This is a genomic window from Janthinobacterium sp. P210005 (genome assembly GCF_036231865.1).
Taxonomy (GTDB): Bacteria; Pseudomonadota; Gammaproteobacteria; order Burkholderiales; family Burkholderiaceae_D; genus Janthinobacterium; species Janthinobacterium kumbetense.
On sequence record NZ_JAZARC010000003.1, the window covers coordinates 397042 to 512384 of the forward strand.

A 115343-nucleotide genomic window follows, 5' to 3' on the forward strand; every position below is an offset into this window, starting at 1 on the left:
ACTGCGCAAGGAAGGCTTGCATCACGGCTTGCTGCCGCTGCTCGACGTGGTGCTGGAGCAGCCGCTGGGCGCGAAATTCGTCACCCTGGCGCTGGACGCCACCGACCAGCGCATCGCCGCCGGCAAGACGGTCTCGCCGGGCTTCCTGTTTGCCTCGCTGCTGTGGCACCAGGTGCTGGAAAAATGGACGGCCTACCGCGCCGCCGGCGAGTCGACCATCCCCGCGCTGCACCTGGCGGCCGACGACGTGCTCGATTCGCAGACGGAAAAACTGGCCTTGCAGCGCAAGATCGGCTCCGACATGCGCGACATCTGGTCGATGCAGCCGCGCTTCGAGCGCCGCGTCGGCAAGGCGCCGTATAAATTGCTGGAGCACCTGCGCTTCCGCGCCGGCTACGACTTCCTGCTGCTGCGCTGCGCCTCGGGCGAGATCGACATGGATATCGGCGAATGGTGGACGGCCTTTTATGAAGGCGACGAGGAAACGCGCGAAGCGCTGCTCGTCAGCGCCAATGCCGCGCCGGGCGCCGTCAAGAAGAAGCGTCCGCCACGCCGCAGCACGCGCAGCAAGACGGGCACGGGTGGCTCGACCACCGGCAACACCAGCGGCGAGTAAACGCAGCCATGCAGACAGCAACGGCAGTTATCGCTTATATCGGCATCGGGGCGAACCTGGGCGACGCGCGCGCCAACGTGCAGGATGCGCTGGCGCGCCTGGCGCGCCTGCCCGGCGCCAGCTTGCTGGACGCCTCGGCCAGCTACCGCACGGCGCCCATCGATTCGAGCGGCGACGACTACATCAACGCCGTGGCGCGCATCAGCACCACCGTGCCGGCAGAGGAACTGCTGCTGGCCCTGCACGCCATCGAAGCGGCGCACGGGCGCGAACGGCCCTACCGCAACGCCCCGCGCACGCTGGACCTGGACTTGCTGCTGTACGGCGACGAGCAGATCGCCAGCGCCACCCTGACGGTGCCGCATCCGCGCCTCACCGAGCGCGCCTTCGTGCTGGTGCCGCTGCTGGCCCTGGCGCCAGCCATCGCCGTGCCCGGCCTGGGGCCGGCGCAGGACTACCTGGCAAGCGTGGCCGACCAGGCCATCAGCCAGCTCTGACCCCGCCTCTGCCCCATCTCGCTCCCATCCTCTACAATGCCGCTCCTGCAGCGCGCCGCATAAAGTACTACACTAGCGGCGTCGCAATCGCATCACCCCCTTTCACTCTAGAGAATACCTATGTCCGCTTATTTGCAAGGAACAGATCTGGCAGCCAAAGACAAGGCCGCCGCACCGGCGCCGGCGCCATCCAAGCCTGTCGCCAACAAGGCCGTGACCATCCATACGCTGGCCACGCTGCGCGCCGCCGGCGAGAAGATCACCATGCTGACCTGCTATGACGCCAGCTTCGCGTCCCTGATGGACCGCTGCGGCGTGGAAATCCTGCTGATCGGCGATTCGCTCGGCATGGTCTGCAATGGCCACAGCTCCACCCTGCCCGTCACCGTGGCCGAACTGGCCTACCACACGGCATCCGTGGCGCGCGGCAGCAAGTCGGCCATGATCCTCGCCGACCTGCCGTTCGGCGCCTATGGCACGCCCGAGACAGCCTATGCCAACGCCGTCATCCTGATGCAGGCTGGCGCGCACATGATCAAGATCGAGGGCGGCGCCTGGCTGGCCGAGATCGTCCGTTTCCTCACCGAGCGCGGCATCCCCATCTGCGCCCACATCGGCCTGACGCCGCAATTCGTGCACCAGCTGGGCGGCTATAAAGTGCAGGGCAAGAGCACGGAAAGCGCCACGGAGCTGAAGAACGACGCGCTGACGCTGCAAAACGCGGGCGCCGCCATCGTGCTGATGGAAGCGATGCCGTCGCAACTGGGCAAGGAAGTGACCGAGATGCTGACGATCCCCACGATCGGCATCGGCGCCGGTCCCGATTGCTCGGGCCAGGTCCTCGTCATGCACGACATGCTGGGCGTCTTCCCAGGCCGCAAGGCACGCTTCGTGCGCAACTTCATGGAAGGCGCGGCCAGCATCGACGACGCCGTCATCGGCTATGTCAAAGCCGTCAAGGATGGCAGCTTCCCGGCGCTGGAACACTGCTTCTGATGTCATTCCGCCTGTCGGCCTGCGCGCTGCGCGCCAGGCCGACAGCGCTTCGCTTTACCCCACCTGTATCCACGTCGTCTTCAACTCCGTGTACTTGTCCAGCGCGTGCAGCGACTTGTCGCGCCCGTTGCCCGACTGCTTGTAACCGCCGAACGGCACGGTGATATCGTCGCCGTCGTACTGGTTGACGTGCACGGTGCCCGCGCGCAGGGCGCGCGCCGTCTGGATGGCCTTGGTGATGTCGGAGGTCCACACGGCCGCCTGCAAGCCGTACGGCGTGGCGTTGGCCTGTTTCACCGCCTCGGCAATATCCGTAAAGCCCAGCACGGACAAGACGGGCCCGAATATCTCTTCGCGCGCGATCGTCATGCCGGCGTCCACGCCGAAGACGGTGGGCTGCACATAGTAGCCCCCCGTATCAAGGCGCACGGCCTCGCCGCCGCCCAGCAGCTGCGCGCCTTCCTGCTTGCCGGAAGCGATATAGTCCATCACGGTCTTCATCTGCGTGGCGTCGACGATGGCCCCCATGACGGTGGCTTCATCGAGCGGGTCGCCCGGCTGAAAGCGGGGCAGCATAGCCAATGCCTTGGCCATGAATTCGTCCTTGATCGATTCTTCCACGAACAAACGCGAGGGCGCATTGCAGCTTTCGCCTTGGTTGAAAAAGATGGAGCCGACGGCGGCCGCCACGGCCTTGTCCAGGTCAGGACAATCGGCGCAAACGATGTTGGCGGACTTGCCGCCCAATTCCGTCCACGCCCGTTTCAGATTCGACTGGCCCGCCATCTGCACGATTAATTTTCCCGTGCGCGTGGAACCCGTAAAACCGATGCAATCGACATCCATGTGCAGTGCCAGCGCGGCGCCCGCCTCGTGGCCATAGCCGGGCAGCACATTGAAGACGCCTGCCGGCACGCCGGCTTCGAGCGCGATGTCGGCCAGGCGCAGCGCCGTCAGCGGCGATTTTTCGGACGGTTTCAATATCACGCTGTTGCCGGCGGCGAGCGCGGGCGCGATCTTCCAGGCGGCCATGATCATCGGGTAATTCCACGGCACGATGGCGGCGACGACGCCGACCGGTTCGCGCGTGATCAGAGCCAGGCTGTTGGCAGGGGTGGGGGCGATTTCATCGTAGACCTTGTCGATCGCCTCGCCATACCAGCGCAGGCAGTTGGCCGTGGCGCCCACGTCCACGCTCTGGCTGTATTTGATCGGTTTACCCATGTCCAGGGTTTCCAGCAGGGCCAGTTCGGGACCGTATTTCTGCACCAGGTCGGCGAACTTGATCAGCACGCGCTTGCGCTGCGCGGGCGATTTTCCTGCCCAGCGGCGGTCGTCAAAGGCGGCACGCGCGGCCTGCACGGCCGCATCCACGTCCGCGCCATCGCAGCGGGCCACCTGCCCCAGCAAACGCCCATCGATGGGCGACAGATTGTCGAAGGTCTGGCCGGACCTGGCCCAGGCGCGCTCGCCGTTGATGAAGGCACGCCCATCGATCTTGATCTCTGCGGCACGTGCGTGCCAGCTGGTGTTTTCCGTCATGGTCGTCTCCTGCAAGATGAAAACGCCAGCTTACTCCTAGTCCGCCGAATACGCCGCAGACAATTGCTTGCGGCGTCTGCGGTCGGCGCGCGCCAGCATCACGGCATACGCGATCACGGCGAGCGTCACGACGAGGATGGTCAACGCGGCGATGGCGTTGACGCGCGGATCGAGCCCCAGGCGCGCGCGCGAGAAAATCACCAGCGGCATGGTCGTCGAGCCGGGACCGGACAGGAAAGCTGACAGCACCACGTCATCGAGCGACAGGGTAAATGTCAGCAGCCAGGCCGATGCCAGCGCCTGCGTGATGTTCGGCAGGGTCACGAGGAAGAACACCTGGTGCGCACGGCAGCCCAGGTCCATCGCCGCTTCGGCCAGCGACTTGCTCATTTCCTGCAGGCGCGACTGCACCACCACGGCCGCATACGCCATGCCCAGCAGGGTGTGCCCCAGCCAGATGGTCAGCACGCCCCGCTCAGGGAAACCGAAGACCTTTTGCATGGACACCAGCATCAGCAGCAGGGATAAACCGATGATCACTTCCGGCATCACCAGCGGCGCGCTGACCATGGCGGAAAACACGGCGCGGCCACGGAAGCGCTGGTAGCTGGTCAAGGCGAAGGCGGCGAACGTGCCGAGGATGACGGAAGATGTCGCCGACATGAAGGCGATCTTCAAGGACAAACCGAAACCCGCGATGATTTCCGTGTCGCTCATCAGCTCCTGGTACCAGCGCAGCGAGAAGCCGCTCCACACCATGTCCTGGCGCGAGCTGTTGAACGAAAAGACGATCAGCACGATGATGGGCAAGTACAGGAACAGATAGCCAAGCGAGAGCCAGCCGCGCCCGAACCAGCGCTGCAGGAAATTACGTCCGTTCATGTGCGCTCCTCCGCGTCCTGGTCCGTCTTGTATTTGTTAAAAATGGCCATCGGCACAAGGATCAGCAGGATCACCAGCACCGTTACCGACGAAGCCATGGCCCAGTCGTTATTGGTGAAGTACTCATCCCACAGCACCCTGCCGATCATCAGGGTTTCCGGGCCGCCCAGCAGCTCGGGAATCACGTATTCGCCCACGGACGGGATGAACACCAGCATGGCGCCGGCGATGATGCCCGACTTCGACAGAGGCACCGTGATGCGCCAGAACGCCTGCAATGGCGTGGCGCCCAGGTCGGCCGCTGCTTCCAGGTAGCGCATGTCCATTTTGACCAGGTTGGCGTACAGGGGCAGGATCATGAAGGGCAGGTAGGCGTACACCATGCCGACCACCAGGGAAAACGAGGTATTCATCATGTGCAGCGGTTCGCTCACCACGCCCAGCGCGATCAGCAAGTCGTTGAGCAAGCCGTGATTAGCCAGAATGCCCTTCCACGCATACACGCGCAGCAGGAACGAGGTCCAGAACGGCAACATCACCAGCATCATCAGCACGGGGCGGATCGACGGTTTGGCGCGCGCCATGAAGTAGGCGAACGGGTAGCCGATAAACAGGCAGATGGCCGTGGTAATGGCCGCGTACTTGATGGAACTGAGGTAGGTAAGCAGATACAGTTCATCGGCGGCGATGAACAGGTAATTGGCGATTTTCACCTTCAGCACGACGATGCCGTCGACATACGACAGCAAGCCGCCGAACGGGCTGCCCGCCGTGTCCATGTCGGACAGGCTGATGCGCAGCACGATCAGGAAGGGCACCAGAAAGGCGGCGGCCAGGAACAGCGACGGCACGGCGATGACGACGTTGCGGCCCGCATTTTTCCCCGTTATCCAGCGCAGGGTGACGAGATTGCGCAGCAATTGCAGAATAGGCGTCATGATGGCCTCAGCTGGTCAGCACGACGATGTCGGCGCCATCCCACCATACCCACACGCGCTGCTCGCGCTCGAGGCGCGAGACATCGTGGCGGGCCGCGTTGGTGCGCGAGACTTTCACCACCGTGCCGCTGTCGAGGCGCACGTGGTAACTGGTTTCATTGCCAAAGTACGCCATGGCGACAATCACGCCCTGGGCACAGTTGTAGCCATGTTCCGCCGGCGACGCGCGCTCCTCCAGGGTGGGGGGCGCGATCTGGATGCCGATTTTTTCGGGGCGCACGGCCACCGAGACATCCATGCCCAGGTTGCCCGTGATGCCATGCGCGACATACTGGCGGCCGTCGGGCGTATCGATGATCACGTGATCCGGTTCGTCTTCCGTGATGCGGCCATCGAACAGGTTCACGCTGCCGATGAAGTCGGCCACGAAACGGCAGTTCGGCGTTTCGTAGATTTCGCCGGGCGCGCCCACCTGCAGGATGCGCCCTTCGCTCATGACGGCGATGCGCGTGGCCATGCTCATGGCCTCGTCCTGGTCGTGCGTGACCATCACGCAGGTGACGCCCACCTGCTCGATGATGTTCACCAGTTCCATCTGCGTGCGTTCGCGCAGTTTTTTATCCAGCGCGCCCAGCGGCTCGTCGAGCAGCAGCAATTGCGGCCGCTTGGCCAGGCTGCGCGCCAGCGCCACGCGCTGCTGCTGGCCGCCCGACAGCTGGTGCGGCTTGCGCTTCGCGTATTGGCCCAACTGCACCAGCGCCAGCATCTGCTCGACGCGCGCCGCCACTTCCGCTTTCGGCAAGCCGTCGCGGCGCAGGCCAAAGGCGATGTTGTCCCACACGGACAAATGGGGGAACAGCGCGTACGACTGGAACATCATGTTGATGGGACGCTGGTGCGGCGGCACATCGACGATGCTGTTGCCCGCCAGGGCGATACGGCCCGACGTCGGCGTCTCGAAGCCGGCCAGCATGCGCAGCAGGGTCGACTTGCCGCAACCTGAACTGCCCAGCAGGGCGAATATCTCGCCCTTGTTGATCGTCACGGAAATATCATTGACGGCGCGCACGCCATCGAATTCCTTGACCAGTTGATCAATCAGCAAAAAAGGCGCTGGGGCGTCGCTGGCCGAAGCAAAGGGTGTTGCTATCGTCATGTGGGTGCTTTGGGTAAGGGGTGTCAAAATGAAAAACTGGCCGCTACAAAGAGCGGCCAGGATGGAAGTTTAGCGGAACTGCCGCCATTGCGGTCCAAAAAATGCGCAGATGGCGGCAAAATGGGGCAAAAACCTACACCCAGCCCTTCGCCTGCACCTCCGCATGGGTCTTGTCCAGGCACACGCGTATCAAGCCCACCATTTCGTCGATCTGCGCGCGCGTCATGACCAGCGGCGGGGCGACGATCATGCGCTCGCCCACGGCGCGCATGATGACGCCATTGTCGAACATGTGGCCGCGGCAGATCATGCCCACGCCTTGGTTCTCGTCGAACAGTTCATTCTCGTGCACGCTGGCGCCCTTCCGACGCACCAGGTTCAGGCCCGCGACCAGGCCACAGCTGTCCGCATAACCGACCAGCTGATGTTCGCCCAGGCTGGCAAAGCACTGTTTCAGGTACGGTCCCGTATCCTCGGCCACCTTGGCCACCAGTTGCTCGTCCTCGATGATGCGGATATTTTCCAGCGCGGCCGCGCAGGCCACGGGGTGGCCTGAATACGTGAAACCGTGCGTGAATTCGCCGCCCTGTTCGATCAGCACCTTGGCCACCCTGTCCCCCACCAGCACGCCGCCCAGCGGCACGTAGCCCGAGGTGACACCCTTGGCAAAGGTGATCAGGTCGGGCTTGATGCCGAACAGTTCGGAGCCGAACCAGCGCCCCAGGCGGCCGAATCCGCAGATGACTTCATCGGCGATGAGCAAAATGCCGTACTTGTCGCAGATACGCTGAATCTCGGGCCAGTAGGTCGATGGCGGGATGATGACGCCGCCGGCGCCCTGTACCGGTTCGCCGATGAAGGCGGCCACCTTGTCGACGCCGATTTCCAGGATTTTGTCTTCCAGCCAGCCAGCCGCCTTGATACCGAATTCCTCGGGACTCAAGCCGCGACCCGATTCCAGGTAATTGGGCTGGCCGATGTGCGCGATGCCGGGTATCGGCATACCGCCCTGCGCATGCATGCCATCCATGCCGCCCAGCGACGCTCCCGCCACCGTGCTGCCGTGATACGCGTTATGGCGGCTGATGATAGTGTGGCGCTCCTTGTAACCGAGGATATCCCAGTAGCGGCGCACCATGCGCAAATTCGTGTCGTTGCCCTCGGAGCCGGAGCTGGTGAAGAACACGTGGCCGAACTGCGGCGGCGATATCTGCGCCAGCTTGGCCGCCAGCTGCGCGGCCGGCACGTTCGTCGTGCCAAAGAAGCTGTTATAGAAGGGCAGCGTCTCCATTTGCCGGTACACGGCTTGCGAGATCGACGTGCGGCCATAACCCACGTTCACGCACCACAGGCCCGACATGCCATCGACGATTTTCTTGCCCTGGCTATCCCACAGGTAGACACCGTCGCCGCGCACGATCACGCGCGCCCCCTTGCTGGCGAGGTCCTGGAAATCGGTGAACGGGTGCAGGTAGTGGGCCGAGTCCATCTGCTGGATGGCGGCCGTGTCGTACACCTGCGGCGCCGCGTTTTTCTGCGCCACGGAGGATACAAAAGCGGCGCTCGGCGCCAGCGGATGGTTGGTTGTGCTCATTGCGATCCTTTCCTATACGTGGAGCAGAAGATGTTCGCGCTCCCACGGGCTGATCACCGTCATGAACTCCTGGTGCTCCAGGTCCTTGATGGCCGCATACACGTCGATGAAGCGCTCGCCCAGTACCGTGCGCAGCTTGTCTTCCGCGCGCAGCAACTGGAGAGCCTCGGGCAAGCCTTGCGGCAGTTCGAACTTCATGTCGTAGGCGCTGCCCACCATCATCGGCGTCGCTTCCAGCTGTTCCGTCATGCCCAGGTAGCCGCAGGCCAGGGTGACGGCCAGGGCCAGGTAGGGATTCGCATCGGCGCCGATGATGCGGTTTTCCACGCGCCGGTCCTGCACGCCCGACTCGGGCACGCGGAAGCCCACCGTGCGGTTATCCAGGCCCCACTGGATGTTGATGGGCGCGGCCGTGTGGCGCACGATGCGGCGATATGAATTCACGTAGGGCGCGACGATGGCCATGGCCGACGGCATGTAGCGCTGCAGGCCCGCGATGTAATGCTTGAAGATAGGCGCAGCCGAACCGTCCTCGTTGCTGAAGATGTTCAGGCCCGTCTTCGCATCGACGACACTCTGGTGCACGTGCATGGCGGAACCCGGTTCGCCCGCCATGGGCTTGGCCATGAAGGTGGCGTACATATCGTGTTTCAGGGCCGCTTCGCGCAGGGTGCGCTTGAAGAAAAACACCTTGTCGGCCAGGCCCAGCGGATCGCCGTGCAGGAAGTTGATTTCCATCTGCCCTGCGCCGATCTCGTGGATTAAGGTGTCGACGTCGAGGTTCATCAGTTCGCAGTAATCGTAGATATCCTCGAACAGCGGGTCGAACTCGTTGACGGCGTCGATGCTGTACACCTGGCGGCTCGTCTCGGCCCTGCCGCTGCGCCCGATGGGCGGCTTCAAGGGCAGGTCCGGGTCCGTGTTTTTCGCCGTCAGATAGAACTCCAGCTCCGGCGCCACCACGGGTTTCCAGCCCTTGTCCGCATACAGTTTCAGCACGCGGCGCAGCACGGAGCGCGGGGCGAAATCAACCAGCATGCCGTCGGCGAAATAGCAATCGTGGATGACTTGCGCGGTAGGATCCGTGGCCCACGGCACCATGGTGATCGTGGTGGGATCGGCCTTCAAGATCATGTCGCGGTCGGTGCTGGAAATGGCGCGGTCGTAGCCGCCATCGTCGACCGGGTAATTGCCCGTCACCGTCATGCCCAGCACCGCTTCCGGGATGCGCATGCCGCGCTCCTGGGTGAATTTTCCGCGCGGCAGGATCTTCCCCCGCGCCACGCCCGTCAAATCGGGGACCAGGCATTCGATTTCCGTGACGCGCTTTTCATTGAGCCACAAATCCATATCCGTATAGGTGAAATTTTCGCGTATTGCCATGTTTCCCTCTCGTTGGTCTTGCGCTTTTCCTGATTAAGCGCCGCATGGTGCCGGTGCGGCGCGCCTGTCATCCTTGCCTGTTATCTTTCCTTTCTGTGCTGCTGTTCCTGGTAATCGCGGCAAGCCTGGCCAAAGGCATCGAACAGGCGCATCGACTGCGGATTGTCTTCCACCTGCCATTCCGGGTGCCATTGGACTGCCAGGGTAAAACCGGGGGCGCTGGCCACGCTATACGCTTCCACCAGGCCGTCGTCGGCCAGGGCTTCCACCAGCAAGCCGTCGGCCAGCCGGGCGACGCCCTGGCCATGCAGGGAATTGACCATCATCTCGCTCTCGCCGCCCAGCAGGCGCGACAGCAGGCCGTCGGGCATCAGCTTGATGCGGTGCGCGGGCGCGTACTGGCGCGCCAGGGGATCGAGCACATTCTCCCGGTGCTCCATCATGCCCGGCACGGCGTGCACGGCCTGGTGCAGGCTGCCGCCAAGGGCCACATTGACTTCCTGGAAGCCGCGGCAGATTGCCAGCAAGGGTAGCTGGCGCGCCAGCGCGGCGCGGATCAGGGGCAAGGTGGTGGCGTCGCGCGCGGGGTCTTGCGGCAGGTCGGGATGCAGGATGTCTTCGCCATACAGGCGCGCGTCGACGTTCGAGGCGGAACCTGTCAGCATGACGCCGTCGGCGATGTGCAGCGCCGCTTCCAGGTCCGCAGCTGCGCCCAGGGCGGGCAGCAGCAGCGGCATGCAGCCGGCGCCGTGCAACACGGCGTGCAGGTATTTGTCCTGCGCCATGTGCCAGGCGTGGCTGCCAAGCTGGCGCTGGCAGGCGGGGACGAGAACGATGGGACGGCGCATAGAGTGCTACCTCGCTGGCGTGACGATCCAATGACAGCCCATGACGGCGCTGCCGCTCGCTTCACTGTACAGCAGAGCCGGCAGGGGCGGCCACACCGATGGCCGTGGCCAGCGGCGGCACACATCGCCTACACTACGGCTTTGCAATATTGCCTTTGTTAAAATCATCATATGCCCGTCCGGCGCCAAATACCAGCGCCACCGGCAAAGTCCCCTACTTTCCCATGCATCCACACCGTTTCCCAGCCTTTCCAAATACCTGTTCCCCCCTGCGGGAGCAGCCATGAAGCACATGCCATGGCGCGACTTCTTCGCTCTCGTGGTGAGCATCGGCGTGGTGGGCCTGGGCCTGGGCGCCACCATGCCGCTCACCGCGCTGACCCTGCACCAGCGCGGCGTGGGCACGGACATCATCGGCATGATCACGGCCGTCAGCGCCCTCGGCATCCTGGCCGCCTCGCCATTCGTCTCGCGCTGGGTGGGACGCTTCGGCGCGCGCGCCACCATGCTGGGCGCCGTCTGGGTGGCGTCGCTGGCGACGATCGCCATGCAGTTCACCGACCACCTGCTGGCGTGGAGCGTACTGCGCTTCCTGTTCGGCGGCGCCATGGGCGTGCTGTTTACCATCGGCGAAGCGTGGGTGAACCGCCTGGCGCCCGATAATTCGCGCGGCCGCGTGGTGGCCATGTACACCACCAGTTTTACTTTCTTTCAGCTGATCGGCCCTGCCCTCGTGGCGCTGTTCAACGACAAGATCAGCTGGAGCTTCGCCGCCTGCGGCCTGCTGTTTTTGCTGGCCGTGCCGGGCCTGATGCTGATCTCGAACAGCGGCCCGGAACGCGAACCGGAAGAACATGGCGTGAAGTGGACCCTGATCCTGCCGCGCATGCCGATGATCGTGCTGGGCGCCGCCTTCTTCGCCCTGTTCGACACGCTGGCATTGAGCTTGCTGCCCCTGTACGCGATGGAGCACGGCATCGGCACGGACCTGGCCCTGCTGTCAGCCACCGTGGTGCTGGTGGGCGACACGGGCCTGCAATTCGTACTCGGATGGATGGCCGACCGCTTCGGCCGCGCCAAAGTGCACGCGGGCTGCGGCGTGGCCGTCTGCCTGCTGCTGCCGCTGCTGCCGTTCGCCGTCGGCACGCCGTGGCTGTGGTGGACCTTGCTGCTGTTGCTGGGCGCGGCGGCGGGCGGCATCTACATGCTGGCGCTGGTGGCCTGCGGCGAACGTTTCACGGGACTGTCGCTGACCAGCGCCAGCGCCATCGTCAACGCCACCTGGGGCGTGACCAGCGGTGGCGGCCCCCTGCTGACGGGCGTCCTGATGCAATCGGTGGGCGTCAACGCGCTGCCGGCCGTGATGTGGGTGTGCGCCGCCATTTTCGTGGGCAGCGCCGTGTGGGAACGCAGGAAGGGGATCGTTTAACTTCCGCTACTTCTTTTCCAGGCGCCGCTGCAATTCCTCGGCCACGGGATAATCGGGATACGCCTGCCGGAACGCCGTCCACTCCTCGTGCGCCAGCGCCCCTTCGCCCGCCTTGAGCAAGGCGTCGATCTTCACCAGCCAGACGGAAGCGTCGAGCTTTGCCGGTGGCGGCATCGGCGCAGAGCGGGCCACGACGGGCGCGGGCATGGCCAGCGCCCGCTGCACGGGTGCCTGGCGCTGCATGCTGGCCTCGGCCTGCATGGCCGCTTGCTGCTCCATGGCCTGAGGCATTGTCGTGGCAGGAGGCGGTGGGGCCGGTGGCGCTGGCGCAGGAACCGGCGCCGACATGGGTGCCGGCACTGGCTCGACCTGCACCGGCGGCCTCGGTACCGCCTTGGCCATGGCGCGCGGTGCCGGGGGCGGTGGCGCAGACTCCGTCGCGGGCGCAGCGGCCGGTTCGGACATCACCTCCTGCGTGACCGGCTCCCCCACCACGGGGAATTGCGCCGGCTTCGAGCCGAACCAGTCCACGCCGATCAGGTTCACCGTCAACAGCACGGCCGCGGCCAGTCCCAGCGGAACGCGCCAGCGCTGCAGGTAGTCCGGTGCTTTCTTGGCCGGCAAGGTGCGCAGCACGCCATCGGCGCTGTCGTTCGCGGCCGCCGGCTGCTGCAAGGCTTTTTCCGCGTCCGCCAGAATGGCCGCGTCGAGCGCGCTGGAAGGCGCGGGCTGCGGCAGGCTGGCCAGCAGCGCGTTCAATTCCTCGTCGTGCCGTTCGTCGTTATCTTGATTGTACGTATTCATGCCTGTCCTCCCGCGCCAGCGGCGCTGTCCAAGCCCGCGCGCAATTTCTGCATGGCGTAGCGCAGCCGACTCTTGACGGTTTCCGCTTCCGCCCCCGTCACCACGGCGATGTCGAGGATGCTCATGCCGCTGAACTGCTGCAGCACCAGCGCTTCCTTTTGCTCGGCCGGCAGCGCGGCGATGGCCGCATGCAGCAGCGCGTGCTGCTGTTTCTGCTCCAGCGATTGCGGCGGCGATGCGCCCTCGTCCGCCAGTTCGCCCGCGTCATCGTGTTCCTGTCCTTCCCGCTGGCGCAGGAGGTCGATCAGGCGGTTGCGCGCGATCTGGTACAGATAGGTGCGAAACGCGGCCTGCGGCTGGTAGCCGGCGCGCGCCGCATGCAGGCTGGCCCACGCATCCTGCACGATCTCGTCCACCCACGCGCGGCGCGGCGCGCGCCAGGCCACGAATCGGTACAGTCCCTGGCTATGGCGCCGGTACAATTCGCGAAACGACGGCAGGTCGCCGGCGCTGTAGCGCAGCATCAGGTCTTCATCCGTCGCGGTAATGAGGGTGTCGGGCATGCGAAACAGTGTAGCCGAACTGCGCGGCAGCGGCAATTTCCCTGCTCCTTCAGCGTAAAGTGGACGCAATGGGCGCATAGCTGATGCGGCGCACTTCGCGGATCTGTCCTTCCTTGAGCGCTCCTTCCACCAGTTCATAGCCGAGCAAGGCTAAGACCCGCCCCTGCAGGAACAGTGGGCGCGCATTGCCATACCAGTCCACGCAGGACGCGCGGCAGCCGTCGTCCGGGGGCTGGCCGGGCCGGGCCGCCAGCGCGCCCAGTTCCGTCAATTGCAAGCCGCTGTTGCGCAGGTATAGCACGGAAGCCGATGACTTGTTCAAGCCTAGCCGCTCGTCCCCGCCCAGGATGGGCAGGCCGATCATGCCCTCCCCCGCCGCTTGCGGTTTGTAGAAAAAGCCGTGGCTGCGCGACTCGCCCTGCGCCGCATCGGCGCGGATGTAGCGCGTGGCAATCGCCGCCTGCGCCCCCAGGCGGATGCTGCTGAAGTGCAGATCCTTGCCCTGCGCGCCGATCACCACGGCGTCATCGCCCAGCGCCTCGATGCGTTCCACGCCGTGCGGCAGGGACAAGGCTTGCACGCTGCCCCCATCGGCCCAGCCTACGGCATACAGGGGCTGGCGCGGCCAGGCCTGGTCCGCCTTGCGGCGTCCGGGATTGCCCGGATTACCGTACAACAGATACGGTCCCACATAGCGGTTCTGCAGCCCGTAGCCGCCGCCACCGGGCAGCGCCTTGTAGCTGCTGGCTGGCGCACTGTCGCGGCCATCGGAAAACGACGCCAATGGCACGCGCAGCAGCGCCATGTCGCCTCGGCCACGCGTGCCATCCCACATGGCGTCGCCCTGGCCTTCTGCGCGCAGCAGGACGTTCAGGTGGCCATCCGCGCTTTCCAGGAACGAGAACTGGTCGACGGGTGCGCCGGCCACCTTCAGGGCGCTGGGCGCCGTGCCATCGAGGGGGATGCGGAACACGCCCGAGTCGCTACCGCGCCGCGTGGTCCAGACAAAGACGGATTCGCCCGACACATAGAACACGCGCCCCTGCGGTCCCATCACGGCGGTAGCTTCACAGCGCATGTCGCGCTGCGCCAGGTCGCACACGGTGACCGTATGCAGGGTCAGGCCGGCGCCCATCTCGGGGTCTTCGTCGGTGCGGTAGATGCGCGTGGCTGGGGCGATGCGCTTGAAGTCCGATGGCACGGCGTCGGGACGCCAGCGGCGCAGCGCGGGAAAGCCGCCGAACGGGTCGCCACGGCGCAAGTTCAGCGACAGGGGCGAGTAAAACACCAGCTTGCTGCCGATCAAACGGCTCGCGTAGTTGCGCGACGAGTAATAGTCGTTGGAGCGCAAGTGGTAGGTGGCACGGTAGGCCAGCTTGCCGTCCGCATCGATGTCGAACAGGCCGATCTCCGTGCCGCCCCGGCTGTAGCTGTAGCCGATCACCACCACCGTGTCGCGATCGATCAGCATCTCGTCATACCAGCTGCCGGAAGGGTCGCTGCCCGGCGCGAACGCGTCGAGCGAGGCGACGGGCTGCAGGGCCTTGCCACTCACCTGCACGGTAAACAGCTTGCCGCGCCGCAGCATCACCAGGTGCTTGCCATGCAGCTTGACGATGCCGCCTTCGTCCACGCCCGCCGTCTGCACATTGGTGACGGATTCCGCCGCTTCCGCCGACGCTGCCGGCGCGGCTTTCGCCACCATCGGCGCGGGAGGAGCCGGCGCTGGTACCGCCATGTACTGCGCCGTGGCGCCCTGCAGTTTCTGTTGCTCCCTTTGCTGTGCCGCCTGGCGCGCCTGCAACTGCTGCAGGTAGCTGCTCAAGGCCTGCTCGCTGGCAAACGGCGCCAGGGTCTTGCGCGGCGCCGTGCCGGCGGCGTGGCAGCCCGCCGACAGCAGCAGGGACAGTATCAATGTGATCTTGAGGGCGCTGGACATCGCTTCTTCTCCGGTTGGCTGGGGTGTCCAACATGAAACGCAGCGGCGGAGAAAAAGGGGTTAAATGCGCGTAAAAATATTCAGGAAGCCAGCGCCCTATTCAAATCCGCGAATCCGGTCGTCATTGAAATTCGGCAGGCGCCACTCGAAGTGCAAAGCCAGGAAGCGGAACAGGAAACCGGCGCCGATGGACGCCAGTTGCGCCACCGAGCTGTCGACCTTGAAGTACAGCAGGCCGACATACAGGCTGCCCGTAAACAGGGCCACGGTGGCATACACTTCGCGCTGCAGCACGAGGGGAATCTGGTTGCACAGGATATCGCGCAGCAGGCCGCCGAAAACGCCCGTGATCATCCCCGCCAGCACGACGATGGCCGGATGCATCTTGGCCGACATGGCGATGTCGCAGCCGATCACGCAAAACGCCACCAGGCCCAGTCCATCGACCAGCAGGAAGACGGCGCGCAGATGGTGCAGGTAGCGCGCGACAAAGGCCGTAACGACAGCCGCGCCGATGGTAAACAGCAGGTACTCGGGATGCGCGATCCAGCCCAGAGGATAGTGCCCCAGCAGCACGTCGCGCACCGTGCCGCCGCCGAGCGCCGTAACGGTGCCGATCATGCAGATGCCGAACAAATCCATGCCGCGCCGCATGCCCATGATGGCGCCGGACATCGCTTCGGCGACAATTGCCACCAGGTAAATCGTATATAACAGCATGCTCTTACTCTTCCGAAAATGATTTGAGAATTTGTTCGCGTTCGCGCGCTTCGCTCAGGGTGCGCGCCTCGTTCGTGCCCGTGCTGGAGCCGCCATTGCCAGCGTCACCGTGCGCCATGCGCGTATCCGCACCCAGGCTGCCGCAACTGACGCTGCTGTGGATAAAGGCAAAGTTATCCTTCAGGCAGTCGCCGGCCAGGTATTCGGCATACACGTAATCACCGTCGAGCAGGGACAGGCCTGCCGGTTCGGCCAGCACCTGTTCGCGCCGGCCCTGCACGGCCACCTGCATGTAATCGCGCCAGACGGGCAGCGCCAAAGTCCCCCCGGTGGCGTTGCCCAGGCTCTTGGGCTGGTCGTAGCCGAGCCAGACGACGGAGACGAGGCCCGAGGAATAGCCGGCGAACCAGGCGTCGTACGCGTTATTGGATGTTCCCGTCTTGCCGGCCGCGTCGCCGCGTCCCAGCGCCAGCGCGCCGCGGCCCGTGCCGCTCTTGACGACGTCGCGCAGCATACTGTCCATGACGTAGGCGTTGCGCGTGGAGATGACTTGCGTGCCCGGCGCCGGTTCTCCCTTGGCGCGTGGCGCGGCATCGCTGAACAGCACCGCGCCGCTGCGGCTGCGCACTTCCTTGATCAATTTCGGCGGCATCTGCACGCCGCCATTGGCAAACACGGCATACGATTGCGCCAGCTGCAGCGGCGTGACGGCGCCCGCACCCAGCGCCAGCGGCAAGGAAACGGGATTGCGCGCGCCCTCGAAACCGAAGCGCGTGGCGTAGTGCTGCACATAGCCTGGACCAGCCGCCTGCATCAGGCTGACGGCCACCAGGTTTTTCGAGCGCACGAGGCCCCGCCGCACGCTGATGAAACCTTCATAGTTGTTGCCGTAATTGCGCGGACGCCAGGGCTGCGCGCCCGTTTCCTGCGGCAGCAGCAGGCGCTGCGTATCGTCGACGGCCGTGCCAGGGAAGTATCCCTTTTCCAGCGCCGCCGAGTACACGAAGGGCTTGAAGCTGGAACCGGGCTGGCGGTAAGCTTGCATGGCGTGGTTGTAGTGGTTGCGGTAGAAATCGAAGCCGCCCGCCATGGCGACGATTTCACCGCTGTGCGCCTCGACGGAAATGAGCGCGCCTTCCATCTCGGGCAACTGGCTCACCAGCCAGCGGTTTTTTGCCGCGTCGTACACCACGCGGATCACGCTGCCCTCGACGATGGCGCGCTTGCCATCCCACTGCAGCTTGCCGCCCAGGCGCGCATCCGATGCCGTCAGCACGATCTCGTCGCCATTGCGCAGCTGCGCCTTGACCTGGCGCGTGCCGCTCGTCTCCACCTTGCGCACCAGCGCGGCGCGCAATTCGCCGCTGTCCGGATAGGCAGCCAGCTGGCGCGCCACGCTGTCTTCGGAGGCGGCCAGGCGCGCTTCCGGACCACGGTAGCCGCGCCGTGCCTGCGCATTCAATAAACCATCGCGCAGCGACTTGTCGGCCGCCCGCTGTGGCGCCATGCGGATGGTCGTCGTCACGTCCAGGCCCATGCTGTAGGCACCCTCGGGATAGCTTTGCAGGATCAATTGGCGCGCTTCCTCGACCGCATACGCGGCCGCGTGCACGGAGCTGTTGCGGTCCTTGTTAAGGGCCAGCTTCTCCGCCACGGCGGCCGTGTATTCGGCCGGCGTGATGTAACCGAGTTCGCGCATGCGCTGCAGGATGTAGTGCTGGCGCACGGTCGCGCGCTGCGGATTGGCGACAGGGTTGTAGGCCGATGGCGCCTTCGGCAAGCCGGCCAGCATGGCTGCTTCGGCGATGCTGACGTCGGCCAGCGGCTTGTCGAAATAAATGTTCGAGGCGGCGGAAAAGCCGTAGGAGCGCTCGCCCAGGTAAATCTGGTTCATGTACAGCTCCAGCAGCTTGTCCTTGCCGTAGTGCTGTTCCAGCTTGTAGGCGAGCAGCATCTCCGTCAGCTTGCGCTGCACGGTCTTGTCGCGCGACAGGAAAAAGTCGCGCGCCACCTGCATGGTGATGGTGCTGGCGCCCTGCGCGTGATGGCCCGTGACGACATTGGCGAGCGTGGCGCGCGTGAGGCCATAGAAATCGACGGCGCCGTGTTCGTAGAAGCGCGCATCCTCGATGGCCAGCAAGGCCTGGCGCATGCGCAGGGGGATCTCCTTCAAGGGCAGAAATTCGCGGCGCTCTTCGCCGTATTCGGCCAGCAGCTCGCCTTCGCTGGAGAAAATGCGCAGCGGCAGCGCGGGCTTGTACTGAGCCAGGTGCTCGACGGCGGGCAAATCCTGCCACGCCTGGCGCAGCCACCAGCCACCCGCCAGGGCTGCGGACAAGCCCAGGCCCAGGGTCAGTCCCAGGCCGAATTTCAGCTTGCGCGCCAGCTTGGATGGCGGCTTGCGCGCCGTGGCGCTGTTTTTGCCGCTGTCCTGCGAGCTGTCTTGCGCCGTATCTTGCGTTTCCATATTGTCATTCCTTTGCTGCCAGGAGGCCCCGCGCAGGCGCGCGGCACTCCATCAAAGAAGCATTGTGCACTGCAACACACCTATCCTTATAAAAAGTAAGTATTATTTAGTATTGATAAATTTTTCTTATGTTAGGCGCGCACCATGGACCTCAATCCCAAGCACACGGAAGCGTTCCGCGCCGTCGTCGAAACGGGCAGCTTCGAGCAGGCGGCGCTGCGGCTGCACCTGACGTCGCCCGCCATTTCGCAGCGGGTGCGGGCGCTGGAAAGCCAGCTGGGCAACGCGCTGATCGTGCGCAGCCGTCCCGCACGCGCCACGCGCATGGGCCAGCGGCTGATGCAGTATCTGAAGCGGGCCAAGCTGCTGGAAGCGGACTTGCAGGCGGAACTGGCGGTGCAGCAGGATGCCCCGCTGACCCTGGTGCTGGCGCTGAACGCGGACTCGATGGGTACCTGGTTCTTCCCTGCCCTGTCCGAGGTGCTGATACGCGAGCGCGTGCTGCTGGACCTGACCGTGGAAGACCAGGACCACACCTACACCTTGCTGGAAACGGGCATGGCGATCGGCTGCATCAGCACGGAGCCCAAGCCCATGCGCGGCTGCACGGCCGAGCCGCTGGGCGTGATGCGCTACTGGCTGGTGGCCACGCCCGCGTTCCGCCAGCAGTGGTTCGCGCACGGGCTGACGCGCAAGGCGGCGCGCACGGCGCCCGTCGTCGCCTACACGCGCAAGGACACCCTGCAATCGTCGTTCCTGCAAGAGGCGCTGGGGCTGCCCGAAGGTGCCTACCCCTGCCATTACGTGCCGGGCGCCACCTCGCACTTCAACGCCATCCGCTACGGCCTCGGCTACGGCATGGTGCCCGAGCTGTTACTGAAGGCAAATACGGACGGCGAGCTGGTGGAAATGCTCACGCCCAAGACCCCGGCCGACGTGGCCCTGTACTGGCACACGTGGAAGGTGCAGTCGCCGCGCCTGGAGCAGCTGTCGCGGCAAATCGTCGCGGCGGCGCGCAGCATGCTGAAGTAACTACCGCTGCATGCCCCAGCGCTTCAGGGTGACGCGTTCCAGGCTGCGAAAGCCGATGTTTTCCACCAGCAAGCCGATGAGGATGACGGCGGCCAGGCCCGCGAACACCTTGTCCGTGTACAGCTCGTTGCGGTTCTGGAAGATGTACCAGCCCAGGCCGCCCTGTCCCGACGTGGTGCCGAATACCAGCTCGGCCGCGATCAGGGTGCGCCAGGCAAACGCCCAGCCGATCTTGAGGCCCGAGACAATCGAGGGCAAGGCGCCCGGCACGAGGATGTGCAGCACCAGGCGCAAGCCGTTCAAGCCGTAATTGCGGCCCGCCATGCGCAGGGTGTCGGGCACGCCCTGGAAGCCCGCATACGTGTTCAGGGCCAGCGGCCACATCACGGAATGAACGATGACAAAGATCAAACTGGCGCGCCCCAGGCCAAACCACAGCAATGCCAGCGGCAGCAAGGCGATGGCCGGCAAGGGATTCAACATGGCCGTCAGGGTTTCCAGCACGTCGCGCCCGATGCGGCTCGACACTGCCAGCAAAGTCAGCACGAAGGCGGCCAGCACGCCCACGGCATAGCCCTGCAACAAGACGACCAGGGACGCGGCCGTACGCGTGAGCAATTCGCCGCTGGCGATGCCGCCGATGAATGCCTGCGCCGTCTGCAGAAAACTGGGCAACAATAAATCATTGTGCGTCCAGCGCGCCGCGCCTTCCCACAGCAGGGCCAGGCTGAGCAAAATCAAGGCCTTGCGCCATAGCGCATGCTGGCCCAGGCGCTGCCAGCGCGACAGCGGCCGCTCGACGGTGACGCCGGCCGGCGCCGGCGCCGCATAGACGAACTCCTGGCGGATGGGCGGTTCCAGCAGCGCGCTCATACGGCCTCCCTGTGCGCAGTCTGTGCTGGCGGGGCGGCAACGGTTTCCTCATCGAACAGCAAACCATGGATGCGGCTGCTGGCGGCCTGGAATTCCGCGCTGCCGGCGCTGTGCAGGCCGAACTGGTGACTGTTGAGTTCGGCGCGCACCCGGCCCGGATGGGGCGACAGCAGCAGGATGCGGTTGCCCACGACCAAGGCTTCCTCGATCGAATGCGTGACGAACACGAGCGTAAAACGCAGCTCTTCCCACAAGCGGCTCAGCTCTTCCTGCATCTTGCGCCGCGTCAAAGCGTCGAGGGCGGCAAACGGCTCGTCCATCAGCAGCACTTCCGGCTGCATGGCCAGGGCGCGGGCGATGGCTACCCGCTGTTTCATGCCGCCCGACAAGGTATGCGGATGGGCATCCTCGAAGCCGGCCAGGCCCACCTTGGCGATCCAGTGATGGGCGCGCTCGCGGGCCGCCACCTTGTCCAGCCGCTTGCTGGCAAGCAAGGGGAACATGACGTTTTCCAGCACCGTTTTCCATGGCGGCAACTGGTCGAATTCCTGGAATACGACGACACGGTCCGGCCCCGGTTTCTGGATGGGCTGGCCCTGCATGGCGATGCTGCCCGCACGCGGCGCGATGAAGCCAGCCACGGCTTTCAGCAAGGACGATTTGCCGCAGCCGGATGGCCCCAGCAGCACAAAACGGTCGCCGCGGAACACGTCGAAACTGACGTCATGCGTGGCGCGCACGGTGCGCTGTTCGGTCCGATATTCCAGGCTGACATTCTTGACGCTGAGCAAAGGCTGTAAGGCGACTGGCGGACGTACCAGGTGAAAAGCGGGTGCGTTCATGTCAGCCTCCCTGCGTGATGGCAGGGTCATCAAAGAAGTAATCGCGCCAGCTGTCGGGCAGGTTGCGGATGGCGTTCACGCGGTGCAAAAATTGCGCCAGGCCATGGGTGTTTTGCGGCGCGATCTTGAATTGCACTTGCGGGTTGGCAAAGATTTTCAGCAGCAGATTGCGGTCCACTTTGCTTTTATTCACCTTGATATAGATGTCGGCCGCGCCTTGCGGATTGCTGCTCGCGTACTGCGCCGCTTCCGCCAAGGCGGCGATGAAGGCGCGGTAAGTCTTCGGATTGTCCTTGCGGTACTTTTCCGTCGCATACAGCAGGGTCGACGAGCTGGGCCCGCCTTGCACGTCGTACGAATTCAGGATGATGTGGGCGTTCGGGTTTTGCGCCAGTTCCTGTTCCTGGAACGGCGAATTGCCGAAGTGACCGGTCAGCTCCGTGCCGCCGGCGATGATGGCGGCCGCCGCGTCCGGGTGCGGCAGGGTTTGCGTGATTTTATCGAGGCGGGCGAATTCCTTGTCGCCCCACTGCTTCGCCACTGCCATTTGCAAGATGCGCGCCTGCACGGAGACGGACACGGCGGGCAAGGCGATGCGGTCCTTGTCCGTCAAGTCCGCCAGGGTTTTCACCTTGGGGTTGTTGCTGATCAAATAGTAGGGAAAATTACCGAGCGAAGCCACGCCGCGCACGTTCTGCCTTCCCTTGGTGCGGTCCCAGATGGTCAGCAGCGGCCCCAGCCCAGCCCCCGCGATATCGATATTGCCGGACAACAAAGCGTCATTGATGGCCGGCCCGCCGGACAGGGTGATCCACTCGACCTTGACATCGACGCCCTGCTGCTTGCCATGCTTTTCAATCAGCTTTTGTTCCTGCGCAATATTGAGCAGCAAGAAGGTGATGCCATGCTGGCCCGCGATGCGGATCTGCCCTTCAGCCCGTGCCATGGGCATGGCCATGCACAGGAGGGCGATGGCGGCGAGCAGGCGGCGGGCAAAGCTAAAGATCGGCAACATGGACACTCCTTGAGTCAGATCAACAATCAAAAAATCAGTAAGGCGCATCGCCTTCGATGGTGGTGCGATACAACTTGCGGCGCTGGTCGGGCGGGCAGCCCGTCGCCAGGTGCATCAGCGAGCGGTTGTCCCAGAACACCAGGTCGTACGGCTGCCAGCGGTGCACATATAAATGCTCCGGGCGCACGCTGTGGGCAAACAGTTCATCGAGCAGGGCGCGGCTTTCATCGTCGGGCAAGCCGACGATGCGCGTGGTGAAATGCTCGCTGACAAACAGGGCGCGGCGGCCCGTTTCCGGGTGCACGCGCACGACGGGGTGCGTCACGGGTTTGACTTCATCGACCTGCGCCTGGGTCAGGGCGGGCCGCCATGGGTTGCGGCGGCGCAATTCCTCGTACTGGCTCAGGTAGCTGTGCTCGGCACGGGCACCGCGCACGGCGTGGCGCAGCGCGGCCGGCAAGCTTTCCCACGCCAGGTGCATGTTGGCAAACACGGTATCGCCTCCGTCCTGCGGCAATTCTTGCGCGTGCAACATGGAACCGAGGCTGGGCACTTCCTTGTACGACAGATCGGAATGCCAGAAATGGCCCGCGTCGCCCAGGCCGATGGGCTGGCCATCCTCGACGATGTTCGAGATGATCAGCACTTCCGGCTGCGTGGGCAGCTGGAACTGGCGCAGCACGTGGATTTGCAGGGGGCCGAAGCGGCGGCTGAAATCGACTTGCTGCTGCGGCGTGATGCGCTGGTCGCGGAACACCAGCACGTGATGGTCGAGGTGGGCGTGGTGCAGGCGCTGGAAGTCGCCCAGCGACAGCGGCTGCGCCAGGTCCAGCCCCAGCACTTGCGCGCCGAGCGGCGCATCGAAAGTCTCGATACGGAACGGGCTGGAAGAAAACGCGGGTTTCAGGACGGCCGACATGGGAACTCGACTAGAGTCAGGGGAAGTCCACTGTATGCCGGCCAGCCTTGCTTGCAAACGAAGCATTTACTATATGGATATGCGCGGCGCGTTGCGCCACGCTGCCACAGCGGCTGTCACGAATTGGCACAGCAGCACCGGCCTTGCCCGGGCATGGTGCTAGCACGAAACTTGCTTATCTACCAAGCTTTAACCCTAACCCAGGAAAGCCATGCCCACCTACGCCCTGCTGCTCGCCTTGCTGTTGACCGTTCCCGCCCATGCCCAGGATAGCCAGGGTGAAAGTGATCTCAGCTACAAAGCCTATGTGCACAGCGACAAGCGCATCAAGTGCTTGTACGGCTATGCGGCCGACAAGACGGGCGACCACGCGGCAGCCGTCGCCATCTTTGAAGATTGCATCCGGCGCTGGAACGATGTGTATTCGATGATTTGGCTGGCCCAGCTGTATGAAACGGGCATCGGTGTGACCAAGGACCTGGCGCAGGCGACGGCGCTGATGCGGCGCGGCGCGCATACGAATGATGACGCCGCCTATGCGCGGCTGGCGCGCTACCACTATGGCGTGGCGCTGGCCGAAGGCCGGGGCACGCCGCAGGACATTCCCCAGGCCAAGACCTGGCTGCGCCAGGCGGCGCAAGAGGGCGTGCGGGAGGCGGCCGACTACCTGGGCCGCCTGGAAGGCGCGGCACCTTAGCGCCGCGCCAGCATTGCTGGCTTACGCCGTCGCTTCGTAGCGGGCCAGGCGGGCCGCCATGCGTGGCGCCAGCTCGTGGCCAGCCGTGACGGTCACTTCCAGGTCGTTCAGCAAGCCATCCTTCAAGCCATAGACCCAGCCATGGACGCTGAGTTCCTGGCCGCGTTCCCACGCATCTTGCACGATGGTGGTCTGGCACACGTTCAAGACTTGTTCCACCACGTTCAGTTCGCACAGGCGGTCGCCGCGCTGGCGGCTGGTCAGCACGTCGCCCAGGTAGCGCTCGTGCTTCTGGCCCACGTCCTGGACGTGGCGCAGCCAGTTGTCGACCAGGCCGATGCGCGTGCCCGTCATGGCCGCATGCACGCCCTTGCAGCCGTAATGGCCGACGATGATGACATGTTTGACTTTCAGCACGTCCACGGCAAATTGCAGGACGGACAGGCAATTGAGGTCGGAATGCACGACCACGTTGGCAATATTACGGTGCACAAACACGTCGCCAGGCGCCATGCCCAGCAGTTCGTTGGCGGGCACGCGGCTGTCGGAGCAGCCGATCCACAGGTATTCGGGCGACGTTTGCGCTTCCAGATTCTTGAAGAAGTTCGGGTCTTTCGCCACCATCGAGTCGGCCCAGCGGCGGTTACGCTGCAGCAGTTCCGCCAGGGCCAGGCCATTTTTCGGTTCGGTCATATCGCTCCCATTGTGTGCGTACGACTGAGTTGGCGGCAGATCGCGCCCATAGGCCGGCGATGCGCGCATATTTCTCAGTCGTGGTGAAAAAAACGCCGGGATGTTTCAGCATCCCGGCGCATGGTATTACGTGTGCTTACTCAAAAAAATCCTTGACCTTGTCTTTCCAGGTCTTGCTTTGCGGACTGTGCTTGGCACCGCCCTCGGTCGTCGACTTTTCAAAGTCGCGCAGCAGGTCTTTCTGTTTTTCCGTCAGTTTCACCGGTGTTTCGATGGCCACGTGGCAGAACAGGTCGCCCGCGTAACCGGAGCGCACGCCCTTGATGCCCTTGCCTTTCAGGCGGAAAGTTTTACCCGACTGGGTACCTTCGGGAATCGTGAACGACACTTTGCCGTTCAGGGTCGGCACTTCGATTTCGCCGCCCAGGGCCGCCTTGGCGAACGAGATCGGCATTTCGCAATGCAAGTCGTCGCCTTCGCGCTGGAACACGGCATGCGGCTTGATGTGGATTTCCACATACAGGTCGCCCGACGGACCGCCATTCGTGCCCGGTTCGCCGTTGCCGGACGAACGGATACGCATGCCGTTGTCGATACCGACTGGAATTTTCACTTCCAGGGTCTTGTTGCGCTTGATGCGACCGGCACCGCCGCATGGCGTGCACGGGTCGGTGATGACCTTGCCGCTGCCATGGCATTTCGGGCAGGTTTGCTGGATGCTGAAGAAACCTTGCTGCATGCGCACCTGGCCGTGGCCACCGCAAGTACCGCAGGTGGTGGGCGAGGTGCCCGGCTTGGCGCCGCTGCCGTGGCAAGTGTCGCACTTGTCCCAGCTCGGCACGCGGATGGTCGTGTCGAAGCCGTGAGCAGCTTGCTCCAGTGTAATTTCCAGGTTGTAGCGCAAGTCGGCGCCACGGTACACCTGTGGACCCGCATTGCGGCTGCGTCCACCGCCACCGCCAAAGATGTCGCCGAAGATATCGCCGAAGCTGTCGGCAAAGCCGCCAGCACCGCCGCCGAAGCCGCCACCGCCGCCCATGTTCGGGTCCACGCCAGCGTGACCGTAACGGTCATACGCATCGCGCTTTTCCGGATTGGTCAGCATCTCGTAGGCTTCTTTGACTTCCTTAAACTTTTCTTCCGATTCCTTGCTATCCGGATTGCGGTCCGGATGGTATTTCATCGCCAGTTTACGGTAAGACTTTTTGATCTCTTCTTCCGAAGCATTTTTTGCGACACCGAGTGTCTCGTAAAAATCACGCTTTGCCATGTTGTCGGCACCTTGCAGTCTATCTACTGATGTAAAAATTACACGAAAAAGCCGAGTCGAGTGCTGCGCTAGGCGCAGCGACTCGGCTCGGCCGGTCTTCGCGGCTAATCCCGCGATGTAGCGTTCAGCCCGGCTACCCCCAGTTCATGGGAGCGCAAGACAATTACTTGCTGTCTTTGACTTCTTTGAAGTCAGCGTCAACAACGTCGTCTTGCTTGGCGCCTGCGTCCGATGCGCCAGCAGCTTGCTGTGCACCTTCCGCGCCGCCGGCAGCTTGCTGCGCTTGCATGTCTGCATACATTTTTTCGCCCAGTTTCTGCGATGCGCTCGACAGTGCTTCCACCTTGGCGTCGATCTCAGCCTTGTCGCCCGCCTTGATGCTTGCTTCCAGGTCGGTGATCGCCGCTTCGATCTTCTCTTTCTCGCCCGCATCCAGCTTGTCGCCGTATTCGGTCAAGGATTTCCGGGTCGAGTGTACCAGAGCATCGGCCTGGTTGCGCGACTCGGCCAATTCTTTGACCTTCTTGTCTTCTTCCGCGTTCAACTCGGCATCTTTCACCATCTTCTGGATTTCCGCCTCGGTCAAGCCGGAATTGGCCTTGATCGTGATCTTGTTTTCCTTGCCGGTGGCCTTGTCTTTCGCGCCGACATGCAAGATGCCGTTGGCGTCGATGTCGAAGGTCACTTCGATCTGCGGCGTGCCGCGCGATGCTGGCGGGATGCCTTCCAGATTGAATTCGCCCAGACCCTTGTTGCCGGCGGCGATTTCGCGCTCACCCTGGAAGACCTTGATGGTCACCGCAGGCTGATTGTCGTCGGCCGTCGAGAAGACCTGGCTGAACTTGGTCGGAATCGTCGTGTTTTTGTGGATCATCTTGGTCATCACGCCGCCCAGGGTTTCGATACCCAGGGACAGAGGGGTGACGTCCAGCAACAGCAAATCCTTGCGTTCGCCCGACAGGACCGAACCTTGAATCGCTGCGCCCACGGCGACGGCTTCGTCCGGGTTCACGTCCTTGCGTGGATCCTTGCCGAAGAATTCCTTCACTTTTTCCTGTACCTTCGGCATACGCGTCATACCGCCGACCAGGATGATGTCATCGATGTCCGACACTTTCACGCCAGCATCTTTGATAGCGGTACGGCATGGTTCCATCGTGGCCGTGATCAGCTCTTCCACCAGCGATTCCAGCTTGGCGCGGGTCATCTTCAGGTTCAAGTGGACCGGTGCGCCGTTCGCCATGGCGATGTACGGCTCGTTGATCTCGGTTTGTTGCGACGACGACAATTCGATCTTCGCGCGCTCGGCCGAAGCCTTGATGCGCTGCAGGGCGATCGGATCTTTTTTCAGGTCGATGCCGTTGATCTTCTTGAACTCGTCGATGATGTAATCGATGACGCGCTGGTCGAAGTCTTCGCCGCCCAGGAAGGTGTCGCCGTTGGTCGACAGCACTTCAAATTGTTTCTCGCCATCAACATCCGCGATTTCGATGATCGACACGTCGAACGTACCGCCACCCAAGTCATACACGGCGATTTTACGGTCGCCTTTTTCGGTCTTGTCCAGGCCGAACGCCAGCGCTGCCGCGGTTGGCTCGTTGATGATGCGCTTGACGTCCAGGCCAGCGATACGGCCGGCATCCTTGGTAGCTTGACGCTGCGAGTCGTTGAAGTACGCAGGCACGGTGATGACGGCTTCGGTGACTTCTTCACCGAGGTAGTCTTCTGCCGTTTTCTTCATCTTGCGCAGCACTTCAGCCGAAATTTGCGGCGGCGCCAGTTTTTTGTCGCGTACGCCGATCCATGCATCGCCGTTGTCGGCTTTCATGATTTGGTAAGGCATCAGCGCGATGTCTTTTTGCACTTCTTTTTCGTCGAACTTGCGACCGATCAAACGCTTGACTGCGTACAGCGTGTTTTTCGGATTGGTCACGGCCTGGCGTTTCGCTGGCGCGCCGACGAGAATTTCGCCATCTTCTTGATAAGCAATAATCGACGGCGTCGTGCGTGCGCCTTCAGCGTTTTCGATTACCTTTGGTTGACCGTTTTCCATGATGGAAACGCAGGAATTCGTGGTTCCCAGATCGATACCGATAATTCTACCCATGATTTTTTTCCTTTTATTTGCTAGATTTCAGATGGTTCTTATATGTGGCAAAGCGGCATGGTTTCAAGGCTTGCTTGATGCCGCCCTCTGATTATTTTGCTTGCGCGGTCGTTACAATGGCTGGACGCAGCAGGCGGTCCGCAATCATATAGCCCTTTTGCAGGACTGACACGATGGTATTGGCTTCCTGGTCCGCTGGCACCACGGCAACAGCCTGGTGTTTCATCGGATCGAGCTTCTCGCCCTGCACCGGCAACACTTCCACCAGGCGGTTGCGCTCGAACGCGGCGTTCAGTTGCTTCAGGGTCATCTCGACGCCTTCTTTCAGCGAATCGATGGTCGGTGTTTCCACCGTCAGCGCCGTTTCCAGGCTGTCTTTCACCGGCACCATGGCTTCGGCAAAGCTTTCCACTGCGAATTTATGCGCTTTAGCAACATCTTCCTGCGCGCGGCGGCGGATATTTTCGCCATCGGCCTTGGCGCGCATGAAGGCATCGTGCATCTCTGCAAGACGCGCTTCGGTACTCGCCAGCTGCTCTTCCAAAGTAGGCTCTGCGGGAGTCGATGGGGCAGTCGCCGCGGCGTCCGCTTGCGGATTAGGTACAGCTTGGTTTTCCTGATCTTGCATCTGAAAAGCTCCTACAATCAATGACTTAAATGAGTTAGTCTAACTATCTTTACAACACTAACGGGCAGATGGGGCTATATCCTATTGTTTCAAGGGGTATGCATGGCAAAACCGGAATTACAGCGATCCATGTTACAGCTTATTACAAAGCACTTCCCATTTCAGGCAGCGATCCGTGCGCGCCCCCCTTGATTTTCCAGGCTTCCCACGGCAAAGCGGGCATTCTACCAGCCCCGCCGCAGCCATCGCCACTGGCGATGTTGCTATTCAGAAAACCCCTTGGCTGCGCCAGACATGACAAAGCCGCGCAAGCGCGGCTTTTTATTGTCAAAAATAATTGCCTTTAATTCGACGCACCCAGGGCCAGGGCCGCCGTGCGCGCCTGCTCGCCCGCCTTCTTGTCCGCTTCGCGCTGCGCCGCCGTCTTCATCGTCGGCCAGCCAATCATGTGCTGTTCGGCAATTTCCGCCAGGCCCGCGATCCAGGCTGGCGTTTCGTTCAGGCAAGCGATGTAATGAAACTGCTGGCCGCCGGCCGCTTCGAAGTCATGCTTGGCTTCCATGGCGATCTCTTCCAGCGTTTCCAGGCAATCGCTGGTAAAGCCGGGACACAGCAGGTCGACGCGCTTGACGCCCTGTTGCGCCAGCGCCACGAGGGTGGGCGCCGTGTATGGCTGCAGCCATTCGGCCTTGCCAAAGCGCGACTGGAAAGTCACCACGTATTGCTCTTTACTTAATTTTAACTTTTCCGCCAGCAGGCGCGCCGTTTTCAGGCATTGGCAGTGGTAGGGATCGCCCAGCAGCAGGGTGCGCTTGGGCACGCCATGAAAACTCATCACCAGTTTTTCCGGACGGCCATGCGCTTCCCAGTGGTTCAGCACGGAGTCGCGCAAGGCGTCGATATACGTGTCGTGCTCGTGATACTGCTTGATAAAGCGCAATTCCGGCACATTGCGCACGTTGGCGTAATGGGCAAACACGGCGTCGTAGATGGAACCTGTCGTCGTGCCCGAGTATTGCGGATAGGCAGGCAGGATGGCGATGCGCTCGCAGCCTTCGCTTTTCAGCCTGGCCAGCACCTCGGGCAAGGAAGGCGAACCGTAGCGCATGGCCATGGCCACCGTCACGCCGTCGTGACCCCGCTCGGCCAGGGCGCCGGCCAGCAACTTGGCTTGCTTTTGCGTGTGCACTTTCAGGGGCGAACCTTCGCGCGTCCAGATCGACGCGTATTTCTTGGCCGACTGGCCGGAGCGGAAGGGCAAAATGATCAAGTTCAAAATGAACCACCAGACGATGCGGGGAATCTCCACCACGCGGGGATCCGACAAAAATTGCTTCAGGTAGCGCCGCACGGCCGACGACGTCGGCGCATCGGGCGTGCCCAGGTTGACCAGCACCACGGCGCTGCGGTCGATGCTGCCATGCGTGTACGGAGGTTCTGTTTGAAATGACATGAAGGCTCTTCGAAGGCGTTGGATGGATTAGCCGACCATTATAGTTACATTGCATCAACATCGGGAAAGATGGAAAGGAACGGCATAAGGCTAACTGCTATTCTCGCCAGACCGGTTTACGCTAACAACGCCTAACAAAACCGTAGCGAGCGGCAGCGAGGCTCGGCGCCCCCGTTGGCCCGAGAAGCGGAGCTGTGCGAAGCATGGGGCCGCCGAGGCAGTGAGCATCGCAGGCCGCGACCCACGACGCGCAGTAGGTTTGGTTAGGTGTACTAGATAGCCAGCAACTCGCGTGCATGCTTGCGCGTGGTGGCCGTGATTTCCAGGCCGCCCAGCATGCGCGCCACTTCCTCCACCCTGGCCTTGGCGTCGAGCATGTCGATGCGCGACGCCGTCTTGCCATTGTCCAGGGTGCTTTTTGCCACCTGGAAATGCTGATTCGCCTGGCTGGCCACTTGCGGCAAGTGGGTCACGCACAGCACTTGCCGTCCCTGCCCCAGGCGCTTCAGCAGCCGCCCCACCACTTCGGCGACGGCGCCGCCGATGCCGCTGTCGACCTCGTCGAAGATCAGGGTCGGCGTGGTGGTGGCGTGCGAGGTGATGACGGAGATGGCCAGCGCGATGCGCGCCAGCTCGCCGCCGGACGCGACTTTCGCCAGCGAGCGGGGCGCCGTGCCCGCATGGCCGGCGACGAGGAACTCCACTTGCTCCAGGCCATGGGCGGCCGGCTCGCACGGGTGCAGGGCGATTTCAAAGCTGCCGCCCGTCATGCTCAGTTCCTGCATGGCACGCGTGACGGCGTGCCCCAGTTCCAGGGCGGCGGCGCGGCGCGTGTCAGACAAGCGCTCGGCCACGCTGCGGTACTCGGCCTCGATCTTCGCTTCCTGGCGCAGCAAGCCTTCGATGTCGGAAGCGTCGGCCAGGTGCTGCAGCTTTTCCGACAGCTTCGCGTGTTCCTCGGGTAGTTCTTCCGGCGTGACGCGGAATTTGCGGGCCGTGCTGTGCATGGCTTCCATGCGCGCGTCGAGCTGGTGCAGGCGCTCCGGGTCCAGCTCGACCCGGTCCAGGTAATTGTTCAGCGCGTACACGGATTCCTGCAACTGGATGCGCGACGATTCGATCAGGTCGACGATCGGCTGCAATTCCGCATCGACGGAGACGAGCTTGCCCAGCTTCTGGTTCAGTGCCGACAGTTGCGACACGATCGGGTGGTCTTCCGACTCGGAAATAGTCGACAGGGCTTCCTGCGCCCCTTCCAGCAGGCTGGCCGCATGCGACAGGCGGCTGTGCTCGTTCGTGATGTCCGTCCATTCACCGGGCTTGGCGGCCAGCTTTTCCAGTTCTCCCACTTGCCATTCGAGGCGTTCGCGCTCGTACAGCACGTTGGCGGCGTTGGTTTCGAATTCTTCGCGCTGGCGCACGAGGGCGCGCCAGCGCTTGTGCAGGGCCGCCACTTGCCGCGCATCCTGTTCCGCGCCCGCTTCGCGCGCCGTCGCCTGGCCATCGAGCAAGGCGCGCTGGGCTTCGCTTTTCAGCAGGGACTGGTGCGCGTGCTGGCCATGGATGTCGACCAGCATGTCGCCCAGTTCGCGCAGCTGCGCGGCCGTGGCGGGGATGCCGTTGATATACGCCTTCGAGCGGCCCGCATTGTCGATCACGCGGCGCAACAGGGCGCCGCCATCGTCGTTGGCGAATTCATGCGCCACCAGCCAGGCCTGCGCCACTTCGCTGACGGAGAAATCGGCCGTGATGTCGGCCTTGGCCGCACCTTCGCGCACCACGCTGGCGTCGACGCGCCCGCCCAGCGCCAGGGTCAGCGCATCGATGAGGATGGACTTGCCGGCGCCCGTCTCGCCCGTCAGCACGCTGAAGCCGGCGGAAAATTCCAGTTCAATGGTATCGACAATGACAAAATCGCGGATGGACAGTGTATGGAGCATGGCTTCTGTGGTTAGGCGGCGCACCGCGGGTTGACGTAGAGAAAACTAGTTAGCTGAGCTTGCCCTCGCCCGACGGGTACTCATTCCAGTGCAACTTTTCACGCAGGGTGTTGTAGTAACTCCACCCTTCCGGATGCAGGAAGGTAATCGTATGCGGCGAACGGCGGATGAGGATGCGGTCTTGCTGCACCAGGCTGGCAAAGGTCTGCATGTCGAAATTGACGCTGATATCGCGCCCGCGCACAATTTCCACGACGATCTGGCTGGAGTCGGGCAGCACGATGGGGCGGTTCGACAACGCATGCGGGGCGATCGGCACGAGCACGATGCCGCCCAGGGTCGGGTGCAGCAATGGGCCGCCGGCCGACAGCGAATACGCGGTCGAGCCCGTGGGCGTGGAAATGATCAAGCCATCCGAACGCTGGTTGTACATGAAGTGGCCATCGACCTCGACGCGCAATTCGGCCATGCCGGCACCGGCGCCGCGCGAGACGACGACATCGTTGACGGCCATGCCCACGTGTATCGACTCGCCGTCACGCAGCACGCTGCCTTCAAGCAAGGTACGGCGTTCGGCCTTGAAGCGGCCACCGAGAATTTGCGCCAGCACGGGCAGCATGCGCTCGAGCGGGATATCGGTCATGAAACCCAAGCGTCCTTGATTGATGCCGATCAAGGGTACGTCGAATGGCGCCAGCTGGCGCGCAATGCCCAGCATGGTGCCGTCGCCACCCATGACGATGGCGCAATCGGCGGCGGCGCCGATCTCGGCCGGCGACATGGCGCGCACGCCGGGAAACGCCAGGTTCAGATGCGCGGCCGTCTCCGCCTCAAAGACCACCGTGTGGCCCAGCACTTGCAGGAAATCGACGATGCTTTTCACGGGTTCGGCAATGCCATCCGTATTCTGGCGCACGACCAAGGCGATGGTCTTGGCGCCCAGGTTGAAGCGTTCGCCCGGGGCTGGCGAGTGCGCGGCTGGCTGTTCGGCGGGTGTATCGACGGGCATAAGAGTCTCGGTAGTAAATTCGGTGGCAAACCGCCCCAGGCTGTCGCGTCGCACGCCGGCATCGCATGATACTGTATATATGCACAGTATAGTGCGGCTGCCGTGTGCCCGCAAGGGGCGTTCTTGGTGTTGCACGCAGTGTAGCGCAGAAAAAGATTCGTCCATGCGTGCGCCAGCGCTCCCAGCATGGACAAATCCGCTTGCAGGCGGCCTGGCGCGGCGGGACACTGGTTTCACTTTACTGCCAGGAGGCCATATGCATACCCCACCAAGCGAACGCAAGATCAATACCGATGAAAAGGTCAAGAATGACGGCGTCGACCGCCTGCCGCACGAGCGCGACGAGTCCCCCGATGCGCAAAACCCACGCCCGCGCAAAATCATGCAACAGGCGGCCAGCGACCTGGAACAGGGCCTGGTCGATACGGATCGGCGCGCCCAGCCCGGCGTGGAAAAGGTCAAGCCGGCCGAACCGAAACAGGCCCGTCCCGACGCGCAGCTGGAACCAAAGAAGGCACGCTGAGTCGAACTGTCGTTGGCCGCGCATGCTCCCACAGTGTGACGCAACGAACGGAAGCGCCAAGCCCTGGCGCGCATGATGGACGCTCGAACCACGCAAGGAGTACATCATGAAAAAAACAGGATCAGCCGTCTGGAGTGGCGGCCTTAAGGATGGCAAAGGGTTTATTTCCACCCAAAGCGGCGCGCTCGACAATGTGGCCTATGGCTTCAACACACGCTTCGAAGACGGTCCCGGCAGCAATCCGGAAGAACTGATCGGCGCTGCCCATGCGGCCTGCTTCACCATGGCCCTATCCGGCCAACTGGGCGAAGCGGGCCTGCGTGCTACGGCACTGAAAACCACGGCCGATGTCAGCCTGGAAAAAATCGATGGCAGCTATGCCATCACGGCCGTGCACCTGACCCTGGTGGCCAGCATTCCCGGCGCCACGGAAGAAGCATTCCAGGATGCGGCCCTGCGCGCCAAGCTCGGCTGCCCCGTGTCCAAGTTGCTGGCCACGGAAATCACGCTGGATGCCCATCTGGAGTAAATCCAGCGGCACTAACGTCACCGTCCGCTGCTGTCCTGCACCAGGACAGCTGGGGCGGTCTCGGCAAGAAAGCCGTAAAACGCATAAAATCCTGCCATTCCCCTATCATCATCAAGGATTTACGATGCGTATTTTGCACACCATGTTACGGGTCGGCGACCTGCAGCGCTCCATCGATTTTTACACCAAGGTCCTGGGCATGACATTGCTGCGCACCAGCGACAACCCGGAATACCAGTACACGCTGGCCTTCGTCGGCTATGGCTCGAATCCCGACCACGCGGAACTGGAACTGACGTATAACTATGGCACCACCAGCTATGAGCTGGGCACGGCCTACGGCCACATCGCCATCTCGGCCGACGACATCGTCGCCGCGTGCGACGCGGCACGCGCAAATGGCGGCAACGTCACGCGCGAACCGGGTCCCGTGAAAGGTGGCAACACGGTCATCGCCTTCATCACCGACCCGGACGGCTACAAGATCGAATTGATCGAGCGCAAGTTCGACGGCCAGGGCGGCGGCCTGTAATACCTCAGCCTGGCTCAGCGGCCTGTGCAATGGCCGCGCGCAGCCAGGCGATGCCCGCGTCGCCCTCCGTGCGGCGGTGCCGTATCACTTCAAACGCAAACGGCGCGATGGCAAATGGCGCAGCGTACTGCGCCAGCCCTTGCGCCGCGCTGCCCTGCAAGGCGCGGCGCGCCACCGTCAGGATCAAGTCCGTCCCCCTCACGACGTCCGGTGCGACCGTCCAGTACGGCACACGCACGGCGATGCGGCGCGTCTGTCCCAGCTGGGCCAGAGCCGCGTCGACTTCGGCCGCCATGCCGCCTTCGCTGGATGCCACCAGCACGTGCGGGCGCGCCAGATAGGTGTCCAGATTCAAGGTTTGGCCGTCTGCCAGGCTGGCCGGATCGAGCGCGCACGCGAACGTTTCCTCAAACAAAGTTTCTCTGTGTAGCTGCTCGGGCAGTTGCGGGAACACGCCGAGCGCCAGGTCGATCTCGCCGTCCTGCACGCCAGCGATCACGGCCGGACGACTGGCGTAGCTGACAACCAGGTCGATGCCGGGCGCGTCCGCGCGCAAGCGCCGCAGCAAAGCGGGCAAGAGCATGGCCGCGCCGTAATCCGACATGGCCAGGCGAAACACGCGCTGCGCCGTGGCCGCCTCGAAGACGGCGCCGCCCAGCACGGAACGCACGCTTTGCAGGGCTTCGGCCAAGGGCCGCGCCAATTCCAGCGCGCGCGCCGTCGGCTGGAAGCCGCCCTTGCCGCGCAGTAGCAGCGGGTCGCCAAGCAGGTGGCGCAAGCGGGCCAGCGCATGGCTGACGGCAGGCTGGCTCATATGTAACCGTTCGGCCGCGCGCGACAAATGGCGCTCGCTGAGCAACGCATCCAGGATCACCAGCAAGTTCAAATCGACGGCGCGCAGATTATTCATTTCATGCATAGTTGGATGACAAACTACGAATTGGATTTAATCATGACAGCATAATACGATGATCGCATCAACTCAACAAAGATGGAGTAGCACATGCATGGATGGATCACCGTATTTGCCCCGCTGGCCATGCTGGCCGGCGCCGTCGTTCCCTTCCAGGCGGGCGCGAATGCCGCGCTGGGCCGCAACCTGGGCCACCCGCTGTGGGCCACCCTCGCCTCGCTGGCCGTCAGCGCCGTGCTCGCGTCCCTCGTGATGCTGCTCTGGCGGGTGCCGGCGCCCGATGTCAGCCTCGCCATGCGCGGACCGGGCTGGTCCTGGCTGGGCGGCGCGGCCGGCGTGTTTTATATTACGGCCGCGCTGATGCTGGCGCCGCGCATGGGGTCCGGCCCCTTCATGGCGGCCGTCATCGGCGGGCAAATGCTGGCCGCGCTGGCCATCGACCGCTACGGCTTGCTGGGCTTTGCCGTGAAGCAAATTTCTCCGCTGCACTGGGCCGGTGCGGGGTTGGTGGTGGCGGGCGTGATCCTGACGCAAGTGGCCAACAGCCGCGCCGTGTGATAACACGGCAAGACGAAAAAAAACCAGCGCCGTCGCCGGTGCTGGTTTTGATCGTGCGCAATACTGGATTATTTGTCCAGCAAGGCATTGACCGGCATCAAGTCCGTTTCCTTCAGGGTGCCGGCCGCCGCCTTCAGGCGCAAGCCGTTCATGATGGTGTCGTAGCGGGCTTTCGACAGGTCTTTTTGCGTCGAGAACAATTGTTTCTGCGCATTCAACACGTCGATATTGATGCGCACGCCCACTTGATAGCCGAGCTGGTTCGACTCCAGCGCCGACTTGCTCGACACTTCCGCCGCTTCCAGCGCCTTGACTTGCGCCAGGCCGCTATTAACGCCGAGGAAAGCCTGGCGCGCGCCTTGCGATGCCGTGCGGCGTGCCGTTTCCAGGTCGTTGCGAGCCTTGTTTTCCAGCGCGATCGATTCGCGCACCTTGCTGGTGACGGCAAAGCCGCTGAAGATCGGGATGCTCCACTGCACGCCGATGGCATTGTTGTTATTGCCGCTGCCATTGCCGCCACCGGAAGTGTAGCTATGGCCCGTGTTGGCGATCAGGTCCAGGGTCGGGTAGTGGCCGGCGCGGTTGCGGCCGATGTCGCGCTTGGCCGATTCCACGTTGAACTGGGCCGTGACGACGCCATAGTTCTGCTCTTCGGCGGATGATACCCACGGCTCGACGGCAGCCGGTTCCGGCGCGCTGATGACCACGCCCGTGCGCATCGGCGCCAGATTCGTTGGCGCCTCGCCGATGATGGTTTGCAAGGCGCTGCGCTTGTTGGCCAGGTCATTGATGGCGGCAAACTCCTGCGCCACCACCAGGTCGTAGGCCGCCTGCGCTTCGTGCGTGTCGGTAATCGTTTGCGTGCCGACTTCGAAGTTGCGCTTGGCCGATGCCAGCTGCTCCGTCGTGGCGACCTTTTGCGCCTGCGTGGCGCCCAGGTTGTCCTGCGCGCTCAGCACGTCGAAATACGCCTGCGCCACGCGGGTGATCAGGTCTTGCTGGACTTGCGCAAATTGCGCTTCAGCAATCGCTTGCGCCAGCTTGCTTTGCTGATAGGTTTCCCAGCGGTCCCAGCGGAACAGCGGCTGCGCCAGGGTCAGGTTGTAGCTGTTCGTGCGCACGTTCACGGATGGCGAAGTGATCTTGTTGCCGCCATTGTTCTGGACGATCTGTTCCTGATTGCCGCGCGTATTGCTGCCCGAGGCAGAGATTTGCGGCAGCAAGCCTGCCAATCCCTGCGGAACCCGCTCCATCCCGGCCGACAGGGCCGCCCGCGCGCTCGCATACTGCGCGTCATTGGCCAGCGCCTGCTGGTACACCTGGATGAGATCGGCCGCCTGCGCTTGCAGCGAGTATGTCATCGAGACAAAGGCGCTGGTCATCAGCACGGCGATAAGGGGTTTCCGCATTGCATTTCTCCGTTGGAGTCGTCAAAAGTTGATGGAATCAAAAATCTGCTACCGCTTGCCTTGCGCCCGCCGGGTGAGCGGGGTACAGGCCTCCGCAGGCATGCAGGAAAACATGCCTGGGTGCATCTACTGCAAAATAACTTAGTATTTAGGCATCGCGCTGTCGACTTGCAGCGCCCAGGCATGCACGCCGCCCGTCAAATTACTGATCTTGCCAAAACCATTGCGCTCCAGGAAGGCTGCCACTTGCATGCTGCGCATGCCGTGATGGCAGATGCAGACGATCTCGGCGTCTTCATCGAGATCATCGATGCGCGCAGGAATCGAATTCATCTGCATCAGGGTGGCACCGTCGAGGTGGCACAGGTCGAACTCCCACTGTTCCCGCACGTCCAGCAACAAGGGGCGCGGGCGGGAAGGGTCAGCCAGCCAGGCGGCCAGCTGCGGTGCACTCAAATGCTCCATCGAATCGGTCGCCTCAGAACTGGAAATGCGACGGTGCCACGGCTTGCAGCGGCGTGACATTGGTTTCAAACAGCTTGCGCGTGTCGTAGGCCTTGTCCGAGCTGCGCGTGATCAGGTGCGCCGACATGATCGGCGCTTCGCCGATGATGGCCAGGATGCGGCCGCCGACTTTCACTTGTTGCAACAGTGCTTCCGGCAACACGGCCAGGGCGCCGGACACGACGATCACGTCATACGGTGCGCCCTTGCTCCAGCCCTGGGCGCCGTCGCCCAGTTCCACGGTGACATTCGTCACGCCGTTGGCGGCCAGGGTCTGTTCGGCCAGGGTTTTCAATTGGGGAACGATTTCCACGCTCGTCACATGACGTGCCTTGTGCGCCAGCAACGCGGCCATGTAGCCGCTGCCGGTGCCGATTTCCAGCACATTTTCATGCTTTTTGACGGCTACGTCTTGCAAAATGCGCGCTTCCAGCTTCGGCGTCAACATGCATTCGCCACCGCCCAGTGGAATTTCGGTATCGACGAAGGCCAGGTTCTTATAGGCGGCCGGCACGAAATCTTCACGCTTGACCACGTTCAACAGCTCCAATACGTCGATATCCAGTACGTCCCATGGACGGATCTGCTGTTCGATCATATTGAAGCGGGCTTGTTCGATATTCATCTTTGGACTCGGTAAGTGAAGTAATAATCCGCCATTTTATCGTTGAACTGGCTGAAAGCACATGTTAACCATAAAGGCGGGGAATGGAGGAAATTTGCGACGATCTGCAGATTTGGGGGGGCGAACCTTGGAAAAGGGGCAACTGAACGGTAGAGGCAAGCTCTACATATCAACTTTTCCCGGGCGCCTCCACCTGCAAGCTGCGCAAGCTCATGTCGATAAAGGCATCCATGTAGGCGACGGGATCGATGTTCTTGACCTCGCACGGCAGGAAGGAGTGCGTCCACATCATCAGCATGGTGACGGGCGCGCTGAGGATGGTGCTGACCAGCACGGGATCGACCTGGCGGAATTCGCCGCGCTGCATGCCCCGTTCCAGCAAGGTGGCGATCAGCGCATTGCCGCGCGTGACCACCTCTTCGTTGTAAAACTGCGCCAGTTCCGGGAAATTGTTCGCTTCGGCCAGCATCAGCTTGGTCAAACCGGCCAGCTTGGTGGCGCCGAATTCTTCCCACCATTGCATCATCATGCTGCGCAACAACTCGGCGCTGCTGCTGTCCGAGGCAGCCATGCTGTCTTCCGCCTCGCCGATGGAATGCACGATATTGTCGCGCACCACGGCCTTGAACAGCTCTTGCTTGTTCTCAAAGTACAGGTACAGGGTGCCTTTCGACACGCCGGCCCGCTTGGCCACATCCTCCAGGCGCGTCGATGCGAAGCCCCGTTCGACAAACAGGTCGAGGGCGGCGGCGAGCAATTCCTGCGGGCGGGCATCCTTGCGCCGCTCCCAGCGGGGCTTGGTATCAATCGGGGCTTGCATGTGTCTTTCCAAGTAACTTACTTTTGAGTCATTAATGGTAGACCGGTCTACCGTCAAGGTCAAGCGCCGGTTGCCAGACCCATCCTGATCGCACGAAAAGGGCGCAGAAGTACACTGATGCGTTTACATAAGCAGCCGCACCTCGCCGGCTGGCCGATCCGCACGCTCGCCATTGTAACGCGTCGCTGTGGCATGGCGCCCATCGGCTGGGAGCGTCCGACGCTGACGCCATGCGGCAAGCCCGTCTCAATCGCGCAAGGCTTGCGCCGGCGCCATGCGCATGGCCAGCCAGGCGTGGCGCGCAGTCGCCAGGGCCACCACGAACGCGGCCGCCAGCAGCGCCAGCGCCAGAGGCCAGGCACCGATGGGCGGATGCGCGCTGAAGGCCGCCAGGTAGCGCGCGATCGCCAACGCGGCCGGTGGCAAAGCCGCCACGCCGGCGATGGCGAGCAGCCACAGGAACTCGCGCACCACCAGCGTCCCGATGGCCAGGCGCCCGGCGCCATGCAGCTTGCGCAACACGATCTCGCGCGCGCGCCGCTGCACATTGTGCGCCACCAGCACATATACGCCAAAGGCCGCCAGCACGAAGATGGCGGCGCTGGCCCAGGCCAGCAGGCTGGCCATGCGGCGATCGTCGGCATAGGCGCTGGCGGCATATGCCGTCAGCGGCTTGGGCGCATACACTTGTCCCGGAAAATAGCGCTGCCACAGGGGGGCGATGGCTTCCGTCACGCTGGCGCCGTCCGCCCCCGCCGCCAGGCGCACGGTCAGCATCGCATTGGCAGGGTCGAGTCGGTACATCACAGGCAGCAGCGGCTCGCGCAAGCTTTGCCAGCGGATGTCCGGCACGACGCCGACGATCTGCAAGGCCTGGCCATTGAGCCAGCGTCCCGGCGCCTGCTGCGCCGTGGCCATGCCCAGCGCGCGCACAGCCGCCATGTTGATGACGACGGCGCTCGCCTCCGGCGCACGCTCGATGGCGGGATCGAACGCGCGCCCCGCCAGCGCGGCCACCCCGTACGCGTCGAAAAAGCTGGCGCTGACTTCACGGATCTCCAGCGAGATGCTGCCGCCGTCGCCGCGCTGCACGATATCGCTGGAACGCGTGCCGCCGCCCCCGTCGCGGCCAGGCACGTCGCGGCTGTCCGCCACCGCCGCCACGCCGGGCAGGCGCAGCACGGCGTCGCGGAAGGCCACGCTGGCCGGCTGGCGCATATCCTGCCCCTTCGGCAATTCCAGCACCAGCAGCGGCGCCGCATCGAAGCCGCGCGCAGCCTCGCTGGCATAGCGCGTCTGCCAGGCTACCGCCAGCGCCACGCTGCCCAGGCCCATCGCCAGGGCCAGTTGCGACACCGTCAGCACGCGGCGCAGGCCGGCGCTGCCGCGGGTGTCGCCGCTGCGCTGCGCCAGCGCCTGGCGCATGTCGACACGGCAGACCAGCCAGCCCGGATAGGCGCCCGCCGCCGTGCCGGCCAGCACGCACAGCACCAGCGGCAGCGGTGCAAAGATATCGTCCAGCGGCCGCGCCACCAGCGCGGCGAACAGGGGCAGCAGCAACCAGGCCAGCAGCACGCCCAGCGCCGTGGCCCCCAGCGACAGCAGCAGCGATTCGGCCAGGAACTGGGCCAGCAACTGCCCCGAAGAAGCGCCCAGCACGCGCCGCACGGCGATTTCACGCTGGCGCTGCAAGGTGCGCACGGCCGCCAGGCTGATGTAGTTGGACACGGCCAGCAGCAGGATCAGCAGGCCGATGGCGCCCAGTCCCAGCACCAGCCGCCGGTCGGCGCGCGGACCGCTGCCGATGGTGTTGGCCACCGTGGTGTCGAAATAGGCGTCGCGCAGGGGCCCCAGCGCGATCTCGACGGGCTTGCGCTCGCCCAGCGCGGCGCGCTGCTGCGGCGGCACGAGGCTGTTCCACGGTCCCTGGTCAGTGGCAGTCTGCAGCGCGCCGCGCAAGGCTTCGGCGCTCACGCCCGCTCCCGCCTTGACATAAATCTTGCCGGCGATGCCCATCCAGTTGGCCAGCGCCGCGTCGCGCTGGGGCGCCGGCCACAGCACGCTGCCCGTGCCCGCCAGCAGCGCATAGGACACCGTGCTGGCCAGCGGCGGATCGGCCAGCACGGCGCGCACGCGCAGGCGTTGCCGGTCCAGCGCGATATCGCGCCCCAGCACGCGCTCCGGCGCGTCGGCGTGGCCGAACAGGCGGCGCGCCATCGACTCCGTCACGGCCAGGCCATCGGGCCGGCTCAGCGCCGCCGACAGGTCGCCGGCCAGCACGCGCGGCTGGAAGATGGCGGCAAAAGCGGGATCGACGGCCGTGATCTCGAGTTCCTGCTGGCGGCCATCCTGCTCGAAGGTCGCCTTGCGCGGCCAGAACACGCTCGCTTGCAAGGGGAAACCGCTGCGCAGCGCCACGTCGCGCAGGGCAAATGGCGTGTATTCCAGCCACTGCGGCTGCGGAATGAAGTTGAGCCGGTGCTTCAGCACATAGACGCGCTCGGCTTGCGGCACGGCGGCATCGAAGCTGAAGGAATAGCGGACCAGACAAAGCAGCAACAGGCACAGTGCAAAACCCGTCGCCAGCCCGCCCAGCGCGGCGGCGGAATACGCCGGTTGCTGCGCCAGCAAGCGCCAGCCGATACGAAAATTTCGTGCAGACATCATGCTATCCCTTGAAGTATCAGTCAGCGCGCAAGGCCAGCGCCGGCGCCATGCGCATGGCCGACCAGGTGTGCCGCACGGTGGCCAGCAGGGCCACCAGCATAGCCAGCAGCAATGCCGCCGCCAGGGGCCAGGCGCCCAGCGGCGCGCGCTCGACAAAGCCGGCCAGGTAGCGCGCGATGCCCAGGGCCGCCAGCGGCAGGCCCAATACGGCGCCGGCGGCAAGCAGCAGCATGAACTCGCGTCCCACCAGGCGGGCGATGGCGGCGCGGCCGGCGCCATGCAACTTGCGCAGCACAATTTCACGGCTGCGGCGCTGCACGCTGTAGGCCGACAGCACGTAGATGCCGAAGGCGGCGAGCAGCAGGGCGATCAGGCTGGCCAGGCCGAGCATGCGCGCCAGGCGCAGATCTTCGGCATACATCCCCGTCAGCAGGCTTTGCGCCGTGCGCAGTTCCAGCATCCGCTCCGGAAAATAGCGCCGCCACAGCGGTTCGATGCGCGCATGGGCCGCGGCCACGGCGTCCGCGCTGCGCAAGGACAGCGTGCCGCCATGGCGCAAATCGAACAGCATCGGCTGGGCCGCCTGGCGCATGTCCTGGAAGCGGATCGGCGGCGCAATGCCAATGATCACCTGCCCGTCCGGCATCGCCTGCCCCACGGCGGCCTGCGGCGTGGGGTAGCCCAGCGCCAGCGCCGCCGCCGCATTGAGCACCACCACCTGGCTGCCGACCCTGTCCCGCGCCGCATCGAACAATCGCCCGTGCAGGGGCACGATGCGGTGCAGGTCGAACCAGCCCGGCGTCATGGGTTTGTATTCGAGGCGCACGTCGCGCCCGTCGCGCGTCCTGACGCTGCCGACGACCTTGCTGCCATCGCGCCCGACCGCTTCCAGGATGCCCGCCACGCCGGCGATACCGGGCAGGCGCGCCAGCGCCTCTTCGAAGGCACGCGCCTGCGGGCTGTCCTCGCTCCCGGGCGGCAAGTCCAGCACCAGCAAGCCATCCGGCGCAAAGCCCGGCGAGGCATGGCTGCCATACCAGGCTTGCCAGCCGACGGCCAGGGTCGCGGCGCACAGCGCCATGGCGGCGCCGAACTGCAATACCGTCAGCACGCGGCGCAGCCACAGGCCAGCCGCCGTTTCGCTGTTGCCGCGGCCGGCCAGCGCGGGACCGGGCCGCACGCGCAGCGCGCACCAGGCGGGATAGGCGCCCGCGCACAAGCCCGTGAGCACGCCGGACAGCAAGGCGCCGGCGCAGCGCCAGGCAGTGAACATATCGTCCAGCGGCCGCTGTACCAGCTCGGCGAAGAGCTGCAGCGCCAGCCAGGCCAGCAGCAAGCCGACGGCGGCCGCCAGCAGCGCCGTCAGCACCGACTCGGCCAGGAACTGCCGCACCAGGCGCGCCGCACTGGCGCCGAGCAGCTTGCGCACGCCGATTTCACGTTGGCGGCGCAAGGTGCGCACGGTGGCAAGGTTGACGTAATTGATGACGGCCAGGGCCAGTATCAGCAGCGCCAGCACGGCCAGTCCCGCCACGCTGGCGCGCTGCCCATGCCGCGCCGCCGCGCGGCTGTTGTACAGGTCCGCATCGAAGTAAGCCTGCGCCAGCGGCAGCAGCGCGATGTCGGTGACGTTGCGCCCCTCGAGTGCGCGGCCCATCGAGGCCCCGCGCACCTGCCGGTCTTGCGGCGAATCGTTGACGGCCCGCTGCAGCAGCGCCGCCAGCGCATCGGGGTCTGCGCCGGGGCGCATCCGCAGGTAAATGGCGCCGCGCCCCGTGCCGGAAAAAGCGGCCTCGCGCTGCGCCGCCGGCCAGGCGCTGCTGAGCGTACCCACCAGCACTTCATACGGCACGGTGGTGTTGCGCTGATGGTCGGGCAGGATGGCGCGCACCTGCAGCGTGACGCCGCCGACCCGCAGCAACTGGCCCAGCGCGGGCCCGTCGGCAAACAGTTTGCGCGCCGCCGTCTGCGTCAGCGCCACGGCATCGGGCTGCGCCAGCGTGGACCGCAAGTCGCCCTGCAGCGCCGTCACGCCGAACAGGCTGGCAAAATCCGCATCGACCGCTTGCACGTTCAGTGCATACGGGCGCTCGCCGCGCTGCACGGGCAAAGCCAGTTGCCTGACGATGCTCGCCATCTCCACCGCACCGCTGCGCCGCGCCACGTCGCGCAGCGACAGATAGGCGTAGTTCTGCCACTCGGGGCGGATGAACAGATTGATGCGCTGCTTGACCAGCTGCACGCGCTCGCGCTGCGGTACCTGGCTATCGTAGCCCAGGCTGTAGCCGACAAAGCCCAGCAGCAGAAAGCAGGCCGCGAAACCCACCGCCAGGCCCAGGATGACGGCCACCGAGGCGCCACGCTGCTGCGCCAGCAGGCGCCAGCCGATGCGGAAATCGGCCGCCTTCATGCGGCTTGCAAGGCGTCGACCACGATGCGGCCGTCCAGCAAATGCAGGGTGCGCGATGCCTGCGCCGCATGGTCGGGCGAGTGGGTCACCATCACCACCGTCGTGCCCTCCGCATTGATGCTGCGCAGCAGGCGCATGACTTCATTGCCGTGCGCCGTATCGAGGTTGCCCGTCGGTTCATCGGCCAGCAAGACGGCCGGCCCGGCCACCAGCGCGCGCGCGATCGCCACGCGCTGCTGCTGGCCGCCGGACAGCTGCGACGGCCGGTGTCCCGCGCGGTGGGCCACGCCCAGCTTGTCGAGCATGGCGGCCACGCGCTGGCGCCGTTCGCACGCCGACGTGCCGTTGTATTCGAGTGCCAGCTCCACGTTCTCGAACACGCTCAGTTCCTCGATCAGGTTAAAGCTCTGAAAGATGAAGCCGATGCGCCCGCGGCGCAGCACATTGAGCTTCGCCTCGCTCCACCCTGCCACGTTCTGGCCCTCGAACCAGTATTCGCCCTGGCTGGGAATATCGAGCAAGCCCAGCAGACCCAGCAGGGTCGATTTGCCGCAGCCCGACGGGCCCGTGATGGCCACATATTCGCCCGCCTCGATTTCGAGGTCGATGCGGTCCAGGGCCTTGGTCTGGATATCGCCTGACTGATGCAGCTTGCTGACGCCGACTAGTTTGAGCATGGGTGGAACCTTTATGGAAGATGAGAGGGAATTTACCGGCTTATGTGCAATCTGGGGGAATTTCCATAGGCGGCGTAGGCGGACAGGATCACGCGTTCGCCTGCCTGCAGCCCTTGCAGCACTTCGAGCTGGCTGTTGTTGCGCCGGCCGATACGCACCGCGCGCCGCTGCGCCTGGCCGCCGGATGCATCGAGCACGTAGACCCAGGCACCGCCGCTGTCGTTGACGAAGGCGCCGTTCGGCAGCAGCAGCGCGGCGGCCGGCTCGCCCAGGGTGATCTGCGCATCGAGGCTTTGTCCCGGATTGAGCACGGGCGGCTGGCCGTGCGTGAACACCAGTTCCACCGTGAAGCGGCCCTCCTTGATCTGCGGATAAATCGTCTGCACGCTCAGCGCGTAAGTGCGGCCATCCTGGACGATGCTGGCTTGCCGTCCCGCCGCCATGCGGTTCAGGTAAAACTCGTCCACCCTGGCCGACAGCTTGTAGCGCACAGGGTCGTCGATGCGGCCCACATTCTTGCCCGTCGCAATCGACTCGCCCACCTGCAGCCGGAAGTCCGTCAGCCGGCCGGCGGACGGCGCGCGCACGGCCAGGGCATCGACCGTGGCGCCGACCAGCAGCAGGCCCGAACTGAGGCCCGCGATGGACGCCTCAAGCTGGGCGGCCGCATCGCGGCGCACTCGCGCCTCGGCCTGCGCCGCCTGCTGTTCCTGCGCCAGCGCGCGCTGCTGCTGCAGCAGGCTGTCGGCCGACTCCTCCAGCGCCACGCTGGAAATGAAGCCCTGCGCCGCCAGCCTGGCATGGCGCGCATGCTGCTTGCCGCCCTGCTGCAGCACGAACGCCAGGTCGTCCAGGCGGCGCTGGTGCTCGCTGGCGCTGGCCTGCTGCGCCACGCGCAAGTTGGACAAGTTGAAAATCTGCTGCGCATGTTCGGCCTTGCGGGCCAGCAGTTCCAGGTTGCGCTGCGGATTGGAGATGCGGAACAGCAGCTGGCCCTTCGTGACCAGCGCGCCGTCACTGGCAAGCACCTCGTCGATGCGGCCCGACTCGACCGAATCGAGGAGCACGGAATGCAGCGGCTCGGCGCTGGCGCGCACCACCACTTCATCGAGAAAAATGCCGCGCTCTGCGATACCGATGCGCAATTCGGCGGCAGGCACCTGCAAGCCGCGCGGCATGGCCCACCACCCCGCGGCGGCAAGCGCGGCCAGCAGCAACACGCCCGCCAGGCCGGCGGCGACCAGCTTGCGCCGGCTGCGCGGCACGCGCGTATCCATGGCGGCGCCGCTGGCCGGCAAAGGGGGGATCGAAGATCGGGGAGCATGCATATTTATTTTCACGTCTTTCGCACTGGTCTTGTCCCTGCATCAGCAAGCAGCGTGCCAGCGGCAGGCGCCACGCGGACATGCGCCCTGCAGCCGCGCGTCGGCACCGGCGGCGCGGCGCGGTGTCCCGCAGTGTCCATTTCCGGACAGCGGCTGTTCGCAAGCGCACAGCGCCGGCAAACGGGCATGCCCGCAGCAGCCGCCACGCCCCCTGCGCGGCTGCTAGAATGCGCCACCGACCGACGCTCACTATGCTCTCCATGGCCCACACCGCAGCCCACGTCCTGATCCTCGACGACGATATCGATGTCGCCTGCGCCGCACAGCTGCTGCTGCGGCGGCGCTACCGCGATGGCCAAGTCGATACGCTGTGCGACCCGGCGGGGCTGCCCGCGCTGCTGGCCCGGGCCGTGCCCGACGTGGTGCTGCTCGACCTCAATTTCCAGCCCGGCCAGACCGATGGCGCACAAGGCCTGGCCTTGCTCGACCTGCTGCGCGCGCTGCCACGGCCGCCTTGCGTGATCGCCATGACGGCGTATGCTGACGTGCCGCTGGCCGTGGCGGCGCTGCAGCGCGGCGCCGGCGATTTCATCACCAAGCCCTGGGACAACGCGCGCCTGGCCGCCGCCGTGGAACAGGCGCTGGCGCGCCGCGCCGGCATGGCATCGCCAGGCACGGCCGCGCCGGACCTGATGGGCGACTCCCCGGCCATGCGCGCGCTGCGCGCGATGGTCGCCAGCGTCGGTCCCACCGAGGCAAACGTGATGGTGCTCGGTGAAAACGGCGTCGGCAAGGAACTGGTGGCGCGCGCCCTGCACCAGGCCTCGCGCCGCGCCGCCGGTCCCCTGCTGCCGGTGGACATGGGCGCCGTGCCGGAGACAACCTTCGAAAGCGAATTGTTCGGCCACCGCAAGGGCGCGTTCACCGACGCCAGGCATGAACGCGCAGGACGCTTCCAGGCGGCGCGCGGCGGCTCGCTCTTTCTCGATGAAATCGGCAACCTGCCGCTGGCGGCGCAAGCGAAGCTGTTGACGGCGCTGGAACGGCGCGAAGTGACGCCGCTCGGCGCCGACCGTCCGGAAGCGATCGACGTGCGCATCCTCAGCGCCACCAATGTCGATGAAGCGCGGCTGTTCGATCCGGCCGTGTTCCGGCCCGACCTGCTGTTCCGCCTCAATACCATCGTGCTGCGCGTGCCGCCGCTGCGGGCGCGCCGCGAGGATATCGCCATGCTGCTGCGGCACTACCTGGCGCACTACGAAAGCCAGTACCAGCGCCCTGCGCGCGCGCCCGCAGCGGAGGCGCTCGACTACCTGCAGCAGCATGACTGGCCTGGCAATGTGCGCGCGCTGCGCCATGCCTGCGAACGGGCCGTCATCCTGGGGAACGAAGCGCACTACACGCGCGGCGATTTCGGCCTGTTCGACGGCGCCGGCCAGGCGCCAACGGCGCCCGCCCACGCACGCCAGACGCTGGGCGCGCTGGAACGCGACGCCATCCACCGCACGCTGGAGCAGGTCGACGGCAATATCAGCCATGCGGCCAAGGCGCTGGGCATCAGCCGCGCCGCCCTGTACCGCAAGCTGAACAAACATGGCATCTGAGCGCAGCCTCAAGACGACGGCCAGCGCCAGCATCGTCGCCATGCTGGCGCTGGCCGGCGGCGCCGGGTATTTTGTCGCGCTGGCGTCGCCGCGCCTGAGTGTATTGTGCCTGCTGCTGTCGATAGCGCCGGCGTGGCTGCTGTCCCGCTGCCTGACACGCCTCGCGCCGCGCCTGTCACGCCAGGAGTCGACGATGGCAACGGCAATGACGGCGGCGCCGTCGCCTACGCCCGATGAAGAATCGCTGAGGGCGCTCGAAGCCTGTCTCGAGCACGCGCCCATCGCCCTGTTCCGCATCCGGAACGACGCCGAGGAACGCAAGGTAACGCCCCTCAATGCAAGCGCACGGCGCCAGCTGGCGCCCGGACATGCGAGCGAACCGCAACGGTGGCAGCAACTGCTGGCGGCGCAGCCGCCCGGCCAGCGCCGCCTGCTCAGTTTTGACACGGAGCGGGGCGTGGAGCGGGCGCTGGTGGCCGTGGCGGCGCTGACCTTGCAAGGCGCACCGCAGCACTTGGCCGCGCTGATGCCGGTGGAGAGCGAACTGGAAGCCGAGGCGCTCAACGCCTGGCGCGACCTGGTGCAAGTGCTGACGCATGAAATCATGAATTCGCTGACGCCCGTCGCCTCGCTGTCGCGCACGGCCTGCGACCTGCTGGCGGACGTGCGCGCCCTGCTGCCGCACGACACCCATGCCGACCTGGCGACGGCGCTCGACGCCATCGCCCGCCGCGCCGCCAGCCTGGCCGACTTCGTGGCCAGCTACCGCAGCCTGTCCAGCGTGCCCGCGCCGCAACCCGAAGCGGTATGCCTGGAGCAGCTGTTCCAGCGCCTGGAAGCGCTGCTGGCACCGGCCTGGCAGGCGCGCGGCGGCAGGGCGGAATTTTCCGTCGAACCGGCATCACTGGAAGTGCGGATCGATGCAGGCCAGCTGGAACAGGCGCTGATCAATCTGCTCAAGAACGCTGCCGAAGCCACGCAGGGGATTGCTGCGCCGCGCGTCACGGTCAGCGCCCGCCTGAGCCGGGGCGCGCGCCTGCGCATCGAAGTGCGCGACAATGGCCATGGCGTGCCCGATACGCTGGCCGCGCACATCTTCATGCCATTTTTCTCGACCAGGAAGCAGGGGCGCGGCATCGGCCTGGCGCTGGTGCGCCACCTGGCCCATGCCAACGGCGGCACTTTGCGCCATGCGCGGCCCGTCGGCGCCGGCGCCTGTTTCCTGCTCAGCTTTTAAGGCGGACGGCACCGCGTCAGGCGCACGCGCCTGCAGTTCACCCCGCGTTTTACGCAGTTCGTCGCATTTCCCTGCCAGCCAGCGCATCGCTTTGCTATCTTCTCATCGACAGCACGGCAGCCGCGGCGCGGCAGCCGGCTCTTTTCTTGTCCCGAACTAAAACAATCATAAAGGAAACACCATGCGTACCTTGCTGGCCCTGTGCTGTGCCGTTGCCCTTGGCGGTTGCGCCATCGTCATCAACCCCAACGATGGCGAAGTGCGCTATGCCGATTCCAGCAGCAATGTCATCCAGGGCAATGGGCAAGTGAGCCGCGACGTGCGCCAGGTCAGCACCATCAGCGCGCTCGACATCGACAACATGAAGCGCATCGACATCAAGATCGACGTGCGCGTCGGCCCGACGGCATCGCTGGTGATCGAAGCGGACAGCAATCTGCAACCGCTGATCCATAGCGACGTGAACGGCAATACGCTGCGCCTGTGGAGCGACACGAACATTCGCAGCAGCAATGGTATCCACGTCATCTATACGACACCGCAATTGAGGAAGATCAACATCTCCGGCTCGGGCCGCCTGGTGGTCAGCGGCCTGAATGGCGACGATTTCAGCCTGGAACAGCGCGGGTCGATGAAGAGCGAATTGTCGGGCACGACGGGACGCTTCGACGTGGCCAACAATGGCTCGGGCAGCATCAACGCGGCGGCCCTCGCCAGCGGCAACACGGACGCGGTGCAGAACGGTTCCGGCAGCATCCAGCTGGGCAGCGTGCACGGCGAACGCATCAACGTGGCCGTCAACGGCTCGGGCAGCATCAGCGCCAACGGCGCCGTGCAGCGCCTGGACGCCAACGTGAATGGCTCGGGCGATGTCAACCTGGCGTCGCTGCGCAGCGACGTTGCCTATCTGGCGAGCAACGGCTCCGGCGACATCGACGTCAGCGTCCAGAATGAAGTCAACGCACGCGCCAGCGGTTCCGGCCGCATCACCGTGCATGGCGATCCGGCCCGCCGCACTTTATCGGGCAAACGCGTCAGCATCGTGCGCTGAACGCGCCCGGGCAACACATGGGAGCCGGCTTGCTATACTGTCGGCTCCTCACCCGCCCGTCTGAACTCCCATGTCACCATCTGCCACCCTGGCATGCCGTCCCTCGTGCGGCGCCTGCTGCACCGCACCGTCCATCACCAGCCCGATTCCCGGCATGCCGGAGGGAAAACCGGCGGGCGTGCGCTGCGTGCAGCTGGCCGATGACAACCGTTGCAAGATCTTTGGCCAGCCGGAACGGCCCGCGTTTTGCGGCGGCTTGCAGCCATCTGCGGAGATGTGCGGCGACAGCCGCGAACACGCGGTGCACTGGCTGGCCGAGCTGGAACGGCTGACGGCGCCCTGAGCGGCGGCGCGCACGGCGTCCCTGCTTGCGTCGCGCTTAGCGCGCGTCTTCCGCTTCCTCGGCGTCGCGCTGCCGCTTGTATTCCAGCAAGGTGGCAATCCCCAGATAGATCAGCAGCAGGCACACGGAATCGCGTGCATCGCTCCAGCCCAGCGTGTCATGACGCATCCAATGCAGCGCATTCAACACGATCATCATGCCCAGGATCAACCATCCACTGCGGCGCAGGGCGCGGCCCGGCAAGCTTGCCTTGAAAGAGATACTTGAAAACATGGCTGCCCTTATTTTATTCCATTTTTTACAACACTAACAGAACTTATATCTTTTCGGCAATATTTGATGGAAACCTGCGTACGCTTGACTCTGTTTGCACGTTTGCGTATATTCATGCACATTCCTGCACGTTTATAGGTTCACCATGTCCGCCACCCTGCTCCTCAAACAACGCCACGCGCTGATCCAGCAACAATTGCATGCCGACGGTCGCGTGCTGGCGCTGGACCTGGCGCGCCAGCTCGACGTATCCGAAGATACGATACGGCGCGATCTGCGCGAGATGGCGGCGGCCGGCCTGTGCCAGCGCGTGTATGGCGGCGCCCTGCCGCTGGCGCCGGACGGCGGCACCTTGAGCCAGCGCAAGCAGGAAGCGCCGGAACGCAAGGCGCGCCTGGCGCAGGCCGCCGTCTCCCTCGTGCGCGCGGGCCAGGTGCTGTTTCTCGATGCGGGCTCGACCAACCTGGCCATCGCCAGCGCCCTGCCAGAGTTAGCGCTCACTGTCATCACCAACGCGCCAGCCATTGCCATGGCCCTGATGGAACGCCCGGAAATCGAGTTGATCATGGCTGGCGGCAGGGTCGACCGCCGCGCCGGCGCCAGCCTGGGACCGCAGGCGCTGCGCACCGTCGAGCGCATGCATCCCGACCTGTGCTTCCTCGGCGCTTGCGGCGCCGATGCGGACGCAGGCGTGACAGCGTTCAATTACGACGAGGCGGAATTCAAGCGCAGCATCGCCGGCGCCAGCAAGGCGGTGGTCGTGGCCGTCACCAGCGACAAGCTGGGCACCGCCGCACCCTTTGGCGTATTGGCCACGGGCTTGCTGCAGCACCTGGTGCTGGAAGCCGATGCCGACGCTGCCCACGTGGCCGCCTTTGAACGGCTGGGCGTACAAGTGTTGCGCGCCCGCGCCTGATTTTATCCACCCCGACTTTGAAAAGCTCCCCCATGCATCTCACCGGCACCCTGCAACAACGCGCCACGCGCCTGGTCTTCTTCGCCGCCGGCCTCGGCATGGCCGCCTGGGCGCCCTTGGTTCCCTACGCCAAGTCGCGCCTGGGCCTCGATGAAGCCACCCTCGGCATTTTGCTGCTGTGCCTGGGCGCTGGCTCGCTGTGCGCGATGCCGTTTACGGGCATGCTCACGGCACGCTTCGGCTGCCGCAAGGTCATCGTCGGCGCCGGCCTGCTGCTGACCGCCATCCTGCCCGGCCTGGCGCTGGCCGCCACGCCGCTGCAACTGGGCCTAGTGCTGCTGGTGTTCGGCGCGGCCATGGGCACGTTTGACGTGGCCATCAATATCCAGGCCGTGATCATCGAAAAAGCCAACGGCGGCGCCATGATGTCGGGCTTTCATGCGCTGTTCAGCGTGGGCGGCTTCGCCGGTGCGGCCTGCATGGCCCTGCTGTTGTGGCTGGGCCTGACGCCGGCCTGGTCCTGCGTGGTGGTGATGCTGCTGCTGTGCGGCGTGCTGGGCGCGGCGCAAGGCCATCTGCTGCCGACGGCGTCCGCCTCCGGCGAAAAGACGCCGCTGTTCGTCATGCCGCATGGCGCCGTCATTTTCATTGGCCTGTTGTGCTTTATCGTCTTCCTGGCCGAAGGCGCCATCCTCGACTGGAGCGCCCTGTTCCTCACCACCACGCGCGGCGTGGAAGAAGCCAAGGGTGGCCTCGGCTACGCCGCCTTCGCCATCGCCATGACGGTGGGCCGCTTCACCGGCGACAAGGTGGTCAGCCGCTTTGGCGGAAAGCGTGTGCTCACTTTTGGCGGCTTGTGTGCAGCGGCAGGCTTCTTCTTGGCCGTGCTGGCGCCGCACGCCAGCCTGGCCATGCTAGGCTTCGTGCTGATCGGCCTGGGCGCGGCAAATATCGTGCCCATCCTGTTTACGGCGGCAGGCAACCAGCATGCCATGCCGGCCAGCCTGGCCGTGGCGGCCATCACCACCATCGGCTACGCGGGCATCCTGGCCGGCCCGGCCGTGATCGGCTTCGTCGCCCACGCCACCAGCCTGAATATCGCCTTTGCCATGCTGGGCGCCACCCTGCTGCTGGTGGCGGCCAGCGCGCGCCTGGTGGCGCAGGCAAAACAAGTATCCTGATCCTTCCTCCCGCCTGGCGGACGGCGCTAAAAAAGCGCCGCCCAACTGCGCCCAAATAAGGTTCGCGGGCCTGCGGCATGGTAAGCTTCGACCCCGCGCACATTGCTGGCGCCACGCGGTTACCCCATCCTGTCACTTATACCCGTTTATACATCTATGGATCTCATTCTTGCGTTAAAAGCCATCATCATGGGGCTGGTCGAAGGTTTTACCGAATTCTTGCCGATTTCGTCCACGGGGCATCTGATCCTGGCCGGCAGTCTGCTCGACTTTACCAAGGATGTCTCGAAAGAAGTCATGGACGTCTTCGAGATCGCCATCCAGGCCGGTGCCATCCTGGCCGTGTGCTGGGAATACCGCCAGCGCATCGGCAGCGTGCTGTCCACCTTCAGCACCGAAGTCAAGTCGCGCAAATTCGTGCTGAACGTGGCCATCGCCTTCATTCCGCTGGCCGTCATCGGCCTGGCCATCGGCAAGATGATCAAGCATGCGCTGTTCAAGCCAGTACCGGTCGCCATGGCCTTCATCATCGGCGGCATCATCATCTTGCTGGTGGAGCGCCGCGCGCGCACCAACCCCGTCACCGTGCGCGTCAACTCGGTCGATGAAATGACGCCGTTCGACGCCCTGAAGGTGGGCTGCGCGCAGGCATTCGCGCTGATTCCGGGCACCAGCCGTTCCGGCTCGACCATCATCGGCGGCATGCTGCTGGGCCTGTCGCGCAAGACAGCCACCGAATTCTCGTTCTTCCTGGCCATCCCGACCTTGTTCGCGGCCACCTTCTACTCGCTGTACAAAGCGCGCGACATCCTGTCGGCCACCGACGTGCCCCTGTTCGGCCTGGGCACCGTGGCCGCCTTCATTTCCGCCTTCCTGTGCGTGCGCTGGCTGCTGCGCTACATCAGCTCGCACGACTTCACGTTTTTTGCCTGGTACCGCATTGTGTTCGGCTTGCTGGTGTTGGCCAGCGCCCACTACGGCTGGGTTGTTTGGGCAGAATAAGGCACTATGAATCAAGATCTTAACCAGCGCGCGCTGCACCTGCTGCAAACCGTTTTCGGCTACCCGGCCTTCCGCGGCCAGCAAGCCGACATCGTCGACCACGTCAGCCATGGCGGCGACGCGCTGGTGCTGATGCCCACGGGCGGCGGCAAATCCCTGTGCTACCAGATTCCCGCCCTGCTGCGCGACGGCGTCGGCGTCGTCGTCTCGCCATTGATCGCGCTGATGCAGGACCAGGTGGACGCGCTGGAGGAAGTCGGCGTGCGCGCCGCCTTCCTCAATTCCACGCAAACCTACGAAGAAGCGAGCCGCATCGAGCGCCTAGTGCGCACAGGCGGCATCGACGTCGTCTACGTGGCGCCAGAACGCCTGATGACGCAGCGTTGCCTGGACCTGTTCCAGGCCTCGAAGATCTCCCTGTTCGCCATCGACGAGGCGCACTGCGTGGCCCAGTGGGGCCACGACTTCCGTCCCGAATACATCAAGCTGTCGGTGCTGCACGAACAGTTCCCGGACGTGCCGCGCATCGCGCTCACGGCCACGGCCGACCCGCAGACGCGCGCCGAAATCGCGCTGCGTTTGCAACTGGAAGACGCGCGCCAGTTCGTCTCGTCCTTCGACCGCCCGAACATCCGCTACCAGATCGTGGAAAAGGCGAATGGCCGCAAGCAGCTGCTCGACTTCATCAACACGGAACACACGGGCGACTGCGGCATCGTCTACTGCCTGTCGCGCAAGAAAGTCGAGGAAACGGCGGAATTTCTGAACCAGAGCGGCATCCGCGCCCTGCCCTATCACGCCGGCATGGAATACGCGAAACGCAGCGCCAACCAGGCGCGCTTCCTGCGCGAAGAAAACATCGTCATGGTCGCCACCATCGCCTTCGGCATGGGCATCGACAAGCCCGACGTGCGTTTCGTCGCCCACCTGGATCTGCCGAAAAGCATCGAGGGCTATTACCAGGAAACGGGCCGCGCGGGCCGCGACGGCATGGCCGCCAATGCCTGGATGGCGTACGGCTTGCAGGACGTGGTGCTGCAGCGGCGCATGATCGACGAGTCCGAGGCGGACGACACCTTCAAGCGCGTGCTGGGCGTCAAACTCGACGCCATGCTGGGCCTGTGCGAAACGCTCAGCTGCCGCCGCATGCGATTGCTCGAATACTTCGGCGAACCGGCTTCGCCGTGCGGCAATTGCGATACCTGCCTGGTGCCGCCCGTGTCGTTCGACGGCACCGTGCCCGTGCAAAAACTGCTGTCGGCCATCTACCGCGTCGACCAGCGCTTCGCCGGCGGCCACGTGATCGACGTGCTGCGCGGCGTGGAATCGGAACGCATCAAGACCTGGCACCACGATGCACTGTCCGTCTTCGGCATCGGCTCGGACCTGGGCGAAGCGGAATGGAAATCGATTCTGCGCCAGGCCATCGCGCTGGGCCTCGTCTCGGTCGACCATGAACAATACAGCTCGCTGAAACTGACGGATGCCTCGCGCCCCGTGCTCAAGGGCGGCCAGAAAGTGCAGCTGCGCCAGTACCAGAAACCGGTGAAAACCAGCAAGCGCAGCACCAGCGTGGCGAAAGGTTATGTCGAGACGGATCTGTCCACCAGCGAGCAGGCGATTTTCGACAAGCTGCGCTGGTGGCGCGTGGAGACGGCACGCACACACAACGTGCCGGCCTACGTGATTTTTGTCGACGCCACCCTGCGCGAAATCGCCAAGGCCAAGCCCACCTCGCTCGAGCAGATGCGCGGCGTGAGCGGCGTGGGCGAGAAAAAACTGGCCTCGTACGGCGACGAAATCGTCGCCATGATACTGGAGATGATTTGATGGAAGATTTGATGGAAGCACTCTCGTCCGACCTGATCTATCAGGCCGTGAAAATTCTCGGCGCCCAGCCCGACGCCGAAGACGAGGTGGAAGCGCAAGTACGGTTACTGGTGCAGGACGATCTCACCGTGCGCCGCCTGGCCGACGTGGTGCCGGAAGCCTTCGGCCTGGTGCTGGCGTCGCACCTTCCCGGCGCCGAAAACATGACCCTGCCCCATACGTTCTGCGCCCAGGACGAGGACGGCGAATGGGTGGAGTTTCCCATGCGCCGCGAGCCGATCTTTGTCGTCGCCGCGGATATCGCCCAGCATACCTTCCACAACGGCCCGCGCGCGCTGATACAAAACCTGGCCAGCCGCAGCTCCCTGCTGTCGGCCATCAACAAGGCCTTGAATGCGGGCGGCTCGCTCGAAGGCACGACCCTGGGTCCGCCATCCTTCTTCGGCCTGCCTGCATCGCTGTACCAGCCGGCGGCATCGACCAGCACGGCCTGACCACTTTACCTTGCCTCTGCCCTTGATAACGGAATGCTGCCGCGATGGAAACCAAATGGCTGGAAGACTTCATCTCGCTCGCTGAAACGCATAACTTCAGCCGTTCCGCGGCCCTGCGCCACGTCACTCAGCCAGCATTCTCGCGGCGCATCCAGTCGCTGGAAAACTGGCTCGGTATCGACCTGGTCGACCGCACGTCCTACCCGACGCGACTGACGCCGGCCGGCGCCGTGTTCTACGAGCAGGCGCTGGAAATGCTGGGACAGATCAACGGCGTGCGCGCCCTGTTGCGCGGCAAGCGGGCCGCCACGCAGACGAGCGTCGATTTCGCCGTGCCCCACACCCTCTCACTGACCTTCATGCCGAAGTGGCTGACGGCCCTGGAAGAAGGTTTTGCGCCGATCAACAGCCGCCTGATGGCCCTGAACGTGCACGACGCCGTGCTGCAGCTGGTCGACGGCGGCTGTGACCTGCTGCTGTGCTATCACCATCCGCGCCAGCCGGTGCAGCTGGACCCGGGCCGCTACGACATGCTGGTGATGGGCCGCGAAACCCTGCGCGCCTATGCGCGCTGCGGCCAGGACAAGGTGCCGGACTTCGTCCTGCCCGGCAGCGCCAAGGAGCCGCTGCCCTTCCTCTCCTACACCAGCAACGCCTACCTGGGACGCATGGTGGAATTGCTGGTGGCCGACGCCAAGGCGCCGCTGTTCCTGGAAACCTGCTACGAAACGGACATGGCGGAAGGCTTGAAAATGATGGCGCTGGAAGGCCGCGGCATCGCCTTCCTGCCCGAATCGGCCGTCATGCGCGACGTCAAATACAAACACCTGGCGCGCGCCGATGGCGGTGCGCCAGGCTGGGAAATCGAGCTGGAAATCCGCCTGTACCGCGAACGCCCATCAAGCCTGCGTCCCGGCAAGCAGATCGTCGAAAGCCTGTGGCAATACCTGGTGCAGTCGCAGGATGGCAAGGCGCGCATGGGCAAGCGCCGCAAACGCGCCACCGAGGCCACCCAGTCCTGACTGGCAATCCTGGCAACACAACTATGCAATAAATGCATAACCGGATGCGCACAAAGCATTGGCCGGGGCATGAGGCTATCGCCTACGATGCGGTTCCGCTGCGCGCAGCTGCATATCGGCTGTGCCTCTAACGTATTCGTATTGTCCAGGAGCTTATCAAGCATGACCAGCAAGCACGCACTTCCTTCCTACCTGAATCCTGAAGACCTTGGCCCATGGGGCGTCTACCTCGAGCAGATCGACCGCGTTACGCCGTACCTGGGCAACCTGTCGCGCTGGGTGGAAACGCTGAAGCGTCCAAAGCGCATCCTGACGGTCGACGTGCCCATCGAGCGCGATGACGGCACCATTGCCCACTACGAAGGCTACCGCGTGCAGCACAATCTGTCGCGCGGCCCGGGCAAGGGCGGCGTGCGCTTCCACCAGGACGTGACGTTATCGGAAGTGATGGCCCTGTCGGCCTGGATGACGGTCAAGAATGCCGCGGTCAACGTGCCATACGGCGGCGCCAAGGGCGGTATCCGTGTCGATCCGAAAACCCTGTCGCGCAACGAACTGCAACGCCTGACCCGCCGCTACACGAGCGAGATCAGCATGATCATCGGACCGAACAAGGATATCCCGGCGCCGGACGTCAACACGAATGAACAAGTCATGGCGTGGATGATGGACAGCTACGCCATGATCGGCGGCAATATGTCGACCGGCGTGGTGACGGGTAAACCAATCTCGCTGGGCGGCAGCCTGGGCCGCCGCGATGCGACGGGCCGCGGCGTGTTCGTCGTCGGTTGCGATGCGGCCGCCAAGGTCGGCATGTCGCTCGAAGGCGCAAAAGTCATCGTGCAAGGTTTTGGCAACGTGGGCGGCGTCGCTGCACGCATGTTCGCTGAAGCCGGCTCGAAAGTGGTGGCGGTACAAGACCACAAGACCACCGTCGTGCACGCTGGCGGCTTGAACATCCCGCAATTGCTGGCACACGTGGCCGAAGTGGGCAGCGTCGAAGGTTTCCCAGGCGCCGAGGCATTCGTGCCACGCGAAGATTTCTGGGGCATCGATTGCGACATCCTGATCCCGGCCGCGCTGGAACAGCAGATCACGGCTGAACGCGCTCAAGTCATTCGCGCCAAGATCATCCTGGAAGGCGCCAACGGCCCGACCCTGCCGGCAGCGGACGACATCCTGACCGACCGCGGCGTACTGATCGTGCCGGACGTGCTGGCCAACGCCGGCGGCGTGACCGTCAGCTACTTCGAGTGGGCGCAGAACTTCTCGAGCTTCTTCTGGACGGAAGAAGAAATCAACAGCCGCCTGACCCGCATCATGCGCGAAGCGTTCGACGCAGTATGGCAAGTGTCGCAAGAGAAGAAAGTGTCGATGCGTACCGCGACCTTCATCCTGGCATGCACCCGCGTCCTGCAAGCTCGCGAAGTGCGCGGCCTGTACCCTTAATGGCTGCCTGAGAAAATGCCTGGGGCGTTGTTGCCGTGCCTAGCCCCGGGTATTTTTCAGGCGCCATTGGGTTGATGGCGCTCTAAAAAAATCCCGCCACACTTGCGTGTGAGCGGGATTTTTTGTATCTGGCGGATTTTTTTACGCCGCGTAGCCTTGCGGATTCTGGTGCTGCCAGCGCCAGTGGTCGCGGCACATGTCGTCGATGTTTTTCTGTGCTTGCCAGCCCAGCAGTTCCTTTGCCTTGTCGGCCGAGGCGTAGCAGCTGGCGATGTCGCCCGGGCGGCGCGGCACGATGTCGTACGGTACCTGACGGCCGCTGGCGGCTTCGAAGGCGCGTACGGTGTCGAGCACGCTGTAGCCGTGGCCCGTGCCCAGGTTGACGGTAAAGCCACCCTCGGTGGCAAACAGGCGGTTCAACGCGGCCACGTGGCCCAGCGCCAGGTCGACCACGTGGATATAGTCGCGTACGCCCGTGCCGTCCGGCGTGGCGTAGTCGTTGCCGAAGACCGCCAGGCGTTCGCGGCGGCCCACGGCCACCTGGGCGATGAACGGCATCAGGTTGTTCGGGATGCCGGCCGGATCTTCGCCGATCAAGCCGCTGGCATGCGCGCCCACCGGATTGAAGTAGCGCAACACGCCGACTTGCCACTGGGCATCGGCATGCACGAGATCAGCCAAGATCTGCTCGACCATCAGCTTCGAGCGGCCATACGGGTTGGTCACGGACAGGCGCGACGATTCCAGAATCGGCAAGGCCTCCGGGTCGCCATACACGGTGGCCGACGAGCTGAACACAAAACGTTTCACATTCGCCGCCGCCAGCACTTCCAGCAAGGCCACGGTGCCCGTGACATTGTTGTCCATGTACATCAGTGGCTGCGCCACGGATTCGCCCACCGCCTTCAAGCCTGCGAAATGGATCACGGCATCGATGGCGTGCTCGCGCAGGACGGCGGCCATGGCCGCGCGGTCGCGCACGTCCGCTGCATAGAAGGGTACGCTTTTGCCGGAGATGCGCTCCACGCGCGCCATCGCTTCGCGCGCGCTATTGCACAGGTTATCCACCGCGACGACTTCAAAGCCGGCAGCCAGCAATTCGACACAGGTATGCGAGCCGATGAAACCGGATGCGCCCGTCACGAGTATTTTCTTGGACATAATATTGGTCAATGCAAAAAAGATAAGACTACCGTAATTTCACCACCTTGCCTAGGCAGCGCACGCTAGCGCGCGCATGAAAAAAGCCTGCGGCGTCGCCGCGGCAGGCTTGTTCTCGCGCAAACGGCACACGTGGGCAAACCGCCAGGTTATTTCTTGATGAACACCAGATCCCACACGCCATGGCCCAGCTTCAAGCCGCGGTTTTCAAACTTGGTCAGCGGACGATACGCCGGCTGCGGCGCATAGCCATCGGCGCTATTGCGCAATTGCGGCTCGGCGCCCAGCACTTCCAGCATTTGCACCGCGTAATCTTCCCAATCGGTCGCGCAATGCAGATAGCCGCCCGGCGCCAGGCGATCGGTCAATTGCTTGACGAATGGCGACTGGATCAGGCGGCGCTTGTTGTGGCGCGCCTTGTGCCATGGGTCAGGGAAAAAAACGTGGATACCGGCCAAGGAATTGGCTGGGATCATGTGCGTGAGCACTTCCACGGCATCGTGCTGCAGCAGACGCAGATTCGTCAGCGACTCTTCACCGATCAGCTTCAACAGACTGCCAACACCAGGCGTATGCACTTCGACGCCGATGAAATCCTTCTCCGGCATGGCTTTGGCGATATGCGCGGTCGTCGCGCCCATGCCGAAGCCGATTTCCAGGATGACGGGCGCCTTGCGGCCGAACACCTGCTCGAAATCCATCGGTTCTTTGGCGAAAGGCAACAGAAACTGCGGGCCCAGGGTCTCGAGCGCGCGCGCCTGCGCTACGGAAAGCCGTCCCGCGCGGGTCACGAAACTGCGGATGCGGTGTTCGGTCGGATCGTACATCATCGGCCGCGCCGGGCCGTTTGCTGGGGTATCAGAAGACATGGGAATGGAGAAATAAGTGGCTGCGCCGCATCAAGCCAGGCGCCAGCGAAAAATGGAGCGGGTGAAGGGAATCGAACCCTCGTCGTAAGCTTGGGAAGCTTCTGCTCTACCATTGAGCTACACCCGCGAAGCCTGCATTTTACGCGGGATGGCGAGGACTTGGCAAACTTGTGGATCGCTTTCGAATGCATCAGCAATTCCCGCGATATTTAACAAAAACATGGACCGCAGCCTCGGCAAGGTGCCGTTTTTGTTGATAGAGAACAACATCTTCAGGCCGCCAGACACGCAGAATGGTCAGGTATGTAGCTAAAATAGAATAAATTATCGTTGCCACGAACTGTACGGCGCAGACTAGCAAGAGAAATGTTGCTACAATCATGTGACAGTTTAGCATTCCCGCTGTTCAACCTAAAAGGATATCCCATGAAGAAAATTCTGATCGCTTCGGCAATCCTGTGCTTCGCTTCCGCACAAGCCATGGCTCAATCGGCTCCAGCTCCTGTACCAGTCGCAGCGGCACCAGCTGCTGGTGGTGCTGCTGCTGGCGCCGCTGCCGGCGCCACTGTTGCCGGCCTGAGCGTGAGCACCCTGATCGCTATCGGCGCAGCAGTTGCCGTTGTGGCCGGTGCAGCTAGCTCGGACTCGACCACCGCGCACACGACCCCAACCCACCATTAATACCTGGCTGCTCAGGCAGCGACAGGTAGGCCCATCCTGCAGCTTGATGTAAAGCCAAAAGGTGAAGGCCTGACACCGCAATAGTTCACATACTTTAATATGCCAACTATTGCAATAAGAGCCCTTTTCATTTGAAAACGGGCTTTTTTACTTTTTATCAAACATCAAAAAGATTGGCACCAGTCTTTCTGCTGTGGACAAATGATGTCATATCGTATGGCCATGCCTGCGTTCCTCATCTATTCATTGAGAGATCCGCCTTCATGTCAGTAAAATATTGCGCACCATCGCTTCAGTTGCCATGAAGAACCAGCCTCTCCATAAACGCATGGGATTTGCCCTGCAAGGCTTGGGTGCCGCCTTCCGCATGGAATCGAGCTTTCGGCTGCAATGCCTTGCCGCCCTCCTGGTATTGCTTGTACTTGCCTGGTACCGGCCAGCGATGATCTGGTGGGCTTTGTTATTGCTCAACTGTGGCATGGTCCTCGCGGCGGAGCTCTTCAACACCGCTCTCGAAAATCTGATTGATCACCTTCATCCGGCCCTCCATCCCAGCATCAAGATCGTCAAGGACTGCGCCGCAGGAGCCGTGCTCATTCTCAGTATCAGTGCCCTATGCGTGTTTGTTGCTTTTTTGCTTGAAAACGTTGCGTGCTAAGCAGAAATACCGGGGCAGCAAACTACAATACAGGACGCGCCAAAGTGCGTGTCTCTCAGGCTCCATGGAGTCCGGAGAAAATACAAAGATTCCTGTAATTTATTAAAAATATTGCTCCCATTGGCAATAATTACATTTACATTGAAGCATAAATGACTATTCCCCTCGTACCGGTAATTCTTTGTGGTGGTTCCGGCACACGTTTATGGCCGCTTTCGCGCGAGGTATTCCCGAAACAGTTTCTGCGCTTGTCCACTCAGGGCAGCATGCTGCAACAAACGCTGCAGCGCCTGGCAGGCATAGACACCGTGTCGCCAGCACTGCTGGTATGCAACGAATCCTCGCGTTTTGTTGTCGCAGAGCAAGTGCGTGAGATCGGTCTGGAAAATAGCCGCATGCTGCTTGAACCCATGCGCCGCAATACGGCTCCAGCAATCGCCTCGGCAGCCTTGCATGCGATGGAGAGTGGTGAGGATCCGCTCCTGCTGGTGCTGCCTTCGGACCACGTCATTCTGGACGCCCCGGCCTTCCATCGCGCCGTCGCGCTGGCGCGTACTGCAGCAGAGGCAGGTCAGTTGCTGACGTTCGGCATCACGCCAACGGGACCAGAGACAGGATACGGCTATATTCGCGTCGAGGGCGCTGCAAGCGGGCAAGTCCAACGCGTGCTTGAATTCGTGGAAAAGCCGGCCCTGACGCTCGCGGAACAATATGTCGCCAGCGGCGACTACTTCTGGAACAGCGGTATGTTCCTGTTCCGCGCCAGCCGCTACCTGGAAGAGTTGGCGTGCTTCCAACCCGCTGTTCTGGCAGCTTGCCGCGCTGCCATCAGCGCCGCGAAAAGCGACCTCGACTTCATTCGCCTGGACAAGGATGCCTACGCCGCCAGTCCCGATATCGCCGTGGACTACGCCGTCATGGAGCGCACCAGCCATGCTTCGACCGTCGCCCTCGATGCAGGCTGGAATGATATCGGTTCCTGGAAAGCCGTACTCGACGTGGCGGAAAAGGATGCCAGCCAGAATAGCACCCAGGGCGATGTAGTGATCCAGGATTGCAACGATTGCCTGGTACACAGCACTAGCCGCCTGGTCACCGCCATTGGCATGCGCAATACCGTCATCGTGGAAACCGCCGATGCCGTGCTGGTCATGGATGCGGATCAGGCACAACAAACGAAAACCATGGTCGCGCAATTGGTCGACAGGCAGCGCCCCGAGGCCACCATGCACCGTGAAGTCTTCCGTCCGTGGGGTTCCTATGATTCCATCGGCAATGGCGAGCGCTTCCAGGTCAAGCGGATCACCGTCAAGCCTGGCGCCAAGCTGTCATTGCAAATGCATCACCACCGCGCCGAGCACTGGATCGTGGTCTCCGGCACTGCCCAGATCACGAATGGCGACAAGGAATATTTGCTGACCGAAAACCAGTCTACCTATATTCCCCTCGGCGTCGTCCACTCGCTGGCCAACCCGGGCAAGCTGCCGCTGGAATTGATTGAAATTCAATCGGGTAGCTACCTTGGGGAAGACGACATTGTCCGCTTTGAAGACCGCTACGGCCGCACTTGACCGAGCAGATACGTAAGCACCATGCATACGGCACCACAAGAATTTACACCGAAGTTTATAAGGTTTAGCAAGTCATCATGAAACCAATCGAAGGCATCTTTGTACAAGAAATAAAATGGTATTGCAGCAGCAGGGTAGAAAAATATTTCCTCACCTTTGCCGATGCGTTAGCCATGTTCACGGCATTCTGGCTCGCCGGCACATGGACCCTCGATGGCGGCGATTTGAACAACTGGGGCTTGGATAGCTCACGCCTGCTCAGTTACAGCCTGCTATCCGTGGTCACTGTGGCGATCTTCAAGCTGAAGGGCCATCATGCCAAACGCCGCCCGTACTCGAATGAAATCAAGGAACTGCTGAAGATCGCCATGGTCATGGGCCTGATCGACGCGGCCCTGGTCTTCCTCGACAAGCGCGACTCTTCGCGCGAGGCACTGTTGGCCACCTGGCTGCTGGTGCCATGCTGTGTCCTGCTGCTGCGCGGCATGGTCAAATACCTGCTGATGAAAGCTGGCGGCTGGATACGCCCCATGGTCATCATCGGATGGGGTGACAATGCCTTGCAAACAGCGCGGGCCTTCGATGAGGAAGCATTAATGGGCTATCGCCTGATTGCCTTCCTGATCCCCGAAGGCCAAGGCCGCCTGGAGCAACACTACGTGAACCGTAGCAAACAGGCGGTGCCGTGCATTCCGCTTGGTGTCAATCCTGAAGAAACGCTCAAGCTGCTGGGTGATCCGCATGCAGTTGTCGCTCTGGAGCAAGGCGGCATCGATGCCTATCAGGGCATGATCCAGCAAGTCAGCCGTTGCGTTGCCAATATGCAAGTGGTACCTGCCGTACGCGGCCTGCCCCTGTATGGCATGGAGGTCAACCATTTCTTTACACATGAGGTGCTGCTGCTGACCATGCGCAACAACCTGGCACGGCCAGGTTTACAAATGATCAAGCGCTGCTTTGATCTGACGACGGCGATCGCCGTGATGGTCGTCGGGGCGCCCATCCTGCTGTGGATCGCCGCCAAGGTCATGGCCTCTGGCCGCCCCATCTTCTACGGCCACAAACGTGTGGGGCAGAATGGCAAGCATTTTCTCTGCTACAAATTCCGTACCATGGCCGTAAATGCAGACGTCTTGCTGAAAGAATTGCTGGAGCGCGACCCTGAAGCCCGTGCCGAGTGGGACCGTGATTTCAAACTGAAGAACGACCCTCGCATCACCTCGATCGGCCACTTCCTGCGCCGGACCAGTCTTGATGAATTGCCGCAGCTATGGAACGTACTGAAAGGCGAAATGAGCCTGGTCGGGCCGCGCCCGGTTGTTGATGCGGAACTGGAGCGTTATGGCCCCCAAGTAGACTATTACCTGGAAGCGAAACCCGGCGTCACGGGTCTATGGCAAGTCAGCGGCAGGAACGACGTCAGCTATGATACGCGCGTTTATCTGGATGCATGGTATGTCAAGAACTGGTCTTTATTCAATGACATTGTTATTCTACTGAAAACGGTTAAAGTCATTTTCAAGAAAGATGGCGCGTATTAACTACATGATCAAATAAAATTTCAAATAATTTCATTTCGGAAATAGAAGAGTGAAGCATCGTGACGATGTTCAAGTAAAAAAGGATAACAACATGATTTTAGTGACTGGCGGCGCCGGCTTCATCGGCTCCAACTTTGTACGCGACTGGCTGGCGCTCAACGACGAGCCCGTGATCAATTTTGACAAACTGACCTATGCTGGCAATCTCAGCAATCTGGCCAGCCTGGAGCAAGACCCGCGGCATATCTTTGTGCGTGGCGATATTTGCGATACCGCTCACATCTCGCGCCTGCTGGCAGAACACCAGCCACGCGCCATCGTGCATTTTGCCGCAGAGAGCCATGTCGATCGCTCGATCCATAGCCCCGGCGAATTCATTTCGACCAACGTCAACGGTACCTTCAGCCTGCTGGAAGCGGCACGCGCCTATTGGAGCGGCTTGACGGGCGAAGCCAAGGATGGATTCCGCTTCCTGCACGTCTCGACCGACGAAGTGTATGGCACCCTGGGACCGAATGATCCGCCATTCACGGAAACGACGCCGTATGCGCCAAACAGCCCCTACTCGGCATCGAAAGCGGCGTCCGATCATCTGGTGCGTGCGTATTTCCATACGTATGGCATGCCCGTGCTGACGACCAACTGTTCGAACAACTATGGCTCCTTCCATTTCCCGGAAAAACTGATTCCGCTCATCATCAGCAACGCCCGCGCCGGCAAGGCCTTGCCTATCTATGGCGATGGCATGCAAGTGCGCGACTGGCTGTACGTGGGCGACCACTGCTCGGCGATTCGCCGCGTCCTGGAGGCAGGTCGTCTGGGCGAGGTCTACAACGTGGGCGGCTGGAATGAAATGGCCAATCTGGAAGTCGTGCATACCTTGTGCGACATCCTCGATACGCTCGATCCCAAGGCGTCCGGCAGCTATCGCGAACAAATCACCTATGTACAGGATCGCCCTGGCCACGACCGCCGCTATGCCATCGACGCACGCAAGATCGAGCGCGAACTGGGCTGGAAGCCAGCCGAAACCTTCGCCACCGGCATCCGCAAGACCGTTCAATGGTACCTGGACAACCAGGCCTGGGTACGCGATGTCCAGTCGGGTGACTACCTCAAGTGGGTAGAGAAAAACTACGCGGCACGCGACACGGCCAAGGAGCAGCAATAATGGCAACACCCATCGAACGCAAGGGCATCATCCTGGCTGGCGGTTCCGGCACGCGCCTGTACCCTGTCACCATGGCCGTCTCGAAGCAACTGCTGCCCGTATATGACAAGCCGATGATCTACTATCCGCTGACCACCCTGATGCTGGCCGGCATACGCGATATCCTGATCATTTCCACGCCACAAGATACGCCGCGCTTCCAGGAGTTGCTGGGCGATGGCAGCCAGTGGGGTATCAGCCTGACCTATGCCGTGCAGCCCAGCCCGGATGGCCTGGCACAGGCGTTCATCATCGGCAAAGAGTTTGTCGGCGATGCACCATCGGCGCTGATTCTGGGTGACAACATCTATTACGGTCACGACTTTGAATCGCAGTTGCGCGAGGCCTCGGCGCGCACCAGCGGCTCGACCGTGTTTGCCTATCATGTCACCGATCCGGAACGCTATGGCGTCGTCGATTTCGATGCACAACGCCGGGCCATCAGCATTGAAGAAAAGCCGCTCAAGCCAAAATCGAACTACGCCGTCACCGGCCTGTATTTCTACGATAGCCAGGTGTGCGATATCGCCGCCGGCATCGCCCCGTCACCACGTGGCGAGTTGGAAATCACGGATGTCAACCGTACTTATCTGGAGCGCGGGCAGTTGAACGTAGAACTGATGGGGCGCGGCATGGCCTGGCTCGACACCGGCACGCATGAATCCCTGCTCGAAGCGGGCCAATTCATCGCCACCATCGAGAACCGTCAGGGCTTGAAAGTTGCTTGCCCTGAAGAAATCGCCTACCGCCGTGGCTACATCGATGCAGCCACGCTCGAAGCATTGGCACAACCCTTGAAAAAGAACGCTTACGGTCAATACCTGCTGCGCTTGCTCGAAGAAAAAATATACTAAAGCCTGAACGGCTCATTTCACACCATGCAAATTCAAACCACCGCCATACCGGACGTCCTGATCCTTGAACCCACCGTGTTCGGCGATGACCGGGGCTTTTTCTACGAAAGCTTCAATCAGAAGCGCTTTGCCGAACTGACCGGCGTCACGCGCGATTTCGTGCAAGACAATCATTCCAAGTCGGCCAAGGGCGTGTTGCGCGGCCTGCACTACCAGATCCAGCAACCGCAAGGCAAGCTGGTGCGTGTGACCGCTGGCGAAGTCTTCGACGTCGCCGTCGACCTGCGCAAAAGCTCGCCGACGTTTGGCCACTGGATAGGCGTGACCTTATCAGCGGCCAATAAACGCCAGTTGTGGATACCAGAAGGCTTTGCCCACGGTTTTGTGGTCACCAGCGACAGCGCCGAGTTCCTGTACAAGACGACCGACTACTGGGCACCGGAGTTCGAACGCAGCCTCCTGTGGAACGATCCAGCCATCGGTATCGACTGGCCGCTCGATGGCGAACCACTGCTGTCTGGCAAAGATAAAGTCGGTACCTTGCTGGCCAATGCCGACGTTTTTGCCTGACCGTTACCGACCAATCTGACACACTGGAACAAAACTATTTCATGAGCCGTATTTTAATCACAGGAAAAACCGGCCAGGTCGGTTACGAACTAGAACGCAGCCTGCAGGGCCTGGGCGAGATCATCGCGGTGGACCGCAGCCAGATGGACCTGGCTGACCTGGACCAGGTGCGCGACGTCATCCGCCGCATCAAGCCGACGCTGATCGTCAACCCGGCAGCCTATACGGCGGTCGACAAGGCTGAAAGTGAACCGGAACTGGCGCTGCGAATCAATGGCGAAGCGCCGGGTGTCATGGCGGAAGAAGCAAAGAAACTGGGCGCTGCGATGATCCATTACAGCACCGATTACGTCTTTGACGGGTCGAAAGACGGTGCCTACGTCGAAACCGATCCGACCTGCCCCGTGAATGCGTATGGCAGCAGCAAGCTGGCCGGCGAAAAGGCGATCCAGGCGACCGGCATCCCGCATCTGATCCTGCGCACCAGCTGGGTTTACAGTACGCACGGCAAGAACTTTCTGCTGACCATGCTCCGTCTGGCCCAGGAACGTGACGAACTGAGTATCGTTTCCGACCAGTTCGGCGCGCCGACATGGAGCCGCACCATTGCCGATACCACGGCGCATATCGTGGCGCAAAGCCTGGCCACGGCTGACCGACAAGGATGGTGGGAAGAACGTTCGGGCCTGTACCATTTGACGGCCCAAGGAAAGACAAGCTGGTTTGGCTTTACCGAAGCGATCATGGCACATACGTCGGTTCAGAAAAAACCCCGCGTGAAACCGATTCTGGCGCGCGACTATCCGGTACCAGCAAAGCGGCCGAACAATTCAGTACTATCGTCGCAGCGTCTTATCAATACCTTCTGTAGTTTGCCGCAGTGGCAAGATGCGCTGAAACTGTGCCAGGATTGAGCTCGACCCAATTCCGTTTTGCATACTCAGTGCAAAGTCCGCGCGGCCCACGGAGGTAGCTCAAGCAGCGACGCCATCTTGGAGCCACGTGCTCGGGATGTATCTTCGCATGCGCTGACAGCAATCTTTTCACGTTGAGCAATGCTAACGAGCACTACGGCGTAGTGTATGACTCAAATGAGTTTGCGCCAGAACGCGCATCGGCAGCAACGATCTGGCGATACATGGGCGTAATCGCCAGGTCAGCCAATACAGAGGACCGTGAAGTTGCTATCTGCCCCCGTATTGGCCCATTCATTTTTTTATCATCTCCCTCTCGTGATTTTTCCGTCTCAAAAATCAACAATTAACTTCATTTTCCATGATAAAAAAATCCCTAAGCAATGAACAATCTTTGAGACTACAACTATTGCGTTTCCCTTTGATTGTTGGCGTCGTTTTCATTCATGTGTATGGCGCCACATTGATGTTTTCCGGGATCGCCACTGGAGCAGGTGAGAAGAATCATATTAGCGATTTCATTCAATCTGTTATTTCACAGGAAATTGCACGTTGCGCCGTCCCCCTTTTTTTTCTCATCTCTGGCTATTTATTCTTTCATGACACACAATGGTCAACCGAAAGCTACGTCAAGAAAATCATCTCCCGCACCCGCACACTATTGTTTCCATTTCTTTTCTGGAACATTTTGACGTTACTGATTTTTTTTCTCGCACAGTCAGTTCCGGCAACACTGTCATACTTCTCCGGCAATAAAACATTAATCGCCAATTATAGTTTCTTCGACTACCTCAATGCAATCTTCGGGCTTACCAGATATCCTATTTCCTATCAATTTTGGTTCATCCGAGATTTGATGATATTGGCTCTATTGACACCATTGATACATTTCTCCCTCAAATGGCTGCCAAAAACTGTGCTTGGAGCACTATTTGTTCTGTGGTTTTTGAATATTGGAGAAAACAGTTCTGAATCAGCATTCTTTTTCGTACTTGGCTGTTATTTCGGCATATATTCACAAAGCATCTTCTTGCTTGACCAGCCAATCTCAAAATCTCTAATGCCAACGCTAATAATTTATACTCTTCTGATCATCGCCAATGCATTATTCCTGGAAGTACCAAGTTATCAATACATGCACAAGACTGGCATTATTCTCGGGATACCGATCATCTTGTATCTGACGCAACCGGCGTTGTCCCTTCCTCGTCTGAAAAAAATGCTTATTGCTCTTGGATCCACCAGTTTCTTTTTATATGCCATGCATGAACCGACACTTACTGTATTCAAAAAAATATCGTATAAATTAATCCAGCCAGAACATAACTCATCAATTATTTTTATCTATTTCTTCTCGGCAATCATTACCATCATCACATCCATAGCTCTACATAAAATACTAATAAAAACATTCCCAAAATTTACTGCCGCAATTACTGGCGGCAGGTAATTAATCATCATTCAAAAACAAACGACACAAACAGCACCGCAACAATGTAATTCTTAATTTTCCTATATTCATTGCAACAGCCCCTCACTCTTTTAATCTTACGTTTACTATATTGAATTCTCATGGAACGCGGAAATACAAAACTGAAATTTTTTGACAAATATCTCGGGCCTGTCCTATTACTCGCTCTGACCCCCTTGCGTTTATTTCGCACCAGGCAAGTGCCAAAGTTAATCAATTCGGTTGCATTGCTGAAAACAGCAGCCATTGGCGATACCGTGTTGCTATCCGCAGCCATCACCGATCTACGTGTCGCCAATCCAGATATGAAAATTGTTCTGTTCACCGGCGCCTCAAATTTTGAGTTTGCCAAGCTGTTATCGGGCGCTGACCAGATTGTCAAGCTACCGCTGACCAATCCTTTCGCCTGCGTCAAAATCATACGCTCCCATCAAATCGACATTTTTATTGACTTCGACTCGTGGCCACGTATCAGTGCTCTACTCGCAGCACTGTCGCGTGCAAAAATACGGATTGGCTTCAACACATCGCAGCAATATCGCCACTTCATGCAAGACATCCCCGTACTTCACCGTAATGACCAGCATGAACTGGAGAACTATCGCGACTTGCTTGGAGTGATTGGCCTGAATGCTGAAAATTTGCCGCAGCAATTACAGCACTCTTGGAAAGAAGGTGGAAACACCATCGTCTTCCATATGTGGCCAAGTGGCACCCAGAGTCATCTGAAAGAATGGCCGGCCGAAAAATGGCACACTCTTGCGAACGAATTGCTATTACTGGGAAATTACTCGTTCGTATTGACTGGGGGACGAGAAGACATTTCCGGCTGCGAAGCTTTTCTAGCAACCCTGCCGGCGTCACTGCGCCCGCGATTTATCAGTCACGCGGGTACATCTTTCAGCAACACACTATCGTTGTTACAGCAAGCTGCGCTGTTGGTCAGCGTCAATACAGGCATCATGCATGTGGGGGCGGCAATGGGAGTGCCAACTGTTGGCCTGCACGGCCCGACGGACCCGAGACGTTGGGGGCCTGTCGGTCCACGTACTCGCTCAGTCGTCAGTAAAAGCAAAGGTGCAGGGACCTTGAATCTGGGCTTTGAATACACTCTTGAAACCGATTACATGAGCGGCATCGACGACGGTGACGTCATAAATGCCAGCCGTGAACTGCTTTGCTGGACAGCAAGCAACTGATCAGGTCAACCAGGTGCATGCCAGCGATGTGAAGTGAAGCACAGGTAGCAACACTTCACTTCCTGTCTTGAACACATAGGTCAGGCTTGCTGCCGTAAGAATAGCAGCCAGTAGCGCTGCAGCCTGCCCCTAGAATGCAAGGAGGGAGCGTCAATAGCGGAGAGTTACCAGACTCGCGTCAATTTGGAACGGTCGAGTATCTTTGTAGTCAAATATCCAGTATGGAATTCCAGCGCGATAACTTTGCCACCTGCATTTTTAACCGTATCATAGCCAACGATTTTTTCAGGAACATAATCACCGCCCTTGAGCAAGATGTCGGGCACCAACAGATTGATCAAACGCTCGGGTGTACTCTCCGAAAATTGGACCACCCAGTCGACGCTTTTCAACCCCGCCAAGACTTGCATCCGGTCAGAGCAATGATTAGTTTAACCGATGCAACTTCATTGACAGCCACTACTAACAAGTCGCCCAACAACTTTGCAGCGGCCAGATAGCGGACATGCCCAACATGCAGAATATCGAAGCAGCCATTGGTAAATACAATGCGTTTTCCCGCCGCCTTTGCTTCGAGTACCCGTTGTAATAAGTCCCCTTCCCGCAACACCAACGAGGGCTCACCACCAGATAGATGCATGACACGCTCAAGCTCCAGTGACGTCACAGTCGCGGTACCGAACTTCCCTCACTGCAACATTGGCTGCACCGCCCGGACGCAAGTCGTCCTTGGCAATATTAACCAGTGGCACTGGCGCCTCTGATGATATGCGGCCCGTACTGCCAAACCAGTAACGATCCAGCATTAAATCGCCCCTTTACCAGCACCCGCGCACCATTCAATTGCAAACAAGCATTCCCATCATTCGACATAAATACCCTAACAATCAGGACAAACCCAGCTTTTCCTCAATAAGTTCAATAATGATATGTAACATTTTTATATGCAGTTCTTGAACACGATCTGCAAACTGGCCGGCCTTCGTGCAAATACTGACGTCTGCCATGACGTCAAGAGCGCTACCAGCACGCCCTGTCAGGCCAACCACGATCATGCCCTTGTCTTGGGCGGCTTTGACCGCGTTCAAAATGCTCGGGCTGGTACCGCTGGTACTGATTGCCAACACGACGTCTCCTTTACGACCATGACCTTCGATAAAACGCGAGAACACGTAGTCATAGCCATAATCATTCGCCACACAAGTAATGTGGGCTGGATCACTGATGGACATAGCCGCCAGCGCCTTGCGGTTTTTCCTGTAGCGGCCGGATAGTTCTTCAGCAAAGTGAATTGCATCGCACATCGATCCACCGTTACCACAGGAAAGCACCTTACCGTCATTGCGCAACGATTCAACGATCAGATTCGCCGCCCGGTCTACATTTGCAAGCACCACTTCATTGTTGAGCAAGTCACTGAGAGCTGACTGTGCTTCCAGCAAGGAATTTCTGATCAGGGCAATACTCATTAAACACCTTTAAATAAAGAAATTTCAAATAAGCCATTAACTTGCTCTAATTATTGACATGCAATCATTAACAGCCAAAGTTTTTCATACGCTAGCCAAGGCTGCCTGTACCTTGCGGATTGTTTCGTCCCAAGAAAATTTTCTGGCCTGGAGCAAGCCCTTGGTGCACAGGGATCCACGCATGTCGGTATCATTACACAAGGTATAAATACCTTTGGCGATAGACTCGACCGAATCCGGATCTACCAGCAATGCGGCATCGCCCGCTACCTCCGGTAATGAAGTGGTATTCGACGTCAATACCGGAATACCACATGACATCGCCTCAATCACGGGCAAACCAAATCCTTCGTAGAGAGACGGGAAAACCAGTCCTAGCGCTCCGCGATAAAGTCCAGGCAATTCGCTTTCCTCAACCCGTCCGGCAAATACCAGTCGTTCAGAAATTCCCAGCGTCTTCGCCTGAAGCAGTAACTCCTCAGTCGGCTTCCCCGTAAGTACCAGACGAATTTCTGGATCAATATTGGACAATGCAAATGCCTGTAATATGCGTGGCTCATTCTTATGTGGTTTTCGATTGCTTACACTCAACAGATAAGAAAAACCAGGACTATACGGTGCAACATTAACGTTGTATGATGGATCGACTCCATTGCCGACATTAATTACCCTGGAAGGGTTAATGCCCGACCAATCGATAATTCGCTGCCGGGAAAAATCAGAGACGGTTAATACTGCCGAAGCATTATGGCAAGCGCGACGCATAATTATGGTGTAATACAATGTCTTCAGCCAACTGCTATTTTCTGTGCGATCAATATGATTTAGGTCATGAATCGTGAACACAAAGCGGCGCGAAAAAAACAGCGGTGCGTTATAACCTGGACTGAATAAACCGCTCCCTTTTGGAATACGCTTCAATGTTGCCAACCACAAACGCAACGCGTCAAACGGTGCTGAGGGCGAGCCCTCCACCTCCAGATGGGGAAATTTCAGCGCATTGTCCAATACGCGAGCAACCCGGCCAATGCCATGATCCCCAATCCAGCGGGCGTCATAGAAAAATTTCAAAATACTATACCTTCAAAGAATTTTGGTTATCAAGAATTATTACAGACAAGTTTTGGCGTTTGAATACTGCATAAACGGCTGCCATTACTGAGATATGTATCCATAAATATTGACGTAAAATGTTTTGATTAAATTGCAATATCAAAAACTCAAACAGCAGTGCCAGACCCAGACCTTTCAAAATCTGTGCCTGCTCAGGCGGCAATTTTCTGGCTAGGCGCATGGGTTCGACAACGATCATGAAGATATAAATCATGAAGGGAATGAATCCAAAAAATCCGCTGGCAGCTAAAACTTCTGCAAATACTGCATTACCCTCGTATAATTTGACAGTTTCAAAATCGAGACTGGTTACTCCGTGTAACTTGGCAATTCCAGGAGCAATTCCTCCCAAACTTGTGCCAATAATCGGATTATTAAGAAACAGCGTTAAAGTATCACGCAATCCATTCTCACGATCATTGACCGAGTGAGAAGACCCGCCAAATAACCCAACACCTTGAAACAAAAAAGCAATATTGTCGATGCCAATCACATATACGATAGCTGACACCAGGCAAATCAATAGGGCGCTCATGAATAATACGATTTTCGCCAGTTTTCGATCCACTTTTCCGCATGCGAGTTTCACGAAGAAACGTACAGGGTGCTGTAAATACCAAAGAATTATCATCAGCAGTCCCATTCGCGAAGAACTTAGGACTATTGAAAGGGTAATTGTTAAGAAGCAAAATTTCAAAACTCTTCTGGAAAATAATGTATTCTTAACTTCCATAAAATATGCGCAAACAACCCAGCCCATTAACAGATAAGTGGCATAGAAAGATGGTTCATATGAGAATCCATTGATCCTGGCCAAAACACCAGGAATCCACCATTGTTGAACCAGTAAAAAACTACCAAGGCCAATCAATGGAGAAATAAACTGCAGCACCCCATATAATGCAATGGCAACAAAAGAATAAATATACCATCTCATCAGCAGCCTCACCTTTTCCTTACTGGAAAAAATCTGGACGCATGCGAAAATAGTGGCAATATTGATAATTAGCCAGGCAAAATATCCAATACTCCGCTCAGGGAAACTTCCATTGGGAATAAACAATAAAATAAATACTGCCCATAAACACAGCCACTTCAGTCCCAATGGCACAGTAAATTTCTTTTCAAGCATGCTCGCCATCACTATACAAATAGGAAATAGCAAAAATATTTGTGAAATTCTGAAATTTAGACCAAGATTTATAATTAAAAAAATATCGAATGAGGATGTAAAAGCTGCTGCAATAAACAGACCCTGCATCAACCCCATTTGATTATTTTTCTCAAGCAAAAAATAATTTTTCATCTATTTTGCCAAATGCTAATACAACTAAAAATAAATCTGAAAGAAGTGCTGTTGACAACGTCGCCGACTATCATGAGATACATCACAGTCATTTTGGCATGACAATGCTCTCAGTGAATTCTTCAGTAGTGGCATATTGCAATACAGCATATCTTTAAATGGCACTGCTTCTACCACGCAGTGGAAGATATTACATCTTGAAACCATCAAAAATACCTGAGATTAACTTCTTACGTAAATCCAACCTATATAGCTTAAATTTCAAAAACCTTGTCAAAATAAAAAAAGTCAAAGCAACTAACGCTACGAATGCAGGGTAATTTTTCTTTATAAAATATATACGATTTCTCGATCCGAAATATACCGAAAAAGGTGTCATATCCCCTCCGGTACTGCTACTTACTTTGTGCCATACCTGGCCTTCGGGCCAATAATAAACATGAATATTATTCTGGTTACAACGCAGTACAAAATCGGTATCATCGTAGTATACGAAATACCGCTCATCCATGATTCCTACCTTTTCAAATACCGATGCGTGGATCAACATGAAACATGTTGGAGCATAAGCTGTATATTCGGCCATATCATATTGCCCAATATCAGCATCACCTTCGCCTCGATGAATCGTGCTGCCGCGCCACTTCTTAATCTCTCCACCCGCACACCAGATCAATCCAGAGTCGTGAAAGTAGATTTTTGGAACAACTATTTTCTCATCACGTTTTTTCGCCAATGCAAGCATGCGACTCAATAAATCGGCATCTTTAAACTCAATATCGTTGTTAAGAAGCAAGACATATTCACACTGCATTTTCAGTGAAAGTGCAATACCTTGATTATTCGCTTTTGCTACACCGACATTCTGATCATTTTTTATCAACGTAACATTCTGCATGCCAGTCTTTTTTATCAACTCTTGCGACTTTAAAAAAGATAGATCATCTAAACTATTATCAATGATGAATAGCCAATAATCCAAGAATTTTTGACGTGTTAAACTTTCAAAAAAACCAGGCAACACATCAGCACTGTTGAATAAAACAGTTACCAAACCAACTTGAGGGGTCATTTATACAATCCCCGTTTTTTCATTTCTTCGATGCTTGACTCGTAGTTATCCGTCTGTACTTCCTGTTCGTTTACCCAAGCTGTGAAACTAGCAATGCCTTCGCTAAACGGCACTTTAGGTTGAAATCCAAGTAAACGTTTCGCTTTGGCTATATCAGCATAATTGTGACGAATGTCACCGAGACGATAAGCACCGGTCACCTCGATGGGTACTTCCTTGCCAAACAGACCAACCAATGACTTGGCAACAGTGAGTACATCCGTCGCAACGCCAGCTCCGATACCAAATACTTCTCCATTCGCCGCGTCACTCGTCAATGCAAGGGTCGTTGCAGCAACGACATCTTCAATGAATACAAAATCACGGCTCTCCTTACCATCTTCAAAAATACTCAGACCATTTCCATTTTTAATCCGGGTTGAAAAAATCGACAAAATACCGGTATAAGGATTACTCAGGGACTGGCCAGGGCCATAGACATTCTGATAGCGCAAAGCTGTGGCGCCAATTCCGATTGAAGCGCAGACCGTCATTACCATCTGTTCCTGATTTTGTTTGGTAATACCATAAACTGACGATGGATGAATTTTTGAGTCTTCATCGGTAGCAAGCAGCATCAACGGTTCTCCCGTCTTTGGACATAAAGGTTCGAATCGACCTGCTTGCATATCTTCATCCTTGCGTGCACCGGGATAGATAATGCCCAATGCAGAAGAATGATACTTCCCTTCGCCATAAATCGAGCGCGACGACGCTATTACAATTTTTTTGATTTGATATGAACCATTTGCCAATAAATCCAGCATCAAACCCGTACCACCAATATTAACATCTACGTAACGGCGTATTTCATACATGGATTGCCCAGTACCAGTTTCCGCAGCAAGATGCACAATCGCATCTTGACCAGGTAAAACAGATTCCCAAGCGGCGCGGTCCGTAACAGACCCAAGTACAAAATTTGTTTTGTCTTTGATACTGCGATACAGCATTGATGTTACGGCTGGATTCGGGCCATGAATTTGTGGGGATAAATTATCCAGAATCGTAACTACATGTCCTGCTTTTATTAATTGCAAAGCAAGATTTGATCCGATAAAACCTGCACCACCTGTTATCAATATATTCATTGCATCTTTACCCACTCGTTTAACTCAAAATTATATTTTTTTATAATCCGCATCGGATTCCCACCAACTATGCAGTAACTTGGTACGTCAGAATTAACTACCGTATGAGCACCAATGATAGAATTTTTTCCGATCCTGGTATTTGGTAGAATTATCGAACCATAGCCGATAAAAACACCATCGCCGATTTCAACATAATTACCTTCACATTGAACTCTGTCTCCAACCTTTATTGAATTATAAATATCATTATAAGGATGATTCACATCAACAATAGCAACATGCCCCGTTATCGAAACATTATTCCCTATCGATATTCTCGAACCACAAACAATGTGTACATTTTGCTCTATATTTACATTATCGCCAATTAACAATTCTGGCTCCCATGCATTATTCTCTCCAACAACTTCCAGTCGAGCCCCCGAACGTATCATCGTATTATTCCCAATTTCTATACATTGAGGATTTCCGATGTAAAGTGGCTTAAATAATAAAGATCGCTTGCCAATTTTCTTAAAAACAAAATTATAATAAATTTTTGTTTTTAAAATAGCCAATATTAGAAAGCATCTATTAACTTTCTCATGGAATGGCAAATGGAGAAATTTAACAATTTTCAAAATCATCACTTATCATCCAATGGAATTGGATATTTTCATCCGTAAAAATTTCATTTTTAAACCAAGATAAAAAGGCAATGCCCTTCCAAAATAACGACATAAAAATAATTTTATTTTGAAAGCCGGCTCTTCAATAAATAAATTTGTCAAACCATGATTTTTTTCAAGCAAATATTTTTTGCACAGGATGTATTGATCCAAACCAATAGCTGCAGATTTCAACAAGCATGATTGGACTCCATTTTTTGCATTCACATTCTCAAGAAATTTATTAATCTGACTTGCACTTAATTTATCTTTTGCAAAATCATGCACATTAAAAATAAAATCAAGATTTCCCAATCTTAATGATGGAGAATATGAAATTGTATTAACTAAGTTGCTTGAATGAAACCGATAGACAGAATTGTTTCCCTTGACAATACCAACATTTCCAAGCAATGCACATTTTAGATACAATTCAGAGTCGCAGGATAAATTATCCGGATTGGAGAATGCATTCAACTCCATCGCTAATCTTCGATTGAATGCCATATTACATAAAGTTGCATCTTGGGGTTTCACTGTACCCCGCGACATAAAAATATCTATACCTGAGACAACATCGGGAAATGGCAAGGAAAGAAATGTACTTTCTTTCTTTGTTTCATCAAAAATAGTACCTTCACCGTACACAAGTACAATGTTTTCGTTTTTCTCTATGCAGCTTAGTACGCTTCTCAAGTAATCATCATTAACAAAATAATCATCATCCGATAAAATAATAAACCACTCCGCGCTAGAGCGATTAAACACTGCCTCTTTCCAATTATTTACCATCCCAATATTTGTTGTATTTTTAAAATACTTAACACGTGGATTCATTAAATATTTCTCGACCACCTCAGAAGTATTATCAATTGAGCAATTATCGGAAATTATTATTTCGAAATCGGCATTCTTTTGGCAGATTACACTACCTATTGTTTGATCAAGATATTTAGCACGATTATAAGTAGGGATAACCACACTAATTTTTGGCAAATGCATAATTTATCTTTATGGAAAATGTTTATTGGTTAATCGCCATGCAAAGGCAGCGTAAAAAATAAAGTTTATGCACTGGGTTAGCAGTCCAGCAATGGCAAGCCACCATACAGAAAAATTATTTGGAATAAATTTTACCGTAACAAAAAAGCTGATAATAAATAATCCATTGACCATCCATAGAATCATGCTGCGCTTTGCGATAACGACGACTCCCGCGAATATTGTTTCTATCGAAATAATTCCTTGCCATGCAGCCAAAGCAAGAAATACAAATTTAATCCCGATAACGCTGTCGGCATCACGTCCTTGAGATAGAATCTCCAGAAGCCATGGCATAATAAACCAAACTAAAAATACTCCCACCATATAAATCGGGAGGGTATTTTTCAAATAAACTTTTACATTGACATAAAATAGTTTTTTATCACGCTCAACCCATGCTTTGGCCTGCCTGGCATGATATATATTGGCTTGCGGTCCTATTGCAACGCCCGCCAAACCGTCCGAAAACTTCTTGGCATATTGGAAAATGGATATCATTCCTGGCGCCAGATATGAAAGCGCATTGTTTAATATCATTCCGACAAAGAAATTATGAAAGGAATGTCCAATACGCATCGTAAAACTATTTTTTATGAACGAAATGAAAAATTTTGCATCTATATTTTTGGGTAAACTTGCCCATTTGATCAAAATTAATGGATACAACACCAACTGCACCAATATCGAAAAACTGCTCCATTTAGCAAGTTCAACAACATCATGCTCATCAATAAAAATAAAAACAAGCAAACTTAATAATTGACCTAAAGGCAATATCAAGGATAGGCAATAAGATGCACCATAATAGTGATGCACATTCAAGGTGCAGCGCACTACATGAAGCAGCGGCGAAAAAGCTACCTGGATTAGTAATATTAAAAATACGGGGATGGCAAGTTCCTTGGCTTGCCTTCCAAATCCTCCTGCAAATCCATCCATTATTGCATCAACAATTACAAAGCAAACTGCGCTAAATACTAAGCCACTGACTATTGCCCATACAAATGCACCTCCCAAGAAATCAGCAGCATCCTCTTTATTTCTTAGATATATCTCGGTATAAAATACCTGGAACTGCTCTACTCCAATCAGTACCAACAAGCTTAGTATCGCTATAACTCCAACATTCAATAACCAGATATCAGAGTTAATATCCGTACCAAACAGTTTCCATACCAGCACCGAGTTCATCAGGCCAATTCCGGCGCCGAGAACCGCGAGCATGTTGTACTTGAGAAGCATACTAAACGTCGTCTTTCAACTCAAAATCGATATCGAGCGCGGGCAATAATTTTTCATTGCAGGTTTTGACAAAAAAGCTCCGCATCTCATCGAAGCGATCTGGTTGCAAAAAAAGAGTGCTCTGCAAAAGTTCAGCGACGATATGCATACTCAGATGTATCAGAAATTCACGCCAAAGAATTCTTCGATCTTGCTGATCGAGAAATCCATCATTTCGCGGGTCAAGCCTGGGAAGACGCCGATCCACAGCGTGTCGTGCATGATGCGGTCGGTATTCGTCAGCTCGCCCGAAACACGGTAGTTACGCCCGATCATGTACGGCTGGCGCGTCAGGTTGCCGGCGAACAGCAGACGCGTACCGATCTTGTGCTGGTCCAGGAAGGTCAGCAGGCTGACACGGTCCACATTCGCTTCCGGACGCAGGGTGATCGGGAAACCGAACCACGAGGGATCCGAGTTCGGCGTCGCTTCCGGCAGGATCAGGAACTCCGCACAGCTCTGCAGGCCATTTTTCATGTAGTTGAAATTGTCCTTGCGCGCCTGCACGAAACCGGCTGCGCGGTCCATCTGCGCCAGGCCGCAGGCGGCCTGCATGTCGGTAATCTTCAGGTTGTAGCCCAGGTGGCTGTAGGTGTACTTGTGGTCATAGCCGTCCGGCAGCGTGCCCAGCTTGCAGCAGAAGCGCTGGCCGCAGGTGTTGTCCTTGCCTGGCGCGCAATAGCAGTCGCGGCCCCAGTCGCGGAACGATTCGGCAATCGCTTTCAGTTCCGGATTGTTGGTGAACACCGCGCCGCCTTCACCCATGGTGATGTGGTGCGCAGGGTAGAAACTCATGGTGCCGATATCGCCGAAGGTGCCGCACATCTGGCCGTTGTACGTGGCGCCCAGGGCGTCGCAGCAATCTTCCACCAGCCACAGATTGTACTTTTTGCACAGCGCGACGATGACTTCCAGGTTGAACGGATTGCCCAGGGTATGGGCCAGCATGATGGCCTTGGTCTTGTCCGTGATGGCCGCTTCGATTTTGCTGGCGTCAATATTGTAGGTGCCCAGTTCCACGTCGACGAAGACGGGTACCGCACCATATTGCAAAATCGGATTGACGGTGGTCGGGAAACCGGCCGCCACGCCGATGACTTCGTCACCGGGCTGGATGGCGCGCGCGCCGAGTTTCGGCGACGTCAGCGCCGAGAAGGCCACCAGGTTGGCCGACGAGCCGGAGTTCACCGTGATCAGGAATTCGACGCCGATGAACTTGGCCAGACGCTGTTCGAATTCGTCATTGAAACGCCCCGTGGTCAGCCAGGCGTCCAGCGAGGCTTCGACCATCAGGCCCATCTCGGGGGCGCCGACGACTTTGCCGGCCGGTGGAATCACCGTCACGCCCGGCTCGAAGGGTTTCGGCACGCTGGCCAGTGCGCCGTATTGCGCCACCAGGGCAGCGATCTGCTCGCGGATTTGTTGTTGGGTCAGTTGTTCGCTCATGATACAGCCTTCAATTTATTAGGTAATTAATCAGGTATTTTGATAGGTGGCGATTTGCGCCAGCGTCATTGCCCGCATGTCCGCGCCCTGGTCGCAGGCCTTATGCCATTCGACGATCTTGGCGATGGTCTGGCCGATGTCCCAGCGCGGATGCCAGCCCAGCTGGCCGCGTGCCTTGGAACAATCGAGCTTCAGATAGGTCGCCTCATGCGGATGGTCCTGGCCATCGAGCGACCAGGAGGCGCCCGCGCCCCATTCTTGCGTCATGCGCTCGATGATCCATTCGACGGGCTTGGCGTCGGTATCGTGCGGGCCGAAGTTCCAGCCTTCGGCATGCACGGGGCCTGCCGTATACAGCTTTTCCGCCAGGGTCAGATAGCCGCTGAGCGGCTCGAGCACATGCTGCCACGGGCGGATTGCATGGGGATTGCGGATCATTACCGGCTCGCCGGCGCCGATCGCGCGCAGCATATCCGGGATCAGGCGATCCAGCGCCCAGTCGCCGCCGCCGATGACGTTGCCGGCGCGGCCGCTGCCCAGAGCCACGCCGTGTTCGGCGTATTTGTCGGCATGGAAGAAGGAACTGCGGTAGCCGGCTGTCACCAGTTCGGCGCAGCCCTTGCTGTTGCTGTAGGGATCGTAACCGCCCATGGCCTCGTTTTCGCGGTAGCCCCACGGCCATTCGCGGTTTTCATAGCACTTGTCGCTGGTGACGTTCACCACCGCACGCACGCCAGGCGTGGCGCGCACGGCTTCGAGCACATGCACCACGCCCATGACGTTGGTGGAATACGTTTCCACCGGATTGGCGTATGAGTAGCGCACCAGCGGCTGGGCGGCCATGTGAATGACGATGTCCGGGCGCGCAGCGGCCATGGCGCGCTTGACTGCGTCGCCATCGCGCACGTCGCCGATGATCGACTGCATGCCACTGGCCACGTCGGCGACCTCAAACAGGCTGGGGGTGGTCGGTGCCGCCAGCGCATAGCCGGTCACGTCGGCGCCAAGCTGCTGCAGCCACAGGCTCAGCCAGCCACCCTTGAAGCCGGTATGGCCGGTGAGGAAAACACGTTTTCCTTGCCAGAATGCGGGATTCATCAAGCCGCCTTCCAGGGGGCCTTGCCCGATTGCCACAGTTCTTCCAGATGTACCTTGTCGCGCAGGGTATCCATCGGTTGCCAGAAGCCATGATGGAAGAAGGCATGCATTTCGCCTTCCCGCGCCAGGCGCTCCATCGGCGCCTTTTCCCACACGGTACTGTCTTCGGCGATATAGTCGATGACTTGCGGCGACAGCACGAAATAGCCGCCGTTGATCCAGGCGCCATCGCCTTGCGGCTTTTCCTGGAAACTGTTGATCTTGTTGCCATCCAGATTCAGCGCGCCAAAGCGGCCGGGCGGCTGGGTCGCGGTCAGGGTGGCGAGCTTGCCGTGCGCCTTGTGGAAGGCGATCGATTCAGTAATGTTGACATCGCTCACGCCATCGCCGTAGGTGAAACAGAATGCCTCTTCGCCTTCCAGGTAGGGCTGGACACGCTTCAGACGCCCGCCGGTCATGGTCTCGTCGCCCGTGTCGACCAGCGTCACTTTCCACGGCTCGGCATTGCGCGCATGCACTTCCATCTGATTATTCTGCATATCGAACGTCACGTCCGACGTGTGCAGGAAATAATTCGCGAAATATTCCTTGATGACATAGCCCTTGTAGCCGCAACAGATGATGAAATCATTAACACCATGTGCAGAATAGGACTTCATGATATGCCAGAGGATCGGTTTGCCACCAATTTCCACCATCGGCTTGGGCTTTGTTGATGTTTCCTCACTAATACGGGTTCCCAATCCTCCCGCCAGAATAACAGCTTTCATTTAATTCCCTTACTCTTCAATTTACTACCCGCAGGCAGGCCCAGGCATACCCGCTATTCAATTATTTTTTCCCGCCCAAGCATTTTTCAGAGCGCTCCAACGATATTTGCTGCCCTCATCATGAGCAGACCGCAAATATGCATCACGCATCAATGCCAAAAACAATGCCAAGAATCCACCACCGACAAATCCCAAAATAATAATAATCATTTTTTTCGGTTTTGATTTTTTTTCTGCCGGTACTGCACTATCGAGAATTTGTATGTTCGACGATTCTTTGGCCTCGTCTATTTTTGCCAACTCATACTGTTTTGACAGCAATTCAAATATGGTTTCCTGATATTTAACATTACGCAAGCTTCGTATATATTCAACCCCCACCTCAGGAATCTTTCCGGTTGGCACCATCAAATCGCCGTCCTTGGATGATTTCCCTGTTTTCAATCTACCAAGTTGAGCTTGATATCCTTGTATTTCCCCCTGCAAACGCATAAGATCTGGATTGTTATTTGTTGCAAAGCTCCGCATTGCATTCAGTTGCACTTCTTTGGCTGCAATCGTTCCTTCCAACTGGGCAACGTTACGGATAATGCCCTCGACTTGTCCATCCAATTGCAGCATGCCAGTACTTTCCTGTGTCTTGCGCAAAGCAATTTCGGCATTCGCCAAGTCGTCTTTAACCGCGACTAACTGTTTTTCAAAAAACAGGCGGCGCTGCGCAGCATCGGTTATCGCAAGGCCCTTGGTCAAATTCGACAGCTCAATGACAAAGGCATTGGCTATTTGGGCCGCAAATTTCGGATCTTTATCTTCGACAAGCACAGAAATAGTTCCGGCTTTATCATTAACGACAGTCGCCATGCCGTCCAATTTCTTGCGCGCCTCGTCTAATGTTTCCACATCAAAGCGTGTTTTCAAATCAAATTGACTTATCAGTTTGTCTGCGATGGTTCGACTTTGCAACATGGCAACATACAAATCATTAGGATTTTTCAACCCTGCAATGCCGCCGGCGGCTCCAGCCAGCCCGCCAAGCTGTCCCAACATGGCAGAGACTCCCGAGCTTTGCTGCTGAGGAGGTAAAATGACTGCTGTCGATAAAAAAGTCGGCTTAATCAGGAATGCAACAGCGATTGCGAATACTCCCGTTACCAACGGCACCATAAACAATATTTTTTTTTGCCGGGCAAGTGCAGTCAATATATCCAATAAGTGAATTTCATCATTATTTTCATTCATCGGTACGCTCTGCTCTCTATTTTTTAATTGCTCAGACATCTTTTTCTCTCGGTTGATAACCCGTCATATTTTCAGCGTCACCAAGGTTCGTTTGTCTTACGCATATCGCATAACTATCAAGATACCCTGGCATCTACTTGACATTAGTCTTTCAGCACCTTCAAACCAGCCGCACCCAAACCAAACTGATAAAAAATAGCTGTCCATTCCTTCAAGCTCTGCATGAACGTACTGCGTTCGATTTTTTCAGGCACCACGACGGTATCACCCGGATTCAACGCCGTGCCGCCGAGGCCACCGAACCAGCCGGTGCCTTGGCCGCTTTTCGCCGTGCCATCCGCACGAATCACGTACATTTCGGATTTATCCGCATTCGCGGTGATGCCACCAGCTTGCTGTACATAGTCGTTGACCGTGCGCTGTGAGCGATAAACGAACGCGTTTTGCTGGAAGACAGAACCCAGCACATCCACGGTGCCGGGGCGGCGCGGGATCAGGATCGAGTCGCCGTCCTGCAAGGGCAAATCGGGCAGGTTTTTCACTTGCGTATCGACGCCAGGCAAATCGAGCACAATACGGCCTTCGGCCTTGACGGTGCGCAGTTTTTGCACGATGCGGCGCTGCTGCTCGACTTCAGCAGCCGTTTTTGCCGCATTCTCCTTGTCGCCACTCGAGGAGATGCGCTGGGTGGCATTCGATTCCAGGTCGCGCTCAAAGCGGTCGGCCACCTGGTTCAATTTGATTTGCTGGGCGCGGCGTACGGATTCGCGGTTCAATTGGGTGGCGTACAGGTAGCCGTTTTCATTGGCACCACCGACACGGGCGATCAGTTCGCGCAAGGTTTCACCTTTTTTCAGCAAGAAAATACCGCTCTGCTTTGCTTCGCCAGCCACGCGCACGTATTCATTCTGGATTTGTGCCTGGACGGGTACAGCGCCTGGTGCGAACACGCGCAGAATATCGGTAGGCTTGACGGCAATGCCGGCCAACTGGCTGCTGGAAACGCCTTTGTCGGCTACCAGTTCCAGCACGGTTTTATATTGATTGTCGATGTTCTTTTCGACCACGATCTGCTTGGTTTCCGCCGCCGAATCAAAACCGCCGGCCCAGCTCAGTACATCAGCCAGTGTCGCGTTGCCTTTCAACTCGAAGATGGCCGGTTGCTTCACGCTGCCCGTCAAGGCCACCAGCGGGCCCACCTCAGGAATATAGATCACGTCGCCGTCGCGCAAGGTGACGTCACGGCTCTTGTCGCCGTTGACCAGCATGTCATACAGGTCGAACGTGGTGACGGTATCCTTGCCGCGCTTGAGCTGAATACTGCGCATGCTGCCGGTAGCGTCCGGACCGCCCGAGGTAAACAGGGCGTTGAGCAGGGTGCTCATGGAATTGAGGGTATACGTACCGGGACGAACGGCATGGCCAACCACGTAGACCTGCACGGCACGCGTTTGCGCAATGCTCGCAGTCAAGTCGAAATTGGTGTATATCTTGCCGATGGCCTTTTTCAAATAGCCCTGCAAATCCTTGTACTGCACGCCGCTGACCTTGATGGAGCCGACGCGTGGGATGAAAATCGCACCGCTGCGGTCAACCGTGGCGCTGACGTCAATGTCAACCATGCCCCAGCCGCGTACCTGCAACTCGTCACCCGTGCCAATCACGTATTCCTGGTTCACCTGGACACCATCGAGCGGCGCAAAGGTGGACGGCACGTCGCCGAACAGATCCTGGCCAAAGATCCTCAATTTCTTACCGGTCACGCCATCGACATACTCTTCGAAAGCCCCGACTGGCGCATCAACATCAGTACCAGTACCCACAATGCTCCGTTTGCCGTTACTGTTGACGGGGACTTTTTTTGCCTGACGCTGCTCACCACGTCCGCTGCGAATACTGGGCAAACTGCTGCCGCCCATTTCATTCGCCTGTGCACGAGAAATATCCGTGCGGGGCATGTCAGTTACGCCAAGTTCCTGTTCGACGGCATAGGCCGAAGTTGCACCCAGCAGGAAAGCCGAGAAAATCATGTGTTTCACGAAAGGCGGGGGAGTACGAAATTGCTTTTTCATGCTGGTCTTTGTCTGGATGAATGTTGTATGAATAAAGGGAGCGCCATGCGCGCTTAATACTTGCCCTGCCAGGTCACGCTGATTTCTTTCGGGCCGGGATTGATCGACAAACCCGATTTGCTCTGGTCGCGCTGCGCGTGCCACAGCCAGCTGCCCATGGCGTAGCCCAGGATGCCGCCGGCGACCGTGTCGGACACCCAGTGCTTGCGGCCGAACACGCGGCCGGCGGAACCCACGGCGGCCACGCTGTACAACCATGGCGCATCGTATTCCTTGGCAAATGGCGTCACGGCAGCAAAGCCGATCGCGGCATGCGCGGAAGGGAACGACGAGTTCGAACGGGAACTGCCGCTGCCGACGCGGCTCCACGTTCCGAGGTCTTCCTCTGGTCGGGCGCGGCCAAACGCATATTTTCCGGCCACTGCCACGCCCGTTGCCACGGCAACCGATTGCAGGGAAATGAGTCCCGTATTTTGCATGCGCTCATCGCCCAACGCGAAGGCGGCGGCAGCGGCGCCCACTGCCGCGTATGGCATGGCCTTGCCCAGCTTGTCCCAGTTGCGGTAGACCTTGGAATCCTCGTGCTTCTTGACGAAACGGTCGACGGGCTTGTCGCTGAGGGCTGATGCCAGCACCACGCCCCCGACCACCGCCGTCGCCTTGAGCCACTCAGGGGCGCTGGGCGTCGCAGATGCGGATTGCTCCAGGCGCGCGCGCATGGCGGGCCATGGACTGACAAACGGCCGGTCTGGCGGATTGACGGCAGGCAGGTGCTGTTCGTCCGGGCGCTCCGCAAAGTTGCCCAGGCCATCGTAGCTGTGCATGTCGGCACGCGGGCGCTCGAACATGTCGTACAGGTCGCCAGGCGAGGCCACCATCTGCCCCACGTCGCGCGTCCATGGCGCAATGGCAAAGCCGGCCGTTGATTGCGTATCCATCGGCAACATACTGTTCAGCGGCACGGACAGGAAGATGCCACGGTCCTGATACGGCTTCGACGGCGTGCCAGGGCTGGTGATGTCGTTGCCGTTCGTATGCGTGTACCACGCGCCGACTTCGATGCCGGACTGGAAGCGGCGCTTGAACTCCACGCGCACGCCCGTGTCTTTGGCCAGGAAGCGGCCGGCGCGCGCCGTCACGGTAATATCGTGCGGCAAGCGGTAATGCAGGGAACCGATCGCCGTCACCGTCTTGTAGTCGCGCGAATCGAGCAAGCCCTTGTAGCCACGCTGCTGCAAGGCATCGACAGCCACGTCGGCCGCCCAGCGGCTATCCTTCGGCAGGTACAGCACCTGGCCGCCCACGCCGCGGAACATGTCTTCATACAGGCCGGCCGACATGCGGGTATATACGCGCTCGGCGGGATTGTTGTATTTGTTCAGCAAGACGCGGCTCAGCGAGAACCGCCCGCCGCGCAAATACTCCGCGATATCGGTACGCACGTGCGGCAAATTGCTGTTCGATGGCTGCTTGACGCCCGATACGGTTTCCAGCAACTGCAGGCTGGCGGCGCTATTCAGGTACAGGCCGTCGCCGAGGCGGCGGTCGTAGTTGGCCACGGCCGAGATCGAATAACGGAAGGCGCCGCTCGGGTCATTGAAGAAGAAGCCCACCTTGGGAGCGACCTTGAAACGGTTCGCTTCCCGGTCCAGCGATTTGATTTGCACCACGTCGCCATCGACGCCAACGCCGACGGCCAGCTTGCCATCGTCCTGCAGGACATTGGCGGCGTTGGCGGGAGCCGGTGCGGAAACGGCAGGAGCAGACGCCGCGGGCGCCATGGCAGTCGCGGAAGCGGCGGCAAGTACCGGCGCGGGCGCAGGTACTGGCGCAGGTGCTGCGGCAACGACGGGTGCCGGCTTGTCGAGGAATTCCTGCAGCCAGCCTTGCTGATCGTCCCGGATGACATCGCTTTTTTCAGGGTAGCGCAGCAGCACGACGTCGAGGAAGGCCTTGCGGTCGATCTTGCCTGCCAAATAGTCATTCAGTTTTGGCAAATCAAAGAATTCGTAGGTGGCGATTGGCTGGTCCAGCTTGGTATACGTGATGCGCAAGGTCGTCACGCCCTTTGGCGCGAAGGCGACAGCCGTGCGCGCGGCACGGCCAACGGCGCGACCCATGTTCGAAATCCGGCTGTTGGTCAGACTCAGGCTCAGGACATTGCCTTCCTGCTCGACACGGATGTTCTTGTAGTCCTGCTTCACCAGGGCATTGACCAGGTCGGCGCCATACACGGCGTCGCGGTGCCATTCTTCCTTGCTTGGCAGCGGTGGCGGATTCTTGTCATCCACGAAATACGGCGGTTCGTACACCTTGGGGACAAACTCGCGTTCGCCAAACGGAATGCTGATATAGGCGTTCACGCTGAACTGGTCGCGGTTACGGGCCGCTTGCAAGGCAAGCCAGCCCCAGCGGTACTCCAGGCCCACGGACGCGCCTTTGCGGCGCTTGCCGGCGTCCGTTTCGCTGGCACGGAAGTCGCGCAAGTAATTCGTTGTATCGTATTCGGCCACCACCGACCAGCGTGGCAGCGCGGCCGGCGTCCAGCGCGCGCCGGCGAACACCCCGTCCGGGCGTTTATGAGCATAGCCGAGGCTCGCTTCGATATTCTTGCTGACGCCAAATGTCTTGGTGGCAACCACATATTGGCCCTTGAACAGCTCGGTACCGAACAAATCCGTCATGCCGACGGCAACGGACGGCATCCACTCCGTTTCTGTCCACAGGCGCAATTTGCCGTCGACGACTTTATCCTTGTAGCGGCCATAGCCACTGCCATATTCACCGGGCACATTGGTAAAACCAGGTATGCCCGTGATCGACACATAACGTCCCGTCATTTGCAGGAAAGGCAGGATATTGGCCGTGGCCCATAACTGGCCATACGGGCTGTCGTAGCTGTAGCCGACGCTGAAGGTGCCATCCGTTTCCACCACGGCGCTGGGCATATTGATATACCCGGACTGGCCACCATGATTCGGGGTCGCGGCCATCACCGAAGGCGCGCCAAGCACCAGACAGCCACACCAGGTATATTTGATTGATTTTCTGAGTACGCTTAACAAATCCGGCTACCTAAAGATCCTGCACCTGGAATTCCTGACAATGTCTTCAGAAAATCAATGAGCTTGGGGAAAAGTGAATGAAACGAAAAAAGGCCAACCCACGGGCATCTTGCAATGCCACGTATCAGTTCGCCACTAAAACTAGGCACTCCCGGGCAACAGATCGTTGCTTAATCATGCCTCAGGAATATATGTCGCAGAATTTTAACATTGTTTTCTTGTAGCAAATGCTTAACTTGTTTCCCTAGCGCCACACCTCCCCCTGCACCGCAAACGCCGCCTGCGGCGCTGCGGCAGGCGGGAAAGGTCACTTCAAACTGCCAAATACTTTGCCGATAATCTTGCTGCCATATGCGAGCGGATTGCTGCGGATGGCTTTTTCTTCCTCGCCGATCATCAGGTACAGGCCGTCAAGCGCACGGTCCGTGACATAGCCTTCCACCGTCGATTGCTGCTGCGGCACCAGTCCCGTCTTGCCGATCTGGCTCATGGTGCTGTTGTACTTGCTGGCCAGGCCGGAGCGGTCGGTAACGGATTTCACGATGGGCAGGAATTTGACGGCCAGGGGTGCCGATGTCTTCTGGCGGAAGAAATCCGTGACGGAGGTATCGCCACCGGACAGGATATTTTTTGCATCGCTCACGCTCATCGATTTGACAGCGTCGAGCAACAAGGGCTTGGCCATGGGCACGGCCGACTCGGCGGCACGGTTCATCGACACCACCAGATCGTCCAGTTGCTGGCCGCGGCCCGTCATTTTCAGCAAGGGCTTGGCTTGTTCCAGGATGCCGGGCAACTTGATCTTCACCTTGTCGTTATTGAGAAAACCATTTTCGATGCCCAACTTGGCAACGGCGGCGGCCGATCCGGCTTCCAGCGCCGCCTTCAAGCCATTGCTCGCATCCTGGTTACTGAGGGCATCCAGGGGACCGGCGCCGGCGCCGGACGACAGCAACACCAGCGCACACAGGAGGACGGCCGAACGGCCAGGGAAAGGGTTCAGGCGCATAGTTTTCCTTTTCTAAAGAATAGACAGACTACCTTCTGCTGGAACCTTAGCACATCAAAACTGCAAATACTGCAGCAATTTTTTGCGTGTTGGGGGAAACAAGGGGTGCCACAGATGGCGAAGGGAAAGGACTATACAACACCGGCTGTTGTATCCGCGCACGCTAACGCCGGCGGCATAGTTTAGGCTGCTATCGCCGCCAGCTGTTCGCGCACCCGCGCCAGATCCGTCTCGCGCATGCGCGCCGCCGTCTGGCGCAGGGATTTTTCCGCGCCCGCCACGCCGGCCGCCGCCGCCATCGACAGCCAGATATACGCCTGCTGCAAATCGAGCGGGCCACCCTGGCCGCTGGCCGCCATCAAGCCCAGATTCATTTGCGCCCGCGCATGGCCCTGACGCGCGGCCAGCGCATACCAGTCCCAGGCCGCGGCATAATCCTGCGGCACATCCTGGCCATTGTCATGCCTCAGGCCCAGCGCAAACTGGGCCAGGCTGTGGCCCTGCGCGGCCGCACGGCAGTAACAGGCGCAGGCCAGCTGGCAGTCTGGCGCCGGACCATCGTCGCGGTCGTGCAGCACGCCCTGCATGTATTGCGCCGGCGCATAATCCTGCTCGGCGGCGCGGCGGTACCACTCCAGCGCCAACGACAGATCCTGCGGCACGCCCTGGCCATGTTCATAGCGCAGGCCCAGGTCGAACTGGGCCCGCACATGCCCCTGGTCGGCCGCCTTGCGATACCAGAAGATGGCTTCCTGCGCATCGGCAGGCATGCCCTGCCCATGCTCATGCAGGAGTCCCAGCTGATACTGGGCCGCGGGAAAACCCTGCCCGGCCGCCTGGCGATAGAACACTTGCGCCCGGGTATAGTCCTGCGCGCCATGTTCATGGTGCAGGCCCAGGTTGTGCTGGGCCGCCGCGTGCCCCTGGCCGGCCGCCTTCACGTACCACTCGAGCGCCGCCTGTTTATCGCAGGGCACGCCTTGGCCATTATCGTAGATCAAGCCCAGGTTGAATTGCGAACTGGCGTGGCCCTGCTCGGCCGCGCGCCGGTACCAAGTGATCGCCTGCCCGCTGTCCTGCGGCAGCACGTCGCCATTTTCATAGCGCAGCGCCAGGTTGAACTGGGCAGGCGCATAGCCCTGTTCGGCCGCCTTGCGCATCCAGGCCGTCGCCTGCTGGCGGTCCTGGCGCACGCCTTGGCCATTATCGTAGCGCAGACCCAGGTTGAACTGCGCCCGTGCATAGCCCTGTTCGGCCGCCTTGCGGTACCAGGCGATGGCTTGCACGAAGTCCTGCGGCACGCCCTTGCCATTGTCATACATCATGCCCAGATTGTTCTGTGCGCCCGCGTCGCCCTGTTCCGCCGCGCGGCTGAACCACAGCATGGCTTGCCCGCTATCTTGCACGAGTCCCTGGCCCTTTGCATACAGCCAGCCCAGGTTGTACTGGGCCGCAGCGTACCCCTGCTCGGCCGCCTGCTGGTACCAGTGCGCCGCCTGCGCAAAATCCTGCGCCACGCCCTGTCCCTTCTGGCACATCACACCCAGGTTGTATTGCGCATGCTCCAGGCCCTGCGCGGCGGCCAGGCCGTACCAGTGCAGCGCCAGCGCATAGCTTTGCTCAATGCCCTGGCCATTGAAATGCATGAAGCCCAGGCTGTGCTGGGCGTTCGCATTGCCCTTCTCGGCCAGCCCTTTCAGGCGCAGGTAGTCAGCCGTGTAATGAGCAGCCGTGTAGCGGGGGGCGGCAAGCGGCATGGTCAAGCTTCGATGGCCAGCGTCTGCGATAGCGCGGGAGCGGCATCGGCGATCAGGCGGTTCTGCTCCTGCAGCACGCCGATGAAGCTGCCCAGCGAGATGGGCCGGTGGTACAGATAGCCCTGCATCGTGGTGCAGCCCTTGTCCTGCAGATAGCGCGCCTGGCCTTCCGTTTCCACGCCCTCGGCGATCAGGTGCAGGCCCAGTCCCCGCGCAATCGAGATGATGGCCAGGATGACGGGATAGTGTCCATGCTCGTCGTGGATTTCCTTCACAAACGACTGGTCGATCTTGATGGTGTGGATGGGGAAGCGGTGCAGGTACGACAGCGAGGAATAACCGGTGCCGAAATCATCGATGGCCACCGACACGCCCAGCTGGCACAGCTTGTTCAACTGCTCGATCGCATACTGCGGGTTACGGATGCAGATGTTTTCCGTGATCTCCACTTCGATCTTTTCCGGCGCGATGCCATAGCGCGTCAGCGCGCCGCGCATCTTCTCGAAAAAGTCGCCCCGGTCCAGGTACTGCGGCGAAAGATTGAGCGACAGGCGCACGGCTTCGCCGCCGGCCGCATTCCACTGCACCAGATCACGGCACAGGGCGCCCAGCATCCAGTCCGAGATCGGCAGCATCAAGCCGTTTTCCTCGGCGAACGGCAAAAATTCGCCGGCCGTCAGCAAGCCCCGTTGCGGATGGTTCCAGCGCATCAGGCCTTCGGCGCCGACGATGCGGCCCGTCATCACGTCCACCTGCGGCTGGTAATACATCTCCAGCTGGTTCAGCTCCAGCGCCTTGCGCAGGCTTTGTTCGAGCGCGATCTTCTGGTGCGACACGTCGAGCATGGACTCGTGATAAAAACTGTGGCCGTTCTTGCCCAGCGCCTTGACCTGGTACATGGCGATGTCGGCATGGCGCAGCAGTTCGTCGATGGTCTCGCCGTCGCCCGGATAGATGGCGATGCCGATGGAAGCCGAAATATGCACCTGGTTGCCATCGAGGTCGAAGGGTTGGTGCAGGCATTCGAGGAACTTGTCGGCAATCAGGCGCGCATCCTGGCGGTCGCGCAGTTCCGGCAGCACGATGGTGAATTCATCGCCGCCCTGGCGCGCCAGGGTATCGCCGCGGCGCAGGCAATCCTTCAGGCGCAGCGCCACCTGCTGCAGCAGCTCGTCGCCCTTCACGTGGCCCAGGGTATCGTTGACCAGCTTGAAGCGATCGAGGTCGATGAACATCACGGCCAGCTCCGTCAGCTTGCGCCGCGCCTGGATCACGGCCAGCCCCAGACGGTCCTTGAACAGCATGCGGTTCGGCAGGTCCGTCAGGATGTCGTGATAGGCCTGGTAGGAAATGACTTCCTCGGCGCGCTTGCGGTCGGTGATGTCGCGCGCCACGCCGTAGGTGCCGAAGTATTCCTGCTTCCGGGCTTCGTGATCGTGGCTGTGCATGCCGATCGAATTGAGCGGAACCGTCATCAGGGTGTTGTTGAAGGTACGGTCACTGCCGCTGCCGCTATGGCACTTCAGGCGCAGTTCCACATTGCGCGACGCGCGCTCGTCGATGCGGCGCTCATTGAAGGCATAGCGCGCCCGCTCCTGGTCTTCATCGTGCACGAGGATCGAATAATGGCTGCCGATCAGCTCTTCGCGGCTAAAGCCCAGCAACTGGTGCACCCGATCGTTGATGAAGGTGATGCGGCCTTCGTGGTTCAGGGTGTAGATGATGTCGGGCGAGCTGTCGACCAGATAGCGGTACATCTTTTCCGAATTTTCCAGCTGCAGCGCGATGCGCTCGTTTTCCAGCGCCAGCTTGCGCTTCTGCAGCGCATTCTCCACCGTCTTGAGCAGCTCTTCGCGGCTGTAGGGCTTGCGCAGATAATCGTAAGCGCCGCGTTTCAGGGCGCCGATGGCCGCCTCGATGCCGACGTCGCCGCTCATGACGATCACGTCGCCCTCGATGCCGCGCCGGTTGATGTGGTCCATGATTTCATGGCCGCTCATGTCGGGCAGGCGCAAGTCGAGCAGGATCAGGTCGAAGCGCAGTTTCGACAACTGCGCCAGCGCCTCGCTGCCGCAGGTGGCCGTGTACAGCTGGTAGCCGCGGTCCTTCAGCAATTCGTGAAGGGAGGCGAGCAAACGGGGCTCGTCGTCGACCAGCAGGATGCGCGGGCTGTTTTCCAGGTCAAACGGAATGGCGGAGGAGTTCATGGACGTTACGAAGACAAAGCGGTATTGCCGGGCGCGGGCAGCGCGGCTGCAGCACTCGCTGGCAAGGGAATGGGCAGCAGAATTTCAAACGAGGTGCCGGACTTGCTGCTGCGGCAGCCGATCACGCCATGCAGGCGGGTGACCAGGTCATGCACGATGGACAGGCCCAGGCCGTGATGCGCCCCTTCCTTGCTGCTGCGCACAGGGGAAAACAGATTGGCCAGCACTTCCGGCGCCAGGCCGGCGCCATTGTCGCTGACGCACAATTCCAGGTACAGGCGACGGTCGCGGTTGACGTGGCCACGGTTCGCCACTTCGATGCGCCCGCCATCGGGCAAGGCTTCGACGGCGTTTTTCAGCAGGTTGAGCAGGATTTGCTTGAGCATGTCGGCATCGGCCTCCACTTCGCATGGTGCATCCTGCATGCGCGTGACCACCTCGATCTTCGGCGGCAGGAAGTCGGTGGCGCGGAACAGCCGCAGCACATCGTCGACCACGCGCGCGCAATCGGTCACGCCGCTGGCCGCCACCGGCTGCAGGTCGGCCAGGCCGCTGATCAACTGGCCGACCCTGTCGATTTCCTCGTTCAGGATCGACATCTCGCCCGTGACCGGCTCCTGCTTCTCCAGCTTGTGATCGAGCACGCTCAGGTAGTTCTTGATGATGGACAGCGGGTTATTCACTTCATGCACGACGCGACGCGACGCGGCGCGGTATTCCTCGGCCACGTGATCGAGCTGGCGCCGTGCCAGGCCGCGCGCGCTGATGGCCGTTTCCAGCGCCGTGGCGGCCTGGTTGGCATAGGCGCGCAGGAAACCCTCGCGCTTCTGGCACGCGGGAATCTGCCACGCCGCCACGCCGCCAATCAACACGCCCAGGCTGCGCTGGCCCGCCACTAGCGGCACGCAAACCAGGCTGTCGGTACCGAGAATGCGGAACAACTGCTCTTCGACGATGCCCAGCGCCGGCATGTCGCGCTTCAGGAACGCCAGTTGGCACTCCAGCGCCGAAGCGGCCAGGAGCCCGCCCTTGGCCAGCGGGATCGAGAAGCCGGCCAGACGCTGCTGATGTTCGCCCGCCGCAACGCCGACGAGCGCATGGCCGGTGGGGTTTTGCAGCAGGATGACGGCCGTGTCGAAATCGAACAGGATGCGCGCCGAGCGCGTGATGGCTTCGAGCAGGCTGCTTTCTCCCTGCTGGCGGGCGAAGGTCTGGCCCACTTCGGACACCAGCACCATATTGCGCACTTCATCGGACAGGCGCTGCTGCACCGGATCGACGGATGGCGGCGCATACGCGGGTGGCGTGGCGATATCATCCGCACCGGCCAGGTCGATGCCCAGGTGCTGCGCGGCCTGCGCCACCTGGCGCGCGACGCTGCCGGCCAGGTCTTGCAGTACGTCGACATCCAGCGCGCACAGGCTTGCCGCCTGCGTGATCGATTCCGCATCATCGGCATGGCAGCACAGCAGGTGCGCCAGGCGCACGATGCGAATCAGGGGATGGCTCGCTTCCAGGCGCGCCAGCGGTTCGTGGTGATACAGCACGCTGTCGGCCAGGAAGGAATCGAGATGCCAGCGCTCGATCAGCCAGGCGCCCGCTTCAGCATGCGTAATCTGCAAGGTGCGCTGCTCCACCGCGCACAGGGCGGCATCGTCGCGCGCCGTGAAATTGAACGCGTATTCCTTCGGCGCCGTGGCCAGCAAGGCCAGGCGGCCCACGTTGTGCAGCAAGCCGGCCAGATACGCTTCCTCGACGTGCGGATAGGCCATGGCCTTGGCCAGCGCGCGCGCCATGACGGCGGCCGACAGCGAACTTTTCCAGAAGGCGCGCAGATCCGTGCTGCCGGAATGGGGAAAGCTGTTGAAGGTCTGAAAGACGGATTCGCTGATGACCAGGGTCTTGATCATGTCCGTGCCCAGCGACACGAGCGATTGCTCCAGGCTGACGACCTTGCCCTGGCGATGGTAGGCCGAGCTGTTGGCCACGCCGAGTATCTTGCTGGTCATGCCCGCATCCTTGGCGATCAGGGCGGCCAGCTCCGGCATGCCGGCATCGTCGGCCTGCAGGTGGGCGATCAGCTTGATGAGTATCTGCGGCATGGCCGGCAGGCGGGCAATCAGCAGGCGATTGCGAATATCTTGATCAGATTGATGCATCGTATCAGGCATTGCCGGTTCGAAAAGGATGAGCGCTTAGCAGCGAAGCGCGGCCACGTCAGAGGAATCCTCTACTCCTGTAACCCAAAAAATGTCGCCTGAGAGGATGCCGGGAAAAGAAGTCATCTTATCATAAGCGCCGAATATTACTTGCAATATAGAAAATTAAGTTGAAATAAATCTAGCGTTCTGCAGTGGAAACTTATGCCTTGAAGGAACCCAGCAAACGGTGACGAAAGCGCCGCGATATCAGCCACAGCGCCAGCGCCAGGCCCGTAAACGCCAACTGGCCCGAGGCCAGCCACAGCACGGAACCGGACAGCAGCGGCGAGATCACGCCGGCCACCACGGCGCCCAGCAAGGTGCTGGCAAACGACTGACACGAAGCCACCGTGCCGCGGATATGCGGGAACAGATCGAGCGCCAGCAGGGTCGCGCCCGGCCCCACCAGCGACATGCCGAAGGTGTAGAAGAACAGCGGCAGCACCGACCAGGGCAAGGAGGGCGGCAGGAACAGGTGATACACGACATTGACGCTGGCGGCGCACAGCAGAAAAGCAAAGCCGATGCCGATCTGGCGCGCGAACGTCACCTTGCCGGCGATGCGGTTGGCCGCCGCGGCGCCCATGAAGATGCCGCTCACGCAGGGAATGAACAGCCAGCCGAATTGCGATGGCCCCAGGCCCAGCTGCTTGGGCAGCATTTCCGGCGCGGCCGTGATGAACAGGAACAGGCCCGCGAAATTGAGGGCGACGATGCCAGCCTTGATGTGGAACAGGGGCGAGCGCAGGATCTGGCCATAGCTCGAGGCGAGGAAGCGGGGATTGAACGGCTGGCGCTTTTCCATCGGCAGGGTCTCGGGCAGGCGCCAGTAGCAGAACGCCAGCAGCACCAGCGTGTAAAAGGCGAGGAACAGGAAGATCGAGCGCCAGTCGAACCAGATGACGATCCAGCCACCGAGAATCGGCGCCACCGCCGGGGCGATGGAAAAGATCATCGTCACCAGCGACAGCAGCCGCGCCGCCGCCGCATCGGCATACAGGTCGCGGATGATGGCGCGGCTGATCACCACGCCGGCGCCGGCCGAGACGCCCTGCATGATGCGGAAGAACCACAGGTAGTGCACCGTGTGCGCGGAAGCGCAGCCGAGCGAGCCGATGGCAAACATCAGCAGTGACACAAGAATGACGTTGCGCCGGCCAAAAGTATCCGAGATCGCGCCATGCCACAGCACCATGCCGGCAAAGGCCAGCATGTAGAACGTCAGCGACTGCTGTACTTCCAGCGGCGACGCTTGCAGCGAACCCTGGATCGCGCCAAACGCGGGCAGGTACGTGTCGATCGACAGGGGCCCCAGCATCGACAGCCCGGCCAGCATCATCGCCAGCGCACCGCGGCTCAGCGGCGCCATGTGGCTCGGCGTGGGAGGAGGAACGGGGGTAACCGGGTCGGGCGGCACATCGGCCGGAGGGGTGGGAAACATGGCGGATCCAAAATGGCGCGCGGACCGGTTACGGTCCGCGCGCGTGATACTGCATTTTTTAGCGCGTAAAACACCTGAGAAAACCGTAGCGAGCGGCCGCCAATTGTGGCCGAGAAGCGCAACCGTACAAAAGTACGGTGAGCATCGCAAGCCGCAAGTGGCAACGCGCAGTAGGTTTAATCAGATGTTTTTCGGTTTGGCTTCTTCTCTACGGTTGTAGCCGGCGACCATATCAAAGCGGAACAGACGGCATTCCAGCGCGCCGTTGAAGAATGGCGTCTTGCGTGCTTCCTTCAAACGCAGCAGCTTGGGCAGGCCCAGGTCGGCCGTGAACAGGAACACGGTCCAGCCGGCGAAACGCTGCTTCAGGGTCGTGCCCATGGCCGAATAGAAGGACGTCGACAGTTCGTCTTCCGGGATGGTGCTGTCGCCGCGCACACCGATACGCTCGCCGTACGGCGGGTTGGTCAGCATGATGCCCGGCACGTCGCTTGGCGGCTTGACTTCCTGCGCCTCGATCTGTTTCAAGGGCACGTCGAAGCGCACACCGGCGCAACGCAGGTTATGGCGTGTCATGGCGACCATGTCGCCCGAGATGTCGCTGCCGAAGATGGTCGGTTCGGCCGGCAACGGATTGACCTTGATGGCGTTTTTCATGGCATTCCACGGCGCCGGATCGAAGTCATGGAAGTTTTCAAACGCGAACTGGCGCGAGGCGCCCGGCGGAATCCCCTGCAGCATCTGCGCCGCTTCGGCCAGGATGGTGCCGGAACCGCACATCGGGTCGAACAGCACCATGCCAGGCTTCCAGCCCGACACGCGCAGCAGGCCGGCGGCCAGGTTTTCGCGCAGCGGCGCGTCGCCCGTCTCTTCGCGCCAGCCGCGCTTGAACAGGGCTTCGCCCGAGGTGTCGAGGTACACGGTAAACGTATGCGCGTCGAGGAAGCCGACGATGCGCATGTCCGGCGTCTTGGTGTTGACCGACGGACGCTCGTTGAACTGGTCGCGGAAGCGGTCGCAGATCGCATCCTTGATTTTCAGGGTCGTGAACTCCAGGCTGCGCAGCGGCGATTTGACGGCCGTGACGTCGACGCGGATCGTGTGGTGCACGCCGAACCAGTCTTCCCAGGATTGCGCCAGGGTCAGGTCATAAATATCGTTTTCCGTCTTGTAGCCGGAATGGGCCATGCGCATCAGCACGCGCGAAGCGATGCGCGAATGCAGGTTGATGCGATAGGAGTCCAGCAGGTCGCCCGAGCAGTGTACGCCGCCCGGCACCTGGTTGTGGACCTTCATGGTCGAACTATCGTGGGCGATCTCGCCCAGTTCCTCGGCCAGCGCCGCTTCCATACCGCGCGGGCATGGGCAAAAATATGAAGCCATGGTTGGTGTACCCTTATTCCATTGTGTTGAACGCCCGCTAAATTACAGGCGCTGCTTACTACGTTTAAAAAAACTGCTTTTGCTTGACTACCCTGCCAGCGCCCGTTCGACAAAATCGAGGCGGTCCTGGCCCCAGTACCCTTCGCCATCGACGATGTACCACGGCGAGCCGAACACGGAAGCGGCGGTCGCTGCCTCCGTGTTGGCGTCGTATTCGGCCTGCACGCTGGCCGTTTCCGACGTTTTCAGCAACTGGCGGCCATCGAAACCGGCGTCGAGCGCGATCTGCACCAGTGTTTCCTCGTCGCCGATGTTGCGCTCTTCCGCCCACAAGCCGCGCATGATGGCGTGCGCCAGGTTCAGCGACGCCTCCACGCCGTGCGCCAGGCGCGTGGCGATGATCAGCTTGGCCGACGCTTCCGGCGACACGGGAAAAAACTTGGGCTGCAAGGTCAGGGGAACTTGCAAAAAGGCCGACCAGCGTGCCAGTTCGGCCAGGCGATACGCCTGGCGCTGCGGTGCGCGCTTGGCCAGCGGCAGGCCGCCCGAGACGCTGAAAACCTTGCCCAGGTCGAAGGGTCGCACGTCGATCTGGGCGCCCGTCTTCGCGGCGATGGCCATCAGGCGTGCGTGCCCCAGGTAAGTCCATGGAGAGTGGGGCGCGAAGAAATACTGCACGACTTTGTTCTGACTTGCACTCATCTCGACTCCCTTAGAAAGGCTTGACCACGACCAGCACGACGACGGCCAGCAGCATCACCACCGGCACTTCATTAAACCAGCGGAACCATGTGTGGCTGCGCTTGTTGAGACCTTTTTCAAACTTGCGCAGGATGGATCCGCAAGCGTGGTGATAGCCGAGCAGCAGCACCACGAACGTCAGCTTGGCGTGCATCCAGCCCGGCATCTTCATGCGGCCTTCGCCCCCGCCGTACAGCATCCACATCAACGCCAGCCCCAGCACCATGGCCGGCAGCGCCAGCAGGGACATGAAGCGGTACAGCTTGCGCGCCATCAGCAGCAGGCGCTCGGTGGCCACCGTTTCCGTCTCCATCGCCAGGTTCACGAAGATGCGCGGCAAATAAAACAGGCCGGCAAACCAGGACATGACGAAGATGATGTGAAAGGCTTTGGTCCAGAGAAAGAGCATGGGGTTCCCAATGTCAGAAGTGGAGAGAAACGAGAGCACGGGCCGCCTTGTGGGCAGCCCGCGAAAAAGACTATTTGCGTACTTCGCCGTGGCCAAAGACCACGTACTTGAGCGAGGTCAGGCCTTCCAGTCCCACCGGGCCGCGTGCATGCAGCTTGTCGTTCGAGATGCCGATCTCGGCGCCCAGGCCATATTCGAAGCCGTCGGCGAAACGCGTCGATGCGTTCACCATCACGGAAGCGGAATCGACTTCGCGCAGGAAGCGCAGCGCATCGCTGTAGTCTTCCGTGATGATCGATTCCGTGTGCTTCGATGAATACTGGTTGATGTGGTCCATCGCTTCGTCGATGCCGTCGACGACCTTCACCGACAGGATCGCCGCCAGGTATTCGGTGCGCCAGTCTTCCTCTGTGGCGGCCACCAGGTGAGGATAGGCAGCGGCGGCCAGGATCGCATGGCTTTCCGGATCGGCGCGCAGTTCCACCTGCTTGGTCAGGTACAGTTCGGCCAGCTGCGGCAGCACGGTCGCGGCGACGGCGCGCGACACCAGCAGCGTTTCCATGGTGTTGCAGGTGCCGTAGCGGTGGCACTTCGCGTTGAAGCCGATATCGATCGCCTTCCTGATATCGGCCTTGGCGTCGATATAGACGTGGCAAATGCCATCGAGGTGCTTGATCATCGGCACGGTGGCCTCGCCCATCAGGCGCGCGATCAGGCCCTTGCCGCCGCGCGGCACGATGACGTCCACGTACTGCGGCATGGTGATCAGGGCGCCGACGGCAGCGCGGTCGGTGGTGTCGATGACTTGCACGGCATCGGCCGGCAAGCCGGCTCCCTGCAAGCCCTCGGCCACCAGCTTGGCCAGCGCGCGGTTGCAGTGAATCGCTTCCGAGCCGCCGCGCAAGATCGTCGCGTTGCCGCTCTTGATGCACAGGCCGGCGGCATCCACCGTCACGTTCGGACGCGCTTCATAGATGATGCCGATGACGCCCAGCGGCACGCGCATCTGGCCCACCTGGATGCCCGTCGGGCGGAACTTCATGTTCGAGATTTCGCCGATCGGATCGGCCAGCGACACGATCTGCGTCAAGCCTTCGACCATGGTGGCAATGGCAGCGTCGGACAGGGTCAGGCGGTCGAGCATGGCCGGCGCCAGGCCGGCGGCAGCGGCCGCATCGAGGTCGCGCTGGTTCGCCGCGCGCAGCAGGTCGGCATCGCGCACGATGGCGGCGGCAATCAGGCTCAAGGCGCGGTTACGCGTGGCGCTGTCGGCACGCGCCATGGCGCGCGAGGCGGCGCGTGCGCGCGTGCCCACGTCCTGCATATATTCTGTGATGTCCATGCTCGTATCCATATAGTAAAAAACTAGCCTCGGGCGATCTTCAGGCCCAACTGCAGCATGGCATCCCAGGCATCGCCCGCGTAGCCCTTGGCGCGCAAGCCCTTGATCATCTTGTCCACCTGCGCCGCCTGCTGCAGCGCCGCTTCCAGCACGGGTAGCGAAATGCGCCGCAGGGCCGGTTCCATCATCCGCTCACGCGGCCCCCAGATGCGGTATTCCTTCAGCAGCGCGCCCAATGGACGCCCTTGCGCCATGCCCGCCTTCAATTTTAACAGCGTGCGGATTTCTTCGGAGACGGCCCACAAGACCAGCGGCAGCGCCTCGCCCTCGCCTTTCAAGCCTTCGAGCATGCGCACCAGGCGCGCCGGATCGCCGGCCAGCATGGCTTCGGACAGCTTGAAGACATCATAGCGGGCCACGTTCAACACCGCGTCCTGCACTTGTTCATACGTCAGCTTACCCACGGCATGCAGCAAGCCCAGTTTCTGGATTTCCTGGTGCGCCGCCAGCAAGTTACCTTCCACCCGTTCGGCGATGAAGTCGATGCTGGCCCGTTCGGCGCTTTGTCCCTGCGCGGCCAGGCGCTGGCCTATCCACGCCGGCAACTGCGCCCGCTCCACGTTCGGAATCTCGATATATACGGCCGCCTGCTGCAGGCTGGCGACCCAGGCCGCCTTCTGCGTGGCCCAATCCAGCTTGGGCAAGGTGATCAGGGTCAGGTTGTCGGGACTGAGGTTTTTCGCGTAGCTTTGCAGCGCCGCGCCGCCATCCTTGCCCGGCTTGCCGGTGGGGATGCGCAACTCGATCATTTTCTTGTCACCGAATAGCGACAGCTCCTGGTTCGCCGCCAGCAGCTCGCCCCACTTGAAGCTGCGCTCCACCGTCAGCACGTCGCGCTCGGAGTATCCCTGCGCACGCGCCGCGCGGCGGATCTTGTCGGCCGCTTCCAGCGCCAGCAGGTGTTCGTCGCTGGTGATCACATACAGCTGCGCCAGCGGCTTGGCCACATGCCCATCGAGCGCGTCTATCCGCAATTGCATGGCGTCCCCGTCACTGCTGCGGGGCTGCCGGCGCGACAGGCGTCACGGGCGCCACTGGCGCCACCGACATGGCCGGCAGCACCGGCTTGATGGCGGCCAGGCGGCGCATGATCTGCTGCACCAGGTCGTTGCGCATGTCGCGGTACAGCGCCGCTTCTTCCGTTTCCTTGGCCAGTACCTGCGAGTCGTCGAAGGTGATCGGACGCACCAGGCTGATGGTCGTCGGCGCCAGCAACTGGTTGCCGGCCTTGTCCACCACGCGGAAATTGATCGAGTAGCCGAGTTGATACTCTTGTACCCGGCCATTTTTGTTCAGCGACAAAATAGTCTTGGTCTGATTCCTCTCCGGGTCGCTGAGCACTTCAAGGACGGCGTCGGCGCCATCCCTGGTATTCACCACTTCCGTGCTGCCAATGGCGCGGATATAGCGCTTCAGGCCGATCGCCAGCGGCGACGTGTCGGGCAAGCCGATGTACATCGTCGCGAACGGCAGCATGAAACTGCCGTTCGAACCGCGCAAATGGAAGCCGCAGGCCGACAGCAAAACAGTCAGGCCCAAGGCCAGCACGGCGCGGCGGCCCAACAGCGATACGGAAGAGGAAGTCGTCATGATTACACCACGATGCTGATTAACTTGCCTGGCACGACGATGATCTTCTTCGGCGTGGTCTCGACGTACTTCTGCACACTTTCGCACGCCAGCGCAGCCGCTTCGATGCTGGCCTTGTCCGCATCCTTGGACACGGTGATCGAGCCGCGCAGCTTGCCGTTCACCTGGATCATCATCTCGATCTCGGACTGCTCCAATGCAGCCGGGTCGACTTGCGGCCAGGCGACGTTGAGCAGGTCGCCGTGCACGCCCGCGTAGCCCAGTTCCTGCCACAGCACGTGAGTGATGTGCGGCGCGACGGGGTTGAGCAGGCGCAGGAAGATGGAGAAGCCTTCGGCGATCAGCGCCTTCGACTGCGCGCTATCGTCCAGCTTGGCCGATTCCAGCGTGTTGAGCATCTTCATGCAGGCAGACACCACGGTGTTGTACTGGATGCGCTTCAAATCGTAATCGGCTTGCTGCAGCAGCTTGTGCAATTCGCGGCGCAGGTTTTTCTGCGCGTCGCCCGTGGCCGGTGCGGCGCCGCCGGCCAGCGCGGCTTGAATCGTCGCCGACTGGGCGTAGCCGAAGTTCCACACGCGGCGCAGGAAGCGGTTCGCGCCTTCGACGCCGCTGCCCGACCATTCCAGCGTCTGTTCCGGCGGCGAAGCGAACATGGTGAACAGACGGGCCGTGTCGGCGCCGTACTGCTCGATCTGCGCTTGCGGGTCGATGCCGTTGTTCTTCGACTTCGACATTTTTTCCGTGCCGCCGATTTCTACCGGCTGGCCGTCGGCCACCAGGACGGCGCTTTGCGGACGGCCCTTGTCATCGAGCGACAGGCGCACGTCGTCCGGGTTGAACCAGGTGGTCTTGCCCACCGCGTCCTTGCGATAATATGTTTCGTTGAGCACCATGCCTTGCGTCAGCAGGTTGACGAATGGCTCGTCGAACTTGACCAGGCCGAAGTCGCGCATGATCTTGGTCCAGAAGCGCGCGTACAGCAAGTGCATGACGGCGTGTTCGATGCCGCCGATGTACTGGTCCATCGGCATCCAGTAATCGTTGCGCGCGTCGACCATCGCGTCGTTCGAGCCTGGCGAGGTATAGCGCATGTAATACCACGACGAATCGACGAAGGTATCCATGGTGTCCGTCTCGCGGCGCGCCGGCTTGCCGCACTGCGGGCAGTCGCACTGCAGGAAGGCTTCGTATTTGTTCAGCGGATTGCCCGTGCCGTCCGGCACGCAGTCTTCCGGCAGCACCACCGGCAAGTCTTTTTCCGGCACCGGCACCACGCCGCAATCGGCGCAATGGATCATCGGGATCGGCGTACCCCAGTAGCGCTGACGCGAAATGCCCCAGTCGCGCAGGCGGAACGTGGTTTTCTTTTCACCCAGGCCCAGTTCGGCCAGGTCGGCGGCCACCGCATCGACGGCGGACGCGAAATGCAGGCCGTCGTATTTGCCGGAAGCGACGCAGACGCCGTCCTTGCTGCCATACGATTCCTGCCAGGCGTCCGTCGAGAATTCCTGGCCCTTGACTTCGATGACTTGCTTGATCGGCAGGTCGTATTTCTTGGCAAAACCAAAATCGCGTTCGTCGTGCGCCGGCACGCCCATCACGGCGCCATCGCCGTAGGTGATCAGCACGTAGTTGCCGACCCAGACTTCCACTTGCGCACCCGTCAGCGGATGGGTGACGAACAGGCCGGTCGGCATGCCCTTCTTCTCCATCGTTGCCATGTCCGCTTCGATCACGGAACCGAGCTTGCATTCGGCGTTGAAAGCGGCCAGCGCAGGATTGCTTTGCGCGGCGTGGATGGCCAGCGGGTGCTCGGCGGCCACGGCGCAGAAGGTCACGCCCATGACGGTGTCCGGACGGGTGGTAAACACATACAGCTTGCCGTCGCCGATCAGGGCGCCATTCGCGTCCTTGATGTCATGCGGGAAGGCGAAGCGCACGCCTGTCGACTTGCCGATCCAGTTGGTCTGCATGGTGCGCACGCGCTCGGGCCAGCCCGGCAGCTTGTCATCCACATACGCCAGCAATTCTTCCGCATAATCGGTGATGCGCGCGTAGTACATGGGAATTTCGCGCTTTTCGATCAGCGCGCCCGAACGCCAACCGCGGCCGTCGACGACTTGTTCGTTGGCCAGCACGGTCTGGTCGATCGGGTCCCAGTTCACGGTACCGGTCTTCTTGTAGATGATGCCTTTTTCCAGCATCTTGAGGAACATCCACTGGTTCCATTTGTAGTATTCGGGCTTGCAGGCGGTCATTTCGCGCGACCAGTCGATGGCCAGGCCCATCGATTCCATCTGCTGCTTCATGTGGGCGATGTTCGAATACGTCCATTGCGCGGGCGGCACGTTGTTGGCCATGGCCGCGTTTTCCGCCGGCATGCCGAACGCATCCCAGCCCATCGGCATCAGCACGTTGTAGCCATTCATGCGCAGGTAGCGGTACATCACGTCATTGATCGTATAGTTGCGCACGTGACCCATGTGCAGCTTGCCCGAAGGGTAAGGCAGCATCGAACAGGCAAAATACTTGCCTTTTGGGAAACGCGGGTCGTGTTCGACGGCTTTATAGGCGTCGATCGCCTTCCAGTGCGATTGGGCGGCTTGTTCGACGTCGGCGGGACTATATTTATCTTGCATGATGTGCGGCCAATAGTGGATATGAACCGAGCATTATACTGGTTGTCGCCGCCCGATAGCGCGGCGCGCCGGCGGCCCGGTCTCGCATATTTCGGCCGGCGCACAATTATGCTATGTCGTATGCAACAATACATATGCCACAATCTTGTTCTTTGCATCAACGCCGACCATGATCGTCTACCAGGAATATCCGCCCATCCCCGCCCTGCGGCCGTGGCTGGACTGCGTCTGGACGTGTCGCGTGCAAACGGGCGCCACGCCCCTGACGCACCAGGTCTTGCCCGACAATTGCATCGACATCCTGTGCCAGGACCAGCAGGATGCCAGCTTTGCCGTGGGCATGATGACGGCGCCGATTGCCGTCCTCAGCCAGGGTCTCGTGCAAACGGTGGCGGCCCGCTTCAAGCCGGGCGCGGCGGCACACTTTTTCCAGCTGCCCTTGTGCGAACTCAGCGATGGCCGCACGGGCTTGCAGCAACTGTGGGGCCGCGAGCTGGCGGCGCGCCTGGCTGACGCCCTGTGGAGCGAGTCCTTGTCCAATGCGCAAAGAATTTCTATTTTGCAAGATTATCTGCTGCTGCGCCTGCGCACCGCGCCGCCACGGCGCCAGGCCGGCGCGGCCGAACATGCCATCGCGGCCATCGAGCGCGCATCCGGCCAGGTGCGCGTGGAGGGCCTGGCGCAGCAACTGGGCGTATCGCGCCAGCACCTGGCGCTGCAATTTCGCCAGCAAGTCGGCATCAGCCCGAAGCTGTTTGCCCGCATCTGCCGTTTTCGCGCCGCCAGCCAGGGCCTGACAAGCCTGGCGGGACAGCCGGACTGGGCGCAAGTGGCCTTGCAATATGGTTATTTCGACCAGTCGCACCTGATCCACGACTTCCAGGATTTCACCCGCAGCTCGCCCGAGGCGTGGCTGACGGGCCGGCGTGCATGACCACCTTCCATTTTTCCAATCGCGCGGCGCGCGCCGGTGGCATCATGGCGCAAGGTACTTCGCCGACTATTTCAACCAACAGGAGCAGAACATGATCAAGGGCTTGCGCACCGTCACCTATCCCGTCCCCGACCTGGACAAAGCCAAGGCCTGGTACAGCCAGGTATTTGGCACGGCGCCGTATTTCGACCAGCCGTTCTATGTCGGCTTTGCCATCGGCGGCTTCGAGCTGGGCTTGCTGCCGGGCGGCGAAGCGGGCACGCAGGGCAGCGTGACGTATTGGGGCGTGGACGGCATCGAACAGGAAGTCGAGCGCATCGTTGCGCTGGGCGGCACCCTGCACCACCCGATCACGGACGTGGGCGACGGCATCCGCACGGTGGAATTGCTCGACCCGTTCGGCAACCAGATCGGCCTGATCGACAATCCCCATTTCGATACGGCCAAGGTGGTTTGAATTGCCTCAGGCCGCTTCGCCCTGCAGCCATAGCCGGAACTGCTGCAAGGCCGTCTTTTCATGCGCCGTTTCAGGCGTGATCAGGTAATACGCGCGCTGACCGCGCAGTGGGCGCTCGCATGCGATCTGCAATTCGCCACGCGCCAGTTCCGCTTCGACCAGCATGCGTGGCAGTAAGACCACGCCCTGCCCTTGCACGGCCGCCATGGCCAGCATGGAAAACAGTTCGTAGCGGGCGCCGTAGTGCGCCCCGTCGCGCCCCTCGCCCTCGACCTGCATGGCGTCAAACCACTGGCGCCAGGCGCCCGGGCGCGTACTTTGTTGCAACAAGGTCAATTCCAATAAATCCTGCGGCTGCCACTGACTGCGCGCCGCCAGCAGGCGGGGGCTGGCGACGGGCACGATTTCTTCGTGCATGAGCAAGGTGGCGCGCGTGCCGGGCCAGCGCGCCAGCTGCTCGGGCGTGCCCGCGTACAGGGCGCCGTCGTATTCCGTATCGGCAAACATGAACGGTTTTGTATAGGCGTCGATATGCACGACGATGTCCGGATGCAAGTCCGCCAGCGAAGACAGCCGCGGCATCAGCCAGCGCGTGGCAAACGTGGGCACGGAAGCGAGCTGCAAGGCCCCGCCGCCGCCCTGGCGCGCCATGGTGTCGAGCGTGTCGCGCTCCAAGCCATCGAGGCGGGCGGCGATCTGCCGTGCATACGCGGCGCCGGCACTGGTCAGCAGCACGCCATGGCGCGTGCGCTGAAACAGTTGCACCCCAAGAAAAGTTTCCAGGGACGAAATCTGGCGCGACACGGCGCTTTGCGTCAGCGACAGTTCGCGCGCCGCATGCGTGTAGCTCTGGTGGCGCGCGGCCGCCTCGAAGCAGTTCAGCGCTTGCAGCATGGGGATTTTGCGTGACATGGGAATATCCGGCCGGTAAAAGAACGCCAGTATGCCGCAAGATATGCGTAGCACGCATGTCTGGGTGCGAAAAAATCGTTTGCGCAAGGCTAGGCAAAAACCTACCATGAGCCATATTCAATCTTGCGCCGATCACCGGCGCTCACCTGCGAGGCCTGTGATGAGCAAAACCGTATTCGACTGGAATTCCCCCCTGCTGCTGGAAGAACAACTGACGGGCGACGAACGCGCCGTGCTGGAAGCGGCCCGCGACTATTGCCAGGGCAGCCTGGTGCCAAGGGTCCTCGAATCGTTCCGCCATGGCCGCACGGACGCCGCCATCTTCCGCGAAATGGGAGAACTGGGCTTGCTGGGCACGACCATTCCCGAGGAATACGGCGGCGCCGGCCTGAACTATGTTTGCTACGGCCTGGCCGCGCGCGAAGTCGAGCGCGTCGATTCGGGCTACCGCTCGATGATGAGCGTGCAATCGTCGCTGGTGATGGTGCCGATCAACGCTTTCGGCAACGAAGAAACCAAACAGAAATACCTGCCGAAACTGGCGACGGGCGAATACATCGGCTGCTTCGGCCTGACGGAACCGAACCACGGCTCCGACCCTGGCAGCATGGTCACGCGCGCGCGCAAGGTGCCGGGCGGCTATAGCTTGTCGGGCGCCAAGATGTGGATCACCAACAGCCCCATTGCCGACGTGTTCGTTGTCTGGGCCAAGGACGATGAAGGCGCGATCCGCGGCTTCGTGCTGGAAAAAGGCTGGAAAGGCCTGTCGGCGCCGGAAATCCACGGCAAGGTCGGCTTGCGCACCAGCATCACCGGCGAAATCGTCATGGATGAAGTATTTTGCCCGGAAGAAAACGCCTTCCCGGACGTGCGCGGCTTGAAAGGCCCGTTCACTTGCCTGAACAGCGCCCGCTACGGCATCGCCTGGGGCGCACTGGGCGCGGCAGAAGACTGCTACCTGAAAGCACGCCAGTACACGATGGACCGCCAGCAATTCGGCCGCCCTCTTGCTGCAAATCAACTGGTGCAAAAGAAACTGGCCGACATGTTGACGGAAATCACCATGGGCTTGCAAGGCTGCTTGCGCCTCGGCCGCATGAAGGATGAAGGCTCGCCGGCCGTGGAAATCACGTCCATCATGAAACGCAACAGCTGCGGCAAGGCGCTGGACATTGCCCGCGTGGCGCGCGACATGATGGGCGGCAACGGCATTTCCGACGAGTTCGGCGTCATCCGCCACCTGGTCAACCTGGAAGTGGTCAACACCTACGAAGGCACGCACGATGTGCACGCGCTGATCATCGGCCGCGCCATCACCGGCATCGCCGCGTTCAACTAATGGACGCCTTGGCTTCCACCCTGCGGCCCGCGCCGCTGACCGGCTTGCGCGTGCTGGACCTGTCGCGCGTGCTGGCCGGCCCGTGGGCCGGGCAAATGCTGGCCGACCTGGGCGCCGACGTGGTCAAGGTTGAACAGCCGGGCCGCGGCGACGACACGCGCTCCTGGGGGCCGCCGTATCTGAAAGACGAGGATGGCCGCGACACCGCCGAGGCCGCCTATTTCCAGTGCGCCAACCGCAACAAGCGTTCCCTGTGCATCGACCTGGCCGCCCCGGAAGGGCAAGCCCTGGTGCGCCGGCTGGCCGCCGAGGCGGACGTGCTGCTGGAAAATTTCAAACTGGATGGCTTGAAGCAATACGGCCTCGATGCGGCCAGCTTGCTGGAACTCAACCCGCGCCTCGTGTATTGCTCGATTACCGGCTTCGGCCAGGATGGGCCGTACGCGGCGCGCGCCGGCTATGACTTTTTGATCCAGGGCATGGGCGGCTTGATGAGCATCACGGGCGTGCCCGATGGCCAGCCGGGCGCCGGACCGCAAAAAGTAGGCGTGGCGCAGACGGACATCCTGACGGGCCTGTACGCCACCATCGCCGTGCAGGCGGCGCTGGCCGAACGGGAACGCTCGGGCCTGGGCCAGCATATCGACCTGGCCTTGCTCGACGTGCAAGTGGCCGCGCTGGGCAACCAGGCCGCCAATTACCTGTGCGGCGGCAAGGTGCCCCAGCGCATGGGCAATGCGCATCCAAACATTGTTCCATATCAAGACTTTCCCACGGCCGACGGCGACATGATTCTGGCGATCGGCAACGATGGACAATTCTCGCGCTTTTGCGCCGTCGCCGGCCATCCGGAATGGGCGCAGGACGAACGTTTCGCCACCAATCCGCAGCGCGTGGCGCACCGGGCGATCCTGATTCCGCTGATGCGCCAGGCCACGGTCATGCGCACGACGGCCGAGTGGATCAGCGCCTTCGAGGCGCAAGCCGTGCCGTGCGGCCCCGTCAACCGCATCGACCAGGTCTTTGCCGACCCGCAAGTGGTGGCGCGCGGCTTGAAAGTGGAGATGCCGCATCCGACGGCGGGCACGGTGGCGCTGGTGGCCAATCCCGTGCGCCTGTCGGGCTCGCCGGTGCAGTACCGCTTGCCGCCGCCATTGCTGGGACAGCATACCCAGGAGGTGCTGCAGCAATGGCTGGGCCTTGATGGCGGCCAGATCGACGGCTTGCGCGAACGCAAGGTCGTCTAAAGAAAAACGCCGGGCAGTGGCAACACTGTCCGGCGTTTTTTTATCGATTCAGCCTTATTTCAGCACCAGTTTCAGCGCCGGTTTTTCACCGTAATCTTCATAGCGCTCGTTGATGCCGGCGATACAGAACGTGATTTCTTCCAGTAAATCAGGCACTTGCGCCTTCATGCTTTCGGCGTCCTGCACCACGATGTCGAGCACTTCGTTCGGTTTCAAACGGAACTGCGTCATGTTTTCGTCGTCGCGCAGATAGCTGAGGCAATCGACCCAGGCATCCATGCTGTTGCCGTAAAACTCGGGGAAACCGAAGGCTTGCACGCATTGCGCGTGAAAGCTCGCTGCGTCGGTGATGTCTTTTCCATTCAGGATGGCAGTGGCCATGGTCTTCCTCAGTTCTTCAGCGACAGCACATCCTGCATGTCGAACAGGCCGGTGGGCTTGTCGGCCAGGAAACGCGCGGCGCGCAGGGCACCGTGGGCATAGGTGACGCGGCTGCTCGACTTGTGGCTGATCTCGATGCGCTCGCCGATGCCGGCAAACAACACCGTATGGTCGCCCACGATATCGCCGCCGCGGATGGTGGCAAAGCCGATGGTCGACGGGTCGCGTTCGCCCGTCACGCCTTCGCGGCCGTACACGGCGCATTCCTTCAGGTCGCGCCCCAGGGCGCCGGCCACCACTTCACCCATTTGCAGGGCCGTGCCCGACGGCGCATCGACCTTGAAGCGGTGATGGGCTTCGATAATTTCAATGTCGTAGCCTTCGGACAAGCTTTTCGCGGCCAGTTCCAGCAATTTCATGGTGACATTCACGCCCACGCTCATGTTCGGCGCGAACATGATGGCCGTCTTTTCAGCGGCGGCGGCAATGGCGGCCTTGCCAGCGTCATCGAAACCGGTGGTGCCGATGATCATCTTGATGCCGTGCTCGGCGCAATACGCCAGGTGCTGCAAAGTGCCTTCCGGACGCGTGAAATCGATCAGGAAGTCGGCGTTCGCCAGGCCCTTCGCCAGGTCGGACTCCGTCAGCACGCCGGCAGGCTTGCCGAGGAAGGCAGCCGCATCCTGTCCGATCGACGGCGAACCGGCACGGTCGAGCGCACCGGCCAGCACGGCGTCGGGCGCATTGCTGACCGCTTCGATCAGGATATGGCCCATGCGGCCGCTGGCGCCAGCGATGGCAATTTTCAGTTCAGTCATTTTATTCTCTTACAGCAACTTATTTGGTGGGTTCGGCAGCAGGTGCAGGTGCAGGCTCGGCGGCAGGCGCAGGCATCACTTCCGGCTTGCTCACAGGAATGGCAGGGGCGGCATCGGCCGGCACGGGCACGGCGCTCGGCGCCACGGGCACGGCGCTCGGCGCCACGGGCGACGGCACGGCGGCGGCTGGCGCATCGGCCTTGGCGACCTTGGCGAACGGTGACGGGCCGGCGATGCGGTCGATGTATTCTTTCTCCGTCGGCAAGTTACCGCCTTCGAAACGTTCAACCTTGCCATCCTTGCCGAAGTACACGACCACGCGGCTGCTGGTGGTTTCGCCACTGCCCCGTGCCAGGCGGAATGGATAATCCCAGCGGTCGGCATGGAAGATATCGGTCAGCAGCGAGGTGCCGAGGACGAAACGCACCTGATCGCGCGTCATGCCCACTTTCAACTGGGCCAGCATCTCTTCGGAGACAAAGTTGCCTTGTTGAATGTCAGGACGGTAGGGCGAGAAAAACCACATGAATTTTTGCAGCGGCGTAATGGTGGTCGTTTGTGCGCCCTGTTCGGGAACCAGTTCCTTGCCTTCTTTTTGAGCAGCTGCCGGCTTTTCGCCCAGGATGCCACGGTTGGCGCAGCCGGACATGGCCAGCGCGACACAGACCATGCCTGCCAAGACTGGTGCTCGAAATGGAATACGGTGCCAGAGAGATGGCAATACAGCCGGTGTTACGCGCATAAATGACCTCAATTGGATGAACAAAACGCCAGGAGTGACCGGCCCGCCAAAAAAAAGCATATTTTGGCACTCCCCGACAAAACGCTATATGATAAAGCACCTGACCCACATACGAGCAACAAACATGAGTAACAATCCTAGTGATCTCAAGGCAAGCGGCCTGAAAGCCACCCTGCCACGGCTGAAGATACTCGATATCTTCCAGAGTAGCCCGGTACGCCACCTGACCGCGGAAGACGTCTACAAGATTCTGCTGGCCGACAATATGGATGTCGGTTTGGCAACTGTCTATCGCGTCCTGACGCAATTCGAACAGGCCGGCTTGCTCAATCGCAACCATTTTGAAACCGGCAAGGCGATTTTCGAGCTCAACGAAGGCTCCCACCATGACCACCTGGTGTGCCTCGACTGTGGCCGGGTCGAAGAATTCTTCGACGAAGACATCGAAGTGCGCCAGCAAAAGGTCGCCGAAGAGCGCGGCTTCAAGATTGCCGAACACGCTTTGGCCATCTACGGCAACTGCATCAAGACGGCTTGCCCGCACAAAACAGCCTGACCACAGCTGGCCTCTCCCATGGGGCGGCCAGCGCACCAGGCAGTACGATCAATGATGGCTCAGCGCGCTTGACAGCAGCTTGGCCGTGATATCGACGATCGGGATGACGCGCTCGTAAGCCATGCGCGTCGGCCCGATCACTCCCAACGTTCCCACGATCTTGCCGTTGACTTCATACGGCGCCGTCACCACGCTCATCTCATCCATCGGCACCAGGTTCGATTCGCCGCCGATAAAAATCTGCACGCCCGTCGCCTTGCTCGACACGTCGAGCAGCTGCATCAAGCCCGTTTTTTGCTCGAACATGTCGAACATCTGGCGCAGCGAATGCATGTTCGACGACAGATCGCTCACGCTGAGCAAGTTGCGCTCGCCGGAAATCACCATGTCATCGCTATGGTCGGCCATCGCTTCGCTGCCCGCTTCCACGGCCGCCTGCATCAAACTGCCCATATCGTCGCGTAACTGGCGCAATTCGCCCTGCAGGCGCACGCGCACGGCGTCGAAGGACAGGCCGCCATAATTCTGGTTGATGTAATTGGCTGATTGCACCAGTTGCGCCGGCGTATAGTCGGCCTCCGTCAGCAATAAACGGTTCTGCACGTCGCCGCCAGGCGCGACGATGACGAGCAGGATGCGTTTTTCCGACAGGCGCAGGAATTCGATTTGCTGGAACACGGATTCGCGGCGCGGACTGAGCACGACGCCGGCAAATTGCGACAGCGACGACAGCATCTGCGCCGCGTTGGCGATGGTTTTTTGCGGTTGCGGCGTCTGCAGGCGCATGCGCGATTCCACCAGGTGCTCGTCCAGGTGCCGCACGGTCAGCAAGGTGTCGACAAAGATGCGGTAGCCGCGCGGCGTGGGGATGCGTCCGGCCGAGGTGTGCGGACTGGACACATAACCGAGCTCTTCCAGGTCGGCCATGATGTTGCGGATCGTGGCCGGCGACAGGTCCAGGCCGGAAATTTTCGA

104 protein-coding genes, 1 tRNA gene and 1 pseudogene (2 of these 106 only partly in view) are annotated in these 115343 nt (G+C 60.4%); 36 read left to right on the top strand and 70 right to left on the bottom strand.

Annotated features, from left to right (window positions below; all coding sequences use genetic code 11):
* From pcnB to panB, 3 genes are all read left to right on the top strand, one after another.
* A protein-coding gene (gene pcnB, locus VPH40_RS15515) for a polynucleotide adenylyltransferase PcnB (protein WP_328573897.1) crosses the window boundary here: on the top strand, nucleotides 1-616 show its end. The gene continues 758 nt to the left of window position 1, outside the view; 616 of the gene's 1374 nt are visible here — the last part of the coding sequence; the start codon falls outside the window, past its left edge; its stop codon occupies nucleotides 614-616.
* A gap of 8 nt (nucleotides 617-624) precedes the next feature.
* Nucleotides 625-1113, top strand: coding sequence for a 2-amino-4-hydroxy-6-hydroxymethyldihydropteridine diphosphokinase (gene folK, locus VPH40_RS15520; RefSeq protein WP_099666346.1), 489 nt, complete (start codon nucleotides 625-627; stop codon nucleotides 1111-1113).
* A 120-nt stretch (nucleotides 1114-1233) separates the two neighbouring features.
* Nucleotides 1234-2109, top strand: a complete 876-nt coding sequence (panB, locus tag VPH40_RS15525) for a 3-methyl-2-oxobutanoate hydroxymethyltransferase (RefSeq protein WP_180278676.1) — start codon at nucleotides 1234-1236, stop codon at nucleotides 2107-2109.
* A 54-nt stretch (nucleotides 2110-2163) separates the two neighbouring features.
* On the opposite strand, the gene VPH40_RS15530 is transcribed toward panB, so the two are convergent.
* From VPH40_RS15530 to VPH40_RS15560, 7 genes are all read right to left on the bottom strand, one after another.
* A complete protein-coding gene (locus VPH40_RS15530; RefSeq protein ID WP_328573898.1) occupies nucleotides 2164-3651 on the bottom strand; it encodes an aldehyde dehydrogenase in 1488 nt (495 codons plus the stop codon).
* A 36-nt stretch (nucleotides 3652-3687) separates the two neighbouring features.
* Nucleotides 3688-4533 (bottom strand): ABC transporter permease, encoded by an 846-nt coding sequence (locus VPH40_RS15535; RefSeq protein WP_328573899.1) that lies wholly within the window; start codon nucleotides 4531-4533, stop codon nucleotides 3688-3690.
* The gene (locus tag VPH40_RS15540; RefSeq protein WP_251350108.1) at nucleotides 4530-5471 is read right to left on the bottom strand and encodes an ABC transporter permease subunit; all 942 of its coding nucleotides are present in this window, start codon (nucleotides 5469-5471) and stop codon (nucleotides 4530-4532) included. The genes VPH40_RS15535 and VPH40_RS15540 overlap by 4 nt, the downstream gene beginning before the upstream one ends.
* 7 nt (nucleotides 5472-5478) lie before the next feature.
* On the bottom strand, nucleotides 5479-6627 hold the full coding sequence (locus tag VPH40_RS15545; protein WP_328573900.1) for an ABC transporter ATP-binding protein: 1149 nt from the start codon (nucleotides 6625-6627) through the stop codon (nucleotides 5479-5481).
* A 133-nt stretch (nucleotides 6628-6760) separates the two neighbouring features.
* Nucleotides 6761-8221 (bottom strand): aspartate aminotransferase family protein, encoded by a 1461-nt coding sequence (locus VPH40_RS15550; protein ID WP_328573901.1) that lies wholly within the window; start codon nucleotides 8219-8221, stop codon nucleotides 6761-6763.
* 12 nt (nucleotides 8222-8233) lie between these two features.
* Nucleotides 8234-9604, bottom strand: coding sequence for a glutamine synthetase family protein (locus VPH40_RS15555; RefSeq protein ID WP_034788700.1), 1371 nt, complete (start codon nucleotides 9602-9604; stop codon nucleotides 8234-8236).
* Nucleotides 9605-9684: 80 nt separating this feature from the next.
* Nucleotides 9685-10452, bottom strand: coding sequence for a gamma-glutamyl-gamma-aminobutyrate hydrolase family protein (locus tag VPH40_RS15560; protein ID WP_328573902.1), 768 nt, complete (start codon nucleotides 10450-10452; stop codon nucleotides 9685-9687).
* Between the two features lie 283 nt (nucleotides 10453-10735).
* Here VPH40_RS15560 and VPH40_RS15565 point away from each other — a divergent pair, with 283 nt between their 5' ends.
* Complete coding sequence (locus VPH40_RS15565; RefSeq protein WP_251350105.1) at nucleotides 10736-11881, top strand: MFS transporter; 1146 nt, start codon at nucleotides 10736-10738, stop codon at nucleotides 11879-11881.
* A gap of 6 nt (nucleotides 11882-11887) precedes the next feature.
* Here the strand turns inward: VPH40_RS15565 and VPH40_RS15570 are convergent, their stop codons facing one another.
* From VPH40_RS15570 to VPH40_RS15590, 5 genes are all read right to left on the bottom strand, one after another.
* Entirely contained in the window at nucleotides 11888-12685 is a 798-nt protein-coding gene (locus tag VPH40_RS15570) for a hypothetical protein (RefSeq protein WP_328573903.1), read from the bottom strand.
* The gene (locus VPH40_RS15575; protein ID WP_328573904.1) at nucleotides 12682-13248 is read right to left on the bottom strand and encodes a sigma-70 family RNA polymerase sigma factor; all 567 of its coding nucleotides are present in this window, start codon (nucleotides 13246-13248) and stop codon (nucleotides 12682-12684) included. The genes VPH40_RS15570 and VPH40_RS15575 overlap by 4 nt, the downstream gene beginning before the upstream one ends.
* Nucleotides 13249-13297: 49 nt before the next feature.
* Nucleotides 13298-15187, bottom strand: a complete 1890-nt coding sequence (locus tag VPH40_RS15580; protein ID WP_328573905.1) for a beta-propeller domain-containing protein — start codon at nucleotides 15185-15187, stop codon at nucleotides 13298-13300.
* A gap of 96 nt (nucleotides 15188-15283) precedes the next feature.
* Nucleotides 15284-15907, bottom strand: coding sequence for a trimeric intracellular cation channel family protein (locus VPH40_RS15585; protein ID WP_328573906.1), 624 nt, complete (start codon nucleotides 15905-15907; stop codon nucleotides 15284-15286).
* A 4-nt stretch (nucleotides 15908-15911) separates the two neighbouring features.
* Nucleotides 15912-18374, bottom strand: a complete 2463-nt coding sequence (locus tag VPH40_RS15590) for a penicillin-binding protein 1A (protein ID WP_328573907.1) — start codon at nucleotides 18372-18374, stop codon at nucleotides 15912-15914.
* Between the two features lie 144 nt (nucleotides 18375-18518).
* Between VPH40_RS15590 and VPH40_RS15595 the strand changes: the two genes are divergently transcribed.
* The gene (locus VPH40_RS15595) at nucleotides 18519-19406 is read left to right on the top strand and encodes an HTH-type transcriptional regulator ArgP (protein ID WP_099666334.1); all 888 of its coding nucleotides are present in this window, start codon (nucleotides 18519-18521) and stop codon (nucleotides 19404-19406) included.
* Here VPH40_RS15595 and VPH40_RS15600 read toward each other — a convergent pair whose 3' ends face one another.
* From VPH40_RS15600 to VPH40_RS15615, 4 genes are read right to left on the bottom strand one after another with little or no spacing between them, the layout of a single operon-like run.
* Nucleotides 19407-20279, bottom strand: a complete 873-nt coding sequence (locus tag VPH40_RS15600) for an ABC transporter permease (protein ID WP_328573908.1) — start codon at nucleotides 20277-20279, stop codon at nucleotides 19407-19409.
* Nucleotides 20276-21121 carry an ABC transporter ATP-binding protein gene (locus VPH40_RS15605; protein WP_328573909.1) on the bottom strand — a complete coding sequence of 282 codons (846 nt, stop codon included), beginning with the start codon at nucleotides 21119-21121 and terminating at the stop codon, nucleotides 20276-20278. The genes VPH40_RS15600 and VPH40_RS15605 overlap by 4 nt, the downstream gene beginning before the upstream one ends.
* A 1-nt stretch (nucleotide 21122) precedes the next feature.
* A complete protein-coding gene (locus VPH40_RS15610) occupies nucleotides 21123-22136 on the bottom strand; it encodes an ABC transporter substrate-binding protein (protein ID WP_370385290.1) in 1014 nt (337 codons plus the stop codon).
* A 34-nt stretch (nucleotides 22137-22170) separates the two neighbouring features.
* A complete protein-coding gene (locus VPH40_RS15615; RefSeq protein WP_328573910.1) occupies nucleotides 22171-23055 on the bottom strand; it encodes a TauD/TfdA dioxygenase family protein in 885 nt (294 codons plus the stop codon).
* A gap of 211 nt (nucleotides 23056-23266) precedes the next feature.
* On the opposite strand from VPH40_RS15615, the gene VPH40_RS15620 reads away from it, so the two are divergent.
* On the top strand, nucleotides 23267-23752 hold the full coding sequence (locus VPH40_RS15620) for a tetratricopeptide repeat protein (protein WP_328573911.1): 486 nt from the start codon (nucleotides 23267-23269) through the stop codon (nucleotides 23750-23752).
* Nucleotides 23753-23773: 21 nt separating this feature from the next.
* Here VPH40_RS15620 and can read toward each other — a convergent pair whose 3' ends face one another.
* The 7 genes from can to VPH40_RS15655 all read right to left on the bottom strand — a co-directional run bounded on the left by can (nucleotide 23774) and on the right by VPH40_RS15655 (nucleotide 32852).
* Nucleotides 23774-24445, bottom strand: a complete 672-nt coding sequence (gene can, locus VPH40_RS15625) for a carbonate dehydratase (protein WP_290599984.1) — start codon at nucleotides 24443-24445, stop codon at nucleotides 23774-23776.
* A gap of 136 nt (nucleotides 24446-24581) precedes the next feature.
* The gene (gene dnaJ, locus VPH40_RS15630; RefSeq protein ID WP_086147258.1) at nucleotides 24582-25715 is read right to left on the bottom strand and encodes a molecular chaperone DnaJ; all 1134 of its coding nucleotides are present in this window, start codon (nucleotides 25713-25715) and stop codon (nucleotides 24582-24584) included.
* Between the two features lie 163 nt (nucleotides 25716-25878).
* Complete coding sequence (gene dnaK / locus VPH40_RS15635) at nucleotides 25879-27822, bottom strand: molecular chaperone DnaK (protein WP_070290878.1); 1944 nt, start codon at nucleotides 27820-27822, stop codon at nucleotides 25879-25881.
* Between the two features lie 91 nt (nucleotides 27823-27913).
* Nucleotides 27914-28450 carry a nucleotide exchange factor GrpE gene (gene grpE, locus VPH40_RS15640; RefSeq protein WP_251350097.1) on the bottom strand — a complete coding sequence of 179 codons (537 nt, stop codon included), beginning with the start codon at nucleotides 28448-28450 and terminating at the stop codon, nucleotides 27914-27916.
* A gap of 343 nt (nucleotides 28451-28793) precedes the next feature.
* A complete protein-coding gene (gene hemH, locus VPH40_RS15645; RefSeq protein WP_328573912.1) occupies nucleotides 28794-29903 on the bottom strand; it encodes a ferrochelatase in 1110 nt (369 codons plus the stop codon).
* 272 nt (nucleotides 29904-30175) lie between these two features.
* Nucleotides 30176-31843 (bottom strand): DNA repair protein RecN, encoded by a 1668-nt coding sequence (recN, locus tag VPH40_RS15650; RefSeq protein WP_328573913.1) that lies wholly within the window; start codon nucleotides 31841-31843, stop codon nucleotides 30176-30178.
* A gap of 49 nt (nucleotides 31844-31892) precedes the next feature.
* Entirely contained in the window at nucleotides 31893-32852 is a 960-nt protein-coding gene (locus VPH40_RS15655) for an NAD kinase (RefSeq protein ID WP_225317433.1), read from the bottom strand.
* Nucleotides 32853-33108: 256 nt separating this feature from the next.
* Between VPH40_RS15655 and VPH40_RS15660 the strand changes: the two genes are divergently transcribed.
* From VPH40_RS15660 to gloA, 3 genes are all read left to right on the top strand, one after another.
* Nucleotides 33109-33375: a hypothetical protein gene (locus VPH40_RS15660; protein WP_328573914.1), complete on the top strand. Its 267-nt coding sequence runs from the start codon at nucleotides 33109-33111 to the stop codon at nucleotides 33373-33375.
* A 106-nt stretch (nucleotides 33376-33481) separates the two neighbouring features.
* Entirely contained in the window at nucleotides 33482-33904 is a 423-nt protein-coding gene (locus VPH40_RS15665) for an OsmC family protein (RefSeq protein ID WP_034788746.1), read from the top strand.
* Between the two features lie 124 nt (nucleotides 33905-34028).
* Complete coding sequence (gene gloA, locus VPH40_RS15670) at nucleotides 34029-34436, top strand: lactoylglutathione lyase (protein WP_071653386.1); 408 nt, start codon at nucleotides 34029-34031, stop codon at nucleotides 34434-34436.
* 4 nt (nucleotides 34437-34440) lie between these two features.
* Here gloA and VPH40_RS15675 read toward each other — a convergent pair whose 3' ends face one another.
* Nucleotides 34441-35346, bottom strand: a complete 906-nt coding sequence (locus tag VPH40_RS15675) for a LysR substrate-binding domain-containing protein (protein ID WP_328573915.1) — start codon at nucleotides 35344-35346, stop codon at nucleotides 34441-34443.
* Between the two features lie 93 nt (nucleotides 35347-35439).
* Between VPH40_RS15675 and VPH40_RS15680 the strand changes: the two genes are divergently transcribed.
* Nucleotides 35440-35907: a DMT family transporter gene (locus VPH40_RS15680; RefSeq protein WP_099666321.1), complete on the top strand. Its 468-nt coding sequence runs from the start codon at nucleotides 35440-35442 to the stop codon at nucleotides 35905-35907.
* Between the two features lie 68 nt (nucleotides 35908-35975).
* On the opposite strand, the gene VPH40_RS15685 is transcribed toward VPH40_RS15680, so the two are convergent.
* The 8 genes from VPH40_RS15685 to VPH40_RS15720 all read right to left on the bottom strand — a co-directional run bounded on the left by VPH40_RS15685 (nucleotide 35976) and on the right by VPH40_RS15720 (nucleotide 46347).
* Nucleotides 35976-37316: a TolC family outer membrane protein gene (locus VPH40_RS15685; RefSeq protein ID WP_070254684.1), complete on the bottom strand. Its 1341-nt coding sequence runs from the start codon at nucleotides 37314-37316 to the stop codon at nucleotides 35976-35978.
* 141 nt (nucleotides 37317-37457) lie between these two features.
* On the bottom strand, nucleotides 37458-37781 hold the full coding sequence (locus tag VPH40_RS15690; protein ID WP_034745954.1) for a rhodanese-like domain-containing protein: 324 nt from the start codon (nucleotides 37779-37781) through the stop codon (nucleotides 37458-37460).
* 13 nt (nucleotides 37782-37794) lie between these two features.
* Entirely contained in the window at nucleotides 37795-38445 is a 651-nt protein-coding gene (locus tag VPH40_RS15695; protein WP_034788761.1) for a protein-L-isoaspartate O-methyltransferase family protein, read from the bottom strand.
* Nucleotides 38446-38614: 169 nt separating this feature from the next.
* A complete protein-coding gene (locus VPH40_RS15700; RefSeq protein ID WP_077408726.1) occupies nucleotides 38615-39265 on the bottom strand; it encodes a TetR/AcrR family transcriptional regulator in 651 nt (216 codons plus the stop codon).
* A gap of 246 nt (nucleotides 39266-39511) precedes the next feature.
* Complete coding sequence (locus tag VPH40_RS15705; protein WP_328573916.1) at nucleotides 39512-41932, bottom strand: ABC transporter permease; 2421 nt, start codon at nucleotides 41930-41932, stop codon at nucleotides 39512-39514.
* A gap of 16 nt (nucleotides 41933-41948) precedes the next feature.
* Nucleotides 41949-44342 (bottom strand): ABC transporter permease, encoded by a 2394-nt coding sequence (locus tag VPH40_RS15710; protein WP_328573917.1) that lies wholly within the window; start codon nucleotides 44340-44342, stop codon nucleotides 41949-41951.
* Nucleotides 44339-45019, bottom strand: a complete 681-nt coding sequence (locus VPH40_RS15715) for an ABC transporter ATP-binding protein (RefSeq protein ID WP_328573918.1) — start codon at nucleotides 45017-45019, stop codon at nucleotides 44339-44341. The genes VPH40_RS15710 and VPH40_RS15715 overlap by 4 nt, the downstream gene beginning before the upstream one ends.
* A 32-nt stretch (nucleotides 45020-45051) precedes the next feature.
* The gene (locus VPH40_RS15720) at nucleotides 45052-46347 is read right to left on the bottom strand and encodes an efflux RND transporter periplasmic adaptor subunit (protein WP_328573919.1); all 1296 of its coding nucleotides are present in this window, start codon (nucleotides 46345-46347) and stop codon (nucleotides 45052-45054) included.
* A gap of 257 nt (nucleotides 46348-46604) precedes the next feature.
* Here VPH40_RS15720 and VPH40_RS15725 point away from each other — a divergent pair, with 257 nt between their 5' ends.
* The 4 genes from VPH40_RS15725 to VPH40_RS15740 all read left to right on the top strand — a co-directional run bounded on the left by VPH40_RS15725 (nucleotide 46605) and on the right by VPH40_RS15740 (nucleotide 50579).
* Complete coding sequence (locus VPH40_RS15725; RefSeq protein WP_305062880.1) at nucleotides 46605-47948, top strand: sigma-54-dependent transcriptional regulator; 1344 nt, start codon at nucleotides 46605-46607, stop codon at nucleotides 47946-47948.
* On the top strand, nucleotides 47938-49185 hold the full coding sequence (locus VPH40_RS15730) for a sensor histidine kinase (RefSeq protein ID WP_328573920.1): 1248 nt from the start codon (nucleotides 47938-47940) through the stop codon (nucleotides 49183-49185). Before VPH40_RS15725 ends, VPH40_RS15730 begins: the two co-directional genes overlap by 11 nt.
* Before the next feature lie 181 nt (nucleotides 49186-49366).
* Complete coding sequence (locus VPH40_RS15735; protein WP_099666314.1) at nucleotides 49367-50236, top strand: head GIN domain-containing protein; 870 nt, start codon at nucleotides 49367-49369, stop codon at nucleotides 50234-50236.
* Between the two features lie 70 nt (nucleotides 50237-50306).
* The gene (locus VPH40_RS15740; RefSeq protein ID WP_289912879.1) at nucleotides 50307-50579 is read left to right on the top strand and encodes a YkgJ family cysteine cluster protein; all 273 of its coding nucleotides are present in this window, start codon (nucleotides 50307-50309) and stop codon (nucleotides 50577-50579) included.
* 36 nt (nucleotides 50580-50615) lie between these two features.
* Here VPH40_RS15740 and VPH40_RS15745 read toward each other — a convergent pair whose 3' ends face one another.
* Nucleotides 50616-50852: a hypothetical protein gene (locus VPH40_RS15745; protein WP_305054172.1), complete on the bottom strand. Its 237-nt coding sequence runs from the start codon at nucleotides 50850-50852 to the stop codon at nucleotides 50616-50618.
* 145 nt (nucleotides 50853-50997) lie between these two features.
* Between VPH40_RS15745 and VPH40_RS15750 the strand changes: the two genes are divergently transcribed.
* The 7 genes from VPH40_RS15750 to VPH40_RS15780 all read left to right on the top strand — a co-directional run bounded on the left by VPH40_RS15750 (nucleotide 50998) and on the right by VPH40_RS15780 (nucleotide 58746).
* On the top strand, nucleotides 50998-51768 hold the full coding sequence (locus VPH40_RS15750) for a DeoR/GlpR family DNA-binding transcription regulator (RefSeq protein ID WP_289900110.1): 771 nt from the start codon (nucleotides 50998-51000) through the stop codon (nucleotides 51766-51768).
* 32 nt (nucleotides 51769-51800) lie between these two features.
* Entirely contained in the window at nucleotides 51801-52949 is a 1149-nt protein-coding gene (locus VPH40_RS15755; protein ID WP_328573921.1) for an MFS transporter, read from the top strand.
* 156 nt (nucleotides 52950-53105) lie between these two features.
* Nucleotides 53106-53951 carry an undecaprenyl-diphosphate phosphatase gene (locus tag VPH40_RS15760; RefSeq protein ID WP_099666310.1) on the top strand — a complete coding sequence of 282 codons (846 nt, stop codon included), beginning with the start codon at nucleotides 53106-53108 and terminating at the stop codon, nucleotides 53949-53951.
* A gap of 6 nt (nucleotides 53952-53957) precedes the next feature.
* Nucleotides 53958-55781, top strand: a complete 1824-nt coding sequence (gene recQ / locus VPH40_RS15765) for a DNA helicase RecQ (protein WP_328573922.1) — start codon at nucleotides 53958-53960, stop codon at nucleotides 55779-55781.
* Entirely contained in the window at nucleotides 55781-56275 is a 495-nt protein-coding gene (locus VPH40_RS15770; protein ID WP_328573923.1) for a hypothetical protein, read from the top strand. The genes recQ and VPH40_RS15770 overlap by 1 nt, the downstream gene beginning before the upstream one ends.
* Before the next feature lie 44 nt (nucleotides 56276-56319).
* Nucleotides 56320-57297, top strand: a complete 978-nt coding sequence (locus VPH40_RS15775) for a LysR family transcriptional regulator (protein WP_034785859.1) — start codon at nucleotides 56320-56322, stop codon at nucleotides 57295-57297.
* A 162-nt stretch (nucleotides 57298-57459) separates the two neighbouring features.
* The gene (locus VPH40_RS15780) at nucleotides 57460-58746 is read left to right on the top strand and encodes a Glu/Leu/Phe/Val family dehydrogenase (protein ID WP_034785857.1); all 1287 of its coding nucleotides are present in this window, start codon (nucleotides 57460-57462) and stop codon (nucleotides 58744-58746) included.
* A gap of 141 nt (nucleotides 58747-58887) precedes the next feature.
* Here VPH40_RS15780 and galE read toward each other — a convergent pair whose 3' ends face one another.
* The 3 genes from galE to VPH40_RS15795 all read right to left on the bottom strand — a co-directional run bounded on the left by galE (nucleotide 58888) and on the right by VPH40_RS15795 (nucleotide 60903).
* A complete protein-coding gene (gene galE / locus VPH40_RS15785; RefSeq protein ID WP_328573924.1) occupies nucleotides 58888-59907 on the bottom strand; it encodes a UDP-glucose 4-epimerase GalE in 1020 nt (339 codons plus the stop codon).
* A gap of 149 nt (nucleotides 59908-60056) precedes the next feature.
* Entirely contained in the window at nucleotides 60057-60737 is a 681-nt protein-coding gene (gene trmB / locus VPH40_RS15790) for a tRNA (guanosine(46)-N7)-methyltransferase TrmB (protein ID WP_092711937.1), read from the bottom strand.
* A gap of 92 nt (nucleotides 60738-60829) precedes the next feature.
* Nucleotides 60830-60903, bottom strand: a tRNA-Gly gene (locus VPH40_RS15795).
* A gap of 299 nt (nucleotides 60904-61202) precedes the next feature.
* Here VPH40_RS15795 and VPH40_RS15800 point away from each other — a divergent pair.
* The 10 genes from VPH40_RS15800 (at nucleotide 61203) to VPH40_RS15845 (ending at nucleotide 71445) form a co-directional block, all read left to right on the top strand.
* The gene (locus VPH40_RS15800; protein ID WP_328573925.1) at nucleotides 61203-61457 is read left to right on the top strand and encodes a hypothetical protein; all 255 of its coding nucleotides are present in this window, start codon (nucleotides 61203-61205) and stop codon (nucleotides 61455-61457) included.
* 301 nt (nucleotides 61458-61758) lie between these two features.
* On the top strand, nucleotides 61759-62115 hold the full coding sequence (locus VPH40_RS15805; protein WP_099668335.1) for a diacylglycerol kinase: 357 nt from the start codon (nucleotides 61759-61761) through the stop codon (nucleotides 62113-62115).
* A gap of 152 nt (nucleotides 62116-62267) precedes the next feature.
* On the top strand, nucleotides 62268-63686 hold the full coding sequence (locus VPH40_RS15810) for a mannose-1-phosphate guanylyltransferase/mannose-6-phosphate isomerase (RefSeq protein ID WP_328573926.1): 1419 nt from the start codon (nucleotides 62268-62270) through the stop codon (nucleotides 63684-63686).
* 77 nt (nucleotides 63687-63763) lie between these two features.
* Nucleotides 63764-65227, top strand: coding sequence for an undecaprenyl-phosphate galactose phosphotransferase WbaP (gene wbaP / locus VPH40_RS15815; protein ID WP_099666304.1), 1464 nt, complete (start codon nucleotides 63764-63766; stop codon nucleotides 65225-65227).
* A gap of 91 nt (nucleotides 65228-65318) precedes the next feature.
* The gene (gene rfbB / locus VPH40_RS15820) at nucleotides 65319-66398 is read left to right on the top strand and encodes a dTDP-glucose 4,6-dehydratase (protein ID WP_099666303.1); all 1080 of its coding nucleotides are present in this window, start codon (nucleotides 65319-65321) and stop codon (nucleotides 66396-66398) included.
* A complete protein-coding gene (gene rfbA, locus VPH40_RS15825; RefSeq protein ID WP_251350080.1) occupies nucleotides 66398-67291 on the top strand; it encodes a glucose-1-phosphate thymidylyltransferase RfbA in 894 nt (297 codons plus the stop codon). The genes rfbB and rfbA overlap by 1 nt, the downstream gene beginning before the upstream one ends.
* A 24-nt stretch (nucleotides 67292-67315) precedes the next feature.
* Nucleotides 67316-67861 (top strand): dTDP-4-dehydrorhamnose 3,5-epimerase, encoded by a 546-nt coding sequence (gene rfbC, locus VPH40_RS15830; RefSeq protein WP_099666301.1) that lies wholly within the window; start codon nucleotides 67316-67318, stop codon nucleotides 67859-67861.
* A 41-nt stretch (nucleotides 67862-67902) separates the two neighbouring features.
* Nucleotides 67903-68775, top strand: a complete 873-nt coding sequence (gene rfbD, locus VPH40_RS15835) for a dTDP-4-dehydrorhamnose reductase (RefSeq protein ID WP_099666300.1) — start codon at nucleotides 67903-67905, stop codon at nucleotides 68773-68775.
* A gap of 361 nt (nucleotides 68776-69136) precedes the next feature.
* Nucleotides 69137-70225 carry an acyltransferase gene (locus VPH40_RS15840; protein WP_328573927.1) on the top strand — a complete coding sequence of 363 codons (1089 nt, stop codon included), beginning with the start codon at nucleotides 69137-69139 and terminating at the stop codon, nucleotides 70223-70225.
* Nucleotides 70226-70347: 122 nt separating this feature from the next.
* Nucleotides 70348-71445 (top strand): glycosyltransferase family 9 protein, encoded by a 1098-nt coding sequence (locus VPH40_RS15845; RefSeq protein WP_328573928.1) that lies wholly within the window; start codon nucleotides 70348-70350, stop codon nucleotides 71443-71445.
* Nucleotides 71446-71609: 164 nt separating this feature from the next.
* Here the strand turns inward: VPH40_RS15845 and VPH40_RS15850 are convergent, their stop codons facing one another.
* The 29 genes and pseudogenes from VPH40_RS15850 to leuS all read right to left on the bottom strand — a co-directional run bounded on the left by VPH40_RS15850 (nucleotide 71610) and on the right by leuS (nucleotide 106982).
* Complete coding sequence (locus VPH40_RS15850) at nucleotides 71610-71846, bottom strand: hypothetical protein (RefSeq protein WP_328573929.1); 237 nt, start codon at nucleotides 71844-71846, stop codon at nucleotides 71610-71612.
* Entirely contained in the window at nucleotides 71834-72085 is a 252-nt protein-coding gene (locus tag VPH40_RS15855; protein ID WP_328573930.1) for an adenylyltransferase/cytidyltransferase family protein, read from the bottom strand. The genes VPH40_RS15850 and VPH40_RS15855 overlap by 13 nt, the downstream gene beginning before the upstream one ends.
* Nucleotides 72086-72137: 52 nt before the next feature.
* Nucleotides 72138-72318, bottom strand: a pseudogene (locus VPH40_RS15860) (D-glycero-beta-D-manno-heptose-7-phosphate kinase); the annotation flags it as partial.
* A gap of 14 nt (nucleotides 72319-72332) precedes the next feature.
* Nucleotides 72333-72914 carry an SIS domain-containing protein gene (locus VPH40_RS15865; protein ID WP_077408748.1) on the bottom strand — a complete coding sequence of 194 codons (582 nt, stop codon included), beginning with the start codon at nucleotides 72912-72914 and terminating at the stop codon, nucleotides 72333-72335.
* An 84-nt stretch (nucleotides 72915-72998) separates the two neighbouring features.
* On the bottom strand, nucleotides 72999-73985 hold the full coding sequence (locus tag VPH40_RS15870) for a glycosyltransferase family 4 protein (protein ID WP_328573931.1): 987 nt from the start codon (nucleotides 73983-73985) through the stop codon (nucleotides 72999-73001).
* A gap of 4 nt (nucleotides 73986-73989) precedes the next feature.
* Nucleotides 73990-75333 carry a hypothetical protein gene (locus VPH40_RS15875; protein WP_305054184.1) on the bottom strand — a complete coding sequence of 448 codons (1344 nt, stop codon included), beginning with the start codon at nucleotides 75331-75333 and terminating at the stop codon, nucleotides 73990-73992.
* 190 nt (nucleotides 75334-75523) lie between these two features.
* On the bottom strand, nucleotides 75524-76405 hold the full coding sequence (locus tag VPH40_RS15880) for a glycosyltransferase family 2 protein (protein ID WP_099666294.1): 882 nt from the start codon (nucleotides 76403-76405) through the stop codon (nucleotides 75524-75526).
* Nucleotides 76402-77535, bottom strand: a complete 1134-nt coding sequence (locus VPH40_RS15885) for an NAD-dependent epimerase/dehydratase family protein (RefSeq protein WP_099666293.1) — start codon at nucleotides 77533-77535, stop codon at nucleotides 76402-76404. The genes VPH40_RS15880 and VPH40_RS15885 overlap by 4 nt, the downstream gene beginning before the upstream one ends.
* Entirely contained in the window at nucleotides 77532-78164 is a 633-nt protein-coding gene (locus VPH40_RS15890; protein ID WP_305054261.1) for an acyltransferase, read from the bottom strand. Before VPH40_RS15890 ends, VPH40_RS15885 begins: the two co-directional genes overlap by 4 nt.
* Nucleotides 78165-78170: 6 nt before the next feature.
* Nucleotides 78171-79187, bottom strand: a complete 1017-nt coding sequence (locus VPH40_RS15895; protein WP_328573932.1) for a glycosyltransferase family 2 protein — start codon at nucleotides 79185-79187, stop codon at nucleotides 78171-78173.
* Nucleotides 79188-79196: 9 nt separating this feature from the next.
* Nucleotides 79197-80453: a hypothetical protein gene (locus tag VPH40_RS15900; RefSeq protein WP_305054185.1), complete on the bottom strand. Its 1257-nt coding sequence runs from the start codon at nucleotides 80451-80453 to the stop codon at nucleotides 79197-79199.
* A gap of 177 nt (nucleotides 80454-80630) precedes the next feature.
* Nucleotides 80631-81956, bottom strand: a complete 1326-nt coding sequence (gene rfbH / locus VPH40_RS15905; RefSeq protein ID WP_077408253.1) for a lipopolysaccharide biosynthesis protein RfbH — start codon at nucleotides 81954-81956, stop codon at nucleotides 80631-80633.
* A 30-nt stretch (nucleotides 81957-81986) separates the two neighbouring features.
* On the bottom strand, nucleotides 81987-83054 hold the full coding sequence (gene rfbG / locus VPH40_RS15910; RefSeq protein ID WP_099666290.1) for a CDP-glucose 4,6-dehydratase: 1068 nt from the start codon (nucleotides 83052-83054) through the stop codon (nucleotides 81987-81989).
* Complete coding sequence (gene rfbF / locus VPH40_RS15915; RefSeq protein ID WP_099666289.1) at nucleotides 83054-83824, bottom strand: glucose-1-phosphate cytidylyltransferase; 771 nt, start codon at nucleotides 83822-83824, stop codon at nucleotides 83054-83056. The genes rfbG and rfbF overlap by 1 nt, the downstream gene beginning before the upstream one ends.
* A gap of 57 nt (nucleotides 83825-83881) precedes the next feature.
* On the bottom strand, nucleotides 83882-85102 hold the full coding sequence (locus VPH40_RS15920; RefSeq protein WP_328573933.1) for a GumC family protein: 1221 nt from the start codon (nucleotides 85100-85102) through the stop codon (nucleotides 83882-83884).
* 104 nt (nucleotides 85103-85206) lie between these two features.
* Nucleotides 85207-87135 (bottom strand): SLBB domain-containing protein, encoded by a 1929-nt coding sequence (locus tag VPH40_RS15925; protein ID WP_305054186.1) that lies wholly within the window; start codon nucleotides 87133-87135, stop codon nucleotides 85207-85209.
* Nucleotides 87136-87188: 53 nt separating this feature from the next.
* The gene (locus tag VPH40_RS15930; protein WP_373610057.1) at nucleotides 87189-90083 is read right to left on the bottom strand and encodes a YjbH domain-containing protein; all 2895 of its coding nucleotides are present in this window, start codon (nucleotides 90081-90083) and stop codon (nucleotides 87189-87191) included.
* Between the two features lie 424 nt (nucleotides 90084-90507).
* Entirely contained in the window at nucleotides 90508-91209 is a 702-nt protein-coding gene (locus tag VPH40_RS15935) for a DUF4197 domain-containing protein (protein WP_328573934.1), read from the bottom strand.
* A 182-nt stretch (nucleotides 91210-91391) separates the two neighbouring features.
* A complete protein-coding gene (locus VPH40_RS15940; RefSeq protein WP_328573935.1) occupies nucleotides 91392-92966 on the bottom strand; it encodes an SEL1-like repeat protein in 1575 nt (524 codons plus the stop codon).
* Between the two features lie 2 nt (nucleotides 92967-92968).
* Nucleotides 92969-95173, bottom strand: a complete 2205-nt coding sequence (locus tag VPH40_RS15945; RefSeq protein WP_099666283.1) for an EAL domain-containing response regulator — start codon at nucleotides 95171-95173, stop codon at nucleotides 92969-92971.
* 5 nt (nucleotides 95174-95178) lie between these two features.
* Nucleotides 95179-97332 (bottom strand): HDOD domain-containing protein, encoded by a 2154-nt coding sequence (locus tag VPH40_RS15950; protein WP_257218830.1) that lies wholly within the window; start codon nucleotides 97330-97332, stop codon nucleotides 95179-95181.
* A gap of 202 nt (nucleotides 97333-97534) precedes the next feature.
* Nucleotides 97535-98815, bottom strand: a complete 1281-nt coding sequence (locus tag VPH40_RS15955; protein WP_218965298.1) for a multidrug effflux MFS transporter — start codon at nucleotides 98813-98815, stop codon at nucleotides 97535-97537.
* A gap of 180 nt (nucleotides 98816-98995) precedes the next feature.
* Nucleotides 98996-100198, bottom strand: a complete 1203-nt coding sequence (locus VPH40_RS15960) for a THUMP domain-containing class I SAM-dependent RNA methyltransferase (protein WP_373610056.1) — start codon at nucleotides 100196-100198, stop codon at nucleotides 98996-98998.
* 87 nt (nucleotides 100199-100285) lie between these two features.
* Nucleotides 100286-100900, bottom strand: a complete 615-nt coding sequence (locus VPH40_RS15965; RefSeq protein WP_289912769.1) for a 2-hydroxychromene-2-carboxylate isomerase — start codon at nucleotides 100898-100900, stop codon at nucleotides 100286-100288.
* 10 nt (nucleotides 100901-100910) lie between these two features.
* Nucleotides 100911-101348: a CopD family protein gene (locus VPH40_RS15970; RefSeq protein WP_034745744.1), complete on the bottom strand. Its 438-nt coding sequence runs from the start codon at nucleotides 101346-101348 to the stop codon at nucleotides 100911-100913.
* Between the two features lie 70 nt (nucleotides 101349-101418).
* Nucleotides 101419-102690, bottom strand: coding sequence for a glutamate-5-semialdehyde dehydrogenase (locus VPH40_RS15975; RefSeq protein WP_328573936.1), 1272 nt, complete (start codon nucleotides 102688-102690; stop codon nucleotides 101419-101421).
* A 23-nt stretch (nucleotides 102691-102713) separates the two neighbouring features.
* Nucleotides 102714-103730 (bottom strand): DNA polymerase III subunit delta, encoded by a 1017-nt coding sequence (gene holA / locus VPH40_RS15980; protein WP_305054192.1) that lies wholly within the window; start codon nucleotides 103728-103730, stop codon nucleotides 102714-102716.
* A gap of 10 nt (nucleotides 103731-103740) precedes the next feature.
* Nucleotides 103741-104340, bottom strand: a complete 600-nt coding sequence (locus VPH40_RS15985) for an LPS-assembly lipoprotein LptE (protein ID WP_099666275.1) — start codon at nucleotides 104338-104340, stop codon at nucleotides 103741-103743.
* A 2-nt stretch (nucleotides 104341-104342) separates the two neighbouring features.
* Nucleotides 104343-106982: a leucine--tRNA ligase gene (leuS, locus tag VPH40_RS15990; protein WP_099666274.1), complete on the bottom strand. Its 2640-nt coding sequence runs from the start codon at nucleotides 106980-106982 to the stop codon at nucleotides 104343-104345.
* A gap of 145 nt (nucleotides 106983-107127) precedes the next feature.
* On the opposite strand from leuS, the gene VPH40_RS15995 reads away from it, so the two are divergent.
* The gene (locus VPH40_RS15995) at nucleotides 107128-107916 is read left to right on the top strand and encodes a helix-turn-helix domain-containing protein (RefSeq protein ID WP_305054194.1); all 789 of its coding nucleotides are present in this window, start codon (nucleotides 107128-107130) and stop codon (nucleotides 107914-107916) included.
* Between the two features lie 91 nt (nucleotides 107917-108007).
* Entirely contained in the window at nucleotides 108008-108373 is a 366-nt protein-coding gene (locus VPH40_RS16000) for a VOC family protein (protein ID WP_305054195.1), read from the top strand.
* 6 nt (nucleotides 108374-108379) lie between these two features.
* On the opposite strand, the gene VPH40_RS16005 is transcribed toward VPH40_RS16000, so the two are convergent.
* Nucleotides 108380-109285, bottom strand: coding sequence for a LysR substrate-binding domain-containing protein (locus VPH40_RS16005; RefSeq protein WP_305054196.1), 906 nt, complete (start codon nucleotides 109283-109285; stop codon nucleotides 108380-108382).
* 160 nt (nucleotides 109286-109445) lie between these two features.
* Between VPH40_RS16005 and VPH40_RS16010 the strand changes: the two genes are divergently transcribed.
* Together VPH40_RS16010 and VPH40_RS16015 are read left to right on the top strand one after the other, a co-directional pair.
* Nucleotides 109446-110624, top strand: a complete 1179-nt coding sequence (locus tag VPH40_RS16010) for an acyl-CoA dehydrogenase (RefSeq protein ID WP_034745726.1) — start codon at nucleotides 109446-109448, stop codon at nucleotides 110622-110624.
* A complete protein-coding gene (locus VPH40_RS16015; protein WP_289917723.1) occupies nucleotides 110624-111871 on the top strand; it encodes a CaiB/BaiF CoA transferase family protein in 1248 nt (415 codons plus the stop codon). Before VPH40_RS16010 ends, VPH40_RS16015 begins: the two co-directional genes overlap by 1 nt.
* A 54-nt stretch (nucleotides 111872-111925) precedes the next feature.
* Here the strand turns inward: VPH40_RS16015 and VPH40_RS16020 are convergent, their stop codons facing one another.
* Genes VPH40_RS16020 through VPH40_RS16030 form a run of 3 tightly spaced genes read right to left on the bottom strand, consistent with a single transcriptional unit; the run spans nucleotide 111926 to nucleotide 113740 of the window.
* Nucleotides 111926-112252: a barstar family protein gene (locus tag VPH40_RS16020; protein WP_099666271.1), complete on the bottom strand. Its 327-nt coding sequence runs from the start codon at nucleotides 112250-112252 to the stop codon at nucleotides 111926-111928.
* Nucleotides 112253-112260: 8 nt separating this feature from the next.
* Nucleotides 112261-113070, bottom strand: a complete 810-nt coding sequence (gene dapB / locus VPH40_RS16025) for a 4-hydroxy-tetrahydrodipicolinate reductase (RefSeq protein WP_077408775.1) — start codon at nucleotides 113068-113070, stop codon at nucleotides 112261-112263.
* A gap of 19 nt (nucleotides 113071-113089) precedes the next feature.
* Entirely contained in the window at nucleotides 113090-113740 is a 651-nt protein-coding gene (locus VPH40_RS16030) for an outer membrane protein assembly factor BamE (RefSeq protein WP_442906655.1), read from the bottom strand.
* A gap of 196 nt (nucleotides 113741-113936) precedes the next feature.
* Here VPH40_RS16030 and fur point away from each other — a divergent pair, with 196 nt between their 5' ends.
* Entirely contained in the window at nucleotides 113937-114368 is a 432-nt protein-coding gene (gene fur, locus VPH40_RS16035; RefSeq protein ID WP_034778781.1) for a ferric iron uptake transcriptional regulator, read from the top strand.
* A gap of 48 nt (nucleotides 114369-114416) precedes the next feature.
* Here the strand turns inward: fur and hrcA are convergent, their stop codons facing one another.
* Nucleotides 114417-115343, bottom strand: the 3' portion of a protein-coding gene (gene hrcA / locus VPH40_RS16040) for a heat-inducible transcriptional repressor HrcA (protein WP_034745713.1). The gene runs 90 nt beyond the window's last position; 927 of the gene's 1017 nt are visible here — the last part of the coding sequence; the start codon falls outside the window, past its right edge — the gene reads right to left on this strand; its stop codon occupies nucleotides 114417-114419.

Bases quoted from the DNA above. Each gene is read 5' to 3' on its own strand.
- VPH40_RS15620 (WP_328573911.1), top strand. From the start codon at position 23,267: ATGCCCACCTACGCCCTGCTGCTCGCCTTGCTGTTGACCGTTCCCGCC.
- VPH40_RS15805 (WP_099668335.1), top strand. From the start codon at position 61,759: ATGAAGAACCAGCCTCTCCATAAACGCATGGGATTTGCCCTGCAAGGC.
- VPH40_RS15535 (WP_328573899.1), bottom strand. From the start codon at position 4,533: ATGAACGGACGTAATTTCCTGCAGCGCTGGTTCGGGCGCGGCTGGCTC.
- VPH40_RS15740 (WP_289912879.1), top strand. From the start codon at position 50,307: ATGTCACCATCTGCCACCCTGGCATGCCGTCCCTCGTGCGGCGCCTGC.
- VPH40_RS15865 (WP_077408748.1), bottom strand. From the start codon at position 72,914: ATGAGTATTGCCCTGATCAGAAATTCCTTGCTGGAAGCACAGTCAGCT.
- VPH40_RS15545 (WP_328573900.1), bottom strand. From the start codon at position 6,627: ATGACGATAGCAACACCCTTTGCTTCGGCCAGCGACGCCCCAGCGCCT.
- trmB (WP_092711937.1), bottom strand. From the start codon at position 60,737: ATGATGTACGATCCGACCGAACACCGCATCCGCAGTTTCGTGACCCGC.
- VPH40_RS15970 (WP_034745744.1), bottom strand. From the start codon at position 101,348: ATGCTCTTTCTCTGGACCAAAGCCTTTCACATCATCTTCGTCATGTCC.
- VPH40_RS15920 (WP_328573933.1), bottom strand. From the start codon at position 85,102: ATGTCTGAGCAATTAAAAAATAGAGAGCAGAGCGTACCGATGAATGAA.
- gloA (WP_071653386.1), top strand. From the start codon at position 34,029: ATGCGTATTTTGCACACCATGTTACGGGTCGGCGACCTGCAGCGCTCC.
- VPH40_RS15550 (WP_328573901.1), bottom strand. From the start codon at position 8,221: ATGAGCACAACCAACCATCCGCTGGCGCCGAGCGCCGCTTTTGTATCC.
- VPH40_RS15560 (WP_328573902.1), bottom strand. From the start codon at position 10,452: ATGCGCCGTCCCATCGTTCTCGTCCCCGCCTGCCAGCGCCAGCTTGGC.
- VPH40_RS15585 (WP_328573906.1), bottom strand. From the start codon at position 15,907: ATGCTGTTATATACGATTTACCTGGTGGCAATTGTCGCCGAAGCGATG.
- folK (WP_099666346.1), top strand. From the start codon at position 625: ATGCAGACAGCAACGGCAGTTATCGCTTATATCGGCATCGGGGCGAAC.
- VPH40_RS16000 (WP_305054195.1), top strand. From the start codon at position 108,008: ATGATCAAGGGCTTGCGCACCGTCACCTATCCCGTCCCCGACCTGGAC.
- can (WP_290599984.1), bottom strand. From the start codon at position 24,445: ATGACCGAACCGAAAAATGGCCTGGCCCTGGCGGAACTGCTGCAGCGT.
- VPH40_RS15555 (WP_034788700.1), bottom strand. From the start codon at position 9,604: ATGGCAATACGCGAAAATTTCACCTATACGGATATGGATTTGTGGCTC.
- VPH40_RS15655 (WP_225317433.1), bottom strand. From the start codon at position 32,852: ATGCCCGTCGATACACCCGCCGAACAGCCAGCCGCGCACTCGCCAGCC.
- VPH40_RS15930 (WP_373610057.1), bottom strand. From the start codon at position 90,083: ATGCCCAGCGCCGTGGTGGAAACGGATGGCACCTTCAGCGTCGGCTAC.
- VPH40_RS16030 (WP_442906655.1), bottom strand. From the start codon at position 113,740: ATGGTCTGTGTCGCGCTGGCCATGTCCGGCTGCGCCAACCGTGGCATC.
- VPH40_RS15720 (WP_328573919.1), bottom strand. From the start codon at position 46,347: ATGCATGCTCCCCGATCTTCGATCCCCCCTTTGCCGGCCAGCGGCGCC.
- VPH40_RS15540 (WP_251350108.1), bottom strand. From the start codon at position 5,471: ATGACGCCTATTCTGCAATTGCTGCGCAATCTCGTCACCCTGCGCTGG.
- VPH40_RS15565 (WP_251350105.1), top strand. From the start codon at position 10,736: ATGAAGCACATGCCATGGCGCGACTTCTTCGCTCTCGTGGTGAGCATC.
- rfbA (WP_251350080.1), top strand. From the start codon at position 66,398: ATGGCAACACCCATCGAACGCAAGGGCATCATCCTGGCTGGCGGTTCC.
- VPH40_RS15750 (WP_289900110.1), top strand. From the start codon at position 50,998: ATGTCCGCCACCCTGCTCCTCAAACAACGCCACGCGCTGATCCAGCAA.
- VPH40_RS15680 (WP_099666321.1), top strand. From the start codon at position 35,440: ATGCATGGATGGATCACCGTATTTGCCCCGCTGGCCATGCTGGCCGGC.
- VPH40_RS15950 (WP_257218830.1), bottom strand. From the start codon at position 97,332: ATGCATCAATCTGATCAAGATATTCGCAATCGCCTGCTGATTGCCCGC.
- VPH40_RS16005 (WP_305054196.1), bottom strand. From the start codon at position 109,285: ATGTCACGCAAAATCCCCATGCTGCAAGCGCTGAACTGCTTCGAGGCG.
- VPH40_RS15590 (WP_328573907.1), bottom strand. From the start codon at position 18,374: ATGGAAACGCAAGATACGGCGCAAGACAGCTCGCAGGACAGCGGCAAA.
- dapB (WP_077408775.1), bottom strand. From the start codon at position 113,070: ATGACTGAACTGAAAATTGCCATCGCTGGCGCCAGCGGCCGCATGGGC.
- VPH40_RS15705 (WP_328573916.1), bottom strand. From the start codon at position 41,932: ATGATGTCTGCACGAAATTTTCGTATCGGCTGGCGCTTGCTGGCGCAG.
- hemH (WP_328573912.1), bottom strand. From the start codon at position 29,903: ATGTCATTTCAAACAGAACCTCCGTACACGCATGGCAGCATCGACCGC.
- VPH40_RS15685 (WP_070254684.1), bottom strand. From the start codon at position 37,316: ATGCGGAAACCCCTTATCGCCGTGCTGATGACCAGCGCCTTTGTCTCG.
- rfbG (WP_099666290.1), bottom strand. From the start codon at position 83,054: ATGAATCCCGCATTCTGGCAAGGAAAACGTGTTTTCCTCACCGGCCAT.
- recN (WP_328573913.1), bottom strand. From the start codon at position 31,843: ATGCTCCATACACTGTCCATCCGCGATTTTGTCATTGTCGATACCATT.
- VPH40_RS15985 (WP_099666275.1), bottom strand. From the start codon at position 104,340: ATGACGACTTCCTCTTCCGTATCGCTGTTGGGCCGCCGCGCCGTGCTG.
- VPH40_RS15845 (WP_328573928.1), top strand. From the start codon at position 70,348: ATGGAACGCGGAAATACAAAACTGAAATTTTTTGACAAATATCTCGGG.
- VPH40_RS15700 (WP_077408726.1), bottom strand. From the start codon at position 39,265: ATGCAAGCCCCGATTGATACCAAGCCCCGCTGGGAGCGGCGCAAGGAT.
- fur (WP_034778781.1), top strand. From the start codon at position 113,937: ATGAGTAACAATCCTAGTGATCTCAAGGCAAGCGGCCTGAAAGCCACC.
- VPH40_RS16010 (WP_034745726.1), top strand. From the start codon at position 109,446: ATGAGCAAAACCGTATTCGACTGGAATTCCCCCCTGCTGCTGGAAGAA.
- VPH40_RS15695 (WP_034788761.1), bottom strand. From the start codon at position 38,445: ATGAATATCGAACAAGCCCGCTTCAATATGATCGAACAGCAGATCCGT.
- VPH40_RS15890 (WP_305054261.1), bottom strand. From the start codon at position 78,164: ATGATTTTGAAAATTGTTAAATTTCTCCATTTGCCATTCCATGAGAAA.
- VPH40_RS15775 (WP_034785859.1), top strand. From the start codon at position 56,320: ATGGAAACCAAATGGCTGGAAGACTTCATCTCGCTCGCTGAAACGCAT.
- dnaJ (WP_086147258.1), bottom strand. From the start codon at position 25,715: ATGGCAAAGCGTGATTTTTACGAGACACTCGGTGTCGCAAAAAATGCT.
- VPH40_RS15660 (WP_328573914.1), top strand. From the start codon at position 33,109: ATGCATACCCCACCAAGCGAACGCAAGATCAATACCGATGAAAAGGTC.
- VPH40_RS15895 (WP_328573932.1), bottom strand. From the start codon at position 79,187: ATGCATTTGCCAAAAATTAGTGTGGTTATCCCTACTTATAATCGTGCT.
- rfbF (WP_099666289.1), bottom strand. From the start codon at position 83,824: ATGAAAGCTGTTATTCTGGCGGGAGGATTGGGAACCCGTATTAGTGAG.
- rfbD (WP_099666300.1), top strand. From the start codon at position 67,903: ATGAGCCGTATTTTAATCACAGGAAAAACCGGCCAGGTCGGTTACGAA.
- VPH40_RS15760 (WP_099666310.1), top strand. From the start codon at position 53,106: ATGGATCTCATTCTTGCGTTAAAAGCCATCATCATGGGGCTGGTCGAA.
- recQ (WP_328573922.1), top strand. From the start codon at position 53,958: ATGAATCAAGATCTTAACCAGCGCGCGCTGCACCTGCTGCAAACCGTT.
- wbaP (WP_099666304.1), top strand. From the start codon at position 63,764: ATGAAACCAATCGAAGGCATCTTTGTACAAGAAATAAAATGGTATTGC.
- VPH40_RS15770 (WP_328573923.1), top strand. From the start codon at position 55,781: ATGGAAGATTTGATGGAAGCACTCTCGTCCGACCTGATCTATCAGGCC.
- VPH40_RS15675 (WP_328573915.1), bottom strand. From the start codon at position 35,346: ATGAATAATCTGCGCGCCGTCGATTTGAACTTGCTGGTGATCCTGGAT.
- VPH40_RS15935 (WP_328573934.1), bottom strand. From the start codon at position 91,209: ATGCGCCTGAACCCTTTCCCTGGCCGTTCGGCCGTCCTCCTGTGTGCG.
- VPH40_RS15615 (WP_328573910.1), bottom strand. From the start codon at position 23,055: ATGTCGGCCGTCCTGAAACCCGCGTTTTCTTCCAGCCCGTTCCGTATC.
- VPH40_RS15735 (WP_099666314.1), top strand. From the start codon at position 49,367: ATGCGTACCTTGCTGGCCCTGTGCTGTGCCGTTGCCCTTGGCGGTTGC.
- holA (WP_305054192.1), bottom strand. From the start codon at position 103,730: ATGCAATTGCGGATAGACGCGCTCGATGGGCATGTGGCCAAGCCGCTG.
- leuS (WP_099666274.1), bottom strand. From the start codon at position 106,982: ATGCAAGATAAATATAGTCCCGCCGACGTCGAACAAGCCGCCCAATCG.
- VPH40_RS15925 (WP_305054186.1), bottom strand. From the start codon at position 87,135: ATGAAAAAGCAATTTCGTACTCCCCCGCCTTTCGTGAAACACATGATT.
- VPH40_RS15580 (WP_328573905.1), bottom strand. From the start codon at position 15,187: ATGTCCAGCGCCCTCAAGATCACATTGATACTGTCCCTGCTGCTGTCG.
- VPH40_RS15880 (WP_099666294.1), bottom strand. From the start codon at position 76,405: ATGACCCCTCAAGTTGGTTTGGTAACTGTTTTATTCAACAGTGCTGAT.
- VPH40_RS15945 (WP_099666283.1), bottom strand. From the start codon at position 95,173: ATGAACTCCTCCGCCATTCCGTTTGACCTGGAAAACAGCCCGCGCATC.
- VPH40_RS15875 (WP_305054184.1), bottom strand. From the start codon at position 75,333: ATGAAAAATTATTTTTTGCTTGAGAAAAATAATCAAATGGGGTTGATG.
- VPH40_RS15975 (WP_328573936.1), bottom strand. From the start codon at position 102,690: ATGGACATCACAGAATATATGCAGGACGTGGGCACGCGCGCACGCGCC.
- galE (WP_328573924.1), bottom strand. From the start codon at position 59,907: ATGTCCAAGAAAATACTCGTGACGGGCGCATCCGGTTTCATCGGCTCG.
- VPH40_RS15725 (WP_305062880.1), top strand. From the start codon at position 46,605: ATGGCCCACACCGCAGCCCACGTCCTGATCCTCGACGACGATATCGAT.
- VPH40_RS15530 (WP_328573898.1), bottom strand. From the start codon at position 3,651: ATGACGGAAAACACCAGCTGGCACGCACGTGCCGCAGAGATCAAGATC.
- VPH40_RS15570 (WP_328573903.1), bottom strand. From the start codon at position 12,685: ATGAATACGTACAATCAAGATAACGACGAACGGCACGACGAGGAATTG.
- VPH40_RS15955 (WP_218965298.1), bottom strand. From the start codon at position 98,815: ATGTTTCCCACCCCTCCGGCCGATGTGCCGCCCGACCCGGTTACCCCC.
- VPH40_RS15840 (WP_328573927.1), top strand. From the start codon at position 69,137: ATGATAAAAAAATCCCTAAGCAATGAACAATCTTTGAGACTACAACTA.
- VPH40_RS15595 (WP_099666334.1), top strand. From the start codon at position 18,519: ATGGACCTCAATCCCAAGCACACGGAAGCGTTCCGCGCCGTCGTCGAA.
- VPH40_RS15755 (WP_328573921.1), top strand. From the start codon at position 51,801: ATGCATCTCACCGGCACCCTGCAACAACGCGCCACGCGCCTGGTCTTC.
- dnaK (WP_070290878.1), bottom strand. From the start codon at position 27,822: ATGGGTAGAATTATCGGTATCGATCTGGGAACCACGAATTCCTGCGTT.
- VPH40_RS15940 (WP_328573935.1), bottom strand. From the start codon at position 92,966: ATGCCGCTTGCCGCCCCCCGCTACACGGCTGCTCATTACACGGCTGAC.
- VPH40_RS15710 (WP_328573917.1), bottom strand. From the start codon at position 44,342: ATGAAGGCGGCCGATTTCCGCATCGGCTGGCGCCTGCTGGCGCAGCAG.
- rfbH (WP_077408253.1), bottom strand. From the start codon at position 81,956: ATGAGCGAACAACTGACCCAACAACAAATCCGCGAGCAGATCGCTGCC.
- VPH40_RS15600 (WP_328573908.1), bottom strand. From the start codon at position 20,279: ATGAGCGCGCTGCTGGAACCGCCCATCCGCCAGGAGTTCGTCTATGCG.
- VPH40_RS15610 (WP_370385290.1), bottom strand. From the start codon at position 22,136: ATGTTGCCGATCTTTAGCTTTGCCCGCCGCCTGCTCGCCGCCATCGCC.
- VPH40_RS16015 (WP_289917723.1), top strand. From the start codon at position 110,624: ATGGACGCCTTGGCTTCCACCCTGCGGCCCGCGCCGCTGACCGGCTTG.
- VPH40_RS16020 (WP_099666271.1), bottom strand. From the start codon at position 112,252: ATGGCCACTGCCATCCTGAATGGAAAAGACATCACCGACGCAGCGAGC.
- VPH40_RS15900 (WP_305054185.1), bottom strand. From the start codon at position 80,453: ATGCTCGCGGTTCTCGGCGCCGGAATTGGCCTGATGAACTCGGTGCTG.
- VPH40_RS15715 (WP_328573918.1), bottom strand. From the start codon at position 45,019: ATGCTCAAACTAGTCGGCGTCAGCAAGCTGCATCAGTCAGGCGATATC.
- rfbC (WP_099666301.1), top strand. From the start codon at position 67,316: ATGCAAATTCAAACCACCGCCATACCGGACGTCCTGATCCTTGAACCC.
- VPH40_RS15885 (WP_099666293.1), bottom strand. From the start codon at position 77,535: ATGAATATATTGATAACAGGTGGTGCAGGTTTTATCGGATCAAATCTT.
- VPH40_RS15730 (WP_328573920.1), top strand. From the start codon at position 47,938: ATGGCATCTGAGCGCAGCCTCAAGACGACGGCCAGCGCCAGCATCGTC.
- VPH40_RS15965 (WP_289912769.1), bottom strand. From the start codon at position 100,900: ATGAGTGCAAGTCAGAACAAAGTCGTGCAGTATTTCTTCGCGCCCCAC.
- rfbB (WP_099666303.1), top strand. From the start codon at position 65,319: ATGATTTTAGTGACTGGCGGCGCCGGCTTCATCGGCTCCAACTTTGTA.
- grpE (WP_251350097.1), bottom strand. From the start codon at position 28,450: ATGCAAGATCAGGAAAACCAAGCTGTACCTAATCCGCAAGCGGACGCC.
- VPH40_RS15800 (WP_328573925.1), top strand. From the start codon at position 61,203: ATGAAGAAAATTCTGATCGCTTCGGCAATCCTGTGCTTCGCTTCCGCA.
- VPH40_RS15810 (WP_328573926.1), top strand. From the start codon at position 62,268: ATGACTATTCCCCTCGTACCGGTAATTCTTTGTGGTGGTTCCGGCACA.
- VPH40_RS15690 (WP_034745954.1), bottom strand. From the start codon at position 37,781: ATGGAGCATTTGAGTGCACCGCAGCTGGCCGCCTGGCTGGCTGACCCT.
- VPH40_RS15575 (WP_328573904.1), bottom strand. From the start codon at position 13,248: ATGCCCGACACCCTCATTACCGCGACGGATGAAGACCTGATGCTGCGC.
- VPH40_RS15665 (WP_034788746.1), top strand. From the start codon at position 33,482: ATGAAAAAAACAGGATCAGCCGTCTGGAGTGGCGGCCTTAAGGATGGC.
- panB (WP_180278676.1), top strand. From the start codon at position 1,234: ATGTCCGCTTATTTGCAAGGAACAGATCTGGCAGCCAAAGACAAGGCC.
- VPH40_RS15745 (WP_305054172.1), bottom strand. From the start codon at position 50,852: ATGTTTTCAAGTATCTCTTTCAAGGCAAGCTTGCCGGGCCGCGCCCTG.
- VPH40_RS15605 (WP_328573909.1), bottom strand. From the start codon at position 21,121: ATGAACGCACCCGCTTTTCACCTGGTACGTCCGCCAGTCGCCTTACAG.
- VPH40_RS15780 (WP_034785857.1), top strand. From the start codon at position 57,460: ATGACCAGCAAGCACGCACTTCCTTCCTACCTGAATCCTGAAGACCTT.
- VPH40_RS15855 (WP_328573930.1), bottom strand. From the start codon at position 72,085: ATGCATCTATCTGGTGGTGAGCCCTCGTTGGTGTTGCGGGAAGGGGAC.
- VPH40_RS15960 (WP_373610056.1), bottom strand. From the start codon at position 100,198: ATGGCTTCATATTTTTGCCCATGCCCGCGCGGTATGGAAGCGGCGCTG.